The sequence below is a fragment of the Massilia sp. W12 genome (genome assembly GCF_037300705.1).
GTDB lineage: Bacteria > Pseudomonadota > Gammaproteobacteria > Burkholderiales > Burkholderiaceae_D > JACPVY01.
Window position 1 is genome coordinate 2,131,502 of the sequence record NZ_CP147776.1, and the last position, 115,343, is coordinate 2,246,844.

Below are 115,343 nucleotides of genomic sequence, written 5' to 3' on the forward strand. Positions count from 1 at the left end.
CGTTGAATAAAAAATTATGGAGCGCCAGCTACGCCTTGTTCAGCAGCGGCTTATGCTGCGCACTGTTGGCGGCCTTGCACGGCATGCTTGGCCGCCCCCAAGCACAAGCCCAAGCACAAGCCCACAGTTTGCCGATGCGCGCCTGTCTCGCCCTGGGGCGCAATGCCTTGGCCATGTATGTGCTGGGAGAAGCCCTGGTAATCTTGCTGATCAGCTTCAAGATAAACGGCCAAGTGGCATACGATTATCTGTTTGCCGCAGTGTATGCGCCGCTGTTCGGCGCGCTGGATATGCGCTTTGCTTCGCTGATGTACGCCTTCAGCGCACTCGGCCTGTGTGTGCTGAGCGCGCATTTTTTAGCCCGGCGCGGCTGGTATTTACGGCTGTAGTCTGCCGGCGCAGGCCTAAGTTCGCCGGCGCCGACAGCATCAAACGCGCCTCAAGCCAGCTTAATTTGCACCGGAATATTGCCGCGTGTGGCGTTGGAGTAGGGGCAAACCTGGTGCGCGGTGTCGATCAATTGCTGCGCCACAGCCGCATCCACGCCCGGCAGGCTGACCGTCAAGCTGGCGCTCAACGCAAAACCGCCCTGACCATTCGGGCCAATCCCCACTTCCGCATGCACCGCCGCCGTATCCGGCACAGCGATTTTCTGCTTGCCGGCCACCAGTTTCAGCGCCGACAAAAAGCAGGAAGCGTAACCGGCAGCGAATAATTGTTCAGGATTCGTGCCATTCCCGCCCGGGCCGCCCAGCGCTTTGGGCGTGGACAAATCCACATTCAACAGACCGTCATCGCTTTGCGCATGACCCACGCGGCCACCGGTGACATTCGCTTGTGCGGTATACAGAGCTTGCATGATGTGTTCCTTTTCAAAGAGAAGCAGCAGGGGCTGCGATGGATAGAATAATAGCGCACAATTAAATTGTGTGCAATTTAAATTTAACTATCGCAACGATAGCCAAAACCTGGCATGCCGTGCCGGATTGCAGGCTGCGCCAGTGCGGCAGGTATTTATATGAGCTGATGCAGAGGGATTAAAAATAGGCTTGCAAAATTTCCTGCGTCCAGGCCGGCTGGCGCACTGCGCCGCGCGCCATGAATTCGGCAAAATACGGCTTGATATCCAATACCGGCGTCTGATTGATCGCATCCAGTCCGCGCACGGTCAAGACCAGTCCCTGCCGCTGGAGTAACTCGCAGCGTGACAGGCCTAAGCGGTTTGGCCGGGCTTTCGGGCGCTGCGCAAAAATACCGACTTTGGGCAAGTGCGTCAGATTGCGCGGATGGCGTGCGCCGGCGGGAATGCTCTCCGGCGCGACCTGGTGCATAAAATAAATCACTTCCAGATGGGAAAATTCCTCAATGCCAGCCAAGGCTTCTTGCGTGAACTGCTGCGCGTCGAGTGTCAGGGTGGAAATCACGGCGCCCCAGTGGTCGTCTTGCGGGTGCTCGATAGCATTTTGAATGATGCCGATGGGCTGTAAAGTAATGGTTTGCATATGGATTTTGCAAGGTGTGCGGAAGAGAAATGATAAGCGTATTTTATAAATTGCGCAGAATCTGCCGCTTGTATTGCTGTTCAGCCCGCACATGCGAAACAGCCCGCACAAGGCGGGCTGTTTCAGGAAAACGGGTGGTGGAGAGAAGGAGGATCGAACTCCCGACCTCTGCATTGCGAACGCAGCGCTCTCCCAGCTGAGCTATCTCCCCACGGGCAGGGAAATTTTATTTGCTTCGCGCCAGCGTTGCAAGTGCATTCGCCGCATTGCGCGCTAAAATAGAAGTTTGCGGCGCGACAATATCGCCGCATACACCGGGAACCGTGAAGACATGATCTCCGAATTTCAGTTACTTACGCAAAAAATCGGGAAATTGGCTGCATTAGCGCAGCGCCTGCGCTCAGAGAACGCACAATTGCGTCTTGAGGTGGCGCAATTGCGCAGCCAAAACCAGGAGCAGGCCCAGCGCATGCAGCAGGCGCAGGAAAGAGTGATGCAATTAATCGATAAATTGCCCCCGCCGCCGCCATTGGATCAACCCGCAGAGGAGGAGTGCGCATGAGCGAACTGAACGTTACGATCCAGGGCCAGGCTTATAAGCTGTCCTGCCGCATCGGTGAAGAAAAAATGCTGCATGACGCCGTGAGTTATCTCAACAGCAAGCTCAACACCATCCGCGATGGCGGCAAAGTGCGCGGCAATGACCGTATCGCCGTGATGGCGGCGATTTCCATTGCCGCTGAATTACTCGCCATGAAATCCCCGCAAGGCCCGTTTTCCGATATGACCATGGCCGAAGTCAAGCAGCAGATGGAGGAAATGCATGCGGTGCTGGATCAGGCCTTGACGCCACAGGAAGATTTATTCTGAGGCAAAGTCCCGAGCGGGTGAATTGCCATGCAGCAATCCGGATGATTTGACAAAGATAGCGAATCGGGTATCATGGTTCCAACCCTGCGGTGTTTGCCATTGCCATATATTCCTTGAACCATTTTGTTGCATAGGTTATGGAAATTTGTTCGATGGGCGAGAGCGTCGCTTGTTCGATGAACCCGAAATTGAACTAACCGTGACCACCTGAGCCTTTAGGTTCGGGATGCCGGCAAAGCGGCACAGGCGGGGTACTGAATGTTGTCACTCTGCTGGCGCGCAAGGCCGGCAGTAAAGAAAGCGGTTGTGGCTGGGCAGTCATCTTGGTTTGGATTTCTGCATGCGGCGCACAGCCGCTTTTTGTTTTTCCGTCCCACTTTGTAAGCGGAGTTCCCATGCAATATTGGTTGATGAAATCCGAACCGGATGAAGTGAGCATTGACGATGCGCTCGCAGCAGCAGGACGCATTACGCCATGGTTCGGGGTGCGCAACTATCAGGCGCGCAACTTCATGCGCGATCGCATGCAAATCGGCGATGGCGTACTGTTTTATCACTCCAGCTGCGCCCAGCCCGGCATTTACGGGATTGCCGCAATCGCTTCCGCCGCCTATCCTGATCCTACCCAGTTCCAGCCCGCCAGCCACTATTACGATCCGAAGTCTGCGCCGCAGGAGCCGCGCTGGCTGCAAATCGATGTGCGCGCGCACTGCAAGGCCGGGCCGCTGCTCTTATCCGAAATGCGCGCCATGCCGCAATTGGAAGGCATGCTGGTGCTGCAAAAAGCCAGCCGCCTGTCGATTACCCCGGTGGCCCCGGAACATTGGCAGGCGGTGTTGCAACATTTGCATCTGGATCCCGGTTTGCTGCAAAAATAAGGACAGACCTGCAGTCTGACCCCGGATTTATGTCATGAAAACAGTGCGTTGAATTCGGGAAATGTTATGATCCGCCAATCTTGGCTGTGGTAAGGGAGGAGGGTGCATGGGCTTGGATCTGAATTTGATCCTGGTGCTGATGCTGATGGGGGCATTCGGCGGGTTTTTTGCCGGCTTGCTGGGCATAGGCGGCGGTATGCTGCTGGTGCCGTTTATCACCATGATTTTATCGGCCAAGGGTTTTCCCAAAGAGTACATTGTGCACACCGCGATTGCGACCTCGCTGGCGACGGTGATGTTCACCTCGCTCTCTTCAGTGCGCGCACACCATAAACATGGCGCGGTGCGCTGGGATATTGTGCGCAGTATGACGCCCGGCATTTTGCTCGGCTCCTGGCTGGGGCCGCTGGCCGGCAAGCACATGAATACGCTGCCGCTGTCATTTTGTTTTTCCGCCTTTGTGATGGTTTCCGCCACCCAGATGTTGCTGGGCAAAAAGCCGGAAGGCCACCGCCAGCTGCCCGGCGCCGGCGGTATGAACGGAATGGGCGTGATGATCGGCTCGCTGGCCGGTCTGGTTGGCGCCGGCGGCGGTTTTATGTCCGTCCCCTTCATGACCTGGTGCAATGTGCGCATCCATAATGCAGTCGCCACCAGCGCTGCGCTCGGTTTCCCGCTGGCGTTTGCCGGCACGCTCTCCAATATCTGGAATGGCTGGAGTATTCCGCATCTGCCCCAATACTCGCTGGGCTTTATCTATCTGCCCGCCTTGTTTGGCATCGCCATCGCCAGCATCAGTTTTGCCCCGCTGGGCGCCAAGGTGGCGCACAGCTTACCGGTGGCGTCCTTGAAGAAGGCCTTCGCCATCGTGCTGTACTGTTTGGGTGCGTATATGTTGTGGAAAGCCTGGCATCTGTGACCTGCCTGGGGCGGGATGCGCATTGCCGGTTGACGCAGACACATTTTAGCGGTATCAATACCTGAAGGCGGCCCGTAGCCTTTAGCGTTCATGAGGGGAGGAGATGGCATGAAATCCGGCTTTTGGCGTAAAGACTGGTTTCTTGGCTTGATCGTGGTGATCGCCGTGCTGGTGTTGTACAACACCAGCTCATTGCTCAAGAGCTTGGAACGTAAAATGTACGATATGGCGGTGGCCGGCGGCAGTCGCGCCCCGGCGGAAAATATCGCCATTATTGCGATTGATGAAACCAGCATCGCCAACCTGGGGCGTTGGCCCTGGCCGCGCGACTTGCACGCCAAACTCACCGATCAGCTGGCCGCCGCGAACGCCAAAGTGATCGTCAACACCAGTTTCTTCTTTGAGCCGCAAAAAGACGCCGGCTTGACTTATATCGACAAACTGCTGGATGCCTACCGCAAGCAAGTTCCCGCCGCTGCGCAGACTGACGGGGCTTTGAATTGCCAGGGGGCGGGCGGCGAATTAAGCGCGTTTTGTCCGATTTTGAATGAAGCCGAAAAAGCCTTGAACACCGACCGCACCCTGGCTGCCAGTATGAGTCGCGCGGCGAATGTGGTGCTGCCGTTTGAAATGACTTTTGGCGAAATGGTGGGGCGTCCCGACAAGCCTTTGCCGGACTTCATGCTCAAGCAAAAACTCGGCGCACAGGGTGCAGCGTTTGAATACACCAAGGCCTACAAAGCGCCGATTCCTGCACTGGGACAGGCCGCCGCCGCGCTCGGGGCCTCGAATGTGACGCTGGACGTGGATGGCGCCTTGCGTGAGGAAGCGCTGCTGTATTCCTTTGATAACAATGTCTTGCCTTCGCTGTCCCTGATGACGGCGGCCAAAAGCCTGAACCTGAGCGCCCAGGATATCCGCCTGCAAGCGGATGACACTTTGCAAGTCGGCAAGCTGAAAATCCCGCTCGATTCAGTAGGCCATATGCGCACCTATTTCTACAAAGGGAATGGGGCCAAACCGGTGTTCGCGCAGGATTCGTTTTACGATGTGATCAGCGGCAAAATCCCGGCGGCCAAATATGCCGGCAAAATCGTCTTGATCGGCGCCACCGCGCCCGGCATCGGCGCCAGTTTCGCCAGCCCTGTATCGCAATCCATGACCTCGGTTGAAATTCTGGCGCACTCGGTGTCCAGTATTTTGTCAGAGCATTTCTTTATTGCGCCGACCTGGGGCGGCTATGCAGAAAATCTGCTGCTGCTCTTGATTGCCGTGTATTTGATGGTGCTGTTGCCGCGTTTGTCGGCTGGCATGGGGGCCGGCATCACCGCCGGTTGTCTGGCCTTGCTGGTGGCGGCGCATTTCGGCCTGATGCTGGGCAGCGGCATCTGGCTGCAACTGATGTTGCCGGCCAGCCTGCTGTTGATCGGCCATATCTGTCTGACCACCAAACGCTTTTTGATCACGGAAGCCGGCAAGCAAAAGTCCGATTCCGAATCCGCCGAATCGAATCGCATGCTCGGTCTCGCCTTCCAGGGACAGGGCCAGTTGGATATGGCGTTTGATAAATTCCGCAAATGCCCGCTGGACGATGCAGTGATGGACAATTTATACAATCTGGCGCTGGATTTTGAGCGCAAACGCCAGTTCAACAAGGCGCAGTCGGTGTATGAATACATGTCCGGCCATAATCCCAAGTTCCGCGACCTGGAGCAAAAATTGCAACGCGCCAAAACCATGTCCGAAACCATCATTCTGGGCGGCGGCACAATGGCGCGCAGCAACGCCAGCCTGCTTTCAACCGAAGGCGGGGAAAAACCGATGCTGGGCCGTTATCAGATCGAAAAAGAACTCGGCAAAGGCGCCATGGGCGTGGTGTACCAGGGACGCGACCCCAAGATTTCGCGGATTGTCGCCATCAAAACCTTTGCCTTGAGCCAGGAATTTGAAGGCGAAGAGGTGCAGGAAGCCAAAGAACGCTTCTTCCGCGAGGCCGAAACCGCCGGGCGTCTGGCGCATCCGAATATCGTCACGATTTACGATGCCGGCGAAGAGCAGGATTTGTGCTATATCGCGATGGAATTTTTGCGCGGCCATGATCTGGCCCCGCACACCAAGCCGGATAATCTGCTGCCGCCCAAGCGTGTCATGAGCATTGTCGCGCGTGTCGCGGAAGCGCTGCATTACGCGCATGCGCAAGGCATCGTGCATCGCGACATCAAACCGGCCAACATCATGTATGAAAACAATGATGATGTGGTCAAGGTGACAGACTTCGGGATTGCCCGCATCACCGATTCCTCCAAAACCAAGACCGGGCTGGTGCTGGGCACGCCTTCCTATATGTCGCCGGAGCAGTTGTATGGCCAGAAAGTGGATGGCCGCTCCGATCTGTTCTCGCTGGCGGTCAGCATGTATCAAATGCTGAGCGGACATTTGCCTTTTGTCGGCGACTCCATGGGGCAGCTGATGTATAAAATCGCCAATGAACCGACGCCGGATATCCGCACAGTGCGCAGCAATGTGCCGGCGGCCCTGGTGGCGGTGATCTTCAAAGGCATGCAAAAAGACATCAGCCAGCGCTATCAAAGCGGCGAAGAAATGGCGCGCGACCTGAAAACCCTGTTGGCCGGCGGCAAAGTGGATTTGCCGGCCCCGCCGCTGCCGCCCGCCGCCGCTCAGGCGCCCGCCAGCGCGGCGGACACGGATGAGGGCACAGTGCGCATGCAAAAACCACAATCCTGAACAAAAGCGCTATGAACCATACGCTGGAAATCGCCGCCATCACGGATACCGGGCAAAAGCGTGAGCAGAATGAAGATTCTGTGACACACAACGCCGCGCTTGGCTTCGTCATCCTGGCCGATGGCATGGGCGGCTACAATGCCGGCGAAGTCGCCAGCGGCATGGCCACCGCCATGCTTAAAAATGATCTGGAAATCCGCTTGCCGCAGTTGGCCGCACAAGGCGGCGACTTGCATGCGCTGATGCGCGAACTGGTGGCGCAAACCAACCGCTCGATTTACCAGATGGCCAACTCACGCCAGCAATACAATGGCATGGGCACCACGCTGGTGTTGGTGGTGTTTCATGGCAGCAAGCTGACCGTGGCGCATCTGGGCGACTCGCGCCTGTACCGTTTCCGTGGCGGCGCCTTGCAGCAAATCACGCGCGACCATTCGGTTTTGCAAGAGCAAATCAATGCCGGCGTCTTGACCGCAGAGCAGGCGCGTCATTCCAGCCATAAAAATCTGGTCACGCGTGCGCTTGGCGTGCTGGAAGACGCCAATTTGGAGATCGCTGATCATGATTTGCACATCGGCGATATCTGGCTGCTGTGTTCAGATGGCTTATCCGATATGGTGGATGATTCCGGCATTGCGACCATTTTGGCGCAGGGCGGTGAACTGGATTTGCTGACCCGCCAATTGATTGACACCGCCAATCAAAACGGCGGCCGCGATAATGTTTCTGTGATTTTGGCGCGTATCGTCGAAGGGGACGGGCGCGGCAACCTGGTGCGGCGTTTGTTAAAATGGCTGAAGTAAGCAGTTGAGCGCTGAATTTCAATGGAGCTGTTATGAAGACCGCCTTGATCCGAGGCATGATTTGTGTTGTTCTGGCAGGTTTTGCGGCGCACGCGGCAGCGCGGCCACCGCTTCCGCTCGATTCGCGTCACCCGATTTTAGGTTCCTGGGTCTTGCCGATTGAACACCCGCGCCATGGCGAATGCCTGGAGACGTATTATTTCCGCGCCGACGGCACTACCCTGGTCACCAGCGCCGAAGAGGTGGCTGAAACCGTGTTTGAAATCAGCCCCAAACCCAGCCGCGCCGGTTTTTACCGCTGGAGCGAAAAACTGGTGAAAGACAATGGCAAAAAAGATTGTTCCGGCAAAGTTTCGCGGGTGGGCAGTGAGTCGGTCAGCTATATCCGCTTTTTAGAAGATGGCGAGCGCTTCATCGTATGTCAGGAGGAAAGCTTGCGCGCCTGTTTCGGCCCATTTTACCGTTTGCAAGGTCAATCACTGTAAGCAAGCGGCGCTGCCTGTGGCAGCGCCGGTGTGAGGGCTTACTTGATCTGCTTGCCTAAAGCATCCGAGACTGCCTGATCAAAGCCGGCCTTGCCGGCTTTTTTATCCTGCTCGCGCTGCGCTTTGGCCAGGAATTGCTCGCGCTGCTTATTCAATTCCAGAATCTTTTGCTTCAATTCCTTGCGCTCGGCCAGCATTTTCTCCAGCTTCGCTTTGCGCTCGGCGGCGGATAATTTGCGCAACTCCTCCGGCAAATCGCTTTCTTGCAATTTATCCATGCTCAATTTCCCGCTTTCGAGCTGCTGCAATAAATCCGACTCCTCATAAGCGCTGCTGTTGAGCGCCTTATTCACCGCACGCTCGGCCATTGCCGCTTTGGGGGCCGCGGCCGCCAGACTGGATTCCATTTTCGCCTGCTTGGCGCGCTTTTCGCTGCGCTCCATCGCCGCGCCGCCATAGGCATAATAAGTGTCGCCCATTTGTGCGCCATATTTGGCCAGCTCGGCATCATATGGTGTGGCGATGGATTGCACCCCGCCATCCTGCGCAATCGCAAAATATTCGCCGCCGCCATACTGCGCAATCTCACGCCAGGGGCGGGTGGTTTCGCGGATATTGCCGCATTGAATCGTATTCACAATCATGCCCAGGCGGCGCGCTTCCTTGGCGCTGGCGATGGTGTCCGGCACATTGCGGTAATCATCATGCGGCGGCGCATCGCCCACTAAAAACAGAATCTGGCTGGTGTCGGCGGCCTTTTTACTCCAGCCGGTTTTTTGCAAGGCGTCATGCATGGCGCTGCGCACATCTTCCGGCATATCGCCGCCGCCCTCGGCCTTGAATGACATCAGCTGCGCATACACCTCATCCAGATTGGCGGATAAGGGTGTGACTTTGGTGACATACGCGTCTTCACGGTCGCGATACGCCACCAAGCCGACTTTGACTTGCGCCTTGCCGCCGCGCTTTTGCATGATATCGTTCACAATGCCCCAGATTTTGCTTTTCGCGCCTTCCAGCAAGCCGCCCATCGAGCCGGTGGTGTCGAGCACAAACACGAGTTCGATTTTGCGCTCAGTTTGCGGCGCGCTGATATGTTTCGCCTCGTCCTGGGCCAGCGCTGCGCCGCTGCAGGCAAACATCGAGAGCAGGGACAGTGTAAGTAATGTGTGACGCATAAGATTCTCCAATTCAGGCAGATTAATTCGGATCAGGGGTGAAGCCGCCCGGGAAGGGGCTGGGGTGGTTGGGGCTGTTTGGCCGGTGGCGAGGAATAATCCCGCGTGCTTGCAGATTGGCGTAACTGTCATAATAAACAGTCAAGGTTTCCGCCGGATGGCGCGAAGCGCGTTTGAAATCGGTATAACTGCTTTCGCTGTTGATGCGTTCGCCATGTCCGGTGCCCAGTTTTTCCGTGGGCGCAGCGGCTGGCGCGGCGCGTTTTGCGCTTTCCGCTGACATGCTGCCCTGCGCGGAAGCATCCTTTGCCGGCGTTTCAGAATACGGGCCATCGCGTTCGGCCAGGCGTCCGGCCTCAGCAGAAATTGCCGGCGGCGGTTTGAAAAGCACGGGCGGCGGCGTCATTTCACGGTACAATGCGACGCCGATCACACCGCTTTGGTGCGCGCGGCCAGTGCGCCCGGCGTAAGAATCAGCTGGATTGGTGAAATAAAAAGCCGCCACCTCCGACATGCTTTTACGCCACCCTTCAATAGATGTTTGTTGCCAGGCGTCCAGCACATAGCCGGCTTGGCGCGGATGCGCGGTTTCACCGTTGATCACATTCACGCCATCCACCGCCACCACGGCCAGCAACCTTTGTCCGGTTTTATTCGTGATGCGCAGTGCATAGCGCTGGCCGGCTTGACCGGCGCAATAATTGCGCCCCTGATGACGCCAGATCGGCAAGTTGTTGCCGCTATTGAGATCGATGATGGATAAAGCGGCTAATTCGCCTGCGCTGGCGGTCTGTCCCGTCAGGCAAAGTCCGGCAGCGCACAAGCACAACAGGCTGTGGCGGAAAGCGGAGGGAAGGGAGCGCAACATGTCAGATCCTTTCGTAATGTGAGTCTGATATGGATGTAACGCAGCATGCCCTGTTTCGGGGTTGGCGCGCAAACAGAATATTTGTCAGTAAATTTTGCAAACGTGAATAAATGTAAAACCCTCATCCGTCAACTGCTGTGCGGCCTGCTCTGTCTGGGGCTGGCGGCTTGTCAGCCGTCGGTCACGGATGACAAGCGCGCGCAGCAGGAGCCGCGCCGCTTAACCCACGACGCCTACATCTGGCAGCGCGTCTGGTTTGCGGAATTGGGGGATGCGATTGACAGCTCCAGCCAGTGGCTGACGCAATGGCGGGTGCTGGTGGCGCAATTGGATGGCAATGGCGCCTGGCAACGCAGCGCCTGGCAGGGCGCGCCGCTGCGCATGTCGGGGCTGCCGCTGGTGGCCGTGTTCCGCCTGGAGGGCAACTTGGCGATGCACCAGCGCAAGCAAGTGATACAGCAATTGGTGCGCCATATGAAGGAATTGCGCGCCAGCGGATTGTTGTGGCAGGGCATGGAAATCGACCACGACGCCGCCAGCGCTGACTTGCAACAATACGCCCTGTTTTTGCAAGAGCTGCGCGCCAAACTGCATGCCGCCGGCTTGTATCCCGCCATCTCCGTCACCGCATTGCCGGACTGGCTGACGCATAACGCATACGCCGAAGTGGAAGCCGCCAGCAATCATGTGGTGCTGCAATTGCACGGCCCGCATTTAAATCCGGGACAGATTTTTGACGCCAAGCATGCGCAAACCTGGGTGCGCCAATTGGCCGCACGCAGTCAGCGCCCATTCTGGATTGCGCTGCCCAACTATGGCGTGCGTCTGCATTGGGACGCACCGCACACTGCAGCGCGGGTTGAAGCGGAAGCGCCGCTGGCCAAAAAAGGCATGCGCATGCGAGAAGTGCTGGTCTCGCCGCGCGCGGTGCAGGCGTTTATTCATCAACTGGAACAACATGGCGCACCGCCGAATTTGCATGGAATAGTCTGGTTCCGCCTGCCCACTGCGCGCGACCAGCGCAGCTGGAGCCTGGCCACCTGGCAGGCGGTATTGCGCGGCGAACGTTTAAACACCGCTTTATACGCCGAATTGCAACCGGCCCCGCGCCATCCCGGCTGGCAGCGCTTGCAAGTGCAAAATGAAGGCGTGCTTGATCTTCCCTTGCCGGGACAGGTTTTGGTGCAAGGCGAATGCAGTCTGGTGGATGGCGAAGCCGACTTGCGCTACCGGGTTGAGGAAAGCTTGCAAGGCGGCCTGCCGGAGTTGCGCTTTACCCGCCGTGGCCCGGAAATGGGACGCATCCGCGCCCAGCAGGAATTCACCCTGGCCACCATCACCTGCAAAGACGCAGCGCGCCTGCGCTTGATTCCATAAAGCCCTTGTCAGCCGGCTTTCAGCAAACGCAAACCCGGCGGCAGGCTCTCGCCCAATAAGCGCTGTTGCGCCTGACTGTCCAGCTGTGTCACTTCCAGCAGCATCGTGCGCCAGATCTGCGGCGCATCGACTTCACACAAGCGCGCATGCACCGCTTGGCGCAATTCCGGCTTGATATCGCGGCTGCGCTCCCCGCTCATGCGCGCCAGATGGGCCGCGCAAAAGGCGCAACTCTCCACCTTGCGCCAATCGTAAGCCAGCAACTGCTGCAACCAGTCTTCCACCTGTTCCAGCGCCGCCAGTTGCTGCCACTGCGCATGCAGCGGCACGCGCGCACCCAGGCGCGCCAAGGCCCAAAAGCGGATATCCTGCGCGGCATCGCCAGCCGGGGCCTGGGCCGCATGCTGTAACAGCCAATTGCCGATTTCCGCCTTGTATTCGGCAGGAATGCGCTCTAAAGTCGCGCCCAGGCGCAACATATCGGCATATTGCCCGCGCACCGTATGGCCGCCTTGCGCGGCCCAATCTTCCTCTGTCCCTTGCAAATTCAGCGCAAAATCGTCGAGCAGGCGCAATTGTTGATCTTGCTGCAAGCCGCCGGCCACGCGCCGCCACATCGTCCACCACTCGACACAGGTTTGTTTATCCTGGCGAAATTGCACCCCTTGTGCAAACAGCGGCCAGAGTTGATTTAAACGCCACTCATCCAGCGCATCGCCAAAACCGGGACGCAGGCAATAGCCGCTTAAATTCAACCAGAGTTTTTCATGCTCCACGCTGCGACGGCGGTTTTTGGCGCGCGCAAGGAGCGCGTCAGCCAGCTTGCGCGTTAAACGCAAACCCCAGCGCTCGCGCGGCCCTAATAATTGCTCCAGCTGGGCGCGCAACTGGCGCACTTCTTTTGCCCCCAATTGCTGGCCGCGATTGCCAAACACCCGCTCAATCTGCTCCAAGGCTTGCGGCAGGCGCTCCGGCAATTCCTCAATCTCCAGCGCCTCATCAATCTGCGCGCTCTTGAGTTGAAACGGCAGCAGCCAGCGCCGCCCATCCTGGGCCACACAATGCATTTCCAGCACGCCCAGCTCAGTCAAAGAGCAAGCCAATTGCACCTGCACCTCTGGTTTGCCGCCGGCATCTGCTGGCAAGACCAGGGCCAAGGGCGGCAGCGGATGAAAATCCTCCGCCGCAAACGGCAGCAAAGCGCCGGCGGCTGCGCTGCTGGCGGCTTGATGTCCGGCCCCGGCATACACCAGATGAAATTGCACCGGCTGGCCTAAGCGCAAAGCAAATTGCTGTCCCTGCAATAGGATTTCCTGTCCCGGCGCGGCGCCGCGCGGCAGTACGCAGACCGCCTGCTTGTGCGCGCCATGCTGCAACAACAGAAAATAACTGTGTGCGCTGCTGCTCTCGATCGCCGGCGCGCGTCCTTGCCGCGCCAGGGCGAACGCCACCGCGCCGCGCGCCACCGCCAGATCCGGGTCGGTATGCGGCAAGACATGCGGCGGTGCGCCGCGCCACGCCGTCAATTGCGCAGTCACGCGCGCTTGCAGCAGCGCCGAGCGGAACACGCCGCCATTAAACAAAAGCGTATCCGGCCAGGGCGTGGGCGCGTCATCCGCCACCTGCAGCGCCTGGCGGATCGCCTGCGCATGCTCAGCCAGGAATTGCGCCAGATGACGTGTCACCGCTGCATCGCTGGCGTAAGGCAAACCGAATTCAGACAAACCGCTGCGCAGGCGCCGTTGCGGACGCGCGCTGGCGTCCACCAGCGGAAAAAAACCATCCAACAGCAGCGCTTGCGCCTCGGCTTTGGCGAGGCTGATGGTTTTACTGCCGCCGATCAAGCTGCCACCGCTGCCCAGCAGGGTAATATTCACACTCTCCGGCGCATCTGCGGCCAATAATTCTTCCTTGGCTGCGCGGCAACGCTCCATCAATTGCGCCAGCCGGCTGGCGGAAAGCTTTTGCGGCAGCGCAAAGCGCTGTTCAGCCAAATGCGCCAACGCCAAATCCATATTGTCGCCGCCCAGCATCAAATGCTCGCCAACCCCGATGCGGGACAGCTTTGGGGCGGAGTGTTGCGCCTCATCTTGCGGCGTAATCGCGATCAAAGAAAAATCACAGGTGCCGCCGCCCACATCCACCACCAGCGCTAAGCGGCTGTTGGCAAGTTCGGCGCGCAGGTTTTTTTGATGCCGGTACAGCCAATCGTAAAACGCCGCCTGCGGCTCTTCCAGCAAACGCGGCGCAGGCAAGCCGGCGTCTTGCGCCGCCTGCAAGGTGAGGGCGCGCGCGCCTTCGTCAAACGAGGCCGGCACCGTCAGCACTAATTCTTGCGCGGCTAAGGGGTCTTGCGGAAAAGCGTGATCCCAGGCTTGCCGCAGATACGCCAGATATGAGCTGGAGGCGGCCAGCGGGGAAATCTTGTCCACCCCTTGCGCGCCCCATGGCAAGAGCGCTGCGCTGCGGTCAATCGCCGGGTGCGACAACCAGCTTTTCGCGCTGCTGACCAGCCGGCCCGGCGTTTGCGCCCCCAGCTGGCGCGCATAACGGCCCAACACCGGCTGCCCGTCTGTCCCGTGAGCCCAGGGCAAGTCAAGCGAGGCGCTGGCCAATTCCCCCGCCAGCGCGTGGTAGCGCACCGACGGCAAGAGCGGCAGCGCCTGCACCGCGCCCGGCCCATCCAACTGCGGCACAGGCAATAAATTGATCTGGCGCTGCGCGGCGCGACTGCTCGCCAGGGCATACGACAGGGCGCAATTGGTGGTGCCCAGGTCAATGCCGACAATGTATTTGGCGCGCGCCATGGCTTATTGACGCAGATTGAAGGCGATATTCCAGCGCTGGCCATCGCGTGCCACCGCCGCCAATTCCAGCGTGCCGGCTTCCGACGCCAGCGCCTGCAGACGCACCGCCACCACTTGCCCGGCGCCGGCATTCTCGCCCGCCGGCAAGGCTAATTGCAGCGGCGGCAATTCTTCCAGCGCATCCGCGTCCGGCCCTTCGAGCAAGGCGCCGATCGCATCTGTGCGCCGCACCGACGAAGCAAAGAAGCGGAAAGTGACAGGCTCGCCGACCACCAGGCCGAGTTCCTCGCCCGGCAAATCCAGCGCATGGCCTTCTTCCATGCCGAACGGGGCCACGCACAGCGCTTGCAGCGGCGGCTCAAAGCCCGGAATCGCCGGCATATTCGACTCAATCCCAATGTAGAAGGCTTGCGCCGTGCCGCCCCGGATGCGCACACCCTTGCCGCGTTTCACGTAGCCGTAATAGGCCGCGCCACGCGCCACCGCCAAATCCAGATCCGCCCCTTGCAAACGGCGCGCAGGCGCAGCGCCGGCCGCCTGCAGCCAGCCATTGATGGTGTCCAGACAGCGTTGCGCCAGCACTTCGCCCTTGAACACGCCGCCATTGAATAAAATCGCCGAGGGACGCAGAAAATCTGCCCCGCCCGCAGCAAAGCCGTTTAAGGCATCGGTCGCTTGCGCCTGGCGCGCCAGCAGCGCGGCCAGATGGCGCGTCACGCCCGGATCATGCGCATACGGCAAGCCGATTTGCGTCAAGCCGATACGGGGACGGGTTTGCGGTCTGGCCTCAGCGCCGACTTGCGGGAAAAAACCTTCCAGAATGATTTGCGTCACTTCGGCGCGCGTCAATTCGCTGCGGATCGAGCCGCCGATCAGCTTCGAGCCGCGCGAAGGAATCAGTAAAGGGGCAGATTCCAGCGCAGCATCGGACAACAGCGCTTCTTTGGCGCTGCGGCAAGCCAGCGTCAGCGCGCGCATTTGCCAGGCGTCCAGCTGTGCGCCGCCGTTTTGCGCAATCTTGCGCGCCACCACATGCGCCAGCGTCAAATCCATATTGTCGCCGCCCAACAAAATATGCTCGCCCACCGCAATCCGCTGCAATTCCAGATTGCCATCCTGCTCTGTCACCGCGATCAGCGAAAAGTCACTGGTGCCGCCGCCCACGTCAATCACCAGCAGCACATCGCCCGGTTTGACTTGCTTGCGCCAGTTCGCATCATCTGCAGCGCTATTGTTTTGAATCCAGCTGTACAGCGCGGCTTGCGGCTCTTCCAGCAGCGTCAGGGACGGATAGCCGGCCAGCTGCGCCGCTTCCAGCGTCAATTCACGCGCCGCCGGGTCGAAGGATGCCGGAATCGTGATCGTGATGTGTTGTTCAGCAAACGGGGCTTGCGGGTAGGCATGGTTCCAGGCCGCTTGCAAATGTTGCAAATAGCGGGTTGAGGCTTCCAGCGGTGAAATGCGCGTCACTTCCGGCGGCGCCTGTTCCGGCAAAATCGCGCCGCGCCGCTCCACGCCGGCGTGACACAGCCAGCTTTTGGCCGAAGACACCAGACGGATCGGCGTGCCCGCGCCGCGCGTGCGCGCAAATTCGCCGGCAAAGGCGGGCGGATTGTTGTTTGCGCTTTGCCAGGGCATGCTCAAATCGCCGGGCGCAAACTCGCTTTCATGCGGCAGATATAAAAAAGAGGGTAATAAGGGCAGGGCTTGCACATTGCCGGCGCTGGAGAGTTGCGGCACAGACAACACGCCTTGCACGGCCTGTTCGCCATCGCTGCTTGCCAAATCCACCCAGGCCAGCGCGCAATGCGTGGTGCCCAGGTCAATCCCGATGCTGTAACGCGCCCCGCTCATACTTCCACCTCGGCTTGCGCCAGAATGCGGGTGTCGTGGCCGGCGGCGAGTTGCGGCAGGCGCACATCAGTCGCTTGCCAGCCGCGATGGGTGAGGGTGCCGGCAAACGGCGGCGCGCCCGCCACATTGCCGCTCACATGCAGGCTGGCGGCGTCATAGCCGGCCTGCACCTGATAAGGGCTGCCTTCCTCGGCTTGCAACACCGGGGCCAGGCTGAAATGTTCACGCAAGACCTTGCCGCAACCCTCATGCACCAGACGCGCAGCGGCGCCGATATCAGCATCCGCATGACCGCGCAAATCCTCATGCACAAAATCAAGCAAACGCGCATCGCGCTGCAGCAGGGCCAGCAATTGCAAGGCGCTGGCGCTGTCGGCGTGCTTGAGTTCAGGCGCGGGGGCGGGGACTGGGGCCGGCACAGGGGCCGGCGCCGGGGCGGGAGCGGGCGGCGGGTTGTCCAGCTGCTGCACGCGCAGCGCATAGGCGCCGTCAAACAAAATCGCAAACAGTGCGCGCAACGCTAAGGGAATGCGGGCGAGGAAAGATGGCTGATTCATATTTTTTCCTGGTGATGCGGCCGTAAGCCGCAAAAACAAGGCAGGCGGCGCACACGCGGCCTGCCGGTGAATTCGGTGGCAGCACTATGGGGCTGCCGCGCGGGATTATACCTGAGAGGGAGAACAGGCTGGCGCCGGCCTTTGTGTTAAGGAAGCATCGTCATTGTTCTTGCCCGGTGTGGATAGTGATGTAAGTCTGCTTTACACCTGAATTATGTATGGTTCGGTAAGAGACTATGCATTACGATGAGGCTTTCAATCATGGTATTCAGCAGCAATGCCATATGTGACTATTAAAAAAGTTCATAGATTGCTCAGCATTGGCATAATCAGCATAGATTTGGATCAATGCCGAATCAGAAAAGGATGTTATGAAAAAAACAAGGCACATCCTCATCGCCGCCATGATGCTGCCTGGCCTCAGTCTGGCCGGGACGATATCTGATGGCAAAGTGTGGCAAAGCTCACATCTGCAACTTGAATTACATGAAGTGGGTGGCGTCTGCCTGATTCGCGCCGGTAAATCGGATGCGGCATCAATTGATGTCAAATTGCCCGGCGCCTGCCAATTCCATTTGAATAAGCATGGCGTGATTCGGGAAGTGAAGCAGGGCAAGCACCTGTATTTGATGATTGAATCAGCGCGCAAGCTGCCGGACAGCAATGATTGTGAAACCCATTTGCGCGCTGTCAGGGTGAGCGGCAAGCGTTGGCAGCTATCCGATTTCCAGGATAAAGTCGCCAGCTGTCCGCCATTTCAATGGGATGCCATGGTGTTTGGGGCTTTGTTCAAGTGAAGTAAGCCAGTGCAGGGGGCAATAGCGCAGCGTATTGCACCATCCGCTTTTACCTCTGCCCCGTCTGCAGCCGCCACAATTGCGCATACACCCCATTTTTCGCCAGCAGACTGTCATGCTCGCCGGATTCAACGATGCGGCCCGCTTCCAGCACATGAATCTGATGCGCATGACGCACCGTGGAGAGGCGGTGCGCAATGATCAGGGTGCTGCGGTTTTGCGTCACCACGTCCAGCGAACGTTGAATTGCGGCTTCGGTTTCATTGTCCACCGCGCTGGTGGCCTCGTCCAAGACCAGGATTTCCGGGTTTTTTAAGAGCGCGCGCGCCAGCGCCAGGCGTTGGCGCTGGCCGCCGGAGAGTTTTTGCCCGCGTTCGCCAATTTGCGTCGCATAGCCTTGCGGCAGGGCGCTGATGAAATCATGCGCTTCGGCGGCGCGTGCGGCGGCTTCGATTTGCGCGTCTGTCGCTTCCACCCCGTAGGCAATGTTTTCGCGCACCGTGCCATCCGTTAAAAACACATCCTGGCTGACATAGCCTATGCTGCGGCGCAGGGCGCGCAAGTCCAGGCTGGCGATGTCCTGGCCATCCAGCAAAATCTGCCCGCTTTGCGGCGTGTAAAAACGCAGCAAGAGTTTGACCAGGGTACTCTTGCCGGAGCCGGTGGCGCCAACTAAGGCCACGGTTTGCCCGGCCGGCAGGTGCAAGTCGATATCGCTTAAGAGCTGTTGCTCGCCATAGCTGAAATTGAGTTGTTTGAATTGCAGTTCTCCGCGCACGCCACTCTTGGGCAGCGCTGCGCCTTCATAGGCGATGCCGACCGGGGTTTGCAGCAAGTCCAGCACGCGCGTTATGGAAGCCATGGAGCGTTGATACAGGTCGGCGATTTCCGCAAGTCCCGTCAGCGGCCACAGCAGACGTTGGGTTAAATACACCAGCACGGAATAACTGCCGACTCCAATCGCGCCGCTCAGCGCCAAATGTCCGCCATACACCAGGGTGGTGACAAAGCCGGCCAGAATCGCCATGCGGATCACCGGCGTGATGGCGCTCGATACCGCAATCGCCGCCGCATTTTTTTCGCGGTAAGCCTGGCTGGCTTGCTCCATATGGCGCGCTTCAAATTCTTCTGCGGTGAAGGCTTTGATGGTGGACAGACCCAGCAGATTATTATTCAAGCGGCTGTTGATCACGCCGGCGGCTTCGCGTACTTCGGCATAGCGCGGCGCCAGGCTGCGCTGGAACCAGAAGGCGCCATACAAAATAAAGGGGACGGGCAGCAGCGAGACCACGGCCAGTTGCGGGGCCAGCGCGAAAAACACCGCGCCCACCATGATGGAGGAACACAACACCTGGATAATGCTGTTGGCGCCGCTGTTTAAAAAGCGCTCCATCTGATTGATGTCTTCGTTCAAAATCGACATCAGGCGTCCGGTGCTGCGGTTTTCAAAATACTGCATCGGCAGTTTTTGCACATGGCGATACGCTTCCAGGCGCAAATCGTGTTGCATGGATTGCGCCAGATTGCGCCATTTCAGATTGTATAAATATTCAAACAGCGATTCGCCGCCCCAGATCAGCAGGGTCAGCAAGCCCAGCAAGAGCAGCTGCTGCATTACGTCTGTCACGCCCAGCCGCGCTAAAAAAGAGGCTTGGCGATTGACCACCACATCCACCGCCACCCCGATCAAGACTTCCGGCAGGATGTCAAAAAATTTATTCAGAACCGAGTACAGCGTGGCCAGACGGGCGTCGCGCTTGTAGTGGGCGGCGTGGGCGAACAGGCGTTTGAGCGGGGACGGATGCGAGGTTGGGGACGCAGAGGAGGGCGCTTGGCTCATTTTTTTGCGGGGCGAAAAACTGAGATTGTAGCTGTTTTGCAGATTTCTGCGTGGATCAGCCCCCATCAGCCGTTTTTTTTGTATAATGCCACCCTCTGTGCGGCTCCGCGCAGTTGTGCCCGAGTGGTGAAATTGGTAGACACATCGGACTTAAAATCCGCCGCTTTCCGTAAAAGGGGCGTGCCGGTTCGATTCCGGCCTCGGGCACCATTCCTTCCTGCTGTTCTCTGCTTTCCCTTCTTTTTTATCCTGACGCGCTGAATGTGGCAGCGTTGTTGCGCCCACGCTCGCGGCCTGGGACAGATTCAAATCAAGCCCGCAGCAGGCGCCGTGCTGGCGCCGGACTTGTGATTAATTCAGATTGAATCAAAAAGCGGTATAAAAATGCCTCATTGCCAACTTTTGTTTCCAATGTGAAATTTCCGTGCTACACTGCGCGCCGCTTCCAACCCCATTTGATACCCATGAATGCCTGCACTGATATCGGCGCACGTCCGCCTGTTGCACCCTTACGTCATGTGATCAGCGGCGCCACCGGCTTTGTCGGCGCGGCGCTCTTGCTTGAATTGCTTGAACACACGGCGGATAACTTTCTTTGCATTGTGCGGGCGGCGGATGATGCGGCGGCGCGTGCGCGCATTCATGCCCTGTTGCAAGAGGTGGGCCGTATGTATGAATGCGCGCCGCAGGCGCTGGCGCAGATTGCGACGCGGGTGGATGCGCGCGCGGGCGATGTCAACCTGCCTTTGTGCGGTTTGGATGCGGCCAATTTGCCCGCGGCGGATGTGTTTTGGCATGCCGCCGCTTCGCTCAAATATGAAGACCGCTATGCGCGCGAAATCATGCAAACCAATGTCAGCGGCACGCGCCATATGCTGGACTTGGCGCAGGCTCTCGGCGTGCGCGAGTGCAACACCATCAGCACCTGTTATGTCTCAGGCACAACATGCGGCCCGATTGGCGAGTCCTATGCCGGGCAGTTGGAGGCGAATAATCTGTATGAAAAATCGAAGATGGAGATGGAGGCGTTATTGCATGCGCCGCTGCCGTTTGCGGTGCGCATCTTCCGCCCGAGCATTGTGATTGGCCACAGCCGCACGCTGGCGGCGATGAATTTTTCCGGCATGTATGGCTTTATGCGCCAATTGCATGCTTTTCACCGTTTGATGCAGCGCACCCAGCCAGGTTTGCTTGAACGCGAGCCGCTGCGCTTGCGTGTGAGCGCCGGCTTGCGCCTGGATCTGGTGGCGGTGGATCAGGTTGCGCAGCGCATCCGCCGTTTGTGGCAGGCCACCGATGTGCGCGGCGCGCAGGCTGCGCAAATTGGGCAGCCGCTGTGTTTTCATATCAATAATCCAACCCCGCCGCTGCTCGATGATGTGATCCGCATTGTGTTTGAAACCTGTCGCATGCCGCCGCCGCTGATGTTGCGCAGCGCTGCGCAACATCAGGAAATGCAATGGCTGGATGAAAAATTCAACAGCCGCATCAGCTTTTACCGCGCCCAGTTTTATCAGGACAAACGCTTTTTGCGCAATCGCAGCGAAGCCTTGATCGGGCCGGACGAGGCGGCCCCGCATGTGCTCGATGATGCCAAATTGCGCGCCTATTGCGCCTGGTATCTGCAAGTGCTGGAAGCCGAATTGGCGGCGCAAAACCGTCCGGCGCAGAGGTGAGTATGCACAACGATTTCCCGCAGGTGTTTGTGGTCGGCACCGGGCGTTGCGGTTCGACCTTGCTCAGCCAGATGCTGAATTTGCATCCGCAAATCTTGAGTTTGTCGGAGTGTTTTTCGTTTTTAAGCGATTTGGGCTGCTTGCTGGAACAATGTTTTCCAGAGGGTGAGCTGGATGGCGCGGCGCTGTGGCGCATTTTGGGCGCGCAGCGTCCGCGTTTGAACGCCATGCTGCAGCACAGGGTGGAGATGGCGGAAGTGTTGTATCGCGTCGATGCGGCGGGACGGGCGTATGGGCGCGATGGCGTGCCGGCGCTCTTGCAAACCTGTTTGCCGCATTTGTGCGCATCTGCGCCGGAGCCTGATTTGGCGGCGCAGGAATGGTATGCGCGTCTGCAGGCGTTTTGTCTGGCGCTGCCGGCGGCTCCCATCGGTGCGCAATATCAGCGTGTGTTTGCCTGGCTGGCGCAGCAGATGCAGCGCCGCATCTGGGTTGAACGTTCGGGCGGCGGTTTGCGCATCATTGGCCGCTTGCTGCAGCATTTTCCGAATGCCCGCTTTGTGCATATTTTGCGCGATGGCCCGGACACTGCCTTGTCCATGAGCCGGCATCGCGGGTTTCGCATGGCCTTCGGGGTATATCAATTGATCGAGGTGTTAGGCCATGATCCCTGGGAAAATGCGGATCGCAGCTGGGAGGGCGATTTAAGCGATGAGCAGGCGGCGTTGTTGCCGGAAAATTTCAGCGCGCAGGCTTTACACGCTTTTGATGCGCCGGCCCCGCTGTGCGGCTTGTACTGGTCGGGCGAAATCATGCAGGGTTTGCCGCATTTGCTGGCGCTGCCGCCGCAACGCTGCCTGCATCTGCGCTATGAGGATTTATTAAGCCAGCCGGCGCAGTCGCTGGCGGCTTTGTATGACTTTATCAGCGGGCCGCAGCAAGCGCTGGACGCCGCCTTGCGCCACACCTGGTTGCAGCAGGCGCAAAGCCTGATCGCCAAGCCGTCCTCAGATTGGCGCAGCTTGGCGCCGCGCTTGCGCGAGCAAACCGCGCACGCCTGTGCGCCCGGCATGCAGGCGCTGCGTGCGGCGCAATTCTATTGACTTCAACGGCTATGCCAGGCGCCATTGGCTGAGACCACAGCCTGGCCCTGACGCCAGCCCGGATGTTGCGCATAGCGCATGGTTTGCTCGCCGCCGCCCTCCATTTTGATGCGGGTTTCATACACCACCTGATTGCCGCTGTGGTCGCGCTCAATCGCATCGCCGATGATGCCGCCGGCCACCACTCCGGCCACGGTGGCGATTTTGCGCCCATCGCCGCCGCCGATTTGATTGCCAATGATGCCGCCCACCACTGCGCCGGTGACGGCCCCCACGCCGCTGCTGCCAGCCGGCAGGCTGACCCGGCGCACTGACTGCACCACGCCGCAATTATTGCAATACGCCGGGGCCTGATACGCCACCGGCGCCGCATAGCTTTGCGCCGGCGGCGTCACATATACTCTTTTTTCCACATAACAATCGTCATGTCCGTGGCGATGGCCATGATGATGTGCATGATGATGGTGGTGTTTATGGTGGTGCTTGTGGTGATGCTTGTGATGATGGTGGCAATCGTGATGGTGGTGCTTGTGATCCGCCATGGCTGGCGCGGACAGGATCAGCAGGGCGCCCAGACTTGCCACGAATTTGAGGATTTGTCCGGCGGATGCGGCTTGCAGTGCGGTTTTCATGATCATTCCTGACATGTGACACAGATAGGCGGCAAACGCCGGCTTGCGCAGAAAAGATGACAATGTTGCATTGCAATAATTGTAATGAAATGCAAGCTGGGCGCGCCGGGTTTGATATTTTTTAAATATGCCGGCATCAAATTCCATCTATGATTTGCTACTCTGGGCGCAGCGCTTCAAGCCTGCGCCCGCTTTTTCACTCTCGAAAGGAAACCTTGTATGCAGCAGAGCAGCCTGGTCAGTCAACAATTCGGCAATCAAGCGCAGGCTTATTTGCGCAGCGCAGTGCACGCCCAGGGGGCGGAACTGCAGCGCATGACGGATTTGGCGCGCGCCAGCGCGGCGCTGCATGCCCTGGATTTGGGTTGCGGCGCCGGGCATGTCAGTTTTGCCCTGGCTGCCGGCGGCGCGACTGTCACCGCCTATGATGTTTCGCCCAAGATGCTGGAAGTGGTGGGGCAGGAGGCGCAGCGGCGCGCTTGCCGCCTCAGCCTGCGCCAGGGGCAGGCGGAGCGCCTGCCGTTTGCCGACGCCAGCTTTGATCTGGTGGCCAGCCGGTTTTCCGCCCATCATTGGGAAGATGTGCCGGCGGCCTTGGCCGAAGTGCGGCGGGTCTTAAAGCCTGGCGGGCAATGCATTCTGGTGGATGTGATTGCGCCGCCGCAGCCCCTGTTTGACACCGTATTGCAAACGGTGGAAATTTTGCGCGATCCTTCCCATGTGCGCGACTACAGCGCCAGCCAGTGGCGGGAAATGGCGCTGCAAGCCGGCTTGGCCTGCGGCGAGTTCATGCAATGGAAGCTGACCATGGTGTTTGATGTCTGGATTGCACGCATGAACACCAGCTTGCAGCGTGCTGATGCGATTCGCGATGTGTTTGATCAGGCGGCACAGGAAGTGCGCAGCTATTTCAATGTGCAGCCGGATTATTCCTGGGATATGGATGTGATGTGGCTGGCGATGACAGCGCCATAAGCAGCAGGCCGGGTGGTCGCTGCGCGAGAACCCGGCGTCCGACAACTGGATGATCAAAGGAAGCGGAGCGGGCGATACCCGCCCTTTACCCCGTCACCAGAATTTCCACCAGGCCTTATCCTGTTGCAAACCATTGCCCAGATAGGCGCTCTTGGGATAGTTCAGCTTAAACACGCGCAGCGCATCATCGCGCAAATCGTTCAAGCCCATCTTGTCATAGGCTTGCGCCATGATCCACAAAGCCTCTTCAACCGCCGGCGAGCCGTTATAATCGCGCACCGCAGTTTGCGCCCGGTTGGCCGCCGCCAGATACGCGCCGCGCCGCATATAGTAGCGCGCCACATGCACTTCATATTGCGCCATGGCGTTGATCAAATACTTCATGCGCGCCACCGCATCCGGCGTATATTGGCTGGCGGGGAATTTTTCCGCTAATTGGCGGAAAGCATCAAACGCTTCGCGCGTGGCTTTTGAGTCGCGCTCGGTCGGATCCTGATCGTAGATGGCGTGCAGGAAATCTTTTTTGTCGTTGAAATTGACCAGTCCGCGCAGATAGTACATATAGTCCACGCTGGGGTGGTTGGGGTGCAGCTTGATAAAACGCTCGATGGCCGCCAGGGCTTGCGCCTGGTCGCCCTGCTTGTAGTGGGCGTAGGCGATTTCCATCTGCGATTGCTGGGCGTAAGTGCCGAAAGGGAAGCGCGCTTCGAGTTTTTCAAACAACTGCACCGCACGTTCGTAATTGCCGTTCGTCAGGTCTTCCTTGGCCTCCGTGTACAATTTAGTGGCGGTCCAGTTTTTGGTCTCGTCGGCGCGGTCAGGGAACAGGCCGCAGGCCGACAGCGATACGCACAGGAGCGCGGCGACCAGGGTTTTGCTGTGTTTATGCATAAAGGCTGACAAAAAATGGATAGAGCGCGGGCAAGGAATTGCTCGCCGTTTTCAAAACAGGCAGATTATAGCCTAAGGGCTGGCCGATGAATTAACCTGGAATCGAAGTAATGACAAAGAATAAGAGAACCGGCGGTCGCTCCGCTGATGAAGAATTGAAACCGCGCCGTCCCTCGAATCAGGATTATGTGCAAATGATCGTGATCGGCGAAGAGGAAGACGATGAAGATTGGGACGATGAAGAGGACGGCTTGCCGGATGAAGACTTCCAGCACAGCGCGACCAGCTTTGCCGCCGGCACAGAATTTGCGCCGCCGCCCGATTTAAGCCCGCTCAGCCTGACGCTGCAGGAAGAAGACGCCGGTTTGCGGCTGGACAAAGCGCTGGCCATGCATTTACCGCAATTTTCGCGCAGCCGCCTGCAAACCTGGTTAGAGCAAGGCCATATTCTGATCGACGGCAAACCGGCGCGCGCCAAGCATATTGTGAGCGGCGATGAGGAAGTTGAAGTCATTCCGCAAATCGAACCGCAACACCAGGCTTTCACCGCGCAGGAAGTGGCGCTGGACGTGGTGTATCAGGATGACAGCCTGCTGGTGTTGCACAAACCGGCCGGGCTGGTGGTGCATCCCGGCGCCGGCAACTGGTCGGGCACCTTGTTAAACGGCTTATTGCACGCCTATCCGGAATTGGCGAATGTGCCACGGGCCGGCATCGTGCACCGCCTGGATAAAGACACCAGCGGTTTGATGGTGGTGGCAAAAACCCTGGAAGCGCATATTGATCTGGTGCGCCAGCTGCAAGCGCGCAGCGTCAAGCGCGAATACCTGGCCCTGGTCTGGGGCCGTCCGCGCGTGCAGGGTACAATTGACGCCGCCATGAGCCGCCATCCGCGCGACCGCATCAAAATGGCGGTTTCCAAACACCCCGACGCCAAGGCCGCACGCACCCATTACCACGCATTGGCCAGCGGCGAGTGTGAAGGCAAGCCGGTGGCGCTGGTGCGCTGCAGCCTGGAAACCGGGCGCACCCATCAAATCCGCGTGCATATGTCGCATTTGGGTTTTCCCCTGGTGGGCGACAATCTGTACGGCAAGCCGCATCTGCAAGGCGCATTCACGCGTCAGGCCCTGCATGCGCAACGCCTGGGGCTGGTGCATCCGGCCAGCGGCGAGGCGATGCAGTGGGAAGTCGCGTTGCCGCAAGACATGCAAGACTTGCTGCAAAAAAGCGGGATTGATCTCGCTGTCTGCACAGCGTAAGGGCGGGCTGTGAGCAGCTTTGCCGATTGTTTGCCGGTACAGTGGCCGGGGCCGGTGGCGCCGCAGATTCAGGCCGCTTGCACCACGCGCGCAGGCGGCGTCAGTGCGCCACCCTGGAACGGACAGGCGACAGGGCAGGCCGACGGCTGGAATCTGGCCGCCCATGTTGGCGACGCTGAGCAGGCGGTGCTGCAAAATCGCGCTATCTTGCGTCAGCGTCTGGCGCTGCCGCAAGAACCCTGCTGGCTGAATCAAGTGCATGGCGTGGCGCTGGCGGATGCTGACCAAAGGCATGCCGCGCCGCCCACCGCTGATGCGGTCACCAGTGCTCAAGGCGGCGTGTGTGCGATTTTGACCGCTGATTGTCTGCCGGTCTTGCTGTGCAGTCCGGATGGCGCGGTGCTGGCGGCGGCCCATGCCGGCTGGCGCGGGCTGGCCGGCGGCGTCTTGCAAGCCACGGCGGGCGCGATGCGCGCGCGCGGCGCACAGGAAATTTACGCCTGGCTGGGGCCGGCCATCAGTCAGCCGCATTTTGAAGTCGGGCCGGAAGTGTTGGCCGCGTTTGTGCAGAGTCTGGGGGAGGCGGCGCAGGCGGCGTTTGTCGCCGGGCGCGCAGACCGTGTGCATGGCGATTTATTTCATCTGGCCCGCCTTGCCCTGGCGCAAGCCGGCGTCACGCAAGTCGCCGGCGGCGGCGTCTGCACTTTCAGCGATGCGCGCTTTTATTCATACCGGCGGCAAGCACGCACCGGGCGCTTTGCGAGTTTGCTGTGGCGCGCCGCAGCATAGCGCTTCAATTTTTTTCTTCCGTTTGCGCGGGCGGCGCTGCCGTCGCGGCGTCTTGTGGCGATGGCGGCGCTGATTGCGCCTGTCTGGCAAGATGTTCTGCGCGTTGGCGCCGCATTTTGCTGCGTTGCAGATACAATACCAGGGCCAATGGCGCCAGCAGGTAGAACAGAACATCCATCAATCCGGCGATGAAAGATTCTTCGGTCAGGGCCATCATCATGACCACATACGCCCAGGCGATGACGACGATCAGCATGTTTTTACTCTCCGCAATGCAAAGCGCAGATTGTACCCTGCGCTTTGCTGCGAACGACTAAGGAAGAGCACGATGAGTGATGCGCAGCAAATGTTTGGCCAGTGGTTGAACCACATGGGCTCCTTGATGAACCAGGGTATGAGCAGCTGGATGCAAAGCATGCCGCAGCAAAGCGGCGCGCACAGCGGCGCACCATTCGGCCCGGCTGCGCCGGACGCGCCGTGGCAAGCCTGGTTGCAAATGGCCCCCGATCTGGTCAGCCGCATGATGGGGCAAATGATGACCCAGGGCGGCAATAACCGTCTGCCGGAAGCAGTGGCCACGATTTTGCAAGAAGCCGGCGCCAGCATCAAACCGGAACAATTTTCCCAATTGCAGCAAGCTTATCTGGAACAATTCGGCCAGCTGTGGCAAAACATGTTGCAAAACAAATTGCCTGAATTGCACGACCGCCGCTTCGCCGCCAAACTCTGGCGCGAAAACCCCTTGAACGCCTTCAACGCCGCCAGCTATTTGTTAAATGCGCAATATCTGCGCGATCTGGTGGACGCGGTGCAAGCGCCGCCCAAGGCGCGCGCCAAGCTGGAGTTTTCGGTCGGCCAATTGATCGACGCCATGTCGCCGGCGAATTTCTTTGTCACCAACCCCGAAGCCCAGCAAAAACTGTTGGAAAGCAATGGCCAGAGCTTGACGCGCGGCATCGCCAATCTGTTCGCTGACTTGCAAAAGGGACGTATCACCCAGTCCGATGAAAGCGCGTTTGAAGTCGGCGTGAATGTCGCCACCACCGAAGGCGATGTGGTGTTTGAAAATGAGTTGTTCCAATTGATTCAATACAAGCCGCTCACCGCCCAGGTGCAGCAAACCCCGCTGCTGATGGTTCCGCCTTGCATCAACAAGTTTTACATTCTTGATTTGCAGCCGGATAACTCGCTGGTGCGCTATGCCGTGGCGCAAGGGCATACCGTGTTCATGGTCAGCTGGCGCAACCCGGATCAAAGCCTGCGCCATTTGAGCTGGGATGACTATATCGAACAAGCCGCCTTGAAAGCGATTGCCGTGGTGCAGGAAATCAGCGGCGCGCCCAAGTTGCATTGCTTTGGTTTTTGCGTTGGCGGCACCATCATCGCCACCGCGCTGGCGGTGTTGGCTGCGCGCGGCGAACATCCCGCCGCCAGTCTGACCTTGCTCACCACCTTCCTCGATTTCGCCGAGGCCGGCGTGCTGGAAGTGTTTGTCGATGAGCCGCAAGTGCAGATGCGCGAGCAGACCCTGGGGCAGGGCGGCTTGATGCCGGGGCGCGATCTGGCCGCCACCTTCTCCAGCCTGCGCCCGAATGATCTGGTGTGGAATTATGTGCAAGCCAATTATCTGAAAGGCGAAGAGCCGCCGCCATTTGATTTGCTGTTCTGGAATGGCGACAGCACCAATTTGCCCGGCCCCATGTTCTGCTGGTATTTGCGCAATACCTATCTGGAAAACAGCCTGAAAGAACCGGGCAAGCTGACGGTCTGCGGCGAAGCGGTGGATTTGGGCAAGATCGACGCCCCGGTGTTTATTTACGCTTCGCGCGAAGACCACATTGTGCCCTGGGGCGCGGCGTTTTCATCGCGCACCATCCTCAACCCCAAACAGCCCAAGCGCAATCGCTTTGTGCTGGGCGCCTCCGGCCACATCGCCGGCGTGATCAATTCCCCGGTCAAGAAAAAGCGCAGCCACTGGGTGTATGACGGCGCCGCCAAAACCAAGGAGGAATGGCTGGAAAAAGCCGAAGAGCGCGCCGGCAGCTGGTGGCCTGAATGGGCTGCGTTTTTAGAAGCGCACGGCGGCAAACAGATCAAGGCGCCGGCTAAGCCCGGCAAGGGCAAATACAAGCCGATCGAAGCCGCGCCGGGACGTTACGTCAAAGTGCGCGGCGACTGAGACAAAAATGAATGCGCTGCAGCAAAATGATTACGCAAGCATGGGCGTTTTCGCCCATCTTGCGCATATAATCACTGAAAAAAGCATCATGCAGGGCAAATCCCGCACTGCCACTTGATCACGCGCCTTATTGCGGCGCTAACACCATGGGAAACGCGATGAACAGTGCAAGAAAGACCAATGAACGGCTGATCAAGAAATACCCCAATCGCCGTTTGTACGACACCCAGACCAGTTCCTACATTACCTTGAACGATGTCAAACAATTGGTGCTGGACAATGAAGAATTCACCGTGGTTGACGCCAAAAACAACGAGGATTTGACGCGCAGCATTCTGCTGCAAATCATTCTTGAGGAAGAAGCCAGCGGCACTCCCATGTTTTCCAGCGCGGCCCTGTCGCAAATCATCCGTTTTTACGGTCATGCAATGCAGGGCATGATGGGTTCCTATCTGGAAAAGAATGTGCAAGCCTTCACCGAGATCCAAAACAAGCTGGCCGAAAGCTCGAAAGGCTTGTATGACGGGCGCGGCCTGAATCCGGAACTCTGGAGCCAGTTCCTGAATGTGCAAGGGCCGATGATGCAGGGCATGATGAACAACTACATCGACCAGAGCAAATCACTGTTTGTGCAAATGCAGGAACAGATGCAAAACCAGGCCAAATCGATTTTCGGCGCTTTCCCCTTCGTCCCGCCGACGGATAAAAAATAAAGCCGGCAAACCGGCCTGCCGCTGTGCGGGCCGCTTTTCTCATGCGCCGGCTGTGGCGCACCACGATTGCGGATCATAATGCGCCATATTCTGTTCTTGGATTTTGACGGTGTCTTGCACGCGGAAAGCGATATGCGCTTTGCCCGCATGCCACAGTTTGCCGCCTGCGTGGCGGCGCTGCCGGCGCTGGAAATCGTGATCAGCTCGACTTGGCGCAGCATGCGGCCGATTTCACAGCTGCAAGAAGCGTTTCCACCGGCCATCCGCATGCGCGTCATCGGCGGCACGCCCTCCCTGCCGCGCGCGCATACCCTGCAGGGCGGCATCCGCCAGCGTGAAATCGAAGCCTGGCTGGAAAATAATCGCATCAATCACAGCAATGGCCACTGGATCGCCTTGGACGACCGGGCCGAATTATTCGACCCGGACTGCCCCTACCTGCTGCTGCACGATGGCCGGCGCGGCTTTGGCGAGCGCGAAGCGGCCTTGCTCACGCGCTGGTATCAACAGCAGCAGACGGCTTGAGGCTGGCGGCCAGGCGCAAACAAGCGCAGCCCCAAATTTTGCGCAAACCTGTCTTTATCCCATTCCCGCCGCGCCGTCAGGCGCACATCTCAGGCCAAAGCCGGCTGCGCAGCGGCTGACGGAGCTGCGCCAAAAAACGTATAATGCGCGATTCCCTGCATCACACCGAACTGACATGTCCGAACAAGCACAACACGCCAATCCTGCGCCCAAAGTCGGCTTTGTTTCCCTAGGCTGCCCCAAGGCGCTGGTGGATTCTGAGCAAATTCTCACCCAATTGCGCGCGGAAGGCTATGAAACCGCCAAATCCTATGCCGGGGCCGACCTGGTGATCGTCAACACCTGCGGCTTTATCGACGCCGCCGTGCAGGAATCGCTGGATGCGATTGGCGAGGCGCTGGCGGAAAACGGCAAAGTGATTGTGACCGGCTGTCTGGGCGCAAAAAAAGACGCTGATGGCAGCGATTTGATTCAAAAAGTGCACCCCAAGGTGCTGGCCGTGACCGGCCCGCACGCCCTGGCCGAAGTGATGGATTCGGTGCACCAGCATCTGCCCAAGCCGCATGATCCATTTCTGGATCTGGTGCCGCCGGCTGGCGTTAAGCTGACCCCCAAGCACTATGCTTATCTGAAAATTTCAGAAGGCTGCAACCACCGCTGCAGCTTTTGCATCATTCCCTCGATGCGCGGCGATCTGGTGTCGCGCCCGATTGGCGAGGTGCTGACCGAAGCGGAAAACCTGTTTAAAGCCGGCGTCAAAGAGTTGCTGGTGATTTCGCAAGACACCTCGGCGTATGGCGTGGATATCAAATTCCGCACCGGTTTCTGGGATGGCAAGCCGGTCAAAACCCATCCCACCCAATTGGTGCAAACCCTGGGCCAGCTGGCCAAACAATACGGGGCCTGGGTGCGCTTGCATTATGTCTATCCCTACCCGCATGTGGATGACATGATTCCCGAGATGGTGGCCGGCCATGTCTTGCCGTATCTGGACGTGCCCTTGCAACACGCGCACCCGGATGTGTTGAAGCGCATGAAGCGCCCGGCCTCCGGCGAAAAAAATATTGAGCGCATCCGCGCCTGGCGCGCGATTTGCCCGGATATCACGATCCGCTCCACCTTTATCACCGGCTTCCCCGGCGAAACCGAAGCCGAATTCGCGTATTTGCTCGACTTCATCAAAGAAGCGCAAATCGACCGCCTGGGCTGCTTTGCCTATTCGCCGGTGGAAGGGGCGACGGCAAATGACTTGCCCAACCCGGTGCCGGAAGAAGTCAAAGAAGAGCGCCGCGCGCGCTTGATGCAGGCGCAGGAAGAGATCTCGCGCGCACGCCTGGCCAAAAAAATCGGCACGACCCGGCGTATTTTGATTGACCAGGTGGAGCGCAATGGTTCGGCAGTGGGACGCAGCAGCGCAGATGCGCCGGAAATTGACGGCGTGGTGTATCTGAAAGCGCCCTATGAGCCGCATCTGAAATGGCAGGTCGGCCAGTTTGTGGACGCCACCATCACCACCGCCGACAGCCACGATATGTGGGCGCAGGCATGAGCAATCGCAAAGCCCGGCGCAGCGCAACTGCGGATGCGGCCTTGGCCACGCGCCTGTGCCATTCGCCTTACCAGGCGCCGCAAGGCTTTGCCTCTTTTGCCCCGGCCACCGAGCGCGCTTCGACCGTCTTGTTTGAAAATTGCGCGCAAATGCGCGCCACCACCTGGCAAGACAAATCGACTTACACCTACGGCTTGCACGGTACTCCGACCACCTTCACGCTGGAAGCGCGCTTGTGTGAGATCGAGGGCGCCAAACATTGCCTGCTGGCCCCCAGCGGTCTGGCGGCCATCGCCCTGATCAATTTCGCCTTGCTCAAAAGCGGCGATGACTTGCTGATTCCCGACAATGTGTACAGCCCGAACCGCGATATCGCGCGCTGGCTGGCGCGTGAACACGGCATCAGCGTGCGCGTGTATGCGCCCGGCATTGGCGCGGGCATCGCTGCTTTGATTCAAGACAATACGCGCCTGATTTGGACGGAAGCGCCCGGTTCGATCACGATGGAAATCCCCGATCTGCCGGCGATTTGCGCCGCCGCCCAGGCGCGCGGCGTGCCGGTGGCGCTGGACAACACCTGGTCAGCCGGCATCGCCTATGACGGTTTCAAGCATGGCGCCGACATCATCATGCAAGCGCTCACCAAATACCAGGCCGGGGCCTCGGATTTGCTGATGGGCGCGGTTTTGACGCGCGATGCCAAACTGGCGCAAAAGCTGGATATCTGTCATATGCGTCTGGGCTATGGCGTGGGCGCTGATGATGCGTATCTGATCTTGCGCAATCTGCCGCATTTAAAGCTGCGCTTTGAAGCGCAAGACCGCGCCGCGCGCGAACTCGCAGCCTGGCTGCAAACCCGTCCCGAAGTGGCGCAAGTCTTGCATCCGGCCTTGCCGGAAAGCCCCGACCATGCGCTGTGGCGGCGTGATTTCAGCGGCGCCGCCAGCCTGTTTTCCCTGATTTTTCAGCCGCACTACAGCAGCGCGCAAATCGATGCCGTGGCGGATGCGCTGGAATATTTCGGCATTGGCTTCAGCTGGGGCGGCGCGCACAGCCTGTGCATGCCGTATGACATCAAACAGATGCGCGACGCCTGGCCGCATGCCGGTTGCCTGCTGCGTTTGTATGTGGGCTTGGAAGAAGTGGCCGATTTGCGCGCCGATCTGGAACGCGCCTTCGCTCTGGCCTTGCGATGAGGCTGGCGCCGGATTGCAGTCTGGAATTGCGCGAGCAGGGCGGTTTTGCCGGCCCCGCCGCGCCGCACATCTGGCGCATTCACGCCGCCCAACTGGACCCCGCGCAACAAGCGCAATTGGCGCAACTGCTGCAAGCCGCTGATCTGGCGCAACAGCCGCCGCAACAATGGGCCGCTGCGCCCAAATCCTGGGATTTTGAAATGCGCTTGTGCATCACGCAAGCGGGCCAGCAGCGCGAATGGGCCTGGCACAGCAGTCAGGCCAGGCCGGGACTGCAGGCGCTGGCCGAGTGGCTCAAGGGCGTGGCTTGAAATCGATTGGCTCAAGCCGGGCTTTGTCACAAAGCAGGCGGCGCAGATGAAAAGAGCGGGCAAAAAGCCCGCTCTTTTGCATATCAAGGCAGAGGATTACGCCAGTTTTTCTGCTTTTTTGCGACGAGCGATCAAGCCCAGACCGCCCAAACCAGCCAGCATCAAGCCCCAGGTTTCCGCTTCCGGCACCGGTGCGGCCACATTCGAGACGCGCAGCTGGATATCGTTGTAGTCACGGTCGCCGCCGCCCAGGATGTCTTCAAAACCCAGCACCGCATTGCCATTGTCATCCAGCGAAGCGTGCGCGTGGATCAGATTGTCCGGGTTGGCGCTGGCCGGGCCGGTGAAGAAGTTATCGCCAGTGTTGCTGACGTGCATGCGGAAGGTCAATTCCGTGCCACGGGCGAAAGAACCCAGATTGATGCTGCTGCCAACCGGGGTGCTGTGGCCGGTGAACAATTTGCGGCCATCATTTTCAAAGAACACCACGTCGGTGTAACCGGCGTCGGAGCCGAGGAAAGTCACATTCACGTCGCCGGTATCGGCTACGATCAGGCGGCCGCCAACGATTTCAATTGCAGCGTGGGCATTCAGGGTGGCGGCGGCAAACACAGCGGCGAGTGCGAATTTCTTGAAGGACATCTTTATTGCTCCCGAGTAAAAAAGTGTGGTTATGGTAATGCAAGCAAACAGTTTCGATGCAGTGTTTTTTCGAGCACTTGCTCTGGCTGTTTTTTGCTGTGCCGTAAGTGCGGCACAGGTGGAATCATGCCTGTCTTGCCCGCTGTAATACATTACCCGGGATTACCGCACATTACCCGGCATTACAGAGTGCGTAGCCTGAGTTTTCAGAAAAAGTTTCCTCCAGGTATTGCGATGGCGGCAGCGATCCTGCAAAAAAGATGTAATAAAGACAGTTGTATTCCAGAAAATAGACCCGGGGTGGGCATGCCTTTACTGTTTTACAGAGAGAAGAGCTGACGCGGCTGAGTTTGGCCGGCTTGCCGGAAGATTTGTTGGGGTAAAGGAATAATCTTGGCGGTATGAAAGCGATTTCTTGAAAAAATGAATTTCTTATTCTTTACTTTAGATTGGTTTTGAAAGCGATTTCAAAAAGAAAAGCACCCGGCGTCATTAACCATTAAGAATAATTACCGTGTAAGAAAAAATCCCGGCTTGGCGCCGCTTGTGCACATTTTGCTGCGGCGCCAAGCACGCCAAGCGCTGCCGCGCAGCAAGCCGGTTTGCGCTGATTGAACTGCTTATTGCGGCCCGGCCTGGCCCTTGGCGCTGCTTGGCAAACCCTGCAGCCATTGGGCGAATTCGCCATCCATCTGCTTACCCCAGCTTTTCACCAGCGCCTGATAACGCGGAAAATCGCCGCTGCGCGTGAAGGCCAGCATTTGATCCAGCTTGCTGCGCTGTTTTTCCAGCATGAAGCGGGTCGCCAGATAACCCCAGTAATACGTCCGCTCTGTGCCGTTATTGCTTTCATAGCCGGTGTCAAATAATTCGCTCAGCGCAAAATGCGCGCCCTGCAGAGCGGTTTGCGCCTTGGGATAGTTGTCGCCATGCGCCACGTATTCCGCAATGCCCTCAGTCCACCAGATCAAATACGGCGTCAGCGGCGCCGGCTTGGGACAGTTCTCCGGCGCGCCGTGAGAGTCGTGCAAATTGGCGCAGAAATCGCCATACACATTGAAACGCCCATCCAGATAATGCACAAATTCATGTTCCAGATTGTGCACCTGGCCATCTTTTTTCTGATTCGCCACAAATTCCGCCTGATTGCCGGGCAGATGCGGCAAGCCTTCCAGATACATGCCGCCATTGTCGGTCGGCATCTGAAAATGCGCCGGCGCATATTTCTCATAATCCGCGCGGCTGGCGTAAATATTCGCGCGCAAGCTGTGGTTGTGGTCGTGTAACACTGGCGCACGCGGCTTGCCGTCTTGCCCGAACAGCTGATGAAAACGCGCTTCCACCTGCTGCAAGCGCTGGCAGGTTTGCTTTTCCAATTCCGCGCTGAAAGCCTGGGTGCGCAGCACCAGACTCGGGCTGCACTGATGCACGCGCGTTAATACCTGAGAAACGCCGGGCAGCGCAGGCAGCATCGCCGGCTTGCCCGGCTGGGCCGGGCCGGCGGCATTCGCCGATTGCGCAGCGCCGCTGCACAACAGGGCCAGCAGGCAGGCCGCAAGCTTGCCCTGCGCCAGCTGCCAAAGAGAAGAGGGGAGCGCGGCTGCGCCCGTCAGGTGGGACATACTGTACTCCATGCGAAAGAAGATAAGCAGGCGCAAAAACGGCCCCGGGAGGGCCTTGGCGACTGTTCGCCATTGTGCCGCTTACCGCATCCGCCTGGCTTGATGCTTTGGCCGCAGTTTGATGCGCAAATATGCCGTCTTGCAACGCAACATCAGGAGGTTGCGCCTGGAATTGCGGCAAAACCGCTTGCCGGCTTGCGGCGAAATCCCGCCGCTATGCCAAATTGCGCAAGCGCCCCTGGCTGCGGCGTCAAGACAGCGGCGCGGGCCGGGCTTATGCTGGGCGGGATTGTGCAATTCACGGGAGGAAGTATGCAAATCGTTGATGCGCAGGGCGTCAACCGCGTCTTGCAGCAGGCCGGCTGGCCCGCTTTGCTGGCGGCCTTGCGCCAGGGTTTCGCCGCCGCGCGCGCGGCCGACCTGCCGCAGCGGCAGTTGTATGGTTTGCCGCCGCATCAGGGACAGGAGAATGACTGTTTTGCGGTGCTGCCGGCCTGGAATGAAGAAGGGATGGCGGTAAAGGCATTCACCCACATGCCACAGAATAGCAAGGCTGGCTATCCGCTATTGCACTCCCAGGTCTTGCTGTTTGCGCGCGCCCATGGTCAGCCGCTGGCGCTGCTCGATGGCGCAAGCGTGACCCTGTGGCGCACGGCGGCGGTATCAGCGCTGGCGGCGCAATTGCTGGCGCGGCCACAACGCCGCCGCATGCTGCTGCTCGGCACAGGACGCCTGGCGGCGCCGCTGGTGTGCGCGCATCTGGCCAGCGCACAACTGGAGCAAGTGTGGATATGGGGGCGCGACCCGGCCAAGGCGCAGGCCGCCGTGCAGGCGGCGCGCGCCGCCGCCGCCCGGCTGGACTTGCCGCAGCCTGTGGCGCAGATCGATGTTTTGCAGGAAGAACTGGCGCCGGCGGTAGCGGCGGCAGACCTGGTGGTGTGCGCCACCGCTGCGCCGGCCCCGCTGGTTTCCGGCCTCTGGCTGCATGCCGGCAGCCATCTGGATCTGCTGGGCAATCATGCGCCCAATCAGCGCGAATGCGATAGCAGCGCTGTCACCCGCAGCCAGGTTTGGGTGGACAGTAAAAAGAATGTGTTAGCCGAGGCCGGCGAAATTCTGCTGCCTTGCCAGGAAGGCGTGTTTGCGCCGCACATGATCGCCGGCGAGCTGAGCGATTTATGCAGCTTGCGCGCCAGCCCGCGCGAAAGCGGGGCGCAGGAGCGTCCCACCTTGTTCAAATCAGTTGGCGCGGCGCTGGCCGATTTATTGACCGCGCAATTCATCCACCGTCATCTGTAAATCCGCGCCTCACTCAGTCAGCAGGAGAATGTATGCAACACAGCAGCACAGCCGCGCCCGCAGCCAAAGGGCGCAGCCCTTTTTCCGCCAGTTTTTATGTCGCCAACACGATGGAAATTTTCGAGCGGCTGGCCTGGTATGGTTTTTTCACGCTTTCATCGCTGTATATGACCAGCCCGCGCAGCCAGGGCGGGATGGGGTTTTCTGATCAGGAGCGCGGATTCTTGCAGGGCATGATTCCGTTTTTACTGTATCTGCTGCCGGTGCTCACCGGCGCGCTGGCTGACCGCTATGGCTATCGCCGCATGTTTTTACTGTCGTTTGCGATTATGTGTCCGGCCTATTATTTACTGGGACAGGCGGAGGGCTTCTGGCCGTTTTGCGCCTGTTTTCTGGCGGTCGCCATCGGCGCCGCCTGCTTCAAGCCGGTGGTGGTTGGCACCATCGGGCGCAGCACCGACGACAGCAATCGCGGCCTGGGTTTTGGCGTGTTTTACACCATGGTGAATGTGGGCGGTTTTTTAGGGCCGCTGGCGGCAGGTTATCTGCGCGCCATCAGCTGGGACATGGTGTTTGTGATGTCTGCGCTGTGGATCGCAATAAATTTTGTGCCGGCCCTGTTTTTATACAAAGAGCCGGCCCCGGCGCACAAAGATCAGCGCACCTTGGCGCAAGTCTTGGGCGAGACCCGCGAAGTGCTGGGCAATGGCCGTCTGGCTTTATTGATTTTTCCCTTGATTGCCGGTTTGATGGCGGCGGCCAAGGGCGGGATTTCTTATTTGCTGTTCATCAGCCTGGGCGCGGCCTGGCTGGCGCTCAATCTGCTGTGGAATCTGGCCGTGCCAGCGCAGGCTGAAGGGCCGACGCCCTGGTATCGCCAGCGCATGCAAGTCGGCAACCGCCGTTTTGTGGCGTATTTGCTGATCCTGGCCGGTTTTTGGATGGTGTACAACCAGATTTTCCTGACCTTGCCCCTGTACATCCGTGACTTTGTCGATACCGCAGACCTGGTGCGCTTTTTACAAGCCTGGCTGCCCGGCAGCGTGGATTTTTTAGCCGGCGTGAATCAAAGCCAGTTAGCGCAAGCCTTGCCGGCGCTGGCCGCCAAGACCACAGGCGCGGCAGTGGATTGGCAGACGCTGCGGCTGGAAGTGGTGAATTACAAAGTCATGCCGCCGCTGGAACAATTGCAAGCCGGTTTGCAAGCGCTGCAGCAAGGCCGCGTGAGTGCGGCTGCGCTGGCGGCGCAATGGGCGCAGGCTTACCGCCAGGTGAACCCGGAATACATCATCAATCTTGATTTCGCCGCGATTGTGTTGCTGCAAGTCTTCATCAGCGCAAAATTGGAGCGCCTGCGCGCCTTGCCGGTATTGGTGCTTGGAACCCTGGTCTTAGCCGCCTCCATGGCGCTGGCGGCTGGCGGCCAGTGGTTCGCCCTGGCCGGGTTGGCGGTGGTGGCGGCGGTGCTCTTGTTCGCCCTGGGCGAGATGATCGCCTCGCCGAAAAGCCAGGAATACGTGGCGGCGATTGCGCCGCCGCACAAGACGGCGATGTTTATGGGCTATTACTTTGTCTCAATGGCGTTGGGCAATCTGTTTGGCGGCTTACTGTCCGGCTGGGCTTACGGCGCCCTGGCGCGGCAAGGGCAGGGCACGGCGATGTGGCTGCTGTTCGCCGCCCTGGGCGCCGCCACCGCCGGCGCGCTGTGGCTGTTTGAACGCAGCTTGCGGCAGGAAGAAGCGCAGACGCAGCAGGCGTGGCGGAAGGCGGCTTAGCGCGGCAAGGCCGGCGTTTGGCCACACCCCTCACAAGGCTGTTTGGCGCCGCGCGCCATTGAAAAAAACGGGCAATCCCCCTTCAAAGATTGCCCGCAAGAGAAACCGCACTGCGCCTTTTGGCGCTTGCCTTAAGTCAGAAAATCCCAGCCGGTCGTGCCCAGTTTGTGATTTGTCATTTCCTCGGCATTGATGAAGCCGTTGGCCACGCCCACCAGGTTCAATTTGCCGGTATCGAGCAAATCTGTCCAGTAAGCCAGGCCGCCGGCTTCGCCTTCCCGCCCAAAGATGGCGCGGTACAGCACCGCCACGTCATGCGCTGACTGGCCAGTCATGGCAAAGCCGCGCGCTAAACCTTCGGCTGTGCCCATCATGCCCAGCGCCAGCTCGCCCAGCGAGTGATTGGCGGCCTGCAAACCGCCCCAATAGCCAAAGCCGCCAACATCGGCCTGACGGCCCAGAATCGAGAGATACAGCCCGGCCACTGTGTTGAGCTCGGCGCGGCTGCTGACGCTGCTGCCGGCGTCGGCAAACTGCAGGCTTTCCACATTCACCAGCTTCACCGTCTGATCCGGCGCACTCAGATTGCTCACCATCACATAGCCGTCGAATTGCTCAACTTTGTAATTCGCCTTGTTTTGTGAGAAGTAAGCCTTATCGCTGCCGGCGCCGCCGTGCAACATGGCTTGCTTGCCATCCTCCATGGTCGCGCTTGGCGCGCCATCCAGCGTGGCCAGCAATTGCGGCGTGATCAGGTCATTAAATTGCAAGCCGTCATCGCCATTGCCGGAAAACACCTTGCTGCCGCTGTTGGGCACAATCGAGAAATGCTGTGACGCCGCGTCGCCGGTCAGAATCTGTCCGGCTTTATTGCTGCTGACGTGAGCTGCGCCGACCACGGCGGCAAAATCGACTTCGTTTAAGGTGATTTTGCTGTCCGTGGGCAAATTGCGCACATCAATCACCAGCGCGGTGTGTTGTGCCGTATCGGAGCTGCCATTTAAGGTCAGGCTCTGGCTTGGCGGATTGGCGTTGGCTTGCATGGTCACGGTTTGCACCAGCAGCGGCACATTGGACGGCAGCAAATTCAGGAAGCTTTGCCCGTTGCCGGTCAAATGGGCCTGATCCGCCGGCGCATTGTTTGGCGTGGTGGCGATAATCGCGGCGATTAAATCTTCCAGCGAATTGCCGGCGGCTTTGCTTTCGCCGCCGCTGCTGCTTAAGCCAAATCCCAGCGGCACATGGGCGGACAGCAGCGGGCTGTCTTTTGAGCCGACCAGCGGAATATCCGCCAGCGCGCCATTGCCGGTGTCATCCACGCGGCTGGCGTCCACAATCGGAATTGTGACTTTTGTGCCGGCGCCGCCGCCGGGCAGGGGGCTTGGGTCGATGTTGACATCCACCCCGTCCACCTTGGTCGGCGGTTGCGCGGCGGCGTCAAACAGATAAGTGGCGCTGACAGGGGTGGCGTGTTGCGGATCGCTCAGGCTCAGACTGAGCGAGGCGCTGCCCACCACGCTGGGGGTGAAGGTGGCCGCGGCCAGGGCGGCGTTGATTTGCGCTGCCGTGCCGCTTAATTGCACCCCGGCGCTATTCGGATCGGCGTCGGTAATATTCTCCAGGCGGCCATTGACGGCGACGATGCTCATGCTCAAGACATCGTTTTCCGCATCGCTGACGGCTAATTGTCCCAGTGTGCTGCTCTTGCCAAACATCGCCGCCTGACCTTTATCGCCCGGCAGGCCGCTGATTTGCGGGGCGTAATTGGTATCGACGGTGATGCTTAAGGTTTGCGTCAGCACATTGCCGGCCAGATCGGTGACTTGCAGCCGCACGCTGTGTGAGCCGGCCCCGGCGCTGGCAGGATCTTTGATGTACAGCGCGCCATTGCTCAAGGTGAACAGGTCGTTGCCGCTATCGCCCACGCCGCTGGCGAATACATACACAAAGCTGTCATTTTTGGTGGAGTCGGTAGCGCTGAGATTGCCGACCAGGGAGTTTTTCGCCGCGCCGTCGCTGATCTTGCTGTTGGAAAGCGTAATCGCGCTCGGGCCGACCGGGTCAATGGTGATATTGAGCAGGGCGCCGGCGTCGCTGATATTGCCGGCCACATCATACTGGCGCGCCATGATGGTGTGCAAACCGGCGGTAAGCTGGCTGGATGTGATGCTCCAATTGCCGCTGCCATCCGCCGTGCCCGAGCCGAGTACTGTGCTGCCATCGCTGTCATACAGTTTCACCATGCTGTTGGGCATGGCTTTGCCATTGATCAGCGGGGTGGTGAAATTGGTCAGATTGTCGGCATTCCCGCTATCGCTGCCGAGGTCCAGTGTGGGCGCGCCCAAGGTGGCGGGCGGCGTGACGTCGATTTCCAGATCTAAGCCTTTGCTGACGCTTGAGACTGTGCCGGCTGGATTGCTTTGTTTCACGCTCAGGCTGTGTTTGCCTTCGGTCAGCTTGCTGCTGGTGATGCTCCAATTGCCGCTGCCATCCACCACTGTGCTGCCGAGTACGGTCACGCCATCGCTGTCATACAGATTGACAGTGTTGCCTTTTGTGCCCGTGCCTGTGATCAGCGGGGTTTGCACATTGGTCAGGGCGTCGTTTGGCACGCCGCTGTCGCTGCTCTTATCCAGATTCGGGGTGGCCGGGGTGGTGGGAATGCTGGTGTCAATCTCAATGCTCAGCGCGCTGCTGACGGAGGAAACATTGCCGGCGCCATCGGTTTGCTTAACCGTCAAGCTGTGCGAACCGTCATTCAAGCTGCTGCTGGTGATGCTCCACTTGCCGGAACCATCTGCCGTGGTTGTGCCCAGCAGGGTCGAACCGTCGGTGTCATACAGTTTGACTGTGGCGTTGGCTTCCGATGTGCCGGTGATCACCGGCGTATTCACATTTGTCAGGAAGTCGCCCGCTGTGCCGCTGTCGCTGGCTGGCGATAACACTGGCGTGGCCGGCGCATCCGGCGCGCTGGTGTCGATCTGCGCCGATAAACTGCTGCTGGCTTTGGAGACATTGCCGGCGGCGTCGCTTTGTTTGACCGTGAGCGTATGCGCGCCATCGCTTAATTTGCTGCTGGTGATGCTCCAGTTGCCTGAGCCATCCGCCGTGGTCGTGCCCAGCACGGTGCTGCCATCTGTGTCGTACAGCGTGACAGTGGCGTTCGCTTCGCCTGTGCCGGTGAAGCTTGGCGTGTTGTTTTTGGTGAGCGCATCGCTCGACGAGAGGCCGGTATCTGTGCCCGCTGTCATCGAGGGCGCGGAAGGGGCGGACGGTGTGCTGCTGTCGATGGTCAGGCTCAAACCCTTACTTGCGGTGGAGACGGTGCCGGCGGGATTGCTTTGTTTGCTGGTGAGGGTGTGTGCGCCATCGGCTAAGCCGCTGGTGGTGATGCTCCAATTGCCCTTGCCATCCACTACGGCTGAGCCCAGCAAGGTGGAGCCGTCGGTGTCGTATAAGCTGACAATATTGCCAGCCACCCCTGTGCCGGTGATCACCGGGGTGGTGATATTGGTGATGTTGTCCGAGGCTGTGCCGCTGTCGCTGCCGGCATCCAATGCCGGCGTGCCGGTTATGCCGGGGATGCTGGTGTCAATATCCAGCGTCAGCGCGCTGCTGGCGCTGGAGACATTGCCAGCGGTATCGGTTTGTTTTACGGTCAGGCTGTGCGAGCCATCGCTTAAGGTCGAGCTGGTGATGCTCCATTTGCCGCTGCCGTCCGCCGTGGTCGTGCCCAGCAGGGTTGAGCCGTCGGTGTCATACAGTTTGACCGTGGCGTTGGCTTCCGATGTGCCGGTGATCACCGGCGTATTCACATTCGTCAGGAAGTCACCGCCTGTGCCGCTGTCGCTGGCCAGCGACAATTCCGGGGTGGCGGGCGCGGTCGGCGCGGTGGTGTCAATTTCCACCGCCAGGCTGCTGCCGGCTTTGCTGACGTTGCCAGCCGCGTCGCTCTGTTTGACGGTGAGGGTGTGCGAACCTTCGCTCATCTTGCTGCTGCTGATGCTCCATTTACCGCTGCCATCCGCCGTGGTCGTGCCCAGCACGGTGCTGCCATCTGTGTCGTACAGCGTGACTGTGGCGTTGGCTTCGCCTGTGCCGGTGAAGGTTGGCGTGGTGTTTTTGGTGATCGCGTCGCTCGACGAGACGCCGGAATCTGTGCCGGCGCTCATCGACGGTGCGGAAGGGGCGGATGGTGCGCTGCTGTCAATGGTCAGGGCAAAGCTCTTGCTGGCGCTGGAGGCCGTGCCGGCGGCATTGGTTTGCTTTACCGTCACGGTATGCACACCATCCGCCAGGCTGCTGCTGGTAACGCTCCAATTGCCGCTGCCATCCACCACAGCCGTGCCCAGTACGGTCGAGCCGTCGGTGTCGTACAGGGTGATGGTGTCGCCCACGGCGCCCGTGCCGACCAGGGTGGGCGCGCTGATATTGGTGATGCCATCGCTCAGTGTGCCGCTGTCGCTGCCCGCATCCAATGCCGGTGTGCCGGGCGTGCCGGGGGTGCTGGTGTCAATATCCAGCGTCAGCGCGCTGCTGGCGCTGGAGACATTGCCGGCCAGATCGGTTTGTTTCACGGTCAGGCTGTGCGAGCCATCGCTTAAGGTCGAGCTGGTGATGCTCCATTTGCCCGAGCCGTCTGCCGTGGTCGTGCCCAGCAGGGTCGAGCCGTCGGTGTCGTACAGTTTAACCGTCGCATTCGCTTCCGATGTGCCGGTAATCACTGGCGTGCTGACATTGGTTAAGAAGTCGCCGCTGGTTCCGCTGTCGCTGCCGGGCGACAAGACCGGGGTGGCCGGGGCGGAAGGCGCACTGGTGTCGATTTCCACTGCCAGGCTGCTGCTGGCTTTGCTGACATTGCCAGCTGCGTCGCTCTGTTTGACGGTGAGGGTGTGCGAACCTTCGCTCATTTTGCTGCTGGTGATGCTCCATTTACCGCTGCCATCCGCCGTGGTCGTGCCCAGCACGGTGCTGCCGTCTGTATCGTATAAGGTGACAGTGGCGTTGGCTTCGCCCGTGCCGGTAAAGACGGGTGTGGTGTTTTTCGTGATCGCATCACTGGATGAAACACCGCTGTCCGTTCCCGCTGTCATCGACGGTGTGGAGGTGGCGTTTGGCGCGGTGTGGTCAAAGGTGTAAGTTTCACCGCTGGTGTAGCCGCTCAGGATGGCATCGCTTGAGCCGTTTTTGATGCCGGTGCCGCTGGCGTTCAAGTCCAGGCGCAGGTCGCCATCGCCAGTCAGTGAGTCCACCGTGATGGTGTAAGTCGCGCCGCTGCCGGTCACATTTGAGACTGCGCCGCTGGCGTTGCCGCTTGGGGTGAGCGTAAAGTCGCTTGCGTCAACTCCTGTCACTGATTCGCTGAACGTGACGGTATAGTCAACCGAGGTCGCGCTGCCCGGGACGGTGCTGCTGGCGCTGCCGGCGCGCACAATTGACGTCACGCTCGGGCCGCTGGTGACTGTGATGGTGAAAATCTGAAATGCGCCATTGCCGGCCGCATCGGTTGCGCTCATGTAGATGTGGTATGAGCCTTTGCTTAAATTTTGCGCCGCCAGCAGATTTGAGCCGGACACCGTGAATTTGCCATTATCCGCATCAATCACCCCATTTCCCACTGCAAAGTCATAGGTGACGCTGGTGATATCGCTTGAATTCAGTGAGGCGATGGTGGCGCCATTGGTCGCTTTGCTTTGTTCTATGGACGTGCTGCCCAGCTTGAAACTGGTCGGCCCCACTGTGTCCATGATGTAGGTGAAGTCACTGGAGGCTTTGGAGACATTGCCGGCAGCATCAGTTTGCTTTGTGGTCAGGGTGTGGCTGCCTTCCACCAGCGTGCTGCTGGTGATGCTCCATTTGCCTGCACCATCCACGGTGGCTGTGCCCAGCACGGTGGCGCCATCCGTGTCGTACAGGCTGACCTTGGCGCCGATTTCTCCTTTGCCGGTGATCACCGGTGTGCCGGAATTGCTGATGCCATCGCCCAGCGTGCCGCTGTCGCTGCCAGCCGACACCGCCATCGAAGTCGGCGCATTGGCGGTGGTGTCGATATTCAAGGATAAACCGTTGCTCAGCGGCGAGGTGTTGGCCTTGCCATCGGTTTGCGTCGCTTTCAAGGTATGGCTGCCTTCGGACAGCACAGAACTGGTGATGCTCCATTTGCCGGAGCCATCGGCAGTAGTCGTGCCGAGCAAGGTGGAGCCATCAGTGTCATACAGTTTCACGGTGGCGTTGGCATCTGCCTTCCCGCTGACCAGTGGGGTGGTGTCATTGGTCTGAAAATCACCCAGTGTGCCGCTGTCGCTGCTTGAATCCAGCGTGGGGGTTGACGGCGCTGAGGGGCCGGGGCGGGGGATGGCGACCACAATCGAGTGTGAAAAACTGGCGCTGTCGGCGCCATCTAGTCCCTGAATCGCATTCGCATCATTGCCGGCAGTCGGGTCAGTATAGACAAAATCAATGATGTCGCCCGGCAGCAGGGTTGTGTTGAGGGCGACGATAATGGTGCGGGCGGTGCTGTTAATGGTAACTCCGGTCACCGTGACATCGGTGCCATTGACCTGGACTTCAAGCGCGTTGATTAATGGAGGATTGTCTTCGTCAAGATCTGCACTCATCAAGATCGTGAAAAAAGTTTCACCAATGTATCCGTCTGCGCTGGAATAGGTAGGTTGAGACATCGCACGACTCCCGGTTAATTCAAAAAAATAAACCCAAAAAATGGCGCAAGGCATTTGCCTCCATACTCAAGGGAGTATAGACCCGGGTATTTGATAAGGTGAATTTTTTTTTTCGCAAAAAAATCCATTTCAGTCCACAAGAAAGGGACGTGTGTGCGGTTTTGCCGCGCTTGACGGGGACGTAGGCTGGGCGGCCTGTTTATGGCCGCGCAGCCGGCAGCGCCGGGGCCGGGGCCGGCGGGCGTGGCTCTCTTTGTTGCAGTTTGCGCGGGACTTCGCGCGCCTGCTCAAAGCCCTGGTTGAGCAGGGTTTGCAGCGGCATGCTCAAATACGGCAGGATCAGGGTCAGCATTAAAAAGCCTAAACCCAGGGTGAGCGGGAAGCCGATGCCAAAGATATTGAGCTGCGGCGCGGCGCGCGTCAAAATGCCTAAAGCGATATTCACCAGCAAGAGCGCACACAGAATCGGCAGCGCCAGTTGCAAACCGGCGGAAAACAGTTTCGCGCCCCAGTCCGCCAGCAGTTTGAAGCCATATGCTGAGACCGGCTGGTCTGAAATCGGCAGGGTGATAAAGGTCTCGACCACAATTTGTATCATCAGCAAATGGCCGTCGATGGCTAAAAAACTCAGGGTGGCCAGCAAGGCCAGAAATTGCGCAATGGCGGAGGAGCGTCCCTGCGACTGCGGATCAAAAAAGGTGGCGAAACCCAGGCCCATGGTCAAGCCTATGCTTTCACCCGCCATTTCCACGGCGGCAAACACGATGCGCATGGATAAACCGATGCCGATGCCGATCAGAAATTGCTGCGCCAGGATCAGCATGCCGTTGAGTGAGAGCGGATCTTTGATGCTGGCCGGCAGCGGCGGCAGCAGGGGGGCGATGAGCAGGGTCAGCGCCAGTCCCAGCAGCACCTTGGCGCGCGCCGGAAAGGTGCGGTTGCCCAGCACTGGAGAGGCGGTGATCATGCCCAGGATGCGCACCAGCGGCCAGAGCAGGGCGGCGATCCAGGCGTACCAATCCTGGCTGTTGATGCTGATCATCTGCGCAATCTATCCGATCAGGCCGGGAATGCCGGTAAATACCTTGCGCATATAGTCCAGCATGATAGTCAGCATCCAGGGACCGGCTAAGATCATCACCACGAAAATACCCACCAGCTTGGGGATGAAGGAGAGGGTGGCTTCATTGATCTGGGTGGCGGCCTGGAAGATACTGACTAAGAGGCCGATGAATAAGGCCGTCAACAGCATCGGGGCGCCGACCAGCAGCGTGACTTCCATTGCCTGTCGGCCCATTGCAACCACGGATTCCGGCGTCATTTTGCGCCTCCTAATAAAAACTCTGCGCCAGGGCGCCGATCAATAATTGCCAGCCATCCACCAGCACAAACAGCATGAGTTTGAATGGCAGCGAAATCACCGCCGGCGACATCATCATCATACCCATCGCCATCAAGACGCTGGCTACCACCATGTCAATGATTAAAAACGGGATGAAGATGGCAAAGCCGATCTGGAACGCGGTCTTCAATTCACTGGTTAAAAATGCCGGCATCAACACTTTCAGCGGCACTTCTTCCGGCCCCTGTAATGAGGGCACGCCAGCCAATTTGACAAACAGCGCCAGGTCGGCTTGGCGGGTTTGTTTGAGCATAAAGGTTTTCAGCGGGACCACGCCTTTTTCCAAGGCTTGTTGCATAGTGATTTTGTCATCGGCCAGCGGTTTGTAGGCTTCGACATAGATTTTGTCCATTACCGGGCTCATCACAAACAAGGTCAGAAACAGTGAGAGGCCGATAATCACCTGGTTGGGCGGGGCGCTTTGTGTGCCTAAGGCTTGCCGCAGCAGAGAAAGCACAATCACGATGCGCACAAAGCTGGTCATCATCAATAACACTGCCGGCAAAAACGACAGTGATGTCATGAACAGCAGGGTTTGCAGCGAGAGCGAATAGGTTTGCCCGCCGCCCGGCGCCGGCGTGCTGGTGAAGGCCGGCAAGCCGGCTTGCTGGGCCATGGCGGCGCCGCTGGCCAGCAAGCCGGCGCATAAGAATGGCACGGCGCAAAGGCGTAATTGCTTAGGCGTCATGCTTTTTTTCCATGAACTGTTTGAGCCAATTGGCGAAATTCTTTTCCCCCGGCGGCAAATTGTCCGCCGGCGCACTTTGGCGCGGCAGGGTGGTCAGCATGCTGACGCGGCCAGGCGCTGCGCCGATCACAATCCATTGTTCACCCACTTCCAGCACCAGGACGCGTTCACGTCCGCCCAGACTGATGCCGCCGACGATACGCATATGCGGCCCGCCCTGGATGTGCTGCGGGCCGAAGCGGCGCAAGCCCCAGGCCAGCAGGCCCAGCAGGGCCAACACCACAATCAAAGAGGCGAAGATTTGCAGCATGCCGGGGCCGGCGTATGCCGGGGCCGGTTCTTTGGCCGGGGGCGGCAGGGTGACTAAACGTGCGCTGTCATTGGCCGCGCCGGCTGGCGCAGCGGCGCTGGCGGCGGGCGGCGTGGCGCTGGCCTGACCGGCGCTGGCGGCAGCGGGCGGCGGGGCGCTGGCGGGGTTGGCGAATGCGCCATGTCCGGCCAGCAAAAAACACAGCGTCATGGCGCAACGCAAGCGGGGTGCAGAATGTGGGCGCATGAAAAAAAACCTGCTCATTTGTTGAGTTTGCGAATCCGCTCACTGGGTGTGATGATATCGGTCAAGCGGATGCCGAAACGGTCATTCACCACCACCACCTCACCCTGGGCAATCAAGCAGCCATTCACCAGCACATCCATCGGTTCACCGGCCAGGCCATCCAATTCCACCACCGAGCCTTGCGCTAATTGCAGCAGGTTTTTAATGGCGATCTTGGTGCGCCCCAATTCCACGGTCAATTGCACCGGGATATCGAGAATGAATTCGATATCGTTTTGCGTTTCGGTTTTCGGGCCTGGCGCGGAAAAGTCTTTGAAAACAGCCGCTTGCGCCGCATTTTGCGCCGCCAGCGCGGCGGCGGCCTCGGCTTCCGCTTTGGCTTGCTCGGCAATCGCCGCGCCCCAATCGTCTTCAAGTGAGCTTTCGTCGAAACTGTTGTCGTCCATCGTACTGCTCCTGTTTGCTATTCATCATGCGGCCGGATATCCGGCTCACGGTCCATTTCAGTCAAATCCTGATGAATCCGCCGCACATCAGGTTTGCCATCGTGTTTAGAATCATTATTGGTGAGCAGTTTTTCCACTTTCAAGGCATATTGGCCATTGAATACCCCATACGTGCACTCCAGCACCGGCACGCCGTCCACCGTGGCTTCGATGAATTCGGGGATATTCAGGGAAATGATATCGCCCGGCTTGTAGTTCAAAATCTCAGCAAAACTTGACTTGGCGGTGCCCAGGGTGGCCACGATCTCCACTTCGGCGACCTGAATTTGCTGCGTCATCAAACGGATCCAGCGCTTATCCACTTCCAGCGCCTCGCCCTGCAGGCTGGAGGTGAGCGCGTCGCGGATCGGCTCAATCATGGAGTAGGGCATGCAGAAGTGAATCTGGCCGCTGACTGAGCCGAGTTCCACCGTGAAGGTGGACGCCACCACCACCTCATTCGGGGTGGCGATGTTGGCGAACTGGGTGTTCATTTCTGAACGGATATACTCAAACTCGACTGGAAACACCGGCTCCCAGGATTTGGTGTAAGCCTCAAACACAATATCGAGAATGCGCAAAATAATGCGCTGCTCGGTTTGGGTGAAGTCGCGCCCTTCGACCCGGGTATGAAAGCGGCCATCGCCGCCAAACAGATTGTCCACCAGCAAAAACACCAGGCCCGGATCAAACACCATCAAAGCAGTGCCGCGCAATGGCTTCATATGCACCAGATTGAGGTTGGTGGGCACCACCAGATTGCGGATGAATTCGCTGTATTTGGACACGCGCACAGAGCCGACCGAGACTTCGGCGCTGCGGCGTAAAAAATTGAACAGGCCGACCCGCAGCAAACGGGCGAAACGCTCATTGATGATTTCCAGCGTAGGCATACGCCCACGCACAATTCTTTCCTGGGTCGCGAGGTTATAGGTACGGATACCCGAGGATTCTTCCTGAACCTGGGTGTCGTCCTGATCCCCGTTGACGCCCTTTAAAAGGGCATCAACTTCTTCCTGGGAAAGAAAATTATCAGCCATGGCCTTACTGGATGATGAAGGAAGTGAAGTACACGCCGAGCACGTTTTGTTGCGGGCCTTTTTCAATGAAAGGCTGATTCACTTGCTCGACGATTTCTTCCGAGAGCTTTTTCTTGCCCTCCGCAGTATTGATCTCAGAGGCTTTTTTGCTCGACAGCAAGAGCAGCAAGCGGCTTCTGACCAGCGGCATATTGGCTTTGATCACATCCACCTGGGTTTGCCCGCCGACTTGCAGGGTCAAGGTGGTTTGCAGATATTGATCGCCGGCTTCCGGCTGCAAATTGACCGTGAACGGTTCAATCGGCACAAACACCGGCGGCTCCACCTTGCCGCTTGGATGCGTCGCCGGGGCCGCATGCTGTGCGTTGGCGGGCGGTGCGTTGCTCTTGGTCAGGAAGAACACAATGCCACCGGTGGCGGCGCACATGACAAGTGCGGCGATGATCAAAATCAACATCTTCTTCTTCGGGGCGGGGGCGGCTTCAGCCGCTGCAGCTGCTGCGCCCTTTGCCTTGGGATCTGCTTTCACTTGGCCTCTCCAATGCGTTGCGGTGTTCTTATTATGTCATTATCAGCAGTGCTGTCTCATCAGGATGCGGAGAAAAGAGGGGGAAAGCAGTGGTTTCTTGTGGTTTTCCTTGCCAGCTGGCAAGGCGGGGAGGAGTTGGGCTGGCTTGTGCGGAGATTCGGGGCGTAAAACTGCCGGCGCGCAGTGCGCCGGCTTGCGGTGTTTGAAAGCGGGATGCTTTAAGCGAAGGTGTCCACTTCGCCCAGCGCGCTGCGATTGGCGCGCGGCAGCGCGACTTCATGCGCCACGCCATCCTCGCCCGGCTTGAATGACTGGCCATCGTTGCGCGAGCCGCCTTGCTGCCTGGCCTGATCCTGTTGGCCGGATTGGGTTTGCTGCGGCAGACTGGTCGAGACGCTGGAGCTGGTCAGCGTGACCCCGGCTTCACTCATCATTTCACGCAATTTCGGCATCGCCGTTTCCAGCGCTTGCGTCACTTCCGGCTGACTGGCGGTGAATTCCACACTGGCCTGATCTTTATTGATGTTGAGCACCACTTTCAAGGGGCCCATATCGGGCGGATTCAAGGTCAGCTCGGCGCTTTGTTTGCCGCCTGTGCTCATCCACACCAGTTTTTGTCCAACCGCCTCATCCCATCCCTCGCTGCCGACCTTGGGCGAGACCAATTCTTGTGCGGCGGCGCTGGCGACTTTAGGCGCCTGGCTTTCCATGCGCACTGGCGCGGCCCCTTGTTGCGGATTGATTTGCAGATTTTGCGCGCTGTTTTGCAGATCCGCCGCCGCACGCTGGCCGTGCTGGCTGGCGGCGGCCAGAATATCGCTCATTTTCGGCATGCCTTCATTCGTGCTCAATGCAGGCCGGGTGGCCGCCGATTGCTGTGGCGCCGCTTCCCCTTTTTCCATTTCCAGCGGCAGGCTGAAGGCGGCTTTGCCGTCCTCAGACTTGGGCATGCCCTCGCGCACTTGCGGGCCTTCGCTGCGCGCCAGCGCCGCCGGCTTGAGCAGGCGCGCCGGGTCTTGCGCTTCCTTGGCTTGTTGCAAACTGTCATCAAATTGCTGCGCCTGCTGCAGCTTGCCGCTATCGGCCTTGGCCTCATCCTGCTGCAGCGCGCCTTCAAGTTGGCGCTGGGTTTGCTCCAAGGCCGGATCGGCGCGCTTGCCTTGCAAGCTGAGATCGACTTGCTGCTCGGCCCCGGCATCCTGGCTGACCTGGGTGTTGACTGTGCTTTGATTGAGGCTGGCGACCAGGGCCAGCATATCCGCCGGTATGCCGGCCAGGGCGGCGGCGTCTTGCGCTGCCTGATCCTGGCTGGCTGCATCCGCTTTTGTGCTGGCGCCGGCTTCTTCGCCGGCTTTTGCTGTTCCGTTCTGCGGATTGGTTTCGCCTTTGGCTACGGCGGCGGCTTCGCCTGCGTCAGCCGCCTGGGCTTTGTCCTCGACATTGTTTTGCGCCTGATTGGCGTTATTGTTTTGCGTGGCGGCCGGCTTGGCGGCTTGCGCTTTGTCGGCTTGCTGCTGTGGATTTTTCGGCGCGCTGTGCGGCGTCGCCTGCGGCGTTTTCATGCCCGTGGCGCCCAGCGCGCCGGTGAAGTTGCCCAGATTGCCGGTTTGCAGATTGCTGCGCTCGCCCAGTTCGCGCGAAAGAATACGGTCAAATGAAAGCGGTAATTCACTGCTGCCGCTCTTATCGGTTTTCCGTTCGCTTTGCAGCGCATTGATGCCGGCGTTGGTTTGCTGGATGCTGGTGGTTTGCATGATATTGCCCATCCCTAACGTTGATCAAAGGCGCGCCGCGCCGCAAATTCATCCATTGCGCGTTGATCGCGCTTGTTTTCTTTTTGCACAGCGCGCTGCAGCGCGCGCTTATGCAGGGTTTCGTATGACAGGCGCTTCTTTTCCTCTTCCTGCCAGGCTTTTTTTTCCGCCTCCAGGCGCCGCTCAGCCAGCCGGATCACATCTTTTTGCCCCTCAATCGCGTTATCCAGCTTTTGCATAAAGGCCAGATAATTGGTGTAAGCCTGACCGCTGATGCCGTTGGCCCCGCGCGCTTGCATCTTGGCCACATAGTCGTCGCGATAGCTGTGCAGCATCTCCAGCTTTTGCTGCGCTTGCTGCACCGCTGCCGTGGCCTGCCCCAGCCGTTTGACGGCGGCGTCGGTTTTTTGCTGCGCCAGCTCGATCAAGGTTTGCAGTTGTGAATTAGTGGCCATCGGTTTGCCCCGGGCTGGTATTGCGTCCATGTTGCGTGCTTATATTATAGGCAGCGCAGCAGCCTTCAATCAGTTGAATAGCGAGGAGAGTTGCCCCAAGCTCTCCAATATGGGCACGCATTCGTGGATATCCTGCTGTAAAAACATCTCAATCTGGCCGCGCAATTTGATGGCTTGATCCAATACCGGGTCGCTGCCTGCGCTGTAGGCGCCGACGCTGATCAAATCGCGGCTGCGCTCATAACGTGAATACAGTTGCTTGAGTTTGCGCGCCAGCTGCTGATGCTCGGGGCTGGTGATCGAATGCATGGCGCGCGAAATCGATTGTTCGATATCAATCGCCGGGTAATGCCCGCTTTCGGCCAGCTGGCGATTCAAGACGATATGCCCGTCCAAAATCGCACGCGCAGAGTCGGCAATCGGGTCTTGCTGATCATCGCCTTCAGTCAGCACGGTGTAAAACGCGGTGATCGAACCGCCGCCATGGTTGGCGTTGCCGGCGCGCTCCACTAAGACCGGCAGCTTGGCGAACACCGAAGGCGGATAGCCCTTGGTGGCGGGCGGTTCGCCAATCGCCAGTGCAATCTCGCGCTGCGCCATGGCGTAGCGCGTGAGCGAATCCATGATCAGCAAAACATTCTTGCCCTCATCGCGGAAATATTCGGCAATTGCAGTGGCGTAGGCTGCGCCCTGTAAACGCATCAGCGGCGGACTGTCAGCCGGGGCCGCCACCACCACCGAGCGGCGCAAGCCTTCCTGGCCGAGAATCTGTTCAATGAATTCCTTGACTTCGCGGCCACGTTCGCCGATCAGGCCGACCACAATCACATCCGCCGTGGTGTAGCGCGCCATCATCCCAAGCAGCACGCTCTTACCCACGCCGGAGCCGGCGAACAAGCCCATGCGCTGGCCGCGTCCGACTGTCAGCATGGAATTGATGGCGCGCACGCCGACATCCAGAATCTCGCAAATCGGCGCGCGCTCTAAAGGATTGATCACGCGCGCATTCAAAGCCGCGCTGTAGCGCGAGCGCACCGGGCCCAGCGTATCCAAAGGGCGGCCGGCGGCGTCCAGCACCCGTCCCAATAATTCCCAGCCCACCGGCAAATGGCGCGCGCGGTCAGTCGGGCGGCGGCGCGGGTGATCGACCTCGCCCGGCCTGGGTAAAATCTGCGCCCCTTCCACCGGATGAATCCTGGCCCCGGGCGAAACGCCTTCGACATCGCTTTGCGGCATTAAAAACAATTTCTCATTTTCAAAGCCGACCACTTCGGCTTCGATGCGCCCGCCGGGAATCTCCACGCTGCAGGCGGCGCCCAATGGCAAACGCAAGCCGACCGCCTCCATCACCAGCCCGGCCACGCGCGTCACCCGGCCTGTGATGTGCAGGCTTTGCGTGAGTTGCGTCAGCTGTGCGCAGTCGTCCAGATAATGACGCCACATCGGCGTCAAGCGTGAGGCCGGCAAATGCTGGCGCGCCGCGCTCGCCGGCAAGTCCTGCGCACGCAAGCTGTGCGGTATGGGGTGTTGGCCGCTCATGCCAGCCAATCCCCGTCTTTACCCAGGGCGGCGGCAATCCTTTGCCAGCGCGTGGTGGCGCTGGCGTCAATTTGATTGCTGGGGGTGTCGATGCGGCAGCCGCCGCGCATGCACATCTCGTCTTCGATAATCAGCCAGCCGTTTTTTTCCAATTCATCGCCCAGCTGAGCGTGAATCAGGGCGGCGTCATCCGGATGCAAAATCAAATGCGCCGGCATTTGCACTCCCGGCAGATATTGCACCGCTTCCTGAATCACCGGCAACACCAGTTCCGGCTTGACCTGCAAGGCGGTCTTGAGCATGGCTTTGGCAATATCGAGCGCCAGATCCAGCAAATCATGTGCGATGTTTTGATCCGCCTGCGCAATGTGGCGGGTGAAATCCTGCGCCAATTGTTGCAAATAAGCGATTTCAGTTTCCGCGCGCACCCGGCCCTCATTCAAGCCGACCGCCATGCCTTCGGCGCGGCCTTCACGCAAGCCCTGATCCAGACCTTGCGCATGACCTTGTGCAAAGCCTTCTTGCAAAGCCAGTTCGCGGATGCGCGCGACTTCTTCCTTGCTTGGCATCGGCACGCGCGCTTTTTCCTCCGCCGCAATGCGCGCCAGCGTGCTTGGGCGGTTGTCGCCAAAGTTGTCGAATTGCCAGCGGCGGAAATTACCGCTTTTGTCAGACGGATCAGACAAAAGAATCCTCGCCCTTTCCGCCCAGGACTATCTGGCCTTCGTCGGCCAACCTGCGCACAATCTGCAAAATCTGTTTCTGTTGCGATTCCACTTCCGACAAGCGCACCGGGCCTTTCGATTCCAGATCTTCGCGCATCATTTCCGCCGCACGCTGCGACATATTCTTGAAGATCTTGTCGCGCAAATCCTGGTTCGCGCCTTTCAAGGCGATAATCAGCATGTCCGATTGCACTTCGCGCAACAGCAACTGGATGCCACGGTCGTCGATGTCGATCAGGTTTTCAAACACAAACATCTCATCCATGATCTTCTGCGCCATGTCATTGTCATAGTTTTTGATGTTGTCCATCACCGATTGCTCGTTCTCACCGCTCATGAAGTTGAGAATCTCAGCCGCCGTGCGAATCCCGCCCATCGAGGATTTCTTGATGTTCTCATTGCCGGACAGCAGCTTGGTGAGCACGTCATTGAGTTCGCGCAAGGCCGATGGCTGCACCCCGTCCAGGGTGGCGATACGCAACATGACGTCATTGCGCAAACGCTCGGTGAATTGCTGCAAAATTTCGCAGGCCTGATCGCGTTCCAAGTGCACCAAAATGGTGGCGATAATCTGCGGGTGCTCGTTTTTGATCAATTCGGCAACCGACGGCGCATCCATCCACTTCAAGCTCTCAATCCCGCTGGCGTCCTTACCGCCCAGAATGCGCGACAACAGCACGCTGGCCTTATCGTCGCCCAGCGCCTTGGTCAAGACCTGGCGGATGTATTCATCGGAATCCAGGCCAACTGTCGAATTGAGTTCGGTTTGCGCAATAAAGCTCTCCAACACTTCCACCACCTGCTCATGCACGATGCCGCGCATCTTGGCCATTTCCGCGCCCAGCTTCAAGACTTCGCGCGGCGACAGATATTTCATGACCTCCGAGGCTTCAAATTCACCGATGGCCAGCATCAGAATCGCAGCCTTTTGCACCCCCGCTGCGTTGCTATCACTCATTTGTGCCCATCCATGTCTTGATCACGTTGGCGACAATTCGCGGCTCTTCCTTGGCCATATTCTTGGCCATTTGCAAGTTTTCGCGATACCCCTGGTGCAGCTTGGCTTCCATTTCCTGCAAAGCGGTGCGCTGCTGCACATCTTCTTCAGTCTCTTCAGGCTCCGGTTCCGGCTCCGGTTCCGGCTCCGGTTCCGGCTCGGGCGGCGGCTTGGTGTATTCATCAAATTTGCGCATCAGGGGGCGGATCAAAGGCACCAGAATGCGGAAGAATAAATACGCACTGATCAATATCACCAGCGCCCATTTCAACGCCATGCTGGCCATGCTGATGTATTCCTGATTTTTCCACCAGGGAATCGGCTCCGGCACCGGATCGGGCTTGTCCACGCCGTCAAACGGCGTGTTCGAGACGCTGATTTTGTCGTTGCGCTTTTCTGAATAACCGACCGTCTCGCGCACCAGCTTATTGATTTCTTCCATTTCCGCCGGGGTCAGCGGCTTGATGGTGACTTTGCCGTTTTTGTCCACGATGCGGCGGTAATTCACCACCACCGCCACCGACAGACGGCGCAATCCGCCCATGGCCTGTTGTGAATAGCGTACCGTTTTATCGACCTCAAAATTGGTGGTCAGATCTTTGCGCGAAGGCCCGGTGCTGGTATTGGTGGTGTTGACGCCTGTTGCGCCGGGCGGCTGCGTGACCGGGGCTGTGGCCGGTGTCGGCGGCTGATTGCTCAAAGCGCCCGGCACGCCGGCTGCAGGCCCGGTTCCGGGGCCGCTGGACTCGCTGCTTTGCTGGCTGCGCACGGCAGCCTTGTCCGGCGGCTGGTTCGGACGGAAGGTTTCGTCGGCCTGCTCAATTTGCGAAAAATCGACATCCGCAGTGGCCTCGGCGCGCACATTATTGGGGCCGACAATCGGCGTCAAAATCGACTCGATCTGTTTCACAATCGAGGCCTGCAGCGCTTGCACGTATTTGAGTTGATTCGGGTCCAGCACCTTGCCGTTTTTGCCATTGTCAGAGAGCAGGGCGCCGTTTTGATCGACCACCGTGACATTCGCCAGCGGCAGCTCGGGCACGCTGGAAGACACCAGATGCACGATGGCGTTGACCTGGGCGATATCGAGCGCGCGGCCCGGATGCAGATTCAGCAAGACCGAGGCGGTCGGTTTTTGCTGTTCGCGCACAAACACGCTCGGCTTGGGCAGCGCCAGATGCACGCGCGCCGATTGCACTTGCGCCAAAGACTGGATCGAACGGGCCAACTCGCCTTCAAGCGCGCGCTGGAAATTGACCTGCTCCAAAAACTGCGAGGTGCCCAGCTTTTGGTTTTCCATCAACTCAAAGCCGACATTGCCGCCCTTGGGCAAACCCTGCGAGGCCAAACGCAAACGCACATCATGCACATTCGCCGCCGGCACCAAGATGGCCGTACCGCCTTCAGCATATTTATAGGGAATATTCATCTGTTGCAAAGCTGCAACAATTGCGCCGCCATCGCGGTCATTGAAGTTGGCAAACAGGATTTTATATTCGGGTTGCTGGCTCCATAACCAGACCCCGGTGAGGATGGCCACCGCCGCCGCGCCAAAAATGGCAAGGAAGAAATTACGCCCGGTTGGCGTTTGCCAGAAGCCGCGCCGCTGCTCAGCGGCAGCCGCCGCCGCTTCCTGCGCTAAATCTGCTGTTTCTTCTGCTGCCGCCATATGCTTTCCTGCTGTGAATGATTGGTTTGCGCCAGGCTTTCACGCGCCCCCGGCATCATGCTTTTGCAGATTATGCCCGCACGCCACAAACCGCAATGCCCTGAAAAGCGGCCCCTTTGGCCGTGTGCTCACAGACTTGTGCGCGCCGCCGTGGCTTATTCTGTCATGGCTTGATCTTGTGTGCACGCCGCTGCGCAAGAAGATCGGCGCAGATGGCGGCCACTGCAGCAAAGGACGCAGCCATGATCGGGGAGCCGAAAGTGAAAATCGGAGGATTGGGCGGGATCGATCCCGCACACGCGCAAAACCTGCTGTCGCAGCTCAAGGCGCAAGCCACGCCGCCATCGATGCGTGTGGCCAAGCCGGAAGTGGTGCAGGAAAGCACCAAGGTCAGTTTTTCAGATGCGCTCAAAGCGCAATTGGATCAGGTCGCCGCAGCGCAAACCAGGGCGCGCGAATTGACCCAGGCGTTTTCCGCCGGCGACGAGAATGTCAGCCTGTCAGACGCCATGATCGCTTCGCAAAAAGCCGGGATTGCATTCCAGGGAACCGTGCAGGTGCGCAATAAATTGCTCACCGCGTATCAGGAAATCATGAATATGCAGGTGTGATCGGCTTGTGCAAACGGGGCCGCAGCCCCGTTTTTAAGCCAGACCGTTCAGACGGGCATTGCGTTCCCGTTCAAGTTTGGTGATGAATTTTTGCACCAGTGCGGACATTTGGCGCGACAGATTAACAAATTGACAGCCGATGCGGCGATTGACTTTGCCATTTAGTAATTTCTGCTCCATCGAACCGCGCACTTCCAGCGTCACCACCACTGTCCCCACATCTTTCAAATCAATGCGGCAGTTTTCATAACGCCGGCCTATGGTGTTGTCGAGCACCATTTTTTCATCCGTGATGGCGATGCCGCCGCCGCTGATATCCGTGAGCGGGAAATTTTGCACCCCGCCCAATTCATCCGGCAACGTGATCACGCAACGCACCGGATTGGTGAGCGGCGTTTCGACCCGGTACAGATCACGCCTTTGCAAGCGGATCAGACTGTCAGGAATCGGAAACGACAGCGCCGGGCGGCCCGCATATTCAGCCTCATACACGCGGTCGCACCAGAACAGAATACGGATTTTGTCGAGCGTGGTTTCAAAGCCCAGCCTGCGTGCGGAAATGATGCGTTGATTTTGATCGCGGCTGACTGCGCAATCAATGATGACTTCCTCTTCATCCACGTCCACGTCAAGAATGGAAGTGACTGCGACATCGGCTTCGCCATTGATCAGCAATCTCAGCAGCTGGTTTTTCTCACCGATCGATCGTAACAGAGCGATGATTTCGCGCCGGGATTGGATTTGATAGTTATGCCAATTCTCGATATCGGATACGTGTTTATCTGGCATCTGTCAGTGTAGAAAAGTGTAATGGCGCTTTGTCTTATGGGCCGGTTTTCTCAGTTTCCGCCTGACGCGCTTGACGCAAATCTTCAGGCAGATCATCTGGCAGCGCAGGCGGCGCCGCCTCAATATAGCCGGGGGGCATCGCTGTCCCTTTGCTCTTGGCCTCTTCTATATGATATAGCCAGGCCAACAGTTCTGCAACCGCACGGTATAAGGCTGGTGGAATATGCTGGTCAAGCTCGACTTGCATCAATAAAGCCACCAATTCGCGCGACTCATGCACAAACACCCCATGTTCGCGCGCCCGCGCAATGATTTGATCCGCCACCAGACCGCGTCCCTTGGCCACCACTTTAGGCGCGCTGGCCCCGGCCTGATACGCCAGGGCGGCGGCCGATTTGGGCGGCACGCGCGGCGCATTTTCATCGTTCATGCGTACTCACCGATAAAGAGTCGAGCGGCGAACCGGCGGCGCCCAAGGCCTCAGCCAGCGCATCAGCATGCGCGCGCAATAAAGAGGCCACGCCTTCATCACCGGTCTGCACCTGAATATGCACGCGTTGCCCGAGTAAATGAATGTTGGCGGAAATCTGTCCCAGGCCGGGAAACGCAAAGCGCACCATGCTCTGCCAGCTTTCCAGCGGCGCGCCGCCCTGGCCGCCGGATTGCTGCTGGCTGTCTTTGCGCACTTCCCATTCCATTTTTTGCCCCGGCCAGATTTCACCTTGCCAGCGCGCATTCTGTTGCTCAAGGCTGTGCAATTGCAGATTCACCAATTGCGCAAATTCCAGCCGGTTGGGATCCTGCTGCCCGATTTTGTCCGGGTTTTGCATTTGCGGCTCGGCCATCAAATCGCTCAAGGGGCGCTTGCCATCCACCCATTGCGCCACATGCGATTCATAAAACAGGCCGCTTTTATTGAGCGTATCGGCCAGGGCGGTGGCGACTTGCTGCGGCGGATTTTGCGGGTCCGCCACAATCGCACTTTTGCCTTGCAAAGCGCTGGGCGCGCCTTCGCGTTGCGCCGCCATTAAGAGTTGATTGATTAATTTTCCGGCCTGCGAAAACGAGGCATTGCTGGCGTGACGCGAGGGAGGAGGAGGGGCTTGCATATCCGCCAATAGCGCGCCATCTTTGTCAATCGCGCCTGTGCTGGCGCTTTCTTCACTGCGGCTGATATCAAATTCGGGGCGGTACATCGAACCGATTTGAGTGAATTTTTGCGCCAGACGGTTATTGGCAAGCGGCGCGCCAAATGCCAGTGCGGTTTGTTGTTGCGTGCTGTCCGGCGCATCTTCCGCGCTGGCTGGAGGGGATTGCGGCGTAGTGGGGCGCTTGTTTTCGACTTCTTCCTGCACCTCAGTCGAGAGCGCGACAATGGCGGCGGCGTTTTGCTGATTCGCCTCAGAACCCAGCACAAATGTCGGGCGCGGCTCAATGCTGACTAAGCGCATCGGCAATTTATCGCCGGTCTTGGTTTCCGCCGGCAACTGCATGCGCGCGGAAGTCTCGCCAAACTTGACCATATAACTGCCATCGGTCAGGCGCGACATCACTTCGCCCACTAACTGCTGCCCCAGCATGCGCTGCAAAGCGCGTTGATAGAGTTCTTCACGTGCATCATTGAGCGCGGTAACCGGGCGCGCAGGATCGACCGGCGCCAGCTGCCTGAGTCCTACTCCATCGCCGCCGGGCAACATATGCGGCCTCAACCGGTACGGTAGGCGTTAGTCAGCTTGCGCTCCATCCCGGTATGATTGATCAGGGAGGCCAGTTTGGCCATCCAGGGTTCGGTCAGATTCCGGATTTCGCGGTCATCCGCCAGTATTTTGTGAATGATCTGCACTTTGCGCGCACGCAAGGGGCCGCTCAAAGGCTCCGGCGGCTCGCCATTGCGCAAAGTCTGCACATGCGTGCTGCAGAGTTCTTCAAGTTGCGTCAATCTGTCCCATTCGCCGGCGCGCGCCGCCGCCAGCATCTTGCCGGTGATGTCCGACACCAATTCATATAAAGTAATGATTTCTTGGCTGTTCATGCTTATCACGCGCTCGCATAAGGGTTGGACCGTTGCTTGACGCCATCATACGGGGATGTCGCCACTTTAGCAGGTTCAGGCAGTTTTGCGTTGACTGAATCGCCGATTTGATCCCAGGCGGTTTTTAACTCAGTCAACAGACGATGCACTTCTTCCAGGATTTCCGGCTGATTGCGCAAATTCGCCAGCAGTAAGCGATTGCCCATGTATTCATACAGCGAGTCCAGACTCTGGGCAATCTCCTGGCCGGCTTTTTTGTCCAGCGAGGCGCGCAAACCGCTCTCGATAATCATCACCGCTTTGGAGATGGCTTGCCCTTTGGCGGGTATATTGCCGGCTTTCATATGCGCAATCGCCTGTGCGATTGCCACCATCGCCCCTTCATACAGCATGATCACGAGGCGATGCGGCGTGGCTGCCGCCACCCCCGTCTCTATGCCGATATTGGCGTATGCGTTGGCGCCTTGTTGTGCTGATCCGAACATCAGGCTTTCTCCCCAAAAAATAGCATCGCTTACTTGGTGTTGTTGGCAAGCGAAGCCAATTGCTGTTGCAAGTACTGACTGGTTGAATTCATACGGCTTAAAGTCACATCAAGCGCGGTGAATTGTTTGCGATAACGTTTTTCCGCATCACTCAAACGGTCATTTAAACGATCACGGGTTTTCTCCAGATCGGTGACGCTGGCTTTCAAACCGTCCGAGCCGTTGGCGATCAAACCTTTGTTGCCAAGATAACTGCTGGCCAGGGTATTGAGCTGGAACGCATAGCCTTGGGAGAAACTGATTGTGCCGCGCGCCCCGGTATTGCCGCCTGTGACTTCAATCTTCAAACCTTCTGCATCGGCCCCGACGCCGCCGGTCAAAAACTGACCCGAGCCGGTGGCGGCCACGCCGCCGATCGAACCAGCCACATCCGCGCCATCCGTGCTGGTGCTGCTGCCCAGCACTTCTTCGACCGTGCTGCCGGTCAGATTGGCGATGCTGATATTCGATACAGAACCGTACTTGCCCGACTTGATTTCCATCAAGCCGTCATCATTGATGCTGGCGCTGACTGATGCGCCGGAACTGCTGAAATTGCTCGCGCCATTGATTGCCGACTGCAGCAGCGAGGCCAAATCGCTTGCGCTGTATGTGCCAGCCGGAATCGCGACGCTGGCGATGGTGCTGGAACTTGAGGGCGATGTGCCGTTCAATGTCACGCTCCAGGCGGTGCCGCTGGCGATGGTGATGGATTCGCTGCGTAAATCCCGGCTGCCTTGCAGCTTGCCTTGCGTGGCCAGCGAAGTGATATCGACCGCATACGTGCCGGCCTTGGTTTTACCGCTCGAACTGGTGTAAGAAACCAGGCTGTCGCTGGCGTCGCCGATTGCCGCAAACAAGCCGATGATGTCTTCATAATTGCTGCTCATGGCTGAGCTGAGCTTGGCCGAATCCAGGGACAGGCTGCCATCTTTTTGGAAGGCGATGCCGATTTGCGACAGATTCGACAAACTCCCGCTCAAACCCGGAATTGCGGTCGATAACTGCTTTTTGACCTGGGTCTGAATTAACTGCGCAGTCGAGTCGCCCAGCAGCGGGCCGGCTTTCTTGGTCGCCGGATCATAGGAAATCAGGCTTTTAACCGTGGTGTTGAACTCGTTATACGCTTTGACAAAGGCTTGCACCCCGCTTTTTACGCCGCCGGTATCGCGCGCCACGGTCAAATTGGAAGTCCCGGTCTTGCTCACCGTCAGACTGACCCCCTGAATCGCATCCGTCACGGTATTGCTGTTGCTGCTGACCTCAATGCCGTTGACTGTCAACTTCGTGCTTTGCGCGGCGGAAATTTGATTCAATTTTTGCGTGCCGCCCGCGTCATAACTGAGCAAATCAGAAATTGTGGCGTCCGGGCTGCTGCCGCCAACATCGATTTTCAAGGTGGAACTGGCCCCGCTCTTGGTCGAGGAAATCACCAGATGATAGGGATTGCTGCCGGAACCATCCGAAATAATCGAAGCAGAAACACCGATATTGGCCTTGTTGATGGCGTCGCGGATACCCTGCAGTGAATTATTGCTTGAATCAATCGTCACCGTGCCAATGCTTTGATTCGCGTCGGCGGCAAAGCTGCTGCCGATATAGCTGCCGGCGGCGCCCGCGACCAGACCCGCCAGCGTGGCGTCATTGCCGGCCACCGTGATCGGCGTGGCGCTGCTGGACGCCAGCGTCACGCTGGCGGTGGTGGTGACTGTGGAGCCGCTGTTGGCGCTGCCGCTGTTGCCGATGCCGCCGGTGACTGTGCCCGAGATTGTTTCCGCCACCGTCAGATTTGCGCCCTCGGCGCTGAAAAATTGCAAGCTGCCGTCAGCGGCGTTGCCGCTGAAAGTGATATTCGCCGCCGCCAGCGCATTCGTGACGGCATTTGTGCCCGCCAGGGTGGCGTCCAGGCTGGCCGCTGTGACGCCGCTGCCGGCGCCCACGCCGCTGGCCTGGCTGGCGATTTCCACCCCGCCCACGCTCAGACTGTAAGTGCCGCTGCCGCTGGTGTCGATATCGCCGAATGTACTGGCCCCGCTGTTTCCAAACAGCGTCGCGCTGGTGGCGGTGGTGGAGGCGGTGGCGGTTACTCCGCTGGTGCTGGATTTTGCGTTAATCGCCGCCGCCAGCGCTTTCGCGCTCTTGGTGTTGCTGTCAGTACTGATGGCCACGCCGTTCAAACTCAAAGAACCGTCGGCAATGCCATTGCTGGCCACCGTGGCTGACAGATTGCTGCCAGCAATGCCAAACACACCGCCGGAAACTGTGCCGAAGCGGAAGGTGAGGGTGGTGCTGCCGCCGCCGCCAATCGCCGCTGTTGTGCTGGCTTTGCCGGCGGTGGCCAGGGCTTGCGACTGCGCCATTTGTTTGACATTGATGGCGTAAGAGCCGGCCACTGCTTTACTGGTCGCGCTCGCGCTCAACACCGCGCTGTCGCTGGCGTTGGCGGAGACCGATTGATAGGTCGCCTGATTTGATAAACTGCTCAAGGAAGATTGCAGGCTGGTGACGGCGCCGTTCAAGCTGCCAAGGGCGCTGATCTTGCCCTGCAAGGCGGTTTCCTTGGCATCGAGCTCTTTGAGGGGCTGAGCCTCGACCGCCATCAGCTTGGAAATCAAGCCGTTGATGTCGAGGCCGGAGCCAATGCCGGGGGAAGAAATGCCCACTTCAATCTCCTGTTTCAGAATGCTTCATTATTGTGGATTATCGGCATTGGCAAACCTGACTTTAGAGGGGAGAAAGCCTGCTTTTTCCTTTTCTTGACTGCTTTTTGCGTTATAGACGATTTATTGTGCAAAAGACAGAGTCAGGCCTCCGCCTGAGCGCTAAATGTGGAAAAAAGAGGTGAAAAGAGGAAAATCGGGCGTAAAGAAGCGCCTCTGCAGGCGCAAAGCATGCAGTCAAGGCGTTTGCCAACGCGAGCGCGTCAGGCGGAGTTCAGGCTTTTTGCTTAATCAATAAACCATGCACATTGTCCAAAGCCTTGGCGATTTCCAGTGCTTCATCAGAAGGAATCTGGCGTAATATTTCCTTGGTCTTGCGGTCCACCACCTTGATCACGGTGATGTTGGTGTCATCGTCAATTTTAAATTCAATATCCTGAGCCAGCGACTGCAACTGCTTATTGATATTTTTGACAGCCTCGTTCAACTTTTCCGGCGCAATCGCCGACTTGTTTTTTTCTACCGCCTTGTTGCTGTCAGCCGGGGTGGCGGCGTATTTTTCTTCCACCGCATTCGACGCATTGCTGGCAGCAGGCTGGGTTGTGGCCTGCGGCGGAGCGCCAGCGCGCTCATTGCGTTCGGCATACACCTGCCTCGGCTGAGCATTTGCGCCTATCGATTGGATATTCATGATCTACATCCTTCGCGAAAATTCCCCGGACGGAACCAGTCCGGCCAGGGAACCCTTCAACTTGAGTAATCCGCGTCTTTCGACGTTTATCCGGCGCCGCCGCCCAAGGCCGCGCCGCCGGTTTGCGCCGATTAACCGCGCAACAGCGACAATACGCCGTTGGGCAGAGAGTTGGCCTGCGCCAACATCGCTGTACCGGCCTGCTGCAGGATCTGGCCACGGGTCAGTTTTGCTGTTTCCGAGGCGAAGTCAGTATCCTGAATCCGGCTGCGCGATGCAGACAGGTTTTCAGACGTGGTTTGCACACTCACAACCGCGCTTTCAAAACGTGATTGCAATGCGCCGTAGGTAGCGCGCTGGCCATTCACTGCCGCCAAACCGGAGTCCACAATCTTCAGTGCGGCTTGAGCGCCGGACACGGTTGAGACGTCAACCGTCGAGATCGTGTTGAGGGTGGCGGAAGCGCCGGTGAAGTCAGTTGCAGTAATCGTGCCGCCCACAGCAAAACCCTTGTCAGAATTCAAACGCACGTAACCGATCGAGGTGGTGGAGTTGGTCGCGCCGCCGGCCACGGTGTAAGCCGCGCCCTGATTCGTGCCATCCGCCGCCAGGTTTTGATTGTCAAACGAAGCGGTTGCGTTCGTGCTGTTATTCTGAATCGAGATGTTATTGCCGGTGGAGTTGGTCAGGATGATGCCGTTGCTGGCGTCATTGATCTTGGCCGACACGCCGGTTTTGGAAGAAGCGTCATTGATCGCCGACACTGCAGCAGCCAGACCGCCGCTGGTGTTGGAGGTCACAGCAAAGGACACGTTGGCCGCAGTTGCGTTGTCCGAGGTGATCGCCAGAGAATAAGATTCACCTGCGGTGAAGCTCAACTGGGTTTTGGTTTCGGCGTCCGCTGTCACACCGGTCACTGCTGCATAGCCGTTTACAGTGGCGGCCACTGTTTTTGCAGTGTCCGAGGCTGTTACCGTCACAGACTGGGTGGACAAACCTTGAATGTCGAACGTGCCGGCAGTGTAAGCCACTGCAGCAGTATCGCCAGCCGCCACGCCATTGGTGCGGTATTCATTATTGCCGTAGTTATTGGTGCGGAAGTTGGCGGTGGTGGCGGTAATGGTCTGGCCGGCATTCGCGCCGACTTGGAACTGCGCCGAACCAAAGCTGCCGTCGAGCAATTTGAGGCCGTTGAATTCCGAAGTTTGCGCAATACGGTCGGCTTCGTTCAAGAGCTGACCGACTTCAGCCTGGATCGCTTTACGGTCGCCGGCTGAGTTCGTCGCATTCGCGGATTGCACCGCCAGTTCGCGCACACGCTGCAGAATGTCGCCGGTGGATTGCAACGAGCCTTCAGCAGTTTGCAGCAGCGAGATACCGTCGTTGGAATTGCGCTTGGCCTGATCCAGACCGCGGATTTGCGACGTGAAGCGTTCGGAAATCGCCAAGCCTGCAGCGTCGTCTTTTGCACTGTTAATACGCAAACCGGAAGACAGCCGTTGCAAAGAAGTGGACAGGGCCGATTGCGAGGTGTTGAGGTTGCGTTGTGCATTCAACGACGAGATATTGGTATTAATTACTGCAACCATGGTATTTCTCCTTTGATTGTCTTGCTATTGGCCTGCAGGCCAGCTTCGACCTTGGTCTGCCTCTGGCGCTTCGAGGCACTTAAACCGCAGTTGTACCGGGTATCGGATCGTCTTGTGAAAAATTGATAGCCGCCAGCAAAGAAAATTTTTTTATTCCGCTCTCAAGTCCTGCGCCTGATGCACGCTTAGACGGCGCATCCTGGCAAAACTTTAGGGTTAAAAAAAGAAAAAAATGCGCGAAGGAGAGCGTTTTTTTTCGTTTTTTTTCTTCCTATTTATTAAATGCCTGCTAGCATTGTTTCCGTGAGGAAATTTTTATTCACGCCGCACAGCCTTTATCGGCACGCCAACAGTGGGAGTTGATGTGCCGGGAGTTGTGGAAATTTATCCACAAAGAAACGTGTCCCGGAATGCGGAAATAATTGTTAACAAGTGAGATTTTCATGCAAAACAATTTGCACTCCGGCCTAAAGTTCGCAAGAACACAGACGTTAAGAAGGCAAGCGCAGTCTCGGCTGAAGTTGTGAAGGCAGCGGCAGCAAGAGTATTCGGTAGGGCGGTGAGCCGGGAAGTGAGTAAGGACCGTTTCCTGTAGCCCCTTGTTAAACGGGAACTATCTAGTAGTACCAAGGAGAAGAAAAATGGCCTCAATCTTGGATGGGATGACAACATCACAGATCGCCGAGCTGACCACCGCCCAGATCGCAGCTCTGGGTACGAGCGATTATGCAACGATGTCCACCAGTCAGGTCGGTGCACTGACCACAACCCAGATCACAGCAATAAAAACAGCACAGATTGCGGCGCTTTCCAGCGCAGGGATTTCCGCGCTGACCACCTCGCACATTGATGTGCTCTCCACCAGTCAAGTGAATGCCTTCCGCACCAGCCAGCTGGCCAGCATGGGCACTTCGCAAGTGGTGGCGATCACAACCACCGATCTGGCCTCGATGCGGACATCGCAAATCGTCGCCCTCGGCACAACCAATATCGCCGAACTGGGCACCTCGCAAATCAGCGCGCTGACCACCAGCCAGACAGCGAACCTGACCACAGGTCAAGTCAACGCCCTGGGCACCACGCAAATTGAAGCGATGGATACGGCAGATGTGGCAGCCTTGCGCTCGGCGCAGGTGGCGGCGCTGGGAACCAGCGCCGTTTCCACGTTTACCACCAGCCAATTCCAGGCATTGAGCACCAACGCTGTCGCGAATATGGGCACCAGCAATGTGGCGGCGCTGACCACCACACAGATTGACGCCATCCTGACCCGTCAATTAGCGGCCTTGACCACCGCCAGCGTGTCCAATCTCGGCACCTCACAATTAGTGGCCATCAACTCCGGCGCCATTGCCGCCTTGACCACCGCACAATCCGCAGCCTTGGGTTCGACCCAGGTTGAAGCACTGACCACTGCCCAGATCGCAGCGATGGAAACTGCCGACATGGCAGCCGTGAATTCGAGCGGCATCGCCGCCCTGGGCACCAGCCAAATCGATGTCATGACCACGGCGCAGACAGCCAATCTGCGCACGGCGCAATTGACCGCCCTGGGCACCACGGCAATCGCCGCAGTCACCACCTCCAATTTTATGGTGTTGGGCACCACGGCAATCGCCGCCCTGGGCACCAGCGCAGTCGCTGCGCTGACCACCTCGCAAATGGAAGTGATGAAGACATCGCAATTTGCTGCGATGCGGACTTCGCAAATCGTCGAATTGGGCACCAGTCAGTTTGCCGCAGTCGGCACATCAAATATCGCCGCGATACGCACGGCGCAGATTGCGGCGTTGGGCACAACAGTTGTTGAGAGTTTGTCAACGAGTCAAATAGCGGCGCTGACGACAGGTGCGATAGCGAGTATGGGAACATCCAATGCGGCGGCGCTTGGCACCACGCAAGTTGATGCATTACTCACCCGGCAGGTGGCTGCGTTTACGACGAGTCAGTTATCAAACCTGGGAACTTCCGCTGTCGCCGCCATCACCACTGGCGGCATTGCCGCTTTCACGACTGCGCAGGCTGCCGCACTCACCACCTCCCAGGTGGAAGCGCTGACCACCTCGCAAGTCGGGGCGATGGAAACCGCCGATTTTGCTGCGCTGAACACATCCAATATCGCCGCGCTGACCACATCGCAGATTGATGTGCTGACCACGGCGCAAGTGGCGAATATGCGCACCTCGCAAGTGGTGGCGCTGGAAACCTCGGATCTGGTGGCGCTGTCCACTTCCAACGTGGCCGAAATCAGAACCACCGGCCTGGCGGCGATGGGCACCACGCAGGTGGTGGAATTGACCACCAGCCAGATTGCCGCTTTGCGCAGCTCGCAAGTGGCGGCGATGACCACTACCCAGGTGTCCTCGCTTGGCACCTCGCAAATGGCGGCGATGGAAACCACCGATGTGGCGGCCTTGCGCACCGCGCAAGTCGCCGCGCTCGGCTCTTCTGCAGTCGCCGCGCTTGACACCAGTCAAATCACGGCCTTCGGCTCCAGCAGCATCGCAGCCCTGTCCACCACCAGCGTGGCAGCCCTGGGCACGACTCAGATTGACTCGATGCTGACGCGCCATGTGGCGGCCTTCACCACCTCGCAAATCACCTCGCTGGGCACCACGCAATTTACCGCGATTGGCACCACCGCGATCAGCGCCTTGCGCACAGCGCAAATCGCCGCCCTCGGCACCACGGTGGTCGAAGCGATGACTTCGAGCCAGTTTGGCGCACTGTCCACCAGCGGCCTGGCCGCGATGGGCACCAGTAATGTGGCGGTGTTGGGCACCACGCAAGTGGATGCGATGACGACTGCGCAGGCAGCCGGCTTGCGCACCGCGCAAATCGCCGCGCTCGGCACCTCGGCGGTGCAGGGTTTGTCCACCTCCAATCTGAGCGCCTTGCGCAGCAGCCAGGTCGCCGCCTTGGGCACGACTGCGGTGGAAGCGTTGACTACCAGCCAGATCGGTTCGCTGCGCAGCTCGCACATCGCTGGCATGACCACCGGTCAGATCGCCGCCCTGGGCACTACGCAGTTGGTGGAAATCAACACATCCGGCATCGCCGCGCTGCGCACCGCGCAAGTGGCTGCGCTGGGCACCACGGCGGTCGAAGCGCTGACCACCACCCAGATTCAGGCGCTCACTACCGGGGCTATCGCAGCACTCGGCACCAGCAATGTGGCGGCTTTGGGCACGACCCAGATCGATGCCTTGCTGACCCGTCAGGTGGCGGCTTTGACCACAGCTGAATTGAGCAACCTTGGCACCTCGGCAGTGGCGGCGATCCAAACCTCGGGTGTGGCAGCCTTGACCACTGCGCAGGCGGCAGCGCTGACCACCAGCCAGGTCGAAGCCTTGACCACCAGCCAGGTGATGGCGATGGAAACGGCAGACTTTGCCGCCCTGGGCACCTCGAATATCGCAGCCTTGGGCACCAGCCAGTACGATGTGCTGACCACGGCCCAGGTGGCGAATATGCGCAGCGCGCAAGTGGCGGCGTTGGAAACCTCGGATCTGGTGGCGATCTCCACCACGAATCTGGCGGAAATGCGCACCAGCAACCTGATTGTGCTGGGCACTACAGCCTTTGTCGAACTGACTACCAGCCAGATTGGCGGCCTGCGCAGCTCGCAAGTGGCGGCGCTGTCCACCACCCAGCTCAATGTGCTGACCACCAGTCAGGCGGTGTCGATGGAAACCACCGATGTCGCGGCCTTGCGCTCGACGCAGGTGGCGGTGCTCGGATCTTCTGCCGTGGCGGCGTTTGACACCAGTCAGATCACAGCCTTGACCACCAGCGCTGTGGCGGCCTTGTCCACGACCAGCGTCTCCGGTCTGGCCACCACCCAAATCGACGCCTTGCTGACGCGTCAGGTGGCGGCTTTCACCACCACCCAGTTGACGACCCTGGGCACGACGCAATTCGCCGCGATCGGCACCAGCGCCATCAACGCCTTGCGCACCGCGCAAATCGCCGCCCTCGGCACCTCGGTGGTCGAAGCCATGACTTCCAGCCAGTTTGGCGCACTGTCCACCAGCGGCCTGGCTGCGATGGGCACCACCAATGTGTCGGTGTTGGGCACCACTCAGGTGGATGTCATGACGACGGCGCAGGCAGCCGGCTTGCGCACTGCGCAAATCGCCGCGCTCGGCACCTCGGCGGTTGAAGGCTTGTCCACCTCCAACTTGAGCGCCTTGCGCAGCAGCCAGATTGCGGCCTTGGGCACCACCGCCGTGACCGCGCTGACTTCCAGCCAGATCGGTTCCTTGCGCAGCTCGCACATCGCCGGCATGACCACGGGTCAGATTGCCGCCCTGGGCACTTCGCAGCTGGTGGAAATCAACACATCCGGCATCGCCGCAATGCGCACCGCGCAAGTGGCGGCCTTGGGCACCACGGCGGTCGGAGCGCTGAGCACTACGCAGATCCAGGCGCTCACCACAGCAGCTATCGTGGCGCTGGGCACCAGCAATGTGGCGGCCCTGGGCACGACGCAAGTCGATGCCTTCCTGACCCGTCATGTGGCGGCGCTGACCACTGCGGCATTGAGCAATATGGGCACCTCGGCTGTGGCCGCAATCCAGACCTCGGGTGTGGCGGCCTTGACCACGGCGCAGGCAGCCGCGCTGACCACCAGCCAGGTTGAAGCCTTGACCACCAGCCAGGTGATGGCGGTGGAAACGGCGGACTTCGCGGCCTTGGGCACATCAAATGTGGCGGCGCTGACCACCTCGCAAGTCGATGTGCTGACCACGGCGCAAGTGGCGAATATGCGCACCGCTCAGGTGTTTGCGCTGGAAACCTCGGATCTGGTGGCGCTCTCCACGGCCAATGTGGCGGCGCTTACCACCGCCGGCATCGCGGCCATGAGCACCACGCAAGTGGTTGAATTGACCACCAGTCAAATCGAAGGTATGCGGACTTCGCAAGTGGCGGCCATGACCACCACCCAGGTTTCCTCACTGGGCACCTCGCAGATTGCGGTGATGGAAACCAGTGATGTGGCGGCCTTGCGCACCGCGCAGATCGCAGCTCTGGGCACTTCGGCGGTCTCGACTCTGGGCACCAGTCAGATTCAAGCACTGGGCACCAGCGCCACGGCGGCGATCACCACCTCCGGTATTGAGTCGCTTGGCACGACGCAGATTGAAGCCTTGTTGACGCGTCAGGTGGCGGCCTTCACCACCAGCCAATTCACCGCGCTGGGCACCAGCCAGGTGGTGGCGATAAGTACGGCCTCGATTGCAGCGCTGCGCACCGCGCAAGTGGCGGCCCTGGGCACCTCGGCGATCGAAGCCCTGACCACCTCGCAAATCCAGGTGATGACCACCGCCGCCTTCGCTGCGATGAACACCTCGGGTGTGGCGACGCTCGGTTCGACCCAGGTTGATTCGATGACCAGCGCGCAACTGGCCGGTCTGCGCACCGCGCAAGTGGCGGCGCTGACCACCACGGCGGTGGCGGCAATCGCCACCAGCAGCCTGGCGGCGATGAGCTCGACCCAGATCAATGCGCTGGGCACCACCGCCTTCGTCGAACTGACCACCAGTCAGATCGAAGCGCTGCGCAGCTCGCAAGTGGCGGCGCTGTCCACCACCGCGATTGCAGCCTTGACCACCAGTCAGGCGGTCGCGCTGGAAACCATCGACCTGTTGGCGATGCGCACCTCGCAGATTGTGGCGATTGGCACCTCGGCGCTGTCGAACTTCACGACCAGCCAGATCGCGGCGATGTCCACCCGCCAGGTGGAAGCGCTGACCACGACGCAGATTGCAAATCTGACCACAACCCAGATTTCCTACCTGCAGATGGGTACGCCGGTGGTGCTGGATGTGAACGGCGACGGGGTCATGACCAGCAGCATCTCCTCCGGCGTGCAGTTCGATCTGTTCGGCTCCGGTCAGGCAGTCGCCACCGGCTGGGTGGATAAGAACGACGGCTTGCTGGCGATGGATCGGGATGGCGACGGCATGATCAGCAGCGGTACTGAGTTGTTCGGCTCGGCCACCACCCTGTCCAACGGTCAGAAAGCGCATGACGGTTATCAAGCCTTGCGCGATCTGGATCAGAACAAGGATGGCGTGATCGATAAGAATGACGCCGCCTTCGAAGATCTGCGCGTCTGGGTCGATGGCAACGGCGACGGCGTCAGCCAGGCTGGTGAAGTCAAGAGCCTGGAAGCGATGGGCATCGCCAAGATCAACACCCATGCCGATAAGGCAGCGGTGAAGAACAACGGCAACTGGGTGGGCTTGACCTCAAGCTACGAAACGGTTGACGGTAAGAGCCATGCCACCGCCGACGTCTGGTTCGTGGCCGACAAGAACGGCAAGGCTGACACCTTGCGCGATCAGGTCAGCAGTCTGGCGCAAGGCATCAGCGGCTTCCAGGAAGCGCTCAAGGCCGGCGACACCGCCAAGCTCAATCAATTGCTGCAAGGCAGTGAAGTGAGCAAGACCCTGGCGGCCAACCAGCTCAGCGTGGCGCAAATGGTGGATCTGCTCAAGCAGTTCGATGCCGGCAAGTCGCATCAACATGCTGCGGTGGATCTGGGTAATAAACACGAGCTTGATAACCCGTTCGCCAAAGGCATCCTGGGTATCAAACACTAAGGCATAAAGCGGTGCGGCTGCCAGGCTTCGGGCAGCCGTGACGGGTTGGCGGCGCTGTGCAAGCAGCGCCGCCTTTTTCTTTTGGAGCCGTCAAAAACGCAGCGCCCGGCCTTGCTGCGCAGAAATACCATGCTTTGTCCCATGTATTCCCATCTTTGCAAGCTTCAAAGCCCGGCTACACTGGAGCCAGATGATGCTAATGTAGTAACAATGTTGTGCCGCGCATACACAGCCATGATTTGCTGGGAAATGCGGCAAACAGCGGCGTCAGCCATGGCATACTGCAGCAGCAGGGCTTTTTGCAGGTGGCAGCAAAATGGCGCAGAAAATGTGCAAGGGTAAGCTTAGGCAGGCAAAGACGCATAACAGATAATGGGATGCAGCGACCAGGACAAGCAAGCATGCAAGAGAAATTTCCACATACCGTCGTGCAATGTCTGACAGCGGTGGCGCAGCACCATGGCTTGCAAATCAATCCTGAACGATTGATTGATGACTATGCCTTGCGCGCCGAAGAGCCGCAAGACGCGTTGATCTTGCGCATGGCGGCTGATATCGGCTTGAAAGCCAGCGTCACCCATTTGAGCTGGCAAGGCTTGCTCTCGCAACAGGGCGTGTTTCCTTTTTTAGCGCGCTTGCAAAATCAGCGCGCCGTGATTGTGGTAGGGGTGCGCGGCGAGGGGGAACAGGCCAAAGTTGCGCTGCTTGATCCGCTGGAAAACGATGCCGGCATTATTTTGCTCTCGGAAGAGCAATTTTCCACCCAATGGAAAGGGCAGGTCATCTTCTTAAAGCGCAAACACGCGCTGACCGATCCGAATCAACCGTTTTCCCTGCGTTGGTTCATCCCGGAAATCCTGAAACAAAAAGCCGCCTTCCGCGATATTGCCTTAGCCGCCATCGCCATGCACTTTCTGGCCCTCTCTTCGCCGGTATTTTTCCAGCTGGTGATTGATAAAGTGCTGGTGCACCAAAGCCTGTCCACCCTGACTGTGCTGGGCGTGGGCGTGATTTTGGCGCTGGCGTTTGACGCCGGTTTCAGCTTTTTGCGCCAGATACTGACCTTGGCCGCCACTAATAAGATAGACATCCGCATCACGCGCCGCACTTTTTCCCACTTGCTCTCGCTGCCGATTGATTATTTTGAAACCAATACCGCTGGCGTCATTACGCGCCACATGCAGCAGCTGGAAAAAATCCGTAATTTCCTCACCGGGCGCCTGTTTTTCACCGGCCTGGATTGCACCGCCTTGCTGATTTTCTTACCGATTCTGTTCAGCTATTCCGTCAAGCTGGCCATGATTGTGCTGTTTTTCACCCTCATCATCAGCATCATTGTGGCGCTGATGGTGCCGCCGTTTCAGCGCCGCTTAAATGATTTGTACTCCGCCGAAGGGCGCCGTCAGGCCATGCTGGTGGAAACCATACACGGCATGCGCACTGTGAAAGCGCTGGCCTTGGAGCCGGCCCAGCGCCGCGTCTGGGATCAGCGTTCCGCCGAAGCGATTCAAATGCATTACCGGGTCGGCCAGATCTCGATTACCGGCAGCTCGATCACCGATTTTTTAGGCAAATTGCTGCCGGTGGTGATCATCATCATCGGCGCGCAGGACGTTTTCGAGCAAAACCTGACTGTCGGCGCCTTGATCGCGTTCCAGATGATCTCCGGGCGCGTTGTCTCGCCGCTGTTGCAAATCGTCAGCCTGGTGAATGAATATCAGGAAACCGCCTTATCCGTGCGCATGCTGGGCGAAGTCATGAACCGCGCGCCCGAAGGACGCGCCGGGGCAGGGGGCTTGCGCCCGCAATTACAAGGCGAAATCAGCTTTGATGAAGTGACCTTCCGCTATCCAGGCGCCGCCAACAGCGCGTTAAACCGCGCCAGCTTCACCATCGGCGCCGGGCAAGTGGTGGGGATTGTCGGCAGAAGCGGCTCCGGCAAAACCACCGTCACCAAATTGATCCAGGGCTTGTACGGCGTGCAGGAAGGCATTGTGCGTTTTGACGGGGTGGATGCGCGCGAAATTGAGCTGTCCCATTTGCGGCGGCAGGTCGGCGTGGTGCTGCAGGAAAATTTCCTCTTCCGTGGCACGGTGCGGGAAAACATTTGCGCCGCCAAGCCTGACGCCACCTTTGAAGAAATTGTGGCCGCCGCGCAAGCTGCTGGCGCCGATGAATTCATCGAACGCCTGGCGCAAGGTTACGACACCTTGCTGGAAGAAAACGCCTCGAACCTGTCCGGTGGGCAAAAACAGCGCTTATCCATTGCGCGCTCCTTGCTGGCCAAGCCGAGAATCTTGATTTTGGACGAAGCCGCCAGCGCGCTCGACCCTGAAAGCGAAGCGATTTTTATCCGCAATCTGTCAAAAATCGCGATTGGCCGCACCGTCGTCATGATTTCGCACCGCTTATCGACCTTAGTCAATGCCGACCGCATCCTGGTCATGCAATATGGGCGCTTGATGGACAGTGGCCGGCATGAAGAATTATTGCAGCGTTGTCAAACCTACCAACAGCTATGGAACCAGCAAACAAGCCACCTGTGAAGGCGCAGCGCAAGGATTCCCTGGCGGTGGAATTCCTGGCCGATGCCGACGAATTGGAGCGCACCCCGCTGCCGCGTATGGCGCGCTTAACCCTGCATCTGATGTTGCTGGCTTTTATCAGCTTCATTTTGTGGGCCAATTTCTCTGAAGTGGATCGGGTTGTGATCGCCAAGGGCAAGCTGGTCAATCCTGCCCCTAACATCATCGTCCAGCCCTTGGGCACTTCGATTATTCAAAGCATCGATGTGCGCGTCGGGCAGGTCGTGCGCAAAGGGGAAAAACTGGCGATGCTTGACGCCACCTTCACCCAGGCCAATGAAAGCCAGATCAAAAACCGCATCAAGAGCCTGGAAATTCAGCAGCGCACCTTGCGCAATGAGTTGGAAGGACTCGCTTTGCACGACGGCGGCAAAGACGCCGACGCCAATTTGCAAAACAATTTATCCAGCGAACGGCGCGCCAATCTCTCGGCCCAGCGCAAACGCCTGGAAGAAGGCAAGGCGCGCATCAGCGCCACCCAGGAAAGCAATAAACGCGAGCAAAGCGTACTGCAAGACCGCATGCGCGCGGCGCGCGAAATGGAAAGCATGCAAGAAAAACTGGTCGAGCAAAACTTCGGCGCCAAAGCGCAATTGCTGGCTGCGCGCGACAGACGCCTGGAAATCGAACGCGATTTGCTCACCGCGAAAAACCGCGAACAGGAATTAAAGCGCGATCTGGCCGCATTGGATGCCGAACTGTCCGCCTTGGAAAAAGGCTGGCGGCAAAAGCAAATGGAAGAGTTGCTGACCATCACGCGCGAGCGCGATGCGCTGGCCGAAGAGTTGCAAAAAGCGAATAAGCGCAGCCGCCTGGAAACCCTGTACGCACCGGCTGACGGCGTGGTGCTGGAAATCACCAAGCTTTCGCAAGGCTCGATCATCAAAGAAGCCGAACCCATGCTCACCATCGTGCCGCTGGGCGCTGAGATGGAAGCGGATATCCAGATTGATTCGGTGGATGTGGGCTATGTCAAACCGGGCGATAAAGTGCACGTCAAGCTCGACGCCTTTCCCTTCCAGCGCCATGGCATGCTGGATGGCGAAGTGCGCACCATCAGCGAAGACGCATTCCGCCGCGAAACCAATTCCGCGCCCGGCATGGAAGCGTATTACCAGACCAGGGTTGCGATGAAGCATTTGAAATTGAAAAACATGGGCCCGCGCACCCGGCTGTTGCCGGGCATGACCTTGAGTGCGGAAATAGTGGTAGGCAAACGTTCGGTGATGTCTTATTTGATCTGGCCCTTGACCAAGGCGCTGGATGAATCGATCCGTGAGCCGTGAGGCTTTTTGGCAGCAACCGTCATGCCTTCTGGCATGGCATGAACACAACGGGAACACGCTATGCTTAACGATAAAACCATCCTCATCACCGGCGGCACAGGTTCATTTGGCAAGCAATTCGTCAAGACGATTTTGAGCCGCTTTACGCCGAAAAAAGTAATCGTGTATTCGCGCGACGAACTCAAGCAATATGAAATGGCGCAAACCTTCAACGCCCCGCAAATGCGCTATTTCATTGGCGATGTGCGCGACCAGTCGCGTCTCAAACAGGCCATGGACGGGGTGGATTATGTGATTCACGCGGCCGCCTTAAAGCATGTCCCGGTGGCGGAATACAATCCGATGGAGTGTATTAAAACCAATATCTATGGCGCCGAAAACGTGATTCAGGCCGCGATTGCCTGTGGCGTTTCGCGCGTGATCGCGCTGTCCACCGACAAGGCCGCCAATCCCATCAATTTATACGGCGCCACCAAGCTGGCCTCTGACAAATTATTTGTCGCCGCCAACAATATGGTTGGCAACCGCGACCTGCGTTTTGCCGTGGTGCGCTATGGCAATGTGGTGTGTTCGCGCGGTTCGGTGATTCCCTTCTTTCAAAAACTCTTAGCAGAAGGCGTGAAAGAATTGCCGATCACGGATGCGCGCATGACGCGCTTTTGGATCACGCTGCAAGAAGGCGTCGATTTCGTGATCAAAAATTTCGCGCGCATGCATGGCGGTGAAATTTTTGTTCCCAAAATCCCCTCTGCCCGTATCACCGACCTGGCCGAAGCCATGGCTCCCGGCATGCCGCTGAAAATCGTCGGCATCCGTCCCGGCGAAAAACTGCATGAAGTGATGTGTCCGGCGGATGACGCTCACTTGACGCTGGAATTTGACGACCATTTCGTGATTCAACCCTCGATCACCTTCAATGTGCGTGACGATTACACCCATAATCAATTGGGCGAAGTCGGCAAACTGGTGCCGGCCGGCTTTGATTACAGCTCGGGCAGCAATCCCGTGTTTTTAGACATCCCGGCGATCCAGAAACTGGTGCAAACCGGCTTGAGCGGCTAGGAGGAATCTGAATCATGAAAATCGCCATCATCCCGGCGCGCGGCGGCAGCAAACGCATTCCGCGCAAAAACCTCAAAGAATTTTGCGGCAAGCCCATCATCGCGTATTCGATTGACGCGGCGCGCGCATCGGGCTTGTTTGATCATGTGATTGTCTCGACTGACGATGAGGAAATCGCCGCGCTGGCGCGTGCGCTGGGCGCAGAGACACCCTTTATGCGCCCGGCGGAATTGGCGAACGACCACGCCACCACCGTGCCGGTGATCCGGCATGCGCTGGAATGGGTGGCGCAACACATGGGGCCGGTTGAATACGGTTGCTGCATTTACGCCACCGCCCCGTTTGTGCAGGCATCCGCCTTGCGCGCCGCGCATGACAAGCTGATCCAGAACAAAGTGACAGGCTATGTGTTTTCCGCCACCACCTTCCCGTTCCCGATTCAGCGCGCCTTCAAGCTGCACGGCAATGGTTTGGTTGAGATGTTCCACCCGGAAAACTACAACACCCGCTCGCAGGATCTGGAAGAAGCCTATCAGGACGCCGGCCAATTTTACTGGGGCAGCATGGAAGCTTATATGAGCGGAAAAATCTTTTTCGCCACCGATTCCATGGCCCATGTGCTGCCGCGCTATATGGTGCAAGACATCGACACCCCGGAAGACTGGAAACGCGCCGAACTGATGTACCGCGTTTTGCAGCAAAATGGCGATTTGGCTTGAACCAGTGAAGGGATGTGGATGGAAAGGATTTTGATCACCGGCGCCAGCGGTTTATTGGGCAGCAGCCTGCTGCCGGCAATGCGCGCCGCCGGATGGGACGTGACAGGGCAGGGCCGTAAGGCCGGGACGCACGCCAACTACTGGCAAGGTGGACTGGACAGCCGCCAGGCGGTGCACGCCATGCTCGATGCGCTGCAACCGCAGGCTGTCATCAATCTGGCCGCGCTGACCAATGTCGATCTGTGCGAAGAACAACCGCAGCAAGCGTATGACTTGAATGTGCGCCTGGTGCAAGATTTGGCGTCCTGGCTGGCCCCGCGCGATGGCTATTTAGTGCACATCTCCAGCGACCAGGTGTATGACGGCAGCGTCTTGGGCGCGGCGGAAAGCGGCAGCACAGAAGCGCAATTGTTTTTGCAAAACACCTACGCCTTTTCCAAAGTGGCTTCCGAATTGGCGGCGCAAGCCTGTCACAGCGCCTGCCTGCGCAGTAATTTTTATGGCAAAAGCGCGTGTCCCGGACGCCCGAGTTTTTCGGATTGGATCATCAACAGCTTACGCCAGGGGCAGCAAATCAAGGTCTTTCAAGACGTCTGGTTTTCGCCCTTGTCCATCGCTAGCCTGTGCCGCCTGATTCCGCAAGTGCTGCAAGCGCGCTTGTGCGGCGTGTACAACCTGGGCAGCCGGGAAGGCATGAGCAAGGCCGATTTTGCCTTTGCGCTGGCGCAGGCGGCAGGTTTGCCAACTGAGGGATTGCAGCGCAGCGACAGCGCGCAAGCCGCCTTACGCGCCAAGCGGCCACGCGATATGCGCATGGATTGCGGCAAACTGGAACAGGATTTACAGCAAGCCATGCCACGGCTGGCAGACGAAATCACACAATGCGGGAGAGAATATCGTGCAACGCCCTGACACCGAACTCAATATTTCCGGCCGCCTGATCGGCGAAAACCACCCGACTTACTTCATCGCCGACATTGCCGCCAACCATGATGGCGACTTGGAGCGGGCCAAGGATTTGATCTATCAAGCCGCCGAAGCCGGCGCTGACGCCGCCAAATTCCAGCATTTCCAAGCCAAAACCATCGTCAGCGACCATGGTTTTAAAAGTCTGGGCGGACAGCAATCGCACCAGGCGAAATGGAAAAAGAGCGTGTTTGAAGTGTATCAGGACGCCAGTGTGCCGCTGCTGTGGACGCAAACCCTGAAAGAAACCTGCGACGCCGCCGGCATCACCTTTTTCACCAGTCCTTATGACAAGGCGCTGGTGGATCATATCGACCCCTATGTGCCGGCGTTTAAAATCGGCTCCGGCGACATCACCTGGCTCGACATCATCACCCACATTGCAGCCAAGCAAAAACCCTACATCATCGCCAGCGGCGCCTCCAGCATGGATGAGGTGGACCGCGCAGTGCAAGCCGCGCTGGCGGTGAATACCCGGCTCGCGCTCTTGCAATGCAATACCAACTACACCGCCAGCCTGGAAAATTTCAAATACATCCAACTGAATGTCTTGAAATGCTATCGCATCATGTACCCGGAAATGGTGCTGGGCTTGAGCGACCACACCCTGGGCCACACCACTGTGCTGGGCGCTGTCGCCCTGGGCGCGCGCATTATTGAAAAACATTTCACCGACGACACCAAGCGCGAAGGGCCGGACCATGGTTTTTCGATGGACCCGCAAGCCTGGCGCGCCATGGTGGACGCCACGCGCGAACTGGAAAACGCGCTGGGCAATGGCATCAAACGGGTCGAAGAAAACGAAAAACAAACCGCGATATTGCAGCGCCGCGCAGTGCGCGTGACACGCGATCTGGCCGCCGGCAGCGTTCTGACGGCAGACGATGTGACAGTGTTGCGGCCCTGTCCCACCGGCGCAATCAGCGCGGCGGATGAACAAGCCGTGCCAGGCCGCACCCTGCGCCGCGAAGTCAAGGGCGGCGAACATTTGAGCTGGGGCGATTTGGCATGACGCAAAGCGGCGCTCAAGTCGTGGCGCAAGTCGCCATCATCATCCCGGCTTTGAATGAGGCCGCCACGATTGCCCAAGTGGTGCAAAAAGTGGCGGCCTATGGCCAGCCGATTGTGGTGAATGACGGTTCGCAAGACGCTACCGCAGAACTGGCGCGCAAGGCCGGCGCGATTGTGGTCAGCCATGCTGAAAATCGCGGCTACGACCGCGCCTTGGCCAGCGGTTTCGCGCAAGCCGCGCAGATGGGCTTTGCCTTTGCCATCACCATCGACGCCGACGGCCAGCACAACCCCGGCCAGCTGCGCGAATACATTCAGCTCTTGCAGCAAGGCCATGACCTGGTGCTGGGCGCGCGCGACCGCCTGCAGCGCTTCTCAGAATATGTGTTCGCCTGGGTCGGGCGGGCCGTGTGGCGCGTGCCGGATCCCTTGTGCGGCATGAAGGGCTACCACATGCGCCTGTACGCCGCATTGGGACACTTTGACAGCTTTGAATCGATCGGCACCGAATTGGCGATTCGCGCAGTGGCCAGCAAGGTGAACGTGGCGCATACCGCCGTCATCACGCGTGACAGACTGGACGCGCCGCGCTTTGCGCGCCGCTTGCGCGCCAATTTTAAAATTTTGCGCGCACTGGCGATTTTGCTCGGCCTGCAGCTGCGCGGCCGCTTAGCCATCAAGGAATTGACGCCATGATGACGGACGCAGAACCGGTGCGCGTGGCGATTATCGGCTGCGGCCAGATCGGCGCCATGTGGGACAGCCCGCAATCCACGGCGCCGGCATTAACCCATGCCGCCGGCTTTTCCCGCATTCCCGGCGCGCAATTGTGCGCGTTTTGCGATACAGATTTAGCGCGCGCGCAACAAGCCGCCGCGCGCTGGGGTGTGGCGCATGCTTATGACGACGTGGCGCAGATGCTGCAGCAACAGCGCCCGCACATCGTCACGATTGCCGCCGCCACCCAGGCCAGAATGCGTATTTTGCAACCCTTGCTGGGGCAGGGCGTGCGCCTGCTGGTGCTGGAAAAACCGCTTGCCGCCACCCTGGAAGAATCGCAAGCCGTGGTGCACGCCTTGCAGCAGGCCGGACAAGCCGCACTGGTGAATTACTCGCGCAACTGGGACAGTGCATTGCAAACCCTGTTCGCCCACATCCGCGCCCGGCGCTGGGGCCAGATCCAGCGCTTGCAAGCCTGGTATGGCAAAGGCCTTTCCAACAATGGTTCGCACATGATTGATCTGGTCTGCCAACTGCTGCAAGCGCAGGTCGTGCGGGTGCGCGCAAGCTGCGCCCCGCTGCCGCCGGAAGAAGCGCAGTGGAGCGCCGGCGCCGGCCAGTCTGCCGATCTGGCGCTGGACTGCAGCCTGGAATATGGCGACGGCGCCCAGCAATGGCGGCTCGATATGCTGGCCACTGATCAGCGCGACTTCACCTGTTTTGAGCTGCGCATCATCTTGCAGCAGGCCATCATCGACATCAGCCAGGGCGGGCGCGCCATCAGCCTGCGCGCAGTGCAAGATGATCCGCATTACGCCAATTACCGCATCCCCGGCCCGGCGCAGGAAATCGCCGGCAGCACACTCGACGCCATGCAAAACATGGCGCAGCAGGCGTTCGACTGGGTGCGCGGCAGCAGCGAAAAACTGGCATGCGCCCCTGAACAAGCCCTGCAGGTGGCGCACACCGTGCATGCGCTCAAGCGCAGCGCGGCGACCGAATCTGGCAACTGGATTGCGCTGTGAGCGCAGAGAGGAAGAGCAAATGAGCAAATTGGCAATCAATGGCGGCACGCCGGTGCGCGTGGCCCCGTTTCCGATGCGGCGCACCATGGGGGAAGCCGAAAAACAGGCAGTCATGGCGGTGATGGACACGGACAAAATTTCCGGCTTCTTCGGCAGTCCCGGCGACCAATGGTTGGGCGGCGAATATGTGCAAGCCTTCGAGCGCAAATGGGCCGAGGCGTATGGCTTTGCGCACGCCATCAGCGTCAATTCCTGGAGCACCGGCCTGATGACCGCGATTGGCGCGATTGGCATAGAGCCGGGCGATGAAGTCATCGTCTCGCCCTACACCATGTCGGCCTCGGCCACCTCGATATTGTTTTATGGCGGCATCCCGGTTTTCGCTGACATCGACCCGGATTCCTTCAATATCACAGCCGACACCATCGCCAAAGTGATCAGCCCGCGCACCAAGGCGATTATGGTGGTGCACATCTTCGGCCAGGCGGCGGACATGGATCCGATTCTGGCCTTGGCGCGCCAGCACGGCTTAAAAGTGATCGAAGACGCCGCGCAAGCGCCCGGCGTGCGCTACAAAGGGCGGCCAGTCGGCTGCTTAGGCGATATCGGCGGCTTTTCTCTGAATTACCACAAGCACATTCACACCGGCGAAGGCGGGGTCTTGGTGACGCAGGATGCGCAACTGGCCAAACGCTGCCAACTGATCCGCAACCATGCCGAAAACCTGCTCGAATACACCGGCATGGAAGACATGTGCAATATGATAGGCAGCAATTACCGCTTAACCGAGATCCAGGCGGCGATTGGCAGCGCGCAACTGGATAAACTCGAAGGTTTATTGGCGCTGCGCCAGCGTTTAGCCGCGCATCTGAGCGCCGCCTTGCAAGGCTTGCCCGGCGTGACCCCGCCCAAAACAGATCCAAACTGCGGCCACGCCTATTATCTTTACCCGATCAAATATGACGCCGCCGTCACCGGCGTCTCGCGCGCCGACTTGGTGCGCGCCGTGAATGCCGAATTGCCGCACGCCGCGCACTGGGAGCAAACCGTGCTGGCGCAAGCCTATGTCAAGCCGCTCTATTTAGCCGCGCTGTACCAAAAGAAAATCGCGCTTGGCAGCAAAGGTTTTCCCTGGACGTTGCAGCCGGAGGTGGAGTACAACTACGCCAAAGGCAGCTGCCCGGTGGTGGAAAAAATGCATGAAGAGCAAATGATTTTCACCCCGATTGTGCGTGAACCGCTCACTGAGCGCGATATGGACGATGTGGCGGCGGCTTTTCATAAAGTGCTGCACAACCTGGACCAGATTCCACGCGCATAACACCGCAGCCTACCAGGAAAGGACGCGGCATGGCCGACTTGCGCTGGCAAGAGTGTCTTGATCCCGGCTACTGGGACAGCCTGGTGGCCGCTTCGCCGCAAGGCACGCTGTTTTCAAGCCATGCCTGGCTCAAGGCGCTGGGCTGCCGCTACCGTTGCTGGCTGGCGCTGGATGGCGCGCGCGCGCTTGGCATGATCGCCGCCTGTGAAAGCGAAAACGGCGAAGATTTGCGCCAAATGCCCTTCACCCCCTATCAGGGCTTGCTGTTCGCCGCGCCGCCTGAGCGCGCCGCGCCGCCGCTCTCACGGCAACAGGTGCAGCAGCAATTTTGCATTGCCGAATTCATGATCGAGCGCTTGTGCCAGACCTACAGAAATATTGATATGTCACTCTCCTGGCTGGCGCCGGATATACGGCCCCTGCTGTGGCACAATTTTCACAAGCCGCAACTCGGGCAATTCCGCCTGCAGCCGCGCTACACCGCCTTGCTGCATCTGCAAGACAGCGCGTATATGCAGGCGCAGGCGCGCGCCTGCCGCCGCCAGGAAAACCGCAAAGCCGCCGCCTTCAGCGTCGATTTTCACGCCAGCCTGGGCGATTTCATGGATTTATACACACAAACCTTTGCGCGCCAGGGCATTGCGCTGGCCCCGGCGGTGCGTGAAACGGTGGCGCGCTTGTGCCATGCGGCGCAAGCGGGCGGGTTTGGCTGCTTGTCGGCATGCCGGAGTCCGGCGCAAACCGGCTTGCAGGCAATCGCCTCCAGCACCCTGTTTGTGCATGATGAAAAGCGCGCCTACTACCTGTTTGCGGCGAACAATCCCGCGCTGCGCCACAGCGGCGGCGCGACCCGGCTCATCTTCGCCAATTTTGAACATGCGCGCCTGCGCGGTTTGCCTGAGGTGGATGTGGTTGGCGTCAACTCGCCAAAGCGCGGCGATTTCAAACTCAGCTTCAACCCCGCCTTAACCCTGTATTTTGACGCCCACCTGACCCCCGGTCAGCCGGACGAGGATAGAAAACAACTATGACGCCCCCGAGCCTGCCCGCGCCCTTTGCGCAGATGGAAGAAATCGCCCTGGTGGCGCACGACGCCGGCGGCGCTGAAATATTATCCGCCCTGGCGCTGCAGCATGCCGAATATGCCTGGCGCATCTGCGCGCACGGCCCGGCGGCGGCGGTGTTTGCACGCAAGATGAAATTTCATCCCTTCACACTGGAAGCCGCCATGCATGGCGCGCAAGGCTTGCTGTGCGGCACCGGCTGGCATAGCGATCTGGAATGGCGCGCCATGCAAGCCGCGCAACAGGCCGGCATGCCCAGCGCGGCTTTTCTCGATCATTGGGTGAATTACCGCCAGCGCTTTACGCGCGAGGGGCAAACCGTGTGGCCAAGCCAGATCTGGGTCGGCGATGATGATGCGCACAGACTGGCGCAGGCCATGTTGCAGGCAGAGGGCGCGCAGCAGGTGGCGCTCAGCCTGTATCCGAATCCTTATTTTGCAGAAATCCGCGCCCAATTCGCCCGCCTCAAAAGCCAGGCCCCGCAAGCCTTTGCCGACAGCCCGCATTTGCTGTTTGTCAGCGAACCGCTGGCGGCGCTGGCCGAACGCGAATACGGCGACCCGCGCCACTGGGGTTACACCGAATTGGAAGCGCTGGATTATCTGATCGAAAAACTGCCGGCCAACAGTCATGTGGTGATCCGCCCCCATCCCTCGGAAGCGGCGGATAAATTCGACGCCTATTTAAAACATCCGAAATTGCATATTCATGTCGATAGCGCCACCCCGCTATACGTCCAAATCGCCGCCGCCCGCACGGTTTATGGTTGCAACAGCATGGCGCTGGTGGTGGCGCTGCTGGCGGAAAAGCCCGTGGTGTGTTGCATCCCGCCGGGGGGCAAGGGCAGGGTGTTGCCGCACAGGGAAATAGGCTTGTTGCAGTCTGATTAAGGCCCGCTCCGCGCAACAGCCTGCGCAAGGAAAACCTGTGAGTTTGTGGTGGGAGCGGCTTCAGCCGCGAAAACCGGCTGCTGATATGGCGCGGCGCGTATTCGCGGCTAAAGCCGCTCCTACCGGTATTTTGTTAATTCACAGCTTGATCCGATGGTGGATTTTCGGGTGTGCGGATTGGTTGATTTTCCTGCGCTTCGCGCAACAGCCTGTGCAAGGAAAACCTGTGAGTTTGTGGTGGGAGCGGCTTTAGCCGCGAAAACCGGCGGCTGATATGGCGCGGCGCGTATTCGCGGCTAAAGCCGATCCGGTTTTTTTGCTAATCACATACCCTTTTGCCGCTTTGCGCTCTCAGCAAAACCATAGCGGCATAATTCTTCAAAATTGCGGGGCAAAAGCGTATCTGCGCAATACGACAAGATTTCTGAAACATGCAGCGAGAAAAATTGCATCAGGCGGTATTGCTCGTAGTCTTTGGCGCCCATGATGGACGGGCCATGTTCACGCAGCAGAGCATCCATTTGCTCAAATTCTGTTTTCCAATAGATGGCGTATGGAGCGCGCTCTTTGAAACTGAAAATTTTCGCATCCGCCATCACATACACCCGCACCGCCTGCATAAATTGTGCCGGATCGTGCTGGGCCAGGCGCCAGATTTGCCATAATTCATACATGCAATTCGGTGATCTTAAATAGGCGTCCGATAAAATCACAAACACCCTGTCCTGGTGCGTCAAGCGGTTCATGAATGTGCTCAGGCTGTCGCCCAGCTTGACATCGTCTTTGTCGCGCATGATCCGCATGCCTTGTTGCTGCGCTTGTTCGCACAGCTTGTCCACCATGTTTGTGCTTTGCTCTTCCCATTTATACGACACGGCATAGGTAATGCGGCTTTCATCCGGCGGCTCGGGGCCGAATTGGGGCTTTTCTGCGTGCTCAGACATGGTTTTTTCCTGTGGGCATTGTTTGAACTGGGCTTGATCGCGCCATTGCCAACGATCATGATCGAGCATCATCAAAAGTTTTTGCAGCAAACCCTTGGCGTCGCCGCGCTGGGTGCGCAAAATCAAACGGCCACTGAATGCGCCTGTGCTTTCTTGCACAATCAAGGCCTTGCTTCTGGATGCAAGCTCATACACGCAAACGCCATGGCGCCAATACAAGGCATGTTGGCCGGCTTGGCTGCCAATTTTGGCAATCAGGGTGCGCATCAAGCCAGGCTGCAGCAAATCATAGTCGAGAATGGATTCTGCAAAAGGCAAATCCGCATCCCATTCGCTGGCAAGTTGGGTGCTGATTTCGGCTCGTTCAGGCAGGAAATCCGGGGCAAGGTATTCCGCCTCGGATTGATGGCCGGTATTGCGAATGCAAAAAGCAATCCCGCAAGAACACATCATGCCAAGAAATAATTTCTGCTCGCTGGCACTGAATTGTTGCCAAGCCCGCAAGGCCAAATCATTGCGGGTAAATCGGCCTTTGGCGTTTTTCAGCCATTGATAACATGTGTCACGCTGGAATACGGTGTAAATCGCATCCAAGGCCCAGGCTTGGTCAAGGATGATGCTGTTATCAAACACGCCTGCCTGATAAAACACCAAGCCTGCATGGTGTAAATAATCCAGCAGCGCAGACGCGGCGCTGACATCGCCATGGCCTTGTGCGCACAATTCGGCAAATTGCGCCTGCGTCACCAGGCGGTGCTGTTTATCTGCGCTGGCGCAGTTGTTATCCTGTTCGCGCCAGGCGCATAGCACATCCGCCACACGCTGCCAGCCATTGGGAATATGGGCAGGGTGTTGCGCCATTAAATATACATGCGCTTCCTGCAAAGCCTCTTCCAATGCGCTGTGTTTGCGCTTGTTTTTACTGCTGTAGTGCAGGATTTCCAATTGTTTGAATTGCGCCAGCAGATGCGCCGGCGCCGGCAGCTGGGCGCGCTGTTGCTGCGCCGTTTCGCAACGCGTTTGCACAATCATCACCGGGCATTCGGCGCCGGCATTGCATAAAACATAGCGCAACCAATATTCCAGCGTTTGATTATTATGACGCATGCCATATTGGTCGATATGTTCACCGCTTTCACAATCCGGCGACCAGACGATGAGAAAGGCGGCGCGATTGCGTAAAAACAGGGCATGGGTGCTGTGATAAATATCCTGGCCGCCAAAATCCCAGGCATGCCACGCACTGTCATCAGCTTGCAGGCGCTGGATTTGCACGCCATGGGTGGAGTCGGCGTTTTCATCAAAATCGATATCACGCAAGCGATTCAATAACTGGGTTTTGCCAACGCGACCATTGCCTAAAATCATCAGCTTGGCGCTGCACAAGGGCTTGGCGCCGCTTTGCAAATCATGTAAATAAGCGCGCAGGCGCGGCAGGCAGTTGTCATCATGCCGATGTGACAGAATTTCGGCTGGCATGTCGGGGAGTTGGCTGTCTTCTGCAATAAGTTCTTCCAGTGCTGGAGAATGCAAAAAAGCTGCATCAGCTGTCTGCAAATGGCAGCCTGAGATATCCAATTTCCTAAGCTTAGGCAAGCAGGGCGGCAGGGAGGTGATTGCGGTGTAAGAGCAATCCAGCGCGTGCAAAGCCGTCAAAGCGGCAAGCGGTGCGAGATCGCTGACTTGGGTGCGATAGCAAGTCAGCGATTGCAAAGCCGTCAAAGCGGCAAGCGGCGCGAGATTGCTGACTTGGGTTTCATAGCAACTCAGTACTTGTAAAGCCGTCAAAGCGGCAAGCGACGAGAGATCGCTGACTTCGGTGTTCCAGCAATTCAGCTCTTGCAAAGCCGTCAAAGTGGCAAGCGGCGCGAGATCGCTGATTTGGGTGCTGCTGCAATACAGCTTTTGCAAAGACTTCAAAGCTACAAGCGGCGCGAGATCGCAGACTTCGGTGTAAGAGCAATTCAGCTCTTGCAAAGCCGTCAAAGCGGCAAGCGGCGCGAGATCGCTGACTTGGGTGCCGCCGCAATTCAGCTCTTGCAAAGCCGTCAAAGCGGCAAGCGGTGCGAGATCGCTGACTTTGGTGTAAGAGCAATTCAGCTCTTGCAAAGCCGTCAAAGCGGCAAGCGGCGTGAGATCGCTGACTTGAGTGGCTGAGAAATCCAGCGATTGCAAAGCCGTCAAAGCGGCAAGCGGCGCGAGATCGCTGGCTTCGGTTTCTGAGCAATCCAGCGATTGCAAAGCCGTCAAAGCGGCAAGCGGCGCGAGATCGCTGACTTGGGTGGCTGCGCAATTCAGCAATTGCAAAGCCGTCAAAGCGGCAAGCGGCGCGAGATCGCTGACTTGGGTGTGAGCGCAATCCAGCTCTTGCAAAGCCGTCAAAGCGGCAAGCGGCGTCAGATCGCTTATGCCACAAACTGAAACATCCAAGGCCCGCAGATGCCGCAAATCCCCCAATTCCGCCGGCAAAGCCTGCAGCGCGCTAAAAAACGACAAATCCAGCGCCCCGCTTTGCCGCATGGCTTCCTGCGCAATCAAGCCGCCCACCTCAGCGCGGCAGGCTTGCGCATCCAGCGCCTGCCGTCTTGCCCTTTCAGGATCATCCCACTCCATGCCATCCCCCCAATCCGCACACCAGGCCATGCTACCCGTTTTACCCCACACTGTCATACAATCGCATATCCCAATTCCCCAACACATCCCGGCCCGCCATGACCCGCCCAGCCAGTACCGCCAGTTCACCGCCGCGCCTGCAATTGCAAGGCATCAGCAAGCATTTCGGCGCGCTGGCGGCCAATAGTGAGATCGACTTCACCCTGGCCGCCGGCGAAATCCATGCCGTGCTGGGGGAAAACGGGGCCGGCAAATCCACCCTGATGAAAATCATCTACGGCGTGCAAAGCCCGGATGCGGGACGGATGTGGCGCAATGGCGCGCCCTATGCGCCAGCCACGCCGGCGGCGGCGCGCGCGGCCGGCATTGCCATGGTGTTTCAACATTTTTCCCTGTTTGAAGCCTTGAGCGTATTTGACAATATCGCCCTCGGTCTGCCGGCCGCTGCATGCAAAGACAAAGCCGCACTGGAAACACGCATCGCACAAAAAGCGGCGCGCTATGGTTTGACGGTCGAGCCGCAACGCCTGGTGCATACGCTCTCAGTCGGCCAGCGCCAGCAGGTGGAAATCCTGCGCGCGCTCTTGAGCGAGCCGCAAGTCTTGATTTTGGATGAACCAACTTCCGTGCTCACGCCGCAGGCGGTGCAGGCGCTGTTTGTCAGCTTGCGCCAATTGGCCGGGGATGGTTGCAGCATCGTGTATATCAGCCACAAGCTGGAAGAAATCCGCAGCCTGTGTTCGGCCTGTACGGTGTTGCGCGGCGGGCGCGTGATTGCGCATTGCGATCCGCGCAGCCACAGCGCGCTGCAGTTGGCGGCCTTGATGACTGGCGATGTCATAACCGAAACTGACGCCGCACCCGCGCCAGCTCCGCCCCCCGCCAGCCAGACCACAGAGATCCGCCTGCAAGTGCGCGCCTTGAACCTGCAACCGACACACCCCGATGGCGTAGGCCTGCACGATATTCATCTGGATGCGCACAGCGGCGAGATTGTCGGCATCGCCGGCATTTCCGGCAATGGTCAGCAAGAATTGCTGGCCGCCTTAAGCGGCGAAGACCAGCGCGCTGCGCCGCAAATGATTTTGCTGCAGGGTCAGGCAGCCGGCGGCTGGGATGTGGCGGCGCGCCGCCGCAGCGGTTTGGCGTATGCGCCGGAACAGCGCTTGGGACATGCCGGCGTGCCGGCCATGGCGCTCTGGCAAAATTTATTATTGGGACAGGAAGGGCGCGGCGGGCTGCCGCAAGCCGCAGCGCGCGCCCAGGCGGCGGAGCTGATGCGCGCCTGGCAGGTGAAGGCTGCCGGAGTCGAAGCAATCGCCGCCTCGCTGTCCGGCGGCAATTTGCAAAAATTTTTACTCGCGCGTGAAGTGGCGCGGCGCCCGCGCGTGTTGCTGGTGGCGCAGCCGACCTGGGGTGTGGATGTGCATGCGGCGGCGCAATTGCATGCCGCGCTGCGCAGTTTGCGCGCGCAGGGCTGTGCGATTGTTTTGATTTCAGAGGAGTTGGAAGAATTGTTGCAGCTGTCTGACCGTTTGTATGTGATGGCGGGCGGGCGCTTGTCGCCCCCTTTACCGCGCGCCATGGCCAGTCCCACTGTGCTGGGCGCTTGGATGAGCGGGGACTGGCCTGCCGCCGCGCCGGCCCAGGCGCTGGCAGAGGAGGGCGCATGATCGCTTTGCAATTACGCGCCAGCCCTTCCCCGCACTGGCGCTGGCTCTCGCCGCTGCTGGCGCTGGCGGTGACGGCGGCGGTCGGCGCCTTGCTCTTGTTCTTGCTCGGCAAGCCGGTGGCGCAGGGGTTGGCGGTATTTTTCTGGGAACCGCTGAAAAACCTGCGCGGGGTGGCCGAATTGGGCTTGAAAATGGCTCCGCTCTTACTCTGCGCGCTCGGACTGTCCCTGTGTTTTCGGGCGAATGTGTTTAATATCGGGGCCGAAGGTCAGTTGCTGGCCGGGGCGATGACGGCAGCGGCCTTGGCCCTGCATTTGGATGGGCAGGGCTTGCCGTCTGCGCTGGCGCTGGCTTTGTCTCTGGCGGCTGGCATGGCGGGCGGCATGTTGTGGGCCGGCTTGACGGCTTTTTTACGCGACTGGGGCCGCGCGAATGAAATTTTAGTTTCCCTCATGCTGGTGTATGTGGCCCAGCTCTTGCTGGGCTGGCTAGTGAATGGCCCATTGCGCGATCCGGCAGGCTATAACTTCCCGCAATCGAAAATGCTGAGCGATGCGCTGTTATTGCCGGTGCTGGGCGGCTCCCGCTTGCATCCCGGCATCCTGTTTGCGCTGCTGGCGGCGATTCTGGTGTGGCTGGCCTTATTCAAGACTTGGCTGGGGTTTCGCTGGCAAGTCGGCGGACTGGCGCCGCAGGCGGCGAAGTTTGCCGGTTTTTCCGCGCGCGCCAGCTTGTGGCAGGTGATGTTGCTCAGCGGCGCCCTGGCCGGTTTGGCCGGCGCCTGTGAAGTGTTGGGGCCGGTGGGGCAATTGAATGCGGCGATTTCGCCCGGCTATGGTTTTTCCGCCATTATTGTGGCCTGGGTGGCGCGCTTGCATCCGCTGGGTTGCGTGCTGGCTTCGGCCTTGCTGGCCCTGTTTTATCTGGGCGGCGAGTTGGCGCAATTGCGCCTCGGTCTGCCGAATGCGATCAGCGCAGTGTTTCAGGGCGTGCTGTTGTGCGCCTTGCTGGCTTGCGATTCTCTGATCCGCTATGAAATTGTGTGGCGCAGTCGCGTCAAGGGGGCATGATGGAAGTGTGGGCGCAACTCATCGCCAGCGCAATCAGCGCCGGCACGCCTTTATTATTGGCCGCCTGCGGTTTATTGATCAATGAAAAATGCGGCGTGGTGAATCTGGGCGCAGAGGGCATGATGGCCTTGGCTGCGGTGTGCGGCTTTGCGGTGGCCCTGGGCAGCGGTGCGCCGGGCCTGGGTTTGCTGGCCGCTGCGCTGGCCGGTATGGCTGGCGCGCTGCTGTTTGCCGCGCTCTGCCTGGGCTTGGGCGCCAATCAATATGCCTGCGGTTTGGCGCTGGCTTTGCTGGGCGGCGGCTTGGCTTCTTATCTGGGTTTGCCGTATGCCGGCGCGAGTTTGCGCAACAGTGCGCCCGGCATTCCCGGCTTATCTGAATTGCCGTTTCTCGGCCAAGCGCTGTTTTCACAGCACTGGCTGGCCTATTTTGCTCTCGCGCTGGCGGTGTTTTTACATTGGTTTTTCAAGCACAGCCGCGCCGGCCTGGTCTTGCGCGCGGTGGGCGAATCGCCGCAGGCGGCGCATGCGCTGGGGTTTTCTGTGCAGCGCATGCGTTTGCTGGCCTTATTGGCCGGCGGCGCCTGCTGCGGTCTGGCGGGCGGCTTTCTGTCACTGGTGTATACCCCTTTGTGGGTGGATGGCATGGTGGCCGGACGCGGTTGGATCGCCTTGGCCTTGACCACCTTCGCCAGCTGGCGCCCGCTGCGCCTTTTGCTGGGGGCATGGTTGTTTGGCGGCGTCACCATTCTGGGCTTTCACGCGCAAGCGCAAGGGGTGCAGATAGCGTCCCAGTTTTTATCCATGCTGCCGTATCTGGCGGCGATTGCTGTGCTGGTGTTTATGTCCCGCCGGGGCAGCCAGGGGCGCGATATGCCGGCTGCAATGGGACAGAATTTTGAGAGCAGGGGGTAAACCGTCTTGCCGCTTTGGAAAACAGGGTATACACTCACTCCGTATCGCTGGTAAGTATGAAGACGATGTACTATGTATCCGCCGGGGCTGCCGCCCCGCCTGACAACTTGGCAGGAGAGCATGATGCAAGACGATGTCGATCAAACCGCGCACAAAGACGGCGCTTATCTGAAACACAGTCTGGGCGCTTGTGACTGTGGCTTGAACCACAGTGCAGATGATTTACTCCAGTTCGCCGCTGCGCAAAACCCCGAACAAGCCATCATGCAGCAATTGCAGCAAGCGGCTTTCGTTCAAATGTTCCCCCAAGCCGATTTCCGCCGCCGCTTTTTACGCGCGCTGGGCGCTTCCACCGCGCTTTCGGCGCTCTCCACGGTGTTGCCGCTGCAAGCATTCAGTGCTTTCGCCGCAACCGAGAAAGCCCCCGGCCCGCTGGAGAAAAAAAGCATCAATGTCGGCTTTTTACCGATCACCTGCGCCACGCCGCTGATTTTTGCCGAGCAACTGGGTTTGTTTGCGCGGCAGGGATTGGATGTGAAGCTGCAGAAAATCGCCGGGGTTTCTTTGATCCGCGACAAAATGATCAATGGCGAGCTGGATTTTTCGCAGCAAGTCATGCCGGTTGCTTTAACCATGAGTTCTGGCATGGGGGCGCCGGCGACGCCGGTGCGGATACTTTCGGTCTTGAATCAGAATGGCAATTCGCTGGTGCTGGCCATGAAGCATAAGGACAACCGTGATCCGCGCAAATGGAAAGGCTTTAAATTCGCCGTGCCGTTTGAGTCTTCACAGCAGGCGGTGCAATTGCGCTATTACCTGGCGCGGCATGGCTTGGACCCGGATCGCGATGTCTCTTTCCGCATTGTGCCGCCCTCTGAATATGTGTCGAATTTGCGCACCGGCAATGTGGATGGTTTTCTGGGCGGCGAGCCGGGCGGCCAGCGCGCAGTGTATGAGGGCGCCGGCTTTATTCATATTCTTTCGCGCGATATCTGGAAGGGACATCCTTGCTGCTCGGTGACGGCGCTGGAGTCCTTCATCAAACAGCATCCGAATACGCACTTGGCGTTTTACCGCGCCGTGATCGGGGCCAGCCTGCATGTCTCCAAACCCGGCAGCCGGGTCGGGATGGCGAAAATTTTATCCGCGCCCAACTATATCAACCAACCCGAGCTGGTGATTGATCAAGTGCTGACCGGCAAATTCGCCGATGGCTTGGGGCAGATCCGCAATGTGCCGGACCGCATCGAATTCCAGCCTTTCCCGCATTATTCTTCCGGCGTGTTTTTGCTGAGTGAATTGCGGCGCTGGAATTTGATCAAGCATGATCTGGATTATAAAAAGCTGGCGCAGGAAGTGATGCTGGCCACCGACGCCAAACGCCTGATGGAAGACATGGGCACAGCTGCGCCCAAGCCTGCCTTTGGCAAGGAATATATTCTGGGCGATGAGTTCGACGCCAATAAGCCCGAAGACTATCTGAAGCGGCGCATGGGGCGCGCATGAAGCTCTTGCGCCGACATCCCTGGTTGTTGACGCTCTTGATTCTGGCCGGCTTGATTGCCTTGTGGCATTTTCTGACGGTGGCGCCAGCCCCGGCAGCGGCTGCGGTGGATGATGAGTACGCCCGCCTGGCCGGCGCGGCGGCGCAGGCCCAGCCTGCCGCCGCTTTGCCGACGCCGGCCCAGGTGTGGGTTCGCAGCGTGGATTTGCTCACGCATGCCTTTGATGAACGCGGCACCAATGATGTCGGCATCGGCTGGCATCTGTGGTATTCGATCAAGCGCGTCTTGAGCGGTTACGGGCTGGCCCTGGCAGTCGCCTTGCCGCTGGGTTTTTTGCTTGGCATGTCGCCACTCATGCAGCGCGCTTTAAACCCTTTTATCCAGGTCTTAAAGCCGGTTTCGCCCATGGCCTGGATGCCGCTTGCCTTGTACACCTTGAAGGACAGCGGGGCTTCGGCGATTTTCATTATTTTTATCTGTGCCTTATGGCCGATGCTGATCAATACCGCGTTTGGCGTGGCAGGCGTGCGGCGCGATTGGCTGAATGTGGCCAAGGTGCTGGATTTGCCGCTTGGACAGCGCATTTTGCATATCATTTTCCCGGCGGCGGTGCCGATGATTTTGACCGGCATGCGGATCTCGATCGGCATCGCCTGGTTTGTGATTGTGGCCGCTGAAATGGTGGCGGGACAGTCCGGCATTGGTTATTTCATTTGGAATGAGTGGAATAATTTGCAAATCGCCTCGATGATCACGGCCATCATCTTGATCGGTATGGTTGGCTTGCTGCTTGATGCCATCCTGGCGCAGTTGGGCCAGCGTTTATCCTTCAGGGAGTAGCGTCATGTCTTCTTCTTTGCATATTCGCGATGTTGACATGCGCTTTGACACATCGAGTGGGCCATACGAGGCTTTGCGCGGCGTGCAGCTTGATATCGAAGCTGGCGAATTTGTCTGTTTGATCGGCCACTCCGGTTGCGGTAAGAGCACGCTGCTGAATTTGATTGCCGGCCTGTTGCGTCCCAGTGGCGGAGAATTGCGCTGTGATGATGATTTGATCACCGGCGCCGGGCCTGAGCGCGCTGTGGTGTTTCAACAGCATGCGCTGTTGCCCTGGATGAATTGCGCAGAAAATGTGATGTTGGGGGTCAAGCGCGTCTTCGGCAACAAAGAAAGTCCGGCCCAATTGACGCAACGCGTCACGGCGGCGCTGGAAATGGTGCATCTGGCGCATGCGGCCAGGAAAATGCCGTATGAAATCTCGGGTGGTATGAAGCAGCGCGTCGGCATTGCGCGCGCTTTGGCGATTGAGCCGCGCGTGCTGTTGATGGATGAGCCTTTCGGCGCCCTGGATGAGCTGACCCGCGCCGCGCTGCAGGATGAGGTGATGCGCATTTCCGCTGAAATGAAGCCGACCGTGGTGATGGTCACGCATGATATTGACGAGGCGATATTGCTGTCAGACCGGATTGTGATGATGAGCAATGGCCCCAGCGCGCATGTGGCGGAAATTTTGCAGATAGCATTTCCGCGTCCGCGTGACAGGCTGGCGCTGGCGTCTGATGCGCAATACGCGGCTTATCGGCGTGCGATGATGGAGTTCTTGTATTTAAAACAAGTTAAGCATGTCGAGTAAGTAAATGGGGGAGGGCGCGGCAGTTGGCGCCGGGAAAATCGCCCCGCAAGCGATTTTTGCGGGAGCAAGAAATCTATCGGCGCACCCGGCGGCTGAGGCCGGATTCATAATAAAAAATCCAGGCAACAAAAAACCCGGAAGACCGGTTCCGGGTTTGCTGTGTCGCCTTTCACAGGCTGTGCATTCTCTGGTTTGAATGCGGCTCAATCATGTAAAAGCATTGAGTTTTTTGGTCGGGGCGAGAGGATTCGAACCTCCGACCCCCTGCACCCCATGCAGGTGCGCTACCAGGCTGCGCTACGCCCCGCCAAAGCAAAAATTATAGCAGCGTTTTTTGAAAATCCGGATTTTGCGCATAAAAAAACTGTGCGCGCGGATGCTGCGACTTCGCACTTGGCGCTTTTGCCTAAGCCATCCGGCGTATTTACGCCTGTCACGGAGCATTTTAGGATAGCTGCGATTGAAGTCTGCGCAGCTGCGCGGACGTATGGATTTGGGCGGCGGGACAGACACATGCGGTCTGCATTCCTGCAGGCGCAAAAGGGGAGCGGCGTGCTCCCCTTTTGCATTTTTGAATTTGCCTTTGTTGTCATGCTGCATATGTTATGACGGCGCTTGCTTATGCGCCTTGCATTTCCCGGCATGATGGATGGCGCGAAAACAATGAGGTAACGATGGCGATTGAGCTGTTTAACAATGGAAAGCATCTGTGCTTGATGTTTTCCGATCTGGTGGAAGAAGACAATGGCGAATCGGTGCAGTCGAATCAGTTTTTGATTGTGCAGGATGGCAATGGCATCTTGCTCGATCCGGGCGGGGTGCTGACCTACAATGAATTATTTGTCTCCATGGGGCGTTTTTTTCCACCCAAGCAATTGCGCTATGTGTTCGCCTCGCATGCCGATCCCGATATCATCGCCTCGCTGCCGCGCTGGCTGCAGGGTTCTGACACCAAGCTCTTGATTTCGCGCATCTGGTCGCGCTTTGTGCCGCATTTCTGTCCCCAGGGCAAAACCGAAGGGCGCATTATTCCGATTCCGGATGAGGGCACTTTGCTGCCGTTTGGCGACACCAATTTTGAAATTCTGCCGGCCCACTTCTTGCACTCGGAAGGCAATTTGCAATTTTACGATCCAGTTTCGCGCATCCTGTTTTCCGGCGATATGGGCGCCTCCATGATGCCGGCCAGCAAAGCCATGGACGCGGTGACAGAGCTGGGGCCGCACTTGCCGCATATGCGCGGCTTTCATGCGCGTTATATGGTCTCGAATAAAGTCTGCCGTTTCTGGGTGGAGATGGTCAGAAAACTCGACCCGGAATGGATTGTGCCGCAGCATGGCGCGCCGCTCAAAGGGCGCAAAGTGATTGCCGAATTTTTGCACTGGATTGAAAACCTTTCCTGCGGCGTGGATTTAATGTTGCAGGATCACTATCAAAGGCCGCAAAAAATCAGCATCAATCAACTCTGAGCGCAGCAGGCAGGCGCGCGGCGGCGCTGGCGGCGCTAAAGCTTTGCGTATCCGGGCAAAAGCGGCGAGAATGCAGGTTTTCACCTTTTCCTGCATTCGCCCATGATCAAGATCAGCCAGAATTTCGACGCCGGCGCCATCACCGTGCTGCAAGCCGACGCCTTTGACGATATCCAACTCGACATCCGCAAAGACAGTCACGCCGATTTTGCGCAATGGTTTTACTTCCGCCTGCAAGGCGCGCGCGGCCAGGCTTGCCGCATCCGTTTCATGAATGCCGCGAAATGCGCTTACCCGGATGGCTGGAAAGATTACCGCGTGTGCGCTTCTTACGACCGCCTCAATTGGTTCCGTGTGAATGACACCAGCTTCGACGGCCAGGTGCTGGAAGTGCGTCACACGCCCGAACATGACAGCGTGTATTACGCCTATTTCGAGCCTTATCCCTGGGAGCGCCATTTAAATCTGATTTCGCATATCGGCCATATGCCGGGCGTGCGCGTGCTGGCGCTGGGCGACAGCGTGGAAGGGCGTGAAATCGATGCGCTGCAATTGGGCAATCCTGATGCGCGCCATAAAATCTGGGTGATTGCGCGTCAGCATCCGGGCGAAACCATGGCCGAGTGGTTTGTCGAAGGCATGTTGCAAGCCTTGACCGATGAATCCAATCCGCTGGGCCGCCAATTGCTGGCCCATGCCTGCTGGTATGTTGTGCCGAATATGAATCCGGATGGCGCTGTGCGCGGCAATCTGCGCACCAATGCCGCCGGGGCCAATCTGAATCGCGAATGGATGACGCCGGACCCCTTGCGCAGCCCGGAAGTGCTGGCGGTCAAGCGCAAGATCGAAGAAACCGGGGTCGATATGTTTTTTGATATCCACGGCGATGAAGGCTTGCCTTACAACTTTGTGGCCGGCAGTGAAATGCTGGAAGGCTTCAGCGCGGAACAACTGGCGCAGCAAAATAAATTTGTCGCCGACTACATGCAAGCCAGCCCGGATTTCCAAAACCGCTATGGCTATGCGGCCGACAAATACAATCAGGACATGCTCAAGCTGGCGTCCAAATACATCGGCCATTATTACAAATGCCTGTCCCTGACGCTGGAAATGCCGTTTAAAGACAATGCCGATTTGCCGGATGCGGTGGTGGGTTGGGATGGCGAGCGCAGCCGCCAGCTGGGCATCGCATTCCTGCAACCGGTCTGGCAGGCGCTGCAAGGTTTGATGGCTAAATGATATGAAACAGGAAATCGAACGTAAATTTCTGCTGCAGGGCGAAGGCTGGCGCGAGCTGGCCAAAGCGCCCGGCGCCACCACTTTATTGCGGCAAGGCTATCTCAGCACCGATCCTGAGCGGGTGGTGCGGGTGCGCATTGAGGGCGATGAGGCGTATTTGACCATCAAGGGTAAAAACGGCGGTGCGCAGGGTTTGGTGCGCGCTGAATGGGAATACCCGATTCCACTGGATGAGGCGCAGGATATGTTGGATGCGCTGTGCAGCGGCGTACTGGAAAAGCGCCGCAGCCGCATTTTGTATCGCGGTTTTTGGTGGGAGGTGGATGAGTTTCTGGGGGCGAATGCGCCGCTGGTGCTGGCTGAAATCGAGTTGGACACGCCGGGCCAGGCGTTTGACAAGCCGGAATGGATAGGGGCCGAAGTCAGCCAGGATATGCGCTATATGAATTCAAATCTGGCGCGGCAGCCGTATTCGACTTGGGCCAAGCCGGCCTGAAGCGGCTCAGGCCGGCGGCAGCGGCGTCACCAGCGGCAATTCCAGCACGAAGCAGGCCCCGGCTCCCGGCGTGCTGTGCGCGCTGATTGTGCCATGCAAGAGCGAGGTGACAATCGTGTGGCTGATCGATAAACCCAGTCCGGTGCCGCCCTGGCCCATTTTGGTGGTGAAAAAAGGGTCGAAGATTTGCCGCAAATTGGCTTCTGAAATACCGTGGCCATTATCTGAAAAGCGCACTTCGACCCGCTCCGGGGCCAGCCGGCGCGCGCTCAAGTGCATCTGCCCGCCCGCCTGGTTGTGCGCGCCGCCGCTGCGCCCGTCAAAAGCATGCAGCAGCGCGTTATTGATGAAATTCGTGATCACCTGGCCAAACGGCCCGGGATAGCTCTCCAGCCAGATATCGGCTTCAATTTCAGTGTGAATCTGATGTCCGCTGACCCTGATTTGATTCATCATGGTGGAGACGATCTCATGGCAGGTTTGCGCCAGTTCAAAGCGGCGGCGCTGCGCGGTGGTGCGATCCACCGCGACTTGCTTGAAGCTGCTGACCAGATCGGCCGCCGCGCTCAGACCGCGCATCAAGACTGCGGTGGTGTCATCGACATCGCTGATGTAATGCTGTAAATCGCTGCGCGCGATGCCCGGGCCGCTGACTTTTTTATTGAATTCCTGTGATTTTTCAATCAAGGCGCTGGTCATCATCAGGCAATTGCCCAGCGGCGTATTCAATTCATGCGCCACCCCCGCCACCATTGAGCCTAGCGCAGCCAGCTTTTCTTGCGCCACCAAATGATTTTGCGCCTGCTGCAGCTGGCGATAGGCGCGCGCATTGTCCAGCGCAATCGCGCCATACGCGCACAGGGTGCGGAAAATCAGCCGTTCGCGTTCGCCATAAGCGTGGCGCGGCATGGCTTGAATACTCATCACGCCCAGCACCTGCTCACCGATCATCAAGGGCGCAAACAGGGCGGTTTGCGTGACCAGTGAGCCGGGAATCAAATTCGGGGTGGCGTCATCCGGGCCGTAATCGCGCAAAATTTCACAGCGTTCGCGAAAGCAGCGCGCCGAATCTGCGCTCGGGTTGTCAATTTGCACGCCAAACGCCGCCAGCACGCGCCCGTTTTCGCGGCTGTAAGCCGGCACCAGGCGCTGTCCGTCGTCAGCCAAAAGCAAAATGATGAAGGTGGTCACATCCAGCAAGCCATGCACATGGCGGTCGAGTGCGGTAAACACCACCGAGATATCCAGTTCTGAGGTGATTTCCTGGCCGATTTTGGATAAGCGCTCCAGGGTGTCAGCGTTTTTTTGCAAAGCATGTGCGCGTTTGGCTTCGATTTGTGCGATTTGCTGATGGTGCAGCGCTTCCGCGCGCGCTTTTTCACTTTCGGCGCGCGCTTGCATGGTTTGATGCTGGATTTGCATCGCAATCGCGCGCTGCGTCGCTTCGCGGTTATGGGTTTTTTCGCGTGCGCTGGAGGCTTCTTCGGCCAGCCGCCAGGCTTGTTCAAATTCGCCTTGCGCGGCATGCGCCTTGGCCAGTTGCGACAGCAGCACATGGCTGACGGTAAAGCCTTCAATCTGCACCGCCAGATTGCGCGCGCACAGCAGATAATGGACTTGCGGGCTGGGGCCGCACATGGCGGCGGGGGGCGGCAGGCAGGGCGCCGCCGGATGTTGTTGCGCGTCGCTCTGGTGGATTTCCGCCAGCACACAGCAGGCGTCAATCTGGCGGTAGGTGTCGCCCATGGCGCGCGCCAATTCCAGCGAATCATGGGCATGCCGCCAGGCGACTTCTATCTGTCCCAATTGGGCCAGCGCATGGGCCTGGCCGCGCCGCGCGGAAATCTGAAAATCGGCATGTTTGAGCGCATCGGCGCGCTCTTGCAATTGGCGGAAACTCTCCAGCGCGCCGGCCCAATCCTGCTGATTTAAATACAATTCGGCCTGACAGGTCAGGGCGTTGGCATAATTGCGCGAAGTACTGACATGACGCAACACCGCCAGCGCGTCTTTGAGTAAATCCTGGGCCGCTTCCAGCCGGCCCAGACGGCGCATGGTTTCCGCGCATTGCAACTGGCACAGCGCGATGCTGCTGGGCCACTGGCGCTCTTGCGCTAAGGCCAGGGCGCGTTGCATCCATTCCAAGGCGCCCTGATGTTCATTCAAACAGTTAAACGCATCGCCGATATTGGTGGCGGCGGTGATGGCGCGCTTGATCTGCCCGGTGGCCAGCGCTGCGTCATAGGTTTCGATCCAGCGGCAGGCGGCTTGACCGAAATCGCTGCGCATTGCGGCGGCTATGCCGTGCATATCCGCAATCCAGGTGCGCAAGGCCAGCGGCAAATCGGCCCGGCCCGGGGCCGGCAGGCGCGGCAGCCAATATTCGCTGGCGCTTTGCGCATTGCACATCAAGGCTTCCGTGGCTAAGGCGCATTGGATGATTTGCAAACGCGTGCAGTCATTCGCGGCGGCGGCAAGTTCAACGGCCTTTTTGCGCTGCGCTTCGCGCAAATGCGCATCGCCCTGATCCAGCGCAATATTCGAGAGCAGCCAATGGCTGTCGATCTGGCCGGTGAGATCATCCTGTTGCTGATAGTCTTGCAGTGCGAGGTGGGCTTGGGTATGCGCGCTGCGCGCATCGCCGCTGAGCCACAGCGCTTCGGCGCGGATCAGGCGGATGCGCGGGGCCAGCTTGGGATCGGCCTCCAACACCCGGCTTTCCTGTTCCGCCAGTTGCAATAGTTGCAATGCTTGCTGGGTATCGCTTTGCCGCTGCAGCCAAGCCAGTTCAACCCGGGTTTGCGCTAATTGCAGCAGCGTCAATTGAAAGGCGTCCGCCAGTCTGGCTTGCAGGCTGGCGCGCGCTTCTTCCGGGGCAAACATGTCCATGATCAGCGACTCCTGGGGCCGCGCGGGCAGGTGAGCGACAGGGCGGCGGCAGCGCCGCATGTTTCGCCTCTGCCGCACAATATGCGGGCGGCTATCGTGGTTGAGCTGAGCCTAATGCTACCGTAAATCAATCTGAGCGGACAGCACTTCTTTGCAGCCGCGAAAGCCTCAGCACACAGCTTGCGCCAAGCCCTGTTCCAGATCGCGCCACAAGTCATGCATGTCTTCCAGCCCGATATACAGGCGCACCAGGGCGGGAGAAACGCCAAAATCAGCTTGCGCATTCGGCGCCGCGCCCTGCAGTGCGACCTGGGCCGGCAGGGCCAGACTTTCGTGACCGCCCCACGACACGCCGCGCTTAAACAGGCGCAAGGCATTGCAAAAGCGCAGCGGATCGTATGCCGCATCGAGTTCAATTGAAAACAGGCTGGAAAAACCGTGCAGATATTGATTGCCCGGCCCGCATTGCCAGGCCGGGTGCAAGATGCGCCGCACCGCTGCATGACTGGCCAGTTTTTCCATCAAGGCTTCGGCGCAGGCCCATTGCGCGCGCAGGCGCACATCCAGCGTGCGCATGCCGCGCAGCAGCAACCAGGCTTCCCACGGCGCCAGCTTGGCCCCGAGATAGGGATAGCTCAAGGCATTTAAAGCCGCGATGCGCGCTTTGCTGCCGGCCACCACCCCGGCCACGGTATCGCTATGCCCGCCAATATATTTGGAGGCTGAATGCAACACCAGATCAATCCCCAGGGCCAACGGCTGCTGGTGCAGCGGCGTGGCCCAGGAATTATCGCAAACCGTCACCACCCCATGCGCGCGCGCGGCTTGCGCGGCATGCGCCAGATCCTGGGTGCGGAAAGTCCAGCTGGTCGGGCTTTCCAGATACAGCACGCTGGCGCCGGGCAGGGCGGCGGCCAGCGCGGCGCGGTCGCAGCCATCCACATACTCTGTGCGCACGCCATAGCGCGACATCAGTTTTTCCAGAAAGCGGTAAGTGTCGGCATACACATCGCGCACACAGACCACGCGCGCGCCGGCCTGCAACAGCGACATCAAGGTCGCGCTGATCGCCCCCATGCCGCTGGAAAAAGCGCGCGCCGCCTCTGCTCCTTCCAGCGCAGCGATTTTTTGTTCAAACGCCTCGACGCCGGGATTGTCGCCGCGCGAATACACATAGGCTTGGTTTTCACCGCGAAAACGCGCCGCCATTTCTTCCACCGTGTCAAAACAAAACAGCGAGCTTTGGAATACGGGCGGCGTCACACTGTGGCGATCTTGCGGGGCATCATGCGCCAGCCGGGTGGCGGCGCGCAGGTCGGCATTCTGCCGGAATGGGGAGTCACTCATGGAAGCTTCACGATTTGCAAGGGAAAACAGCACCGGGCAGGCTTGTGCAACACAGCTGCGCCGGCATTAACGTGGCAAAACCCGGGGGAGTGGTCAAACGCCAAGCCTTACAGGCCCGCGCAGTGTTACATGTGGCAAGAGCGGGCGCAATCGAGTTTTTTTGGGGAAGTCATTAAGATTTTCTAAATGTGATACAACACTGTTTTGCAGCGCATCATACGCGGCGCATGGTTTTGATCGCCGGATTTGTGATTGTGGCAATATTTTTGAGTGAATTTATTTAAATCAAACAGCATGAAAACCCCGCTGCCGCCTTTAAACGCGATGCGCTGCTTTGAAGCCGCCGCCAGACGCCTGAGTTTCACCGCCGCCGCGCGCGAATTGCACGTCACCAACGCCGCCGTTTCACACCAGATCAAAAGCCTGGAACAGTGGCTGGGCGCGGATTTATTTATCCGACGCAATAACCGGCTGGAGTTGACCGCCGCCGGCGAAACCTGGCTGCCGCGCGTGCGCCACGCTTTTTCCCTGTTGCGCGAAAGCACCCGGGAATTATTGGCGCTGCAAGCGGTGCGCCTGCGCCTGGCGGTGCGGCCTGCGTTTTGTTTGAAATGGCTGTTGCCGCGCCTGCCGGATTTTTACGCCAGCCATCCGCAAGTGCATCTGGATCTGGAAACCGAAGTTGACCGCGATTATTTGCATTACGATCTGACGATTGACTACCGCCCGGCGAAGGCGGCGGATTACATCGTGCGGCATTTGTTTTCCACCCCCTTTGTGCCGGTCTGCAGCCCGGCCTATGCGGCGCAGATTGATTGGCAGGGCGATTTGAGCCAGGTGGCGTTCTTGCATGACCGCCCATTGCAAGGCATGCCCGCCTACCCCGATTGGTCGATGTGGCTGGCGGCAGCCGGCGCGCCGCCTTTGCGCAATCAGCGCGGCGCGACATTTTCGACATCGCTCATGAGTATTGAGGCGGCGCTGGCCGGAAATGGCCTGGCGCTTGGCCAAAGCGCGCTGGTGCGGCGCGATCTGCAGGCCGCGCGCCTGCATGTCCCCTTGCCCTGGCATGCCGATTTGCGCATGCCTTACTATTTGATTTACCCCTTGCCGGCGCTCGATAATCCCGGCGTGCAAGCCCTGATCGACTGGTTGCTGAGCCAGGCGCAAGAGGAAGAGCGGCGTGACAGCGCATAAAGATGGTTTCGCCAGATAAAGGCTGTCAGCAGTTTGCTGACAGCAGACATCTGACAGACAAGTGCAAAAGGAAGCATTACACTTTGCCATCATACTAACAATATCCCTGCAAAAGCGGGTCAATCAGACCACGCTTTGTATCCTTTGCACAAGCAAGATTCATAGCGCCGCGCAAGCGGCTGCCCCCCCATACAGGAGTATTTTCATGGCGCGCACACTGCTTTCCACCACCTTGCTGCTCACCTGCCTGGCCGCCCCCTTGGCGCAGGCCGTCACATGCGGCACATACAATCGTTTCATCTGCACCGGCCCGGGCTTTGAATATGGCGGCGGATTTGCGCCCAACGCCGGCGAATACGGCGGCTTTGGCGGGGCCGCCGCCTGCACCCCCAGCCGCACCCCGGTGATTTTCGTGCACGGCAATGGCGACTCCGCCAATTCCTGGGACGCGCCGCCCTCCCAAGTGCCGGGCTACGCCAAACCGCCGCATTCGGTGTATCAGCAATTCAAAGCCGCCGGCTATAAAGACTGCGAATTATTCGGCGTCACCTGGCTCTCCTCTTCCGAGCGCGGAACCGATTACGCCAATTACCACCAGCCGGCGAAATACGACATCCTGATGCGTTTCATCAATGCCGTAAAAAAACACACCGGCAAAACCAAGGTTGACATCATCGGCCATTCCATGGGCGTCTCGCTTGCCATCGCCACCATGAATTATTACAGCGCATGGGGCAATGTGCGCCGCTTCATCAATGTCGCCGGCGGCATCAATGGTCTGGATTCCTGCATCTGGACCGGCTACGCCAACCCGATGGTGCCCACTTGCGGCTCGCAAAATGTGTTCAATCCCTGGATTTTCGGCTTTTATCCGAATATTTACGGCAATAACCCCTGGACCGGCACAAGCTGGAGCGGCTCGCTGCCGAATGCGGCGATCAGCAATCCCGGGGTCAATTTTTACACTGTGCACGCCGGCTTGAAAGACCAGTTTATGTGCAGCACCGTCTCCAACCGCGCCATTTGCAGCAAAGCGCCCTTGTTGCGCAGCGCGCCGAACCTCAAAGCCCAGCTGGATATCGGGGCCGGCTCCGACACGCTGGCGATCAACTGGGATTGGAGCACCGGCTCGCCCTGGAATCAGCAGGGCGGCGACTGGGATGGGGTGGGCCACTTCCACGCCAAAACCAATGGCGGCAGCATTTTCGTCAAAATGCTGTCCACCACCTGCACCAGCGGTTGCGCGGCAGACTATCAATACGGGCCGGTGCAAGCGAATTAAAGGACATATATAAGTCAGCGCCCGGCATGGTGTTATGCTGATTCCTTTGTGATCATCAGCATATCGCCATGCCGCACCGTCATTTATTCGCCAATCTGCAACGCGGCGCCGCTGCGCGCCGCAATAAACTGGTGTCCGCCGCCGAGGCGGTGAATTTGATCGCCAGCGGCGACACCATCGCCACCGGCGGCTTTGTCGGCATCGGGTTTGCCGAAAGCCTGGCCCTGGCCTTGGAAGCGCGTTTTTTGCAAAGCGGCCAGCCGCGTGACTTGACGCTGGTGTACGCCGCCGGGCAGGGCGATGGCAAACAGCGGGGCTTAAACCATTTCGGCCACGATGGCATGCTGGCCAAAGTCATCGGCGGACATTGGGGCTTAGCGCCGGAAATGCAAAAACTGGCGCTGGAGAACCGCATTCAAGCCTGGAATCTGCCACAAGGCGTGATCAGCCACCTGTACCGCGAAATCGCCGCGCGCCGCCCCGGCGTGATCAGCAAAGTCGGACTGGGCACCTTCGTCGATCCGCGCCATGGCGGCGGCAAACTCAATCCGCGCACCCTTGAAGAACGGGTGCAATTGATTCAACTCATGGGCGAGGAATATCTGTTTTATCCCGCCTTCCCGATTCATGTCGCTATCATCCGCGCCACCAGCGCGGATTTAAACGGTAATTTGAGCATGGAGCGCGAGGCCCTGACCTTGGACAGCCTGTCAATCGCGATGGCGGCGCACAATAGCGGCGGGATCGTGATCGCCCAGGTAGAGCGCATGGTGGAAGCCGGCAGCCTGAACCCGCGCCAAGTCAAAATCCCCGGCGCCCTGGTTGATTGCGTGGTGCTGGCCGACAGCGCAGAACACCATATGCAAACCTTCGCCGAAAGCTATAACCCGGCGTTTTCCAGTGAAATCCGGCTGCCCGCCACCAGTCTGGCCCCTTTTGCGCTGGACGAACGCAAGCTGATCGCGCGCCGCGCCGCGCTCGAATTGCGCGCCAATCAAGTGGTGAATCTGGGCATCGGCATGCCCGAAGGCGTGGCGCGCGTGGCGGCGGAAGAACATGTGCTGGATTTATTCACCCTGACCACTGAAGCCGGCATTTTCGGCGGCGCGCCGGCGGGCGGCTTGAATTTCGGCGCCGCCATCAACCCCGACGCCATCATTGACCAGACTTACCAGTTTGACTTTTACGATGGCGGCGGCTTGGATTGCGCCGTGCTGGGCCTGGCGCAAGCCGACGCCGCCGGCAATTTGAACGTCAGCCGCTTCGGCCCCCGCTTAGCCGGGGCCGGAGGCTTTATCAATATCAGTCAGAACGCCAAAAAAGTGGTCTTCATCGGCACATTCACCGCCGATGGCCTGGAAATCGCCATCGAAGACGGGCGCTTGCGGATCGTGCAAGAAGGCCGCCAGCGCAAATTTGTGCAAGCGGTTGAGCACCGCACCTACAGCGCTGCGCAAGCCTTGAAACGCGCCCAAGCCGTTACCTACATTACTGAGCGCGCGGTATTCGTGCTGCAAGCCAATCCTCAGGCAGATCAGCATGGCGCGCCGCAACTGTGTTTAACAGAAATCGCCCCCGGCATGGATTTGCAGCGGGATATTTTGGCGCAGATGGATTTTATCCCCGCCATCAGCCCGCAATTGAAAACCATGGACGCGGCGATTTTCCAGCAAGCCGCCTTGGCCTTGCGCGAGCGCCTCTTGCACAAAGGCTGGGAGCAACGTCTGCAACTCGATTTGGCGCGCGGCCTGTTTTTCATTGATCTGGAAGCATATGAAGTGATGCGCCGCGAAGACATTGAGGCGATCCGCCAGGCCGTGCAAGCCGCGCTGCAGCCCGCGCGCGAAGCCGGGGTGAAACCGGTGGCGGTGGTCAACTATGACAATTTCAGCATCCGCCCGGAACTGCTGGACGCCTACATCGAATTCGCGCGCGAAATGGAGGCGCATTATCAAAGCGTGACGCGCTACACTCGCAGCGCTTTTATGCGCGGCTTTTTTGACCAGGCCTTTGCCGCCCATCAGGCCGCAGCGCAAATGTTCGCCAGCAAAGAGGAGGCGATGCGCAGCATTATTTGACTGCCGCCACCAGCCTGATGGCGCGCATTGCATGCCGCGCCTGCCCCCGGCAAATATTTCATCAACAAGCCGCATCAGCCCGATTGGCCGCGCGGCAATCCGGCAGCGCCCCCGGCTGTCGCGCCGCTGTGGTAAAAAAGCCTTACTCCTTTCGTTTTTTTCATCATTTCTTGATACGCCAGCCGGCAGCCGCATCCGGCTTGGTATGATGCAGCGATGGCCGCACGCCCCGTCAGGCAAGATCGGGCGCGATATCGGCCACAAAGCACCCGCTGTTTTCCGTTTTGCTTTGCGACTGATCAGTTATATTTTTATCTGTATCGTTAGAGGAAAAGGAGGCCGCAGATGGCCGCAACCGCCACAACCGGCGCCGCCGACGCAGCCAGCGCAGACCAGCCGCCCCAGGTGTTTATCCTGGACGTGGACGGCGTCATGACCAATGGCCAGTTTTACTACAGCGCAGAAGGCAAGGCTTTCAAAGTCTTCGGCGCGGATGACAACGACGGCCTTTCCCTGCTCAAACCGCATCTTGAAATCCGTTTCGTCACCGGCGACAAAAAAGGCTGGGACATCAGCGCGCGCCGCATCGTGCAAGACATGGGCTTTGCGCTGGACTTGGTGTCCACCATCCGCCGCATCGACTGGATCGCCGAGCGCTACGACCCGAAGCAGGTGATTTATATGGGCGATGGCATCTTCGATCACTACGTGATGCGCGAAGTCGCGTATGCGATCGCGCCGGCCAACGCCGATAAAAACGCCAAATTGCATGCCCACTATGTCACCGAGCGCATGGGCGGCGACCGTGCGGTGGCCGAAGCCAGCCTGCACATTCTGGAACGCTTTTTTACCGCGTATGATCCTTCCGCCTTGCCGCAAAGCAAGGTCGCCATGTCTGGGGAGTGGAAAGTATGATTCATCAGCGACTTGAGAACTTTCTCAATAAAAAACGGTGCACCCTGCTTGGCGTGGGGCCGATGAGCGTCAATTGTGTGGACGCCACGATCGAATTGGCGAATCAACATGAAGTGCCGATTATCTTGATCGCCAGCCGGCGCCAGATTGACTCGGAAGAATTCGGCGGCGGCTATGTGAATAACTGGACCACGCAGCAATTTGCCGATTATGTGATTGATCACGATAAAAAAGGCAAAATCCTGCTCGCGCGCGACCACGGCGGCCCCTGGCAAAACACCAAGGAAAAAGAACAAAACTTAGGCTTGCGGCGCGCCATGGATTCCGCCAAAGCCTCTTACCGCGCCGACCTGGAAGCCGGATTTCAAATCTTGCATATTGACCCCAGCGTCGATATTCACGGCCAGCCGCATGTCGATGAAGTCTTGGACCGCGTCTTTGAGCTGTATGAATATTGTTACGCCCAGGCGCTGCAAATGGGGCGCGAAGTGATTTTTGAAATCGGCACCGAAGAGCAAAGCGGCTCCACCAATTCGCAAGAAGAGCTGTCTTACACCCTGAATGCAATTCAACAGTTTTGCCGCAAAAACCACTTACCAGCGCCATCCTTCGTCGTGATTCAGGCCGGCACCCGCGTCATGGAACGGCGCAATGTCGGCTCTTTTGACAGCCCGATCCGGGTGGCGGAAGAAATCCCGGCGGAAATCCAGCTGCCCAAGATGATCGAAATCTGCAACCGTTTCGGCATCTTCATGAAAGAACACAATACCGATTACATCTCCAACGAAGCCTTGCAATGGCATCCGCGTTTGGGCATTCATGCGGCGAATGTGGCGCCGGAATTCGGCGTGGCCGAATCGCTTGCCCTGTTGCATATTCTGGAGAGCAATGGCTTGCAAAAACATGCCGATCGCTTTATCGAAATCGCCTACCAATCGCGCAAATGGGATAAATGGATGTTAAAAGACAGCAAGGCGGATGAGCGCGAACGCGCCATCATCGCCGGCCATTATGTCTTCGCCACCCCGGAATGCCAGGAATTGAAAGCCCGGGCTGAGAGCGAATTGGCGCAAAAAGGCATCAAACTCAATGACTATCTCAAACAACAGGTCAAACACAGCATCATGCGCTATTTGACCAATTTCCGACTGGTGGCGGCGTGAGAAAGGTGATGAGATGAAACGGGTCGCAACAATCATATTAAATCGCAATCTGCCGGAAGTGACCAACAGCTTGTACGATCACTTGCAGCATTACGATGGCGCATTAACCGATATCTACATCGTTGAAGCCGGCTCAGACGATGAGCGCTTAGCGCGCCATTACACCTGGCATGCGAATTCAGCCGAGGCGCGCAAACACGGTCTGCGCTATTGCCGGGGCATGAATTACGGCTTATTCCAGCTGTGGCAAGACGGAAAATTCAGCCAATACGATGCTTTTTTTCTGCTCACCAATGACACCGAATTTGAGCATAAAGCCAGTATTGCCCCCTTGATGAGTATTCTGGACACCCATCCGCACCTGGGCATTTTGTCGCCTTGCGCGGCGCGCTGGGGCGAACGGCTCTTGATGCACGAACACGCCACCAAATATTTCTGGTTCATCCACAACAACGCCTATTTACTGCGGCGCCAGTTTATTGAATCGATTTTCAACCCGGAAGATGAACGCCATTTCCTGTTTGATGGCGATAACTTCCGTGGCTATGGCGCCGAAAGCGAGCTGATCGCCAAAGCCTATGCCAATGACTGGGCGGCGGCGATCACCACCGAAGTGATCGCCGGCGAAAACGAATCGCATCTGCTCAATAAAGTGGATTTGATCAAAACCGAAGGCTATGAAGAAAATCTGCGCCTGTATGTGGAAGAAGGGCGGGCCTGGATGCGCAAAAAATACGGCTTTAACAGCCGCTGGTCGATGCAGCAATATGTGAAAAGCTTTTACGACCATTTCTTTGACTTCCATCCAGAATACGAAGCTTACAAAATTTAAGGGGCAGAGCCATGCAAGTGATTGAAAAACCCTGGGGCCGCGAAGAGGTCATCGAAATCAATGAGCGCTACATGATGAAAAAACTCACCATGTGGAAGGGCCATCGCTGCAGCATGCAATATCACAATATCAAGTGCGAAACCATTTACGTGCTGTCCGGCCAGCTGCGCATTTACGCCGGGCCGGATCTGGAACATCTGGATGCGCGCATCTATACCGGTGGCGAAACCATCACCATCAAACCGGGCACCGTGCACCGCATGGAAGCAGTGGAAGACAGCGTGTATCTGGAAGCCTCGACCCCGGAAATGGAAGACGTGGTGCGCTTATCCGATGACTATAAGCGGGTGCCGGCATGAGAATCTGCATTCCGACTGCCGGCACCGGCAGCCGGCTCGGCGAATTAACCCGCTTCATCAATAAATCCCTGGTGGCCCTGGCGAATCGCCCCACGATTTGCCATTTAATCGAGCAATGCCCGGCGGATGCGGAATTTGTGATTGCTCTGGGCCACAAAGGCGATCTGGTGCGCCAGTTTCTGGAATTGGCCTACCCTGAACGGCGCTTTTACTTCGCCGAAGTCAGCCCGTTTGAAGGGCCGGGTTCCGGCCTCGGCCTGTCTTTGCTGGCCTGCCGCGAATATTTGCAACAACCCTTTGTTTTCATGTCCTGCGACACACTGGTGCGGCAAGCCCTGCCGCCCCTGACGCAAAACTGGATGGCCTATGCGGAACAGGTGGCGCAGCTGGGCCATTACCGCACCCTCCAGGTGCAGGACGGGCAAACCGTGGCGGTGTGTGAAAAAGGCCAGGGTCAGCCCGGCAGCCATTTTGCCTATATCGGCTTAGCCGGAATCGTGGACTATGCCGCCTTTTGGCAAGCCATGGAAACCGGCGGGGCGGAAGCGATTAACACCGGCGAAGCACACGGCCTGCGCGCCTTGCTGGCCGCCGCGCGCCCGGTCGCCGCCTTTGGTTGCACCTGGTATGACACCGGCAACCCGGCTGCACTGGCGGCAGCGCAAGCGGCGTATGCCGAACCCGGCGCGCCGAATATTCTGCCCAAGGCGAATGAGGCGATCTGGTTTGTCGGCGACGATGTGATCAAATTTTCAGACGACCAAAGCTTTATCGCCAACCGCGCCTTGCGCGCGCAGGAAATCGGCGAATTTGTGCCGCGCCTGACCGGCTTGCGCAAAAACATGTACAGCTATAAAAATGTGCGCGGCAAGGTTTTATCAGAATGCGTCACCCTGCCGGTATTTGAAAAGCTGCTCACCCATTGCCGCCATTTCTGGCAGCCGGCAGTGTTGACAGACGCCGCGCGCGATACCTTCAAAGCCAGCTGCCGCAAGTTTTACCGCGACAAAAGCCTGGAGCGCATCGCCCTGTACTATAAAAACTTTGGCACACAAGACGGCGCCGAAGACATCAACGGCCAACCGCAACACACCCTGGCGCACGTGCTGCAACAAGTGGATTGGGAATGGCTGGCGGATGGCGGGGCAGGGCGCTTTCATGGCGACTTCCATTTTGAAAACATCCTCATGTCAGACGATGGCAGCTTTACTTTTCTCGACTGGCGGCAGGATTTCGGCGGCTCCTTATCCACTGGCGATGTGTATTACGACCTGGGCAAACTCTTGCACGGCCTCATCATTTGCCATGAGCTGATCGCCAAAGATTTATACGAAGTGCACAGCGATCAAAGCGGCATCCATTACGACTTTTTGCGCAAGCAAATCCTGGTCGAATGCGAACAATATTTCATGCACTGGCTGGCGCAACACGGCTATGAAGTGAAAAAAGTGCGCGTCATGTGCGCCCTGATTTATCTCAATATTGCCGCCTTGCACCATGCGCCGTATTGCCATCTCTTGTATGCACTGGGTAAAAACATGTTGGCGCAAGCCTTAGCCGACTGAAGGAATATTTATGGCAATTATTGATATTGATTTTGACATCAGCCGCGCGGTGATCCGCTTTGAAGATGAAATCAGGCCGGAATGTCTGGATTCAGACACCTTGCTATTTGAATTCATCAATAATGACGGCGTCTTAAGCTATGCCGTCATCAAATATCAATACATGGATTTTGGCGACGAAAATGTGGTCGTGCCGGTGCTCTACCCGGAAAAACTCTTGACCATGGTGATGCCGCGCTATGGTGAAGCGAAAGTCGGCTTTTATGTCAACGGCCAGTTGTGGCAAGCCGAGCAGATCCGCTTCACCGCGCGCATGCTCAATCTGGCCATGGACCCCCTGAGCCTGAATGTGGCGCGCATTCAACTGCCGCAAAAACCGGGGCGCGTGGCGGTGATGACGCAAACCTATAATGAAGGCAAGATGCTCAAATATTGGGAAGAGTATTACGCCGCCAAAGTGGGCTATGAAAACCTGTTCGTGATGAATAATCACAGCACAGATGGCAGTTGCGAACTCCTGCACCCCAAAACCAGCGTCATCAATATGCCGGAAGCCCCGGTGCAACACGATCATTTTTCCCAGGCGCAAGGCTATTTGCAACGCTTTTTGCTGCTCAAATACGATTGGGTGATCAAGGTCGATACCGATGAATTGCTGGTGTGTGAAGGCGATCTGGTGCAAACCCTGATGAACACCGCCCCCGGCACCTATACCCCGGAACAGGGCGTGGAAGTGATTCACGACACCGAAAAAGAAGCACCATTTGACTGGACGGGCAAGGTTGCGCCGCAGCGCAAACATTATGTGCTGGGCACTGAATTTTTAATCCGCCCCATCATCAGCACCGTGCCCTCCACCTGGACCTCGGGCAATCATATGTGCCACGAGTTATACAAACCTTTGCCGGGTTTTTATTCCGTCCATCTGAAATATTTCGACCATGATTTTTTGCTCTCCAAAAATAAAAAATGGTCGGAAATGACGCAAACCCAGCACGAAACCACCACCTGCCGCCAGATCACAGATTTGCAGGAGCTTGGATTGCAAGGCATTTTTGATTTGACCCTGAAGGAAATCAACGACCGTTTAGCGCTGCCGCCGCTGCCGCTGCCGGCCTGGTTTCCCAGCCGTTTTTAAACCCGCAGGAGCGAGACATCCAGCAGGCCGGCTTATCGCTGCGCGATAAGCCGGCGGCCGACAGCGGTGGATAAACAAAGTAATAGGAAGCAGAAAGACGATATGGAAACCATCTTGCGTACCCGCTGCGCCGTCACCGGCGCCGAAGATTTGGAACCCTTGTACAAATTTGAAAAATTTCCCGTGTTCATGGGTTGCGTCAAGCATCCGCCTGAGCAGGATGTGTACGCCGATATGGATTGGTGGATCAGCAAGAGTTCCGGCTTAATCCAATTGCGCTCACTGATCCCGCTGGAAATCCTGTACCCGGAAGCACATGGCGCCGGCGCCATCGGCGCCATGTGGGCCAAACACCACCAAACCCTGGCCGCCTTCATCCACCAATACGCGCCGAAATCGGTGCTGGAAATCGGCGGCGCCAGCGGTATTTTGGCGCGTGAATATGGCAAATTGGCGCAAATCGACTGGACCATTATCGAACCCAATCCGGCCCCGGTCGAAGGCTGTCCGGCGCGCTATATCAAAGGCTTTTTCGGCCCCGATTTCGCCTACGACCGCACGCCCGACACGATTGTGCACGCGCATTTATGGGAACATATTTACGAGCCGGAACGTTTCATGGCGCATTTAGCCGGCTTCATCCAGCCCGGCCAGCGCCTGCTGTTTGCCTTGCCGAATATGCAAGAATGGATGGAGCGCTGCTACACCAATTGCATGGATTTTGAACACACCATTTTCTTAACCGAACCCTATGTCGAGCACATGCTGGCCAAATATGGTTTTGAGATTGAGAAAAAAGAACTGTTCATGCCGGATCACAGCATTTTCTACGCCGCCGTCAAAACCGGTCAGCCTTACGACAAACCCTTGCCGGCGGATTTGTACGAAAAAAACCGCGCCTGCTATCTGAATTATGTGGATTACCATAAAAAACTGATTGCAGAACTGAATGCACACCTGGCCAGTACCACCCGCCCGACGTTTTTATTCGGCGCGCATATTTTTGCGCAATCCTTAATCGGCTTCGGCCTGGATCAAAGCCGCATCGTCAGCCTGCTCGACAACGACCCGAATAAGCAAGGCCGGCGATTATACGGCACGAGTCTGATGGTGCAATCGCCGCAATGCCTGCGCGATATGCCCAATCCCTGCGTGATCTTGAAAACCGGGGTGTATAACAAGGAAATCAAAGAACAGATTTTGGGATCGATTAACCCGAATGTGGAGTTTTTTGAATAAAGACAGCGCAGCTATTCAGCCGTCAACCTCCGTGTTGTCATTCCCGCCTGGCGCAAATAGACGCCATCTGAACGCCGCGCCAAAAATTCCCCTCCGTCAAAAGGGGGGGGCAGGCGCAGCCTGACGGGGGGCCGCCTTGGCGGCCTGCCACGCCCGGCGCAGCCGGTTTATTTCACACCTTTTGCACGAAATGCTTGTCGCTTGCATCCACAACAAGCACAGCTGCGCCAAATTGAGCAGGCCAAACAGAAATAGACAGGCCAGCCAAACAAGGCTGGCCTGTGTTGCAACCTTTACTGCGGCCTGTACGTCACCGTCAAATTATAATTCCCCGCCGCATAGCCCTTCAGCAAGACATAGGCGTCGCCATTCGCGCTGAAATTAATCGAACAGCTTTCAGTGGAGGTCGAGCCGGCGGACTTGCAGTCATAGCTGCTGGTGGTCGGCACGCTGGTTTTGCGGGTGTACAAATCAATATCGCCAGTGCCG

The 115,343-nt window shown here is 58.5% G+C and carries 96 protein-coding genes, 3 tRNA genes and 1 other RNA gene (2 of these 100 running past the window's edge); 59 read left to right on the top strand and 41 right to left on the bottom strand.

The genetic code is table 11. The features are described from left to right. Nucleotides 1-389, top strand: partial view of a heparan-alpha-glucosaminide N-acetyltransferase domain-containing protein gene (locus V8J88_RS08520; RefSeq protein WP_338848980.1) — the 3' portion only. Its footprint begins 742 nt before the window's first position; the window shows 389 of its 1,131 coding nt (coding positions 743-1,131); the start codon falls outside the window, past its left edge; it ends in the stop codon at nucleotides 387-389. Between the two features lie 50 nt (nucleotides 390-439). Here the strand turns inward: V8J88_RS08520 and V8J88_RS08525 are convergent, their stop codons facing one another. The 3 genes from V8J88_RS08525 to V8J88_RS08535 form a co-directional block, all read right to left on the bottom strand. Further along, the gene (locus V8J88_RS08525; RefSeq protein ID WP_338848981.1) at nucleotides 440-859 is read right to left on the bottom strand and encodes an organic hydroperoxide resistance protein; all 420 of its coding nucleotides are present in this window, start codon (nucleotides 857-859) and stop codon (nucleotides 440-442) included. 178 nt (nucleotides 860-1,037) lie between these two features. Beyond that, nucleotides 1,038-1,502 (bottom strand): SAM-dependent methyltransferase, encoded by a 465-nt coding sequence (locus V8J88_RS08530; RefSeq protein WP_338848982.1) that lies wholly within the window; start codon nucleotides 1,500-1,502, stop codon nucleotides 1,038-1,040. 135 nt (nucleotides 1,503-1,637) lie between these two features. After that, a tRNA-Ala gene (locus V8J88_RS08535) sits at nucleotides 1,638-1,713 on the bottom strand. A 120-nt stretch (nucleotides 1,714-1,833) separates the two neighbouring features. Between V8J88_RS08535 and V8J88_RS08540 the strand changes: the two genes are divergently transcribed. From V8J88_RS08540 to V8J88_RS08575, 8 genes are all read left to right on the top strand, one after another. After that, a complete protein-coding gene (locus V8J88_RS08540; RefSeq protein WP_338848983.1) occupies nucleotides 1,834-2,064 on the top strand; it encodes a DUF904 domain-containing protein in 231 nt (76 codons plus the stop codon). Continuing rightward, on the top strand, nucleotides 2,061-2,372 hold the full coding sequence (locus V8J88_RS08545) for a cell division protein ZapA (protein WP_338848984.1): 312 nt from the start codon (nucleotides 2,061-2,063) through the stop codon (nucleotides 2,370-2,372). Before V8J88_RS08540 ends, V8J88_RS08545 begins: the two co-directional genes overlap by 4 nt. Nucleotides 2,373-2,450: 78 nt before the next feature. Next, a non-coding RNA gene (ssrS, locus tag V8J88_RS08550) (6S RNA) lies at nucleotides 2,451-2,629 on the top strand. 138 nt (nucleotides 2,630-2,767) lie between these two features. Next, the gene (locus V8J88_RS08555) at nucleotides 2,768-3,250 is read left to right on the top strand and encodes an EVE domain-containing protein (RefSeq protein WP_338848985.1); all 483 of its coding nucleotides are present in this window, start codon (nucleotides 2,768-2,770) and stop codon (nucleotides 3,248-3,250) included. A 112-nt stretch (nucleotides 3,251-3,362) separates the two neighbouring features. Then, complete coding sequence (locus V8J88_RS08560; RefSeq protein WP_338849853.1) at nucleotides 3,363-4,169, top strand: sulfite exporter TauE/SafE family protein; 807 nt, start codon at nucleotides 3,363-3,365, stop codon at nucleotides 4,167-4,169. Between the two features lie 108 nt (nucleotides 4,170-4,277). Continuing rightward, nucleotides 4,278-6,914 carry a serine/threonine-protein kinase gene (locus V8J88_RS08565; RefSeq protein WP_338848986.1) on the top strand — a complete coding sequence of 879 codons (2,637 nt, stop codon included), beginning with the start codon at nucleotides 4,278-4,280 and terminating at the stop codon, nucleotides 6,912-6,914. Nucleotides 6,915-6,925: 11 nt separating this feature from the next. Further along, nucleotides 6,926-7,717: a Stp1/IreP family PP2C-type Ser/Thr phosphatase gene (locus V8J88_RS08570; protein WP_338848987.1), complete on the top strand. Its 792-nt coding sequence runs from the start codon at nucleotides 6,926-6,928 to the stop codon at nucleotides 7,715-7,717. A gap of 32 nt (nucleotides 7,718-7,749) precedes the next feature. Then, nucleotides 7,750-8,202: a hypothetical protein gene (locus tag V8J88_RS08575; protein ID WP_338848988.1), complete on the top strand. Its 453-nt coding sequence runs from the start codon at nucleotides 7,750-7,752 to the stop codon at nucleotides 8,200-8,202. A gap of 38 nt (nucleotides 8,203-8,240) precedes the next feature. On the opposite strand, the gene V8J88_RS08580 is transcribed toward V8J88_RS08575, so the two are convergent. Both V8J88_RS08580 and V8J88_RS08585 read right to left on the bottom strand, forming a co-directional pair. Next, nucleotides 8,241-9,380 carry a vWA domain-containing protein gene (locus tag V8J88_RS08580; protein ID WP_338848989.1) on the bottom strand — a complete coding sequence of 380 codons (1,140 nt, stop codon included), beginning with the start codon at nucleotides 9,378-9,380 and terminating at the stop codon, nucleotides 8,241-8,243. Nucleotides 9,381-9,402: 22 nt separating this feature from the next. Then, nucleotides 9,403-10,248 carry a hypothetical protein gene (locus tag V8J88_RS08585; protein ID WP_338848990.1) on the bottom strand — a complete coding sequence of 282 codons (846 nt, stop codon included), beginning with the start codon at nucleotides 10,246-10,248 and terminating at the stop codon, nucleotides 9,403-9,405. Nucleotides 10,249-10,350: 102 nt separating this feature from the next. On the opposite strand from V8J88_RS08585, the gene V8J88_RS08590 reads away from it, so the two are divergent. Beyond that, nucleotides 10,351-11,625 carry a DUF3142 domain-containing protein gene (locus V8J88_RS08590; RefSeq protein WP_338848991.1) on the top strand — a complete coding sequence of 425 codons (1,275 nt, stop codon included), beginning with the start codon at nucleotides 10,351-10,353 and terminating at the stop codon, nucleotides 11,623-11,625. 8 nt (nucleotides 11,626-11,633) lie between these two features. Here the strand turns inward: V8J88_RS08590 and V8J88_RS08595 are convergent, their stop codons facing one another. The 3 genes from V8J88_RS08595 to V8J88_RS08605 are packed head-to-tail and all read right to left on the bottom strand — an operon-like array spanning nucleotide 11,634 to nucleotide 16,843. After that, on the bottom strand, nucleotides 11,634-14,432 hold the full coding sequence (locus tag V8J88_RS08595) for an Hsp70 family protein (RefSeq protein ID WP_338848992.1): 2,799 nt from the start codon (nucleotides 14,430-14,432) through the stop codon (nucleotides 11,634-11,636). 3 nt (nucleotides 14,433-14,435) lie between these two features. Further along, complete coding sequence (locus V8J88_RS08600) at nucleotides 14,436-16,286, bottom strand: Hsp70 family protein (RefSeq protein WP_338848994.1); 1,851 nt, start codon at nucleotides 16,284-16,286, stop codon at nucleotides 14,436-14,438. Next, on the bottom strand, nucleotides 16,283-16,843 hold the full coding sequence (locus V8J88_RS08605; RefSeq protein ID WP_338848996.1) for a DUF2760 domain-containing protein: 561 nt from the start codon (nucleotides 16,841-16,843) through the stop codon (nucleotides 16,283-16,285). The genes V8J88_RS08600 and V8J88_RS08605 overlap by 4 nt, the downstream gene beginning before the upstream one ends. Nucleotides 16,844-17,214: 371 nt before the next feature. Between V8J88_RS08605 and V8J88_RS08610 the strand changes: the two genes are divergently transcribed. Further along, nucleotides 17,215-17,640: a hypothetical protein gene (locus V8J88_RS08610; RefSeq protein WP_338848998.1), complete on the top strand. Its 426-nt coding sequence runs from the start codon at nucleotides 17,215-17,217 to the stop codon at nucleotides 17,638-17,640. A gap of 49 nt (nucleotides 17,641-17,689) precedes the next feature. On the opposite strand, the gene V8J88_RS08615 is transcribed toward V8J88_RS08610, so the two are convergent. Further along, on the bottom strand, nucleotides 17,690-19,480 hold the full coding sequence (locus tag V8J88_RS08615) for an ABC transporter ATP-binding protein (protein ID WP_338848999.1): 1,791 nt from the start codon (nucleotides 19,478-19,480) through the stop codon (nucleotides 17,690-17,692). A 117-nt stretch (nucleotides 19,481-19,597) separates the two neighbouring features. On the opposite strand from V8J88_RS08615, the gene V8J88_RS08620 reads away from it, so the two are divergent. From V8J88_RS08620 to V8J88_RS08630, 3 genes are all read left to right on the top strand, one after another. After that, nucleotides 19,598-19,690 (top strand) — tRNA-Leu (locus V8J88_RS08620). A 254-nt stretch (nucleotides 19,691-19,944) separates the two neighbouring features. Beyond that, nucleotides 19,945-21,156, top strand: coding sequence for an SDR family oxidoreductase (locus V8J88_RS08625; RefSeq protein ID WP_338849000.1), 1,212 nt, complete (start codon nucleotides 19,945-19,947; stop codon nucleotides 21,154-21,156). Nucleotides 21,157-21,158: 2 nt separating this feature from the next. Beyond that, on the top strand, nucleotides 21,159-22,259 hold the full coding sequence (locus V8J88_RS08630) for a sulfotransferase (RefSeq protein ID WP_338849001.1): 1,101 nt from the start codon (nucleotides 21,159-21,161) through the stop codon (nucleotides 22,257-22,259). 2 nt (nucleotides 22,260-22,261) lie between these two features. Here the strand turns inward: V8J88_RS08630 and V8J88_RS08635 are convergent, their stop codons facing one another. Further along, entirely contained in the window at nucleotides 22,262-22,672 is a 411-nt protein-coding gene (locus V8J88_RS08635; protein WP_338849002.1) for a glycine zipper 2TM domain-containing protein, read from the bottom strand. Nucleotides 22,673-22,702: 30 nt separating this feature from the next. On the opposite strand from V8J88_RS08635, the gene V8J88_RS08640 reads away from it, so the two are divergent. Both V8J88_RS08640 and V8J88_RS08645 read left to right on the top strand, forming a co-directional pair. Next, nucleotides 22,703-22,903, top strand: a complete 201-nt coding sequence (locus V8J88_RS08640) for a hypothetical protein (protein ID WP_338849003.1) — start codon at nucleotides 22,703-22,705, stop codon at nucleotides 22,901-22,903. Between the two features lie 207 nt (nucleotides 22,904-23,110). After that, the gene (locus V8J88_RS08645; protein ID WP_338849004.1) at nucleotides 23,111-23,866 is read left to right on the top strand and encodes a class I SAM-dependent methyltransferase; all 756 of its coding nucleotides are present in this window, start codon (nucleotides 23,111-23,113) and stop codon (nucleotides 23,864-23,866) included. A gap of 93 nt (nucleotides 23,867-23,959) precedes the next feature. On the opposite strand, the gene V8J88_RS08650 is transcribed toward V8J88_RS08645, so the two are convergent. Further along, the gene (locus V8J88_RS08650; protein ID WP_338849006.1) at nucleotides 23,960-24,757 is read right to left on the bottom strand and encodes an outer membrane protein assembly factor BamD; all 798 of its coding nucleotides are present in this window, start codon (nucleotides 24,755-24,757) and stop codon (nucleotides 23,960-23,962) included. 110 nt (nucleotides 24,758-24,867) lie between these two features. Here V8J88_RS08650 and V8J88_RS08655 point away from each other — a divergent pair, with 110 nt between their 5' ends. Together V8J88_RS08655 and pgeF are read left to right on the top strand one after the other, a co-directional pair. Continuing rightward, nucleotides 24,868-26,019 (top strand): RluA family pseudouridine synthase, encoded by a 1,152-nt coding sequence (locus V8J88_RS08655; RefSeq protein WP_338849007.1) that lies wholly within the window; start codon nucleotides 24,868-24,870, stop codon nucleotides 26,017-26,019. Between the two features lie 9 nt (nucleotides 26,020-26,028). After that, nucleotides 26,029-26,808 carry a peptidoglycan editing factor PgeF gene (gene pgeF, locus V8J88_RS08660; protein ID WP_338849008.1) on the top strand — a complete coding sequence of 260 codons (780 nt, stop codon included), beginning with the start codon at nucleotides 26,029-26,031 and terminating at the stop codon, nucleotides 26,806-26,808. 4 nt (nucleotides 26,809-26,812) lie between these two features. On the opposite strand, the gene V8J88_RS08665 is transcribed toward pgeF, so the two are convergent. Next, nucleotides 26,813-27,064, bottom strand: a complete 252-nt coding sequence (locus tag V8J88_RS08665) for a hypothetical protein (protein WP_338849009.1) — start codon at nucleotides 27,062-27,064, stop codon at nucleotides 26,813-26,815. Between the two features lie 279 nt (nucleotides 27,065-27,343). Between V8J88_RS08665 and phaC the strand changes: the two genes are divergently transcribed. The 6 genes from phaC to V8J88_RS08695 all read left to right on the top strand — a co-directional run bounded on the left by phaC (nucleotide 27,344) and on the right by V8J88_RS08695 (nucleotide 33,281). After that, nucleotides 27,344-28,987 (top strand): class I poly(R)-hydroxyalkanoic acid synthase, encoded by a 1,644-nt coding sequence (phaC, locus tag V8J88_RS08670; RefSeq protein ID WP_338849854.1) that lies wholly within the window; start codon nucleotides 27,344-27,346, stop codon nucleotides 28,985-28,987. A gap of 158 nt (nucleotides 28,988-29,145) precedes the next feature. Then, complete coding sequence (gene phaR, locus V8J88_RS08675) at nucleotides 29,146-29,700, top strand: polyhydroxyalkanoate synthesis repressor PhaR (RefSeq protein ID WP_338849010.1); 555 nt, start codon at nucleotides 29,146-29,148, stop codon at nucleotides 29,698-29,700. Between the two features lie 78 nt (nucleotides 29,701-29,778). Further along, a complete protein-coding gene (locus V8J88_RS08680) occupies nucleotides 29,779-30,225 on the top strand; it encodes an HAD domain-containing protein (RefSeq protein WP_338849012.1) in 447 nt (148 codons plus the stop codon). A 175-nt stretch (nucleotides 30,226-30,400) separates the two neighbouring features. Then, nucleotides 30,401-31,774, top strand: coding sequence for a 30S ribosomal protein S12 methylthiotransferase RimO (rimO, locus tag V8J88_RS08685; RefSeq protein ID WP_338849013.1), 1,374 nt, complete (start codon nucleotides 30,401-30,403; stop codon nucleotides 31,772-31,774). Beyond that, entirely contained in the window at nucleotides 31,771-32,970 is a 1,200-nt protein-coding gene (locus V8J88_RS08690; protein WP_338849015.1) for a cystathionine beta-lyase, read from the top strand. The genes rimO and V8J88_RS08690 overlap by 4 nt, the downstream gene beginning before the upstream one ends. Next, a complete protein-coding gene (locus V8J88_RS08695; protein WP_338849017.1) occupies nucleotides 32,967-33,281 on the top strand; it encodes a protealysin inhibitor emfourin in 315 nt (104 codons plus the stop codon). The genes V8J88_RS08690 and V8J88_RS08695 overlap by 4 nt, the downstream gene beginning before the upstream one ends. Before the next feature lie 96 nt (nucleotides 33,282-33,377). Here the strand turns inward: V8J88_RS08695 and V8J88_RS08700 are convergent, their stop codons facing one another. Together V8J88_RS08700 and V8J88_RS08705 are read right to left on the bottom strand one after the other, a co-directional pair. Then, nucleotides 33,378-33,923: a DUF4114 domain-containing protein gene (locus V8J88_RS08700; RefSeq protein WP_338849018.1), complete on the bottom strand. Its 546-nt coding sequence runs from the start codon at nucleotides 33,921-33,923 to the stop codon at nucleotides 33,378-33,380. 620 nt (nucleotides 33,924-34,543) lie between these two features. Further along, nucleotides 34,544-35,545 carry a collagenase gene (locus tag V8J88_RS08705; protein WP_338849019.1) on the bottom strand — a complete coding sequence of 334 codons (1,002 nt, stop codon included), beginning with the start codon at nucleotides 35,543-35,545 and terminating at the stop codon, nucleotides 34,544-34,546. Between the two features lie 312 nt (nucleotides 35,546-35,857). Between V8J88_RS08705 and V8J88_RS08710 the strand changes: the two genes are divergently transcribed. Both V8J88_RS08710 and V8J88_RS08715 read left to right on the top strand, forming a co-directional pair. Then, nucleotides 35,858-36,844, top strand: a complete 987-nt coding sequence (locus tag V8J88_RS08710; protein WP_338849020.1) for an ornithine cyclodeaminase family protein — start codon at nucleotides 35,858-35,860, stop codon at nucleotides 36,842-36,844. Nucleotides 36,845-36,876: 32 nt separating this feature from the next. Then, entirely contained in the window at nucleotides 36,877-38,619 is a 1,743-nt protein-coding gene (locus tag V8J88_RS08715; protein ID WP_338849022.1) for an MFS transporter, read from the top strand. 131 nt (nucleotides 38,620-38,750) lie between these two features. Here the strand turns inward: V8J88_RS08715 and V8J88_RS08720 are convergent, their stop codons facing one another. From V8J88_RS08720 to fliF, 14 genes are all read right to left on the bottom strand, one after another. Continuing rightward, a complete protein-coding gene (locus tag V8J88_RS08720) occupies nucleotides 38,751-45,236 on the bottom strand; it encodes an Ig-like domain-containing protein (protein WP_338849023.1) in 6,486 nt (2,161 codons plus the stop codon). 262 nt (nucleotides 45,237-45,498) lie between these two features. After that, nucleotides 45,499-46,341, bottom strand: a complete 843-nt coding sequence (fliR, locus tag V8J88_RS08725; RefSeq protein WP_338849024.1) for a flagellar biosynthetic protein FliR — start codon at nucleotides 46,339-46,341, stop codon at nucleotides 45,499-45,501. A 9-nt stretch (nucleotides 46,342-46,350) separates the two neighbouring features. Beyond that, on the bottom strand, nucleotides 46,351-46,620 hold the full coding sequence (gene fliQ / locus V8J88_RS08730) for a flagellar biosynthesis protein FliQ (protein ID WP_338849025.1): 270 nt from the start codon (nucleotides 46,618-46,620) through the stop codon (nucleotides 46,351-46,353). Between the two features lie 10 nt (nucleotides 46,621-46,630). After that, complete coding sequence (gene fliP / locus V8J88_RS08735) at nucleotides 46,631-47,317, bottom strand: flagellar type III secretion system pore protein FliP (protein ID WP_338849855.1); 687 nt, start codon at nucleotides 47,315-47,317, stop codon at nucleotides 46,631-46,633. A 61-nt stretch (nucleotides 47,318-47,378) separates the two neighbouring features. Next, on the bottom strand, nucleotides 47,379-47,909 hold the full coding sequence (fliO, locus tag V8J88_RS08740) for a flagellar biosynthetic protein FliO (RefSeq protein WP_338849026.1): 531 nt from the start codon (nucleotides 47,907-47,909) through the stop codon (nucleotides 47,379-47,381). Nucleotides 47,910-47,959: 50 nt separating this feature from the next. Next, nucleotides 47,960-48,391 (bottom strand): flagellar motor switch protein FliN, encoded by a 432-nt coding sequence (fliN, locus tag V8J88_RS08745; RefSeq protein WP_338849027.1) that lies wholly within the window; start codon nucleotides 48,389-48,391, stop codon nucleotides 47,960-47,962. 17 nt (nucleotides 48,392-48,408) lie between these two features. After that, nucleotides 48,409-49,470, bottom strand: coding sequence for a flagellar motor switch protein FliM (gene fliM / locus V8J88_RS08750; protein ID WP_338849028.1), 1,062 nt, complete (start codon nucleotides 49,468-49,470; stop codon nucleotides 48,409-48,411). 4 nt (nucleotides 49,471-49,474) lie between these two features. Beyond that, nucleotides 49,475-49,999: a flagellar basal body-associated protein FliL gene (gene fliL, locus V8J88_RS08755; protein ID WP_338849029.1), complete on the bottom strand. Its 525-nt coding sequence runs from the start codon at nucleotides 49,997-49,999 to the stop codon at nucleotides 49,475-49,477. 218 nt (nucleotides 50,000-50,217) lie between these two features. After that, nucleotides 50,218-51,753: a flagellar hook-length control protein FliK gene (locus tag V8J88_RS08760; RefSeq protein ID WP_338849030.1), complete on the bottom strand. Its 1,536-nt coding sequence runs from the start codon at nucleotides 51,751-51,753 to the stop codon at nucleotides 50,218-50,220. A 14-nt stretch (nucleotides 51,754-51,767) separates the two neighbouring features. Then, complete coding sequence (fliJ, locus tag V8J88_RS08765) at nucleotides 51,768-52,208, bottom strand: flagellar export protein FliJ (RefSeq protein WP_338849031.1); 441 nt, start codon at nucleotides 52,206-52,208, stop codon at nucleotides 51,768-51,770. Nucleotides 52,209-52,277: 69 nt separating this feature from the next. Next, a complete protein-coding gene (gene fliI, locus V8J88_RS08770; RefSeq protein ID WP_338849856.1) occupies nucleotides 52,278-53,651 on the bottom strand; it encodes a flagellar protein export ATPase FliI in 1,374 nt (457 codons plus the stop codon). A 92-nt stretch (nucleotides 53,652-53,743) separates the two neighbouring features. Next, nucleotides 53,744-54,433, bottom strand: a complete 690-nt coding sequence (gene fliH / locus V8J88_RS08775) for a flagellar assembly protein FliH (protein ID WP_338849032.1) — start codon at nucleotides 54,431-54,433, stop codon at nucleotides 53,744-53,746. Continuing rightward, nucleotides 54,426-55,430, bottom strand: a complete 1,005-nt coding sequence (gene fliG, locus V8J88_RS08780) for a flagellar motor switch protein FliG (RefSeq protein WP_338849033.1) — start codon at nucleotides 55,428-55,430, stop codon at nucleotides 54,426-54,428. Before fliG ends, fliH begins: the two co-directional genes overlap by 8 nt. Then, entirely contained in the window at nucleotides 55,423-57,138 is a 1,716-nt protein-coding gene (gene fliF, locus V8J88_RS08785; protein ID WP_338849034.1) for a flagellar basal-body MS-ring/collar protein FliF, read from the bottom strand. Before fliF ends, fliG begins: the two co-directional genes overlap by 8 nt. Before the next feature lie 260 nt (nucleotides 57,139-57,398). Here fliF and fliE point away from each other — a divergent pair, with 260 nt between their 5' ends. Continuing rightward, the gene (gene fliE, locus V8J88_RS08790; RefSeq protein WP_338849035.1) at nucleotides 57,399-57,749 is read left to right on the top strand and encodes a flagellar hook-basal body complex protein FliE; all 351 of its coding nucleotides are present in this window, start codon (nucleotides 57,399-57,401) and stop codon (nucleotides 57,747-57,749) included. Nucleotides 57,750-57,782: 33 nt separating this feature from the next. Here fliE and V8J88_RS08795 read toward each other — a convergent pair whose 3' ends face one another. The 8 genes from V8J88_RS08795 to V8J88_RS08830 all read right to left on the bottom strand — a co-directional run bounded on the left by V8J88_RS08795 (nucleotide 57,783) and on the right by V8J88_RS08830 (nucleotide 66,034). Further along, a complete protein-coding gene (locus V8J88_RS08795) occupies nucleotides 57,783-58,538 on the bottom strand; it encodes a flagellar brake protein (protein WP_338849036.1) in 756 nt (251 codons plus the stop codon). Between the two features lie 34 nt (nucleotides 58,539-58,572). Continuing rightward, nucleotides 58,573-58,968 carry an EscU/YscU/HrcU family type III secretion system export apparatus switch protein gene (locus V8J88_RS08800; protein ID WP_338849037.1) on the bottom strand — a complete coding sequence of 132 codons (396 nt, stop codon included), beginning with the start codon at nucleotides 58,966-58,968 and terminating at the stop codon, nucleotides 58,573-58,575. Beyond that, entirely contained in the window at nucleotides 58,958-60,235 is a 1,278-nt protein-coding gene (locus tag V8J88_RS08805; RefSeq protein WP_338849039.1) for a flagellar hook-length control protein FliK, read from the bottom strand. The genes V8J88_RS08800 and V8J88_RS08805 overlap by 11 nt, the downstream gene beginning before the upstream one ends. 8 nt (nucleotides 60,236-60,243) lie before the next feature. Next, on the bottom strand, nucleotides 60,244-60,570 hold the full coding sequence (locus tag V8J88_RS08810) for a flagellar protein FliT (protein WP_338849040.1): 327 nt from the start codon (nucleotides 60,568-60,570) through the stop codon (nucleotides 60,244-60,246). 5 nt (nucleotides 60,571-60,575) lie between these two features. Beyond that, nucleotides 60,576-61,055 (bottom strand): flagellar export chaperone FliS, encoded by a 480-nt coding sequence (fliS, locus tag V8J88_RS08815; RefSeq protein WP_338849041.1) that lies wholly within the window; start codon nucleotides 61,053-61,055, stop codon nucleotides 60,576-60,578. 29 nt (nucleotides 61,056-61,084) lie between these two features. After that, complete coding sequence (gene fliD, locus V8J88_RS08820) at nucleotides 61,085-63,757, bottom strand: flagellar filament capping protein FliD (protein WP_338849042.1); 2,673 nt, start codon at nucleotides 63,755-63,757, stop codon at nucleotides 61,085-61,087. A 271-nt stretch (nucleotides 63,758-64,028) separates the two neighbouring features. Continuing rightward, nucleotides 64,029-64,445 (bottom strand): flagellar protein FlaG, encoded by a 417-nt coding sequence (locus tag V8J88_RS08825; RefSeq protein WP_338849043.1) that lies wholly within the window; start codon nucleotides 64,443-64,445, stop codon nucleotides 64,029-64,031. A gap of 131 nt (nucleotides 64,446-64,576) precedes the next feature. After that, nucleotides 64,577-66,034, bottom strand: a complete 1,458-nt coding sequence (locus V8J88_RS08830; protein WP_338849044.1) for a flagellin — start codon at nucleotides 66,032-66,034, stop codon at nucleotides 64,577-64,579. A 662-nt stretch (nucleotides 66,035-66,696) separates the two neighbouring features. On the opposite strand from V8J88_RS08830, the gene V8J88_RS08835 reads away from it, so the two are divergent. The 12 genes from V8J88_RS08835 to V8J88_RS08890 all read left to right on the top strand — a co-directional run bounded on the left by V8J88_RS08835 (nucleotide 66,697) and on the right by V8J88_RS08890 (nucleotide 85,291). Beyond that, nucleotides 66,697-72,642 (top strand): heme utilization protein, encoded by a 5,946-nt coding sequence (locus V8J88_RS08835; protein WP_338849045.1) that lies wholly within the window; start codon nucleotides 66,697-66,699, stop codon nucleotides 72,640-72,642. Between the two features lie 401 nt (nucleotides 72,643-73,043). Further along, nucleotides 73,044-75,188 (top strand): peptidase domain-containing ABC transporter, encoded by a 2,145-nt coding sequence (locus V8J88_RS08840; RefSeq protein WP_338849046.1) that lies wholly within the window; start codon nucleotides 73,044-73,046, stop codon nucleotides 75,186-75,188. Beyond that, a complete protein-coding gene (locus V8J88_RS08845) occupies nucleotides 75,161-76,513 on the top strand; it encodes an HlyD family type I secretion periplasmic adaptor subunit (RefSeq protein WP_338849047.1) in 1,353 nt (450 codons plus the stop codon). The genes V8J88_RS08840 and V8J88_RS08845 overlap by 28 nt, the downstream gene beginning before the upstream one ends. 60 nt (nucleotides 76,514-76,573) lie before the next feature. Then, nucleotides 76,574-77,575: a UDP-N-acetylglucosamine 4,6-dehydratase (inverting) gene (gene pseB, locus V8J88_RS08850; RefSeq protein WP_338849048.1), complete on the top strand. Its 1,002-nt coding sequence runs from the start codon at nucleotides 76,574-76,576 to the stop codon at nucleotides 77,573-77,575. Nucleotides 77,576-77,589: 14 nt separating this feature from the next. Then, the gene (pseF, locus tag V8J88_RS08855) at nucleotides 77,590-78,294 is read left to right on the top strand and encodes a pseudaminic acid cytidylyltransferase (protein ID WP_338849049.1); all 705 of its coding nucleotides are present in this window, start codon (nucleotides 77,590-77,592) and stop codon (nucleotides 78,292-78,294) included. An 18-nt stretch (nucleotides 78,295-78,312) separates the two neighbouring features. After that, nucleotides 78,313-79,206 (top strand): SDR family oxidoreductase, encoded by an 894-nt coding sequence (locus V8J88_RS08860; RefSeq protein WP_338849051.1) that lies wholly within the window; start codon nucleotides 78,313-78,315, stop codon nucleotides 79,204-79,206. After that, the gene (locus V8J88_RS08865; protein WP_338849053.1) at nucleotides 79,193-80,272 is read left to right on the top strand and encodes an N-acetylneuraminate synthase family protein; all 1,080 of its coding nucleotides are present in this window, start codon (nucleotides 79,193-79,195) and stop codon (nucleotides 80,270-80,272) included. The genes V8J88_RS08860 and V8J88_RS08865 overlap by 14 nt, the downstream gene beginning before the upstream one ends. Continuing rightward, a complete protein-coding gene (locus V8J88_RS08870; RefSeq protein WP_338849054.1) occupies nucleotides 80,269-80,967 on the top strand; it encodes a glycosyltransferase family 2 protein in 699 nt (232 codons plus the stop codon). Before V8J88_RS08865 ends, V8J88_RS08870 begins: the two co-directional genes overlap by 4 nt. Beyond that, nucleotides 80,964-82,016, top strand: coding sequence for a Gfo/Idh/MocA family oxidoreductase (locus V8J88_RS08875; protein ID WP_338849055.1), 1,053 nt, complete (start codon nucleotides 80,964-80,966; stop codon nucleotides 82,014-82,016). Before V8J88_RS08870 ends, V8J88_RS08875 begins: the two co-directional genes overlap by 4 nt. A 19-nt stretch (nucleotides 82,017-82,035) precedes the next feature. Further along, the gene (locus V8J88_RS08880; protein WP_338849056.1) at nucleotides 82,036-83,337 is read left to right on the top strand and encodes a DegT/DnrJ/EryC1/StrS family aminotransferase; all 1,302 of its coding nucleotides are present in this window, start codon (nucleotides 82,036-82,038) and stop codon (nucleotides 83,335-83,337) included. A 29-nt stretch (nucleotides 83,338-83,366) separates the two neighbouring features. Beyond that, nucleotides 83,367-84,368, top strand: a complete 1,002-nt coding sequence (locus V8J88_RS08885) for a GNAT family N-acetyltransferase (protein WP_338849058.1) — start codon at nucleotides 83,367-83,369, stop codon at nucleotides 84,366-84,368. Beyond that, complete coding sequence (locus V8J88_RS08890; RefSeq protein ID WP_338849059.1) at nucleotides 84,365-85,291, top strand: hypothetical protein; 927 nt, start codon at nucleotides 84,365-84,367, stop codon at nucleotides 85,289-85,291. The genes V8J88_RS08885 and V8J88_RS08890 overlap by 4 nt, the downstream gene beginning before the upstream one ends. A 323-nt stretch (nucleotides 85,292-85,614) precedes the next feature. Here V8J88_RS08890 and V8J88_RS08895 read toward each other — a convergent pair whose 3' ends face one another. Further along, complete coding sequence (locus tag V8J88_RS08895) at nucleotides 85,615-88,905, bottom strand: leucine-rich repeat domain-containing protein (protein ID WP_338849060.1); 3,291 nt, start codon at nucleotides 88,903-88,905, stop codon at nucleotides 85,615-85,617. 41 nt (nucleotides 88,906-88,946) lie between these two features. On the opposite strand from V8J88_RS08895, the gene V8J88_RS08900 reads away from it, so the two are divergent. From V8J88_RS08900 to V8J88_RS08925, 6 genes are all read left to right on the top strand, one after another. Next, the gene (locus tag V8J88_RS08900; RefSeq protein WP_338849061.1) at nucleotides 88,947-90,521 is read left to right on the top strand and encodes an ABC transporter ATP-binding protein; all 1,575 of its coding nucleotides are present in this window, start codon (nucleotides 88,947-88,949) and stop codon (nucleotides 90,519-90,521) included. After that, nucleotides 90,518-91,591, top strand: a complete 1,074-nt coding sequence (locus V8J88_RS08905; protein ID WP_338849062.1) for an ABC transporter permease — start codon at nucleotides 90,518-90,520, stop codon at nucleotides 91,589-91,591. The genes V8J88_RS08900 and V8J88_RS08905 overlap by 4 nt, the downstream gene beginning before the upstream one ends. Next, the gene (locus V8J88_RS08910) at nucleotides 91,591-92,505 is read left to right on the top strand and encodes an ABC transporter permease (RefSeq protein ID WP_338849857.1); all 915 of its coding nucleotides are present in this window, start codon (nucleotides 91,591-91,593) and stop codon (nucleotides 92,503-92,505) included. Before V8J88_RS08905 ends, V8J88_RS08910 begins: the two co-directional genes overlap by 1 nt. A gap of 120 nt (nucleotides 92,506-92,625) precedes the next feature. Further along, on the top strand, nucleotides 92,626-94,011 hold the full coding sequence (locus V8J88_RS08915; protein ID WP_338849063.1) for a CmpA/NrtA family ABC transporter substrate-binding protein: 1,386 nt from the start codon (nucleotides 92,626-92,628) through the stop codon (nucleotides 94,009-94,011). Continuing rightward, the gene (gene ntrB / locus V8J88_RS08920) at nucleotides 94,008-94,850 is read left to right on the top strand and encodes a nitrate ABC transporter permease (RefSeq protein WP_338849064.1); all 843 of its coding nucleotides are present in this window, start codon (nucleotides 94,008-94,010) and stop codon (nucleotides 94,848-94,850) included. Before V8J88_RS08915 ends, ntrB begins: the two co-directional genes overlap by 4 nt. A gap of 4 nt (nucleotides 94,851-94,854) precedes the next feature. Continuing rightward, complete coding sequence (locus tag V8J88_RS08925) at nucleotides 94,855-95,646, top strand: ABC transporter ATP-binding protein (RefSeq protein ID WP_338849065.1); 792 nt, start codon at nucleotides 94,855-94,857, stop codon at nucleotides 95,644-95,646. A gap of 230 nt (nucleotides 95,647-95,876) precedes the next feature. Here V8J88_RS08925 and V8J88_RS08930 read toward each other — a convergent pair. Next, nucleotides 95,877-95,953, bottom strand: a tRNA-Pro gene (locus tag V8J88_RS08930). Between V8J88_RS08930 and V8J88_RS08935 the strand changes: the two genes are divergently transcribed. From V8J88_RS08935 to V8J88_RS08950, 4 genes are all read left to right on the top strand, one after another. Beyond that, nucleotides 95,920-96,255, top strand: a complete 336-nt coding sequence (locus tag V8J88_RS08935; RefSeq protein ID WP_338849066.1) for a hypothetical protein — start codon at nucleotides 95,920-95,922, stop codon at nucleotides 96,253-96,255. The genes V8J88_RS08930 and V8J88_RS08935 overlap by 34 nt on opposite strands. 65 nt (nucleotides 96,256-96,320) lie before the next feature. Then, nucleotides 96,321-97,115, top strand: coding sequence for an MBL fold metallo-hydrolase (locus V8J88_RS08940; protein ID WP_338849067.1), 795 nt, complete (start codon nucleotides 96,321-96,323; stop codon nucleotides 97,113-97,115). A 102-nt stretch (nucleotides 97,116-97,217) separates the two neighbouring features. Further along, on the top strand, nucleotides 97,218-98,354 hold the full coding sequence (locus V8J88_RS08945; protein ID WP_338849068.1) for a M14-type cytosolic carboxypeptidase: 1,137 nt from the start codon (nucleotides 97,218-97,220) through the stop codon (nucleotides 98,352-98,354). 1 nt (nucleotide 98,355) lies between these two features. After that, entirely contained in the window at nucleotides 98,356-98,850 is a 495-nt protein-coding gene (locus V8J88_RS08950; protein ID WP_338849069.1) for a CYTH domain-containing protein, read from the top strand. Between the two features lie 6 nt (nucleotides 98,851-98,856). Here V8J88_RS08950 and V8J88_RS08955 read toward each other — a convergent pair whose 3' ends face one another. Both V8J88_RS08955 and V8J88_RS08960 read right to left on the bottom strand, forming a co-directional pair. Beyond that, entirely contained in the window at nucleotides 98,857-101,739 is a 2,883-nt protein-coding gene (locus V8J88_RS08955) for an ATP-binding protein (protein WP_338849070.1), read from the bottom strand. A gap of 168 nt (nucleotides 101,740-101,907) precedes the next feature. Then, the gene (locus V8J88_RS08960; protein WP_338849071.1) at nucleotides 101,908-103,086 is read right to left on the bottom strand and encodes an aminotransferase class I/II-fold pyridoxal phosphate-dependent enzyme; all 1,179 of its coding nucleotides are present in this window, start codon (nucleotides 103,084-103,086) and stop codon (nucleotides 101,908-101,910) included. A gap of 294 nt (nucleotides 103,087-103,380) precedes the next feature. Between V8J88_RS08960 and V8J88_RS08965 the strand changes: the two genes are divergently transcribed. The 10 genes from V8J88_RS08965 (at nucleotide 103,381) to V8J88_RS09010 (ending at nucleotide 114,854) form a co-directional block, all read left to right on the top strand. Next, nucleotides 103,381-104,283 carry a LysR substrate-binding domain-containing protein gene (locus V8J88_RS08965; RefSeq protein ID WP_338849072.1) on the top strand — a complete coding sequence of 301 codons (903 nt, stop codon included), beginning with the start codon at nucleotides 103,381-103,383 and terminating at the stop codon, nucleotides 104,281-104,283. Between the two features lie 205 nt (nucleotides 104,284-104,488). Beyond that, entirely contained in the window at nucleotides 104,489-105,565 is a 1,077-nt protein-coding gene (locus tag V8J88_RS08970) for an alpha/beta fold hydrolase (protein WP_338849073.1), read from the top strand. Between the two features lie 68 nt (nucleotides 105,566-105,633). Continuing rightward, nucleotides 105,634-107,643 carry an acyl CoA:acetate/3-ketoacid CoA transferase gene (locus V8J88_RS08975; protein WP_338849074.1) on the top strand — a complete coding sequence of 670 codons (2,010 nt, stop codon included), beginning with the start codon at nucleotides 105,634-105,636 and terminating at the stop codon, nucleotides 107,641-107,643. A 345-nt stretch (nucleotides 107,644-107,988) separates the two neighbouring features. Then, nucleotides 107,989-108,558, top strand: coding sequence for an HAD hydrolase family protein (locus V8J88_RS08980; RefSeq protein ID WP_338849075.1), 570 nt, complete (start codon nucleotides 107,989-107,991; stop codon nucleotides 108,556-108,558). Nucleotides 108,559-108,620: 62 nt separating this feature from the next. Then, complete coding sequence (locus V8J88_RS08985) at nucleotides 108,621-109,721, top strand: class II D-tagatose-bisphosphate aldolase, non-catalytic subunit (protein ID WP_338849076.1); 1,101 nt, start codon at nucleotides 108,621-108,623, stop codon at nucleotides 109,719-109,721. Between the two features lie 13 nt (nucleotides 109,722-109,734). Then, nucleotides 109,735-110,553 carry a hypothetical protein gene (locus tag V8J88_RS08990; protein WP_338849077.1) on the top strand — a complete coding sequence of 273 codons (819 nt, stop codon included), beginning with the start codon at nucleotides 109,735-109,737 and terminating at the stop codon, nucleotides 110,551-110,553. An 11-nt stretch (nucleotides 110,554-110,564) separates the two neighbouring features. Next, complete coding sequence (locus tag V8J88_RS08995; RefSeq protein ID WP_338849078.1) at nucleotides 110,565-110,912, top strand: hypothetical protein; 348 nt, start codon at nucleotides 110,565-110,567, stop codon at nucleotides 110,910-110,912. Then, entirely contained in the window at nucleotides 110,909-112,477 is a 1,569-nt protein-coding gene (locus tag V8J88_RS09000; protein WP_338849079.1) for a phosphotransferase, read from the top strand. Before V8J88_RS08995 ends, V8J88_RS09000 begins: the two co-directional genes overlap by 4 nt. Nucleotides 112,478-112,487: 10 nt before the next feature. Continuing rightward, the gene (locus V8J88_RS09005; protein ID WP_338849080.1) at nucleotides 112,488-113,615 is read left to right on the top strand and encodes a glycosyltransferase family 2 protein; all 1,128 of its coding nucleotides are present in this window, start codon (nucleotides 112,488-112,490) and stop codon (nucleotides 113,613-113,615) included. A gap of 102 nt (nucleotides 113,616-113,717) precedes the next feature. Continuing rightward, nucleotides 113,718-114,854 carry a class I SAM-dependent methyltransferase gene (locus V8J88_RS09010; RefSeq protein WP_338849081.1) on the top strand — a complete coding sequence of 379 codons (1,137 nt, stop codon included), beginning with the start codon at nucleotides 113,718-113,720 and terminating at the stop codon, nucleotides 114,852-114,854. A gap of 293 nt (nucleotides 114,855-115,147) precedes the next feature. Here the strand turns inward: V8J88_RS09010 and V8J88_RS09015 are convergent, their stop codons facing one another. Next, nucleotides 115,148-115,343 carry the 3' end of a M20/M25/M40 family metallo-hydrolase gene (locus V8J88_RS09015; protein ID WP_338849082.1) on the bottom strand. Its footprint extends 1,409 nt past the window's final position, so 196 of the gene's 1,605 nt are visible here — the last part of the coding sequence; its start codon lies off the right edge, out of view; it ends in the stop codon at nucleotides 115,148-115,150.

Excerpts from the sequence above, each read along its gene's own strand:
- V8J88_RS08525 (WP_338848981.1), bottom strand. The coding sequence starts at position 859 with ATGCAAGCTCTGTATACCGCACAAGCGAATGTCACCGGTGGCCGCGTG.
- V8J88_RS08530 (WP_338848982.1), bottom strand. The coding sequence starts at position 1,502 with ATGCAAACCATTACTTTACAGCCCATCGGCATCATTCAAAATGCTATC.
- V8J88_RS08540 (WP_338848983.1), top strand. The coding sequence starts at position 1,834 with ATGATCTCCGAATTTCAGTTACTTACGCAAAAAATCGGGAAATTGGCT.
- V8J88_RS08545 (WP_338848984.1), top strand. The coding sequence starts at position 2,061 with ATGAGCGAACTGAACGTTACGATCCAGGGCCAGGCTTATAAGCTGTCC.
- V8J88_RS08555 (WP_338848985.1), top strand. The coding sequence starts at position 2,768 with ATGCAATATTGGTTGATGAAATCCGAACCGGATGAAGTGAGCATTGAC.
- V8J88_RS08565 (WP_338848986.1), top strand. The coding sequence starts at position 4,278 with ATGAAATCCGGCTTTTGGCGTAAAGACTGGTTTCTTGGCTTGATCGTG.
- V8J88_RS08570 (WP_338848987.1), top strand. The coding sequence starts at position 6,926 with ATGAACCATACGCTGGAAATCGCCGCCATCACGGATACCGGGCAAAAG.
- V8J88_RS08575 (WP_338848988.1), top strand. The coding sequence starts at position 7,750 with ATGAAGACCGCCTTGATCCGAGGCATGATTTGTGTTGTTCTGGCAGGT.
- V8J88_RS08580 (WP_338848989.1), bottom strand. The coding sequence starts at position 9,380 with ATGCGTCACACATTACTTACACTGTCCCTGCTCTCGATGTTTGCCTGC.
- V8J88_RS08585 (WP_338848990.1), bottom strand. The coding sequence starts at position 10,248 with ATGTTGCGCTCCCTTCCCTCCGCTTTCCGCCACAGCCTGTTGTGCTTG.
- V8J88_RS08595 (WP_338848992.1), bottom strand. The coding sequence starts at position 14,432 with ATGGCGCGCGCCAAATACATTGTCGGCATTGACCTGGGCACCACCAAT.
- V8J88_RS08600 (WP_338848994.1), bottom strand. The coding sequence starts at position 16,286 with ATGAGCGGGGCGCGTTACAGCATCGGGATTGACCTGGGCACCACGCAT.
- V8J88_RS08605 (WP_338848996.1), bottom strand. The coding sequence starts at position 16,843 with ATGAATCAGCCATCTTTCCTCGCCCGCATTCCCTTAGCGTTGCGCGCA.
- V8J88_RS08610 (WP_338848998.1), top strand. The coding sequence starts at position 17,215 with ATGAAAAAAACAAGGCACATCCTCATCGCCGCCATGATGCTGCCTGGC.
- V8J88_RS08615 (WP_338848999.1), bottom strand. The coding sequence starts at position 19,480 with ATGAGCCAAGCGCCCTCCTCTGCGTCCCCAACCTCGCATCCGTCCCCG.
- V8J88_RS08625 (WP_338849000.1), top strand. The coding sequence starts at position 19,945 with ATGAATGCCTGCACTGATATCGGCGCACGTCCGCCTGTTGCACCCTTA.
- V8J88_RS08630 (WP_338849001.1), top strand. The coding sequence starts at position 21,159 with ATGCACAACGATTTCCCGCAGGTGTTTGTGGTCGGCACCGGGCGTTGC.
- V8J88_RS08640 (WP_338849003.1), top strand. The coding sequence starts at position 22,703 with ATGATGATGTGCATGATGATGGTGGTGTTTATGGTGGTGCTTGTGGTG.
- V8J88_RS08645 (WP_338849004.1), top strand. The coding sequence starts at position 23,111 with ATGCAGCAGAGCAGCCTGGTCAGTCAACAATTCGGCAATCAAGCGCAG.
- V8J88_RS08650 (WP_338849006.1), bottom strand. The coding sequence starts at position 24,757 with ATGCATAAACACAGCAAAACCCTGGTCGCCGCGCTCCTGTGCGTATCG.
- V8J88_RS08655 (WP_338849007.1), top strand. The coding sequence starts at position 24,868 with ATGACAAAGAATAAGAGAACCGGCGGTCGCTCCGCTGATGAAGAATTG.
- V8J88_RS08665 (WP_338849009.1), bottom strand. The coding sequence starts at position 27,064 with ATGCTGATCGTCGTCATCGCCTGGGCGTATGTGGTCATGATGATGGCC.
- phaC (WP_338849854.1), top strand. The coding sequence starts at position 27,344 with ATGACCCAGGGCGGCAATAACCGTCTGCCGGAAGCAGTGGCCACGATT.
- phaR (WP_338849010.1), top strand. The coding sequence starts at position 29,146 with ATGAACAGTGCAAGAAAGACCAATGAACGGCTGATCAAGAAATACCCC.
- V8J88_RS08680 (WP_338849012.1), top strand. The coding sequence starts at position 29,779 with ATGCGCCATATTCTGTTCTTGGATTTTGACGGTGTCTTGCACGCGGAA.
- rimO (WP_338849013.1), top strand. The coding sequence starts at position 30,401 with ATGTCCGAACAAGCACAACACGCCAATCCTGCGCCCAAAGTCGGCTTT.
- V8J88_RS08690 (WP_338849015.1), top strand. The coding sequence starts at position 31,771 with ATGAGCAATCGCAAAGCCCGGCGCAGCGCAACTGCGGATGCGGCCTTG.
- V8J88_RS08695 (WP_338849017.1), top strand. The coding sequence starts at position 32,967 with ATGAGGCTGGCGCCGGATTGCAGTCTGGAATTGCGCGAGCAGGGCGGT.
- V8J88_RS08700 (WP_338849018.1), bottom strand. The coding sequence starts at position 33,923 with ATGTCCTTCAAGAAATTCGCACTCGCCGCTGTGTTTGCCGCCGCCACC.
- V8J88_RS08705 (WP_338849019.1), bottom strand. The coding sequence starts at position 35,545 with ATGTCCCACCTGACGGGCGCAGCCGCGCTCCCCTCTTCTCTTTGGCAG.
- V8J88_RS08710 (WP_338849020.1), top strand. The coding sequence starts at position 35,858 with ATGCAAATCGTTGATGCGCAGGGCGTCAACCGCGTCTTGCAGCAGGCC.
- V8J88_RS08715 (WP_338849022.1), top strand. The coding sequence starts at position 36,877 with ATGCAACACAGCAGCACAGCCGCGCCCGCAGCCAAAGGGCGCAGCCCT.
- V8J88_RS08720 (WP_338849023.1), bottom strand. The coding sequence starts at position 45,236 with ATGAGTGCAGATCTTGACGAAGACAATCCTCCATTAATCAACGCGCTT.
- fliR (WP_338849024.1), bottom strand. The coding sequence starts at position 46,341 with ATGATCAGCATCAACAGCCAGGATTGGTACGCCTGGATCGCCGCCCTG.
- fliQ (WP_338849025.1), bottom strand. The coding sequence starts at position 46,620 with ATGACGCCGGAATCCGTGGTTGCAATGGGCCGACAGGCAATGGAAGTC.
- fliP (WP_338849855.1), bottom strand. The coding sequence starts at position 47,317 with ATGGCCCAGCAAGCCGGCTTGCCGGCCTTCACCAGCACGCCGGCGCCG.
- fliO (WP_338849026.1), bottom strand. The coding sequence starts at position 47,909 with ATGACGCTGTGTTTTTTGCTGGCCGGACATGGCGCATTCGCCAACCCC.
- fliN (WP_338849027.1), bottom strand. The coding sequence starts at position 48,391 with ATGGACGACAACAGTTTCGACGAAAGCTCACTTGAAGACGATTGGGGC.
- fliM (WP_338849028.1), bottom strand. The coding sequence starts at position 49,470 with ATGGCTGATAATTTTCTTTCCCAGGAAGAAGTTGATGCCCTTTTAAAG.
- V8J88_RS08760 (WP_338849030.1), bottom strand. The coding sequence starts at position 51,753 with ATGCAAACCACCAGCATCCAGCAAACCAACGCCGGCATCAATGCGCTG.
- fliJ (WP_338849031.1), bottom strand. The coding sequence starts at position 52,208 with ATGGCCACTAATTCACAACTGCAAACCTTGATCGAGCTGGCGCAGCAA.
- fliI (WP_338849856.1), bottom strand. The coding sequence starts at position 53,651 with ATGTGGCGTCATTATCTGGACGACTGCGCACAGCTGACGCAACTCACG.
- fliG (WP_338849033.1), bottom strand. The coding sequence starts at position 55,430 with ATGAGTGATAGCAACGCAGCGGGGGTGCAAAAGGCTGCGATTCTGATG.
- fliF (WP_338849034.1), bottom strand. The coding sequence starts at position 57,138 with ATGGCGGCAGCAGAAGAAACAGCAGATTTAGCGCAGGAAGCGGCGGCG.
- V8J88_RS08795 (WP_338849036.1), bottom strand. The coding sequence starts at position 58,538 with ATGCCAGATAAACACGTATCCGATATCGAGAATTGGCATAACTATCAA.
- V8J88_RS08800 (WP_338849037.1), bottom strand. The coding sequence starts at position 58,968 with ATGAACGATGAAAATGCGCCGCGCGTGCCGCCCAAATCGGCCGCCGCC.
- V8J88_RS08805 (WP_338849039.1), bottom strand. The coding sequence starts at position 60,235 with ATGTTGCCCGGCGGCGATGGAGTAGGACTCAGGCAGCTGGCGCCGGTC.
- V8J88_RS08810 (WP_338849040.1), bottom strand. The coding sequence starts at position 60,570 with ATGAACAGCCAAGAAATCATTACTTTATATGAATTGGTGTCGGACATC.
- fliS (WP_338849041.1), bottom strand. The coding sequence starts at position 61,055 with ATGTTCGGATCAGCACAACAAGGCGCCAACGCATACGCCAATATCGGC.
- V8J88_RS08825 (WP_338849043.1), bottom strand. The coding sequence starts at position 64,445 with ATGAATATCCAATCGATAGGCGCAAATGCTCAGCCGAGGCAGGTGTAT.
- V8J88_RS08830 (WP_338849044.1), bottom strand. The coding sequence starts at position 66,034 with ATGGTTGCAGTAATTAATACCAATATCTCGTCGTTGAATGCACAACGC.
- V8J88_RS08835 (WP_338849045.1), top strand. The coding sequence starts at position 66,697 with ATGACAACATCACAGATCGCCGAGCTGACCACCGCCCAGATCGCAGCT.
- V8J88_RS08840 (WP_338849046.1), top strand. The coding sequence starts at position 73,044 with ATGCAAGAGAAATTTCCACATACCGTCGTGCAATGTCTGACAGCGGTG.
- V8J88_RS08845 (WP_338849047.1), top strand. The coding sequence starts at position 75,161 with ATGGAACCAGCAAACAAGCCACCTGTGAAGGCGCAGCGCAAGGATTCC.
- pseB (WP_338849048.1), top strand. The coding sequence starts at position 76,574 with ATGCTTAACGATAAAACCATCCTCATCACCGGCGGCACAGGTTCATTT.
- pseF (WP_338849049.1), top strand. The coding sequence starts at position 77,590 with ATGAAAATCGCCATCATCCCGGCGCGCGGCGGCAGCAAACGCATTCCG.
- V8J88_RS08860 (WP_338849051.1), top strand. The coding sequence starts at position 78,313 with ATGGAAAGGATTTTGATCACCGGCGCCAGCGGTTTATTGGGCAGCAGC.
- V8J88_RS08870 (WP_338849054.1), top strand. The coding sequence starts at position 80,269 with ATGACGCAAAGCGGCGCTCAAGTCGTGGCGCAAGTCGCCATCATCATC.
- V8J88_RS08875 (WP_338849055.1), top strand. The coding sequence starts at position 80,964 with ATGATGACGGACGCAGAACCGGTGCGCGTGGCGATTATCGGCTGCGGC.
- V8J88_RS08880 (WP_338849056.1), top strand. The coding sequence starts at position 82,036 with ATGAGCAAATTGGCAATCAATGGCGGCACGCCGGTGCGCGTGGCCCCG.
- V8J88_RS08885 (WP_338849058.1), top strand. The coding sequence starts at position 83,367 with ATGGCCGACTTGCGCTGGCAAGAGTGTCTTGATCCCGGCTACTGGGAC.
- V8J88_RS08890 (WP_338849059.1), top strand. The coding sequence starts at position 84,365 with ATGACGCCCCCGAGCCTGCCCGCGCCCTTTGCGCAGATGGAAGAAATC.
- V8J88_RS08895 (WP_338849060.1), bottom strand. The coding sequence starts at position 88,905 with ATGACAGTGTGGGGTAAAACGGGTAGCATGGCCTGGTGTGCGGATTGG.
- V8J88_RS08900 (WP_338849061.1), top strand. The coding sequence starts at position 88,947 with ATGACCCGCCCAGCCAGTACCGCCAGTTCACCGCCGCGCCTGCAATTG.
- V8J88_RS08905 (WP_338849062.1), top strand. The coding sequence starts at position 90,518 with ATGATCGCTTTGCAATTACGCGCCAGCCCTTCCCCGCACTGGCGCTGG.
- V8J88_RS08910 (WP_338849857.1), top strand. The coding sequence starts at position 91,591 with ATGGAAGTGTGGGCGCAACTCATCGCCAGCGCAATCAGCGCCGGCACG.
- V8J88_RS08915 (WP_338849063.1), top strand. The coding sequence starts at position 92,626 with ATGATGCAAGACGATGTCGATCAAACCGCGCACAAAGACGGCGCTTAT.
- ntrB (WP_338849064.1), top strand. The coding sequence starts at position 94,008 with ATGAAGCTCTTGCGCCGACATCCCTGGTTGTTGACGCTCTTGATTCTG.
- V8J88_RS08925 (WP_338849065.1), top strand. The coding sequence starts at position 94,855 with ATGTCTTCTTCTTTGCATATTCGCGATGTTGACATGCGCTTTGACACA.
- V8J88_RS08935 (WP_338849066.1), top strand. The coding sequence starts at position 95,920 with ATGCAGGTGCGCTACCAGGCTGCGCTACGCCCCGCCAAAGCAAAAATT.
- V8J88_RS08940 (WP_338849067.1), top strand. The coding sequence starts at position 96,321 with ATGGCGATTGAGCTGTTTAACAATGGAAAGCATCTGTGCTTGATGTTT.
- V8J88_RS08945 (WP_338849068.1), top strand. The coding sequence starts at position 97,218 with ATGATCAAGATCAGCCAGAATTTCGACGCCGGCGCCATCACCGTGCTG.
- V8J88_RS08950 (WP_338849069.1), top strand. The coding sequence starts at position 98,356 with ATGAAACAGGAAATCGAACGTAAATTTCTGCTGCAGGGCGAAGGCTGG.
- V8J88_RS08955 (WP_338849070.1), bottom strand. The coding sequence starts at position 101,739 with ATGGACATGTTTGCCCCGGAAGAAGCGCGCGCCAGCCTGCAAGCCAGA.
- V8J88_RS08960 (WP_338849071.1), bottom strand. The coding sequence starts at position 103,086 with ATGAGTGACTCCCCATTCCGGCAGAATGCCGACCTGCGCGCCGCCACC.
- V8J88_RS08965 (WP_338849072.1), top strand. The coding sequence starts at position 103,381 with ATGAAAACCCCGCTGCCGCCTTTAAACGCGATGCGCTGCTTTGAAGCC.
- V8J88_RS08970 (WP_338849073.1), top strand. The coding sequence starts at position 104,489 with ATGGCGCGCACACTGCTTTCCACCACCTTGCTGCTCACCTGCCTGGCC.
- V8J88_RS08975 (WP_338849074.1), top strand. The coding sequence starts at position 105,634 with ATGCCGCACCGTCATTTATTCGCCAATCTGCAACGCGGCGCCGCTGCG.
- V8J88_RS08980 (WP_338849075.1), top strand. The coding sequence starts at position 107,989 with ATGGCCGCAACCGCCACAACCGGCGCCGCCGACGCAGCCAGCGCAGAC.
- V8J88_RS08985 (WP_338849076.1), top strand. The coding sequence starts at position 108,621 with ATGAGCGTCAATTGTGTGGACGCCACGATCGAATTGGCGAATCAACAT.
- V8J88_RS08990 (WP_338849077.1), top strand. The coding sequence starts at position 109,735 with ATGAAACGGGTCGCAACAATCATATTAAATCGCAATCTGCCGGAAGTG.
- V8J88_RS08995 (WP_338849078.1), top strand. The coding sequence starts at position 110,565 with ATGCAAGTGATTGAAAAACCCTGGGGCCGCGAAGAGGTCATCGAAATC.
- V8J88_RS09000 (WP_338849079.1), top strand. The coding sequence starts at position 110,909 with ATGAGAATCTGCATTCCGACTGCCGGCACCGGCAGCCGGCTCGGCGAA.
- V8J88_RS09005 (WP_338849080.1), top strand. The coding sequence starts at position 112,488 with ATGGCAATTATTGATATTGATTTTGACATCAGCCGCGCGGTGATCCGC.
- V8J88_RS09010 (WP_338849081.1), top strand. The coding sequence starts at position 113,718 with ATGGAAACCATCTTGCGTACCCGCTGCGCCGTCACCGGCGCCGAAGAT.